General features: G+C 70.8%; 105 protein-coding genes (2 of these 105 only partly in view). 57 read left to right on the top strand and 48 right to left on the bottom strand.

The genetic code is table 11. From position 1 onward, the window contains the following. Together BC793_RS27605 and BC793_RS27600 are read left to right on the top strand one after the other, a co-directional pair. Positions 1-124, top strand: partial view of a hypothetical protein gene (locus BC793_RS27605; protein ID WP_239170365.1) — the end only. 173 nt of this gene lie to the left of the window's left edge; only the last 124 of its 297 coding nucleotides appear in the window; its start codon lies beyond the left edge, outside the window; the stop codon is at positions 122-124. After that, a complete protein-coding gene (locus BC793_RS27600; protein ID WP_109597235.1) occupies positions 121-639 on the top strand; it encodes a GAF domain-containing protein in 519 nt (172 codons plus the stop codon). Before BC793_RS27605 ends, BC793_RS27600 begins: the two co-directional genes overlap by 4 nt. Positions 640-663: 24 nt before the next feature. On the opposite strand, the gene BC793_RS27595 is transcribed toward BC793_RS27600, so the two are convergent. Next, entirely contained in the window at positions 664-1917 is a 1254-nt protein-coding gene (locus BC793_RS27595; protein WP_109597234.1) for an ROK family transcriptional regulator, read from the bottom strand. 145 nt (positions 1918-2062) lie between these two features. Between BC793_RS27595 and BC793_RS27590 the strand changes: the two genes are divergently transcribed. Beyond that, positions 2063-3559, top strand: coding sequence for a cellulase family glycosylhydrolase (locus BC793_RS27590; RefSeq protein WP_109597233.1), 1497 nt, complete (start codon positions 2063-2065; stop codon positions 3557-3559). A gap of 117 nt (positions 3560-3676) precedes the next feature. Here BC793_RS27590 and BC793_RS27585 read toward each other — a convergent pair whose 3' ends face one another. Together BC793_RS27585 and BC793_RS27580 are read right to left on the bottom strand one after the other, a co-directional pair. Then, positions 3677-4447 carry a class I SAM-dependent methyltransferase gene (locus tag BC793_RS27585; RefSeq protein WP_109597232.1) on the bottom strand — a complete coding sequence of 257 codons (771 nt, stop codon included), beginning with the start codon at positions 4445-4447 and terminating at the stop codon, positions 3677-3679. A 65-nt stretch (positions 4448-4512) separates the two neighbouring features. Continuing rightward, positions 4513-5754 carry an MFS transporter gene (locus tag BC793_RS27580; RefSeq protein ID WP_109597231.1) on the bottom strand — a complete coding sequence of 414 codons (1242 nt, stop codon included), beginning with the start codon at positions 5752-5754 and terminating at the stop codon, positions 4513-4515. A gap of 116 nt (positions 5755-5870) precedes the next feature. Here BC793_RS27580 and BC793_RS27575 point away from each other — a divergent pair, with 116 nt between their 5' ends. Continuing rightward, the gene (locus tag BC793_RS27575; RefSeq protein WP_109597230.1) at positions 5871-7073 is read left to right on the top strand and encodes an ROK family protein; all 1203 of its coding nucleotides are present in this window, start codon (positions 5871-5873) and stop codon (positions 7071-7073) included. Positions 7074-7181: 108 nt separating this feature from the next. On the opposite strand, the gene BC793_RS27570 is transcribed toward BC793_RS27575, so the two are convergent. Next, a complete protein-coding gene (locus tag BC793_RS27570) occupies positions 7182-7886 on the bottom strand; it encodes a helix-turn-helix domain-containing protein (RefSeq protein ID WP_109597229.1) in 705 nt (234 codons plus the stop codon). A 214-nt stretch (positions 7887-8100) separates the two neighbouring features. On the opposite strand from BC793_RS27570, the gene BC793_RS27565 reads away from it, so the two are divergent. The 3 genes from BC793_RS27565 (at position 8101) to BC793_RS27555 (ending at position 10723) form a co-directional block, all read left to right on the top strand. Continuing rightward, positions 8101-9072: a glycoside hydrolase family 113 protein gene (locus BC793_RS27565; protein ID WP_109597228.1), complete on the top strand. Its 972-nt coding sequence runs from the start codon at positions 8101-8103 to the stop codon at positions 9070-9072. A 137-nt stretch (positions 9073-9209) separates the two neighbouring features. After that, positions 9210-9566 carry a VOC family protein gene (locus tag BC793_RS27560; RefSeq protein WP_109597227.1) on the top strand — a complete coding sequence of 119 codons (357 nt, stop codon included), beginning with the start codon at positions 9210-9212 and terminating at the stop codon, positions 9564-9566. Positions 9567-9673: 107 nt separating this feature from the next. After that, complete coding sequence (locus BC793_RS27555; protein ID WP_146246476.1) at positions 9674-10723, top strand: hypothetical protein; 1050 nt, start codon at positions 9674-9676, stop codon at positions 10721-10723. On the opposite strand, the gene BC793_RS50320 is transcribed toward BC793_RS27555, so the two are convergent. From BC793_RS50320 to xynC, 3 genes are all read right to left on the bottom strand, one after another. Continuing rightward, complete coding sequence (locus tag BC793_RS50320; protein ID WP_170167276.1) at positions 10698-10856, bottom strand: hypothetical protein; 159 nt, start codon at positions 10854-10856, stop codon at positions 10698-10700. The genes BC793_RS27555 and BC793_RS50320 overlap by 26 nt on opposite strands. Before the next feature lie 69 nt (positions 10857-10925). Further along, positions 10926-11369: an SRPBCC family protein gene (locus BC793_RS27550; protein ID WP_146246475.1), complete on the bottom strand. Its 444-nt coding sequence runs from the start codon at positions 11367-11369 to the stop codon at positions 10926-10928. 91 nt (positions 11370-11460) lie between these two features. Then, the gene (xynC, locus tag BC793_RS27545; protein ID WP_275416264.1) at positions 11461-13182 is read right to left on the bottom strand and encodes a glucuronoarabinoxylan endo-1,4-beta-xylanase XynC; all 1722 of its coding nucleotides are present in this window, start codon (positions 13180-13182) and stop codon (positions 11461-11463) included. Positions 13183-13918: 736 nt separating this feature from the next. On the opposite strand from xynC, the gene BC793_RS27540 reads away from it, so the two are divergent. Then, on the top strand, positions 13919-15538 hold the full coding sequence (locus BC793_RS27540; protein ID WP_109597223.1) for a glycoside hydrolase family 27 protein: 1620 nt from the start codon (positions 13919-13921) through the stop codon (positions 15536-15538). Between the two features lie 31 nt (positions 15539-15569). On the opposite strand, the gene BC793_RS27535 is transcribed toward BC793_RS27540, so the two are convergent. Then, the gene (locus tag BC793_RS27535) at positions 15570-19253 is read right to left on the bottom strand and encodes a SpoIIE family protein phosphatase (protein WP_239170364.1); all 3684 of its coding nucleotides are present in this window, start codon (positions 19251-19253) and stop codon (positions 15570-15572) included. A gap of 299 nt (positions 19254-19552) precedes the next feature. Here BC793_RS27535 and BC793_RS27530 point away from each other — a divergent pair, with 299 nt between their 5' ends. The 4 genes from BC793_RS27530 to BC793_RS27515 all read left to right on the top strand — a co-directional run bounded on the left by BC793_RS27530 (position 19553) and on the right by BC793_RS27515 (position 23735). Further along, positions 19553-19867, top strand: coding sequence for a type VII secretion target (locus tag BC793_RS27530; protein WP_239170363.1), 315 nt, complete (start codon positions 19553-19555; stop codon positions 19865-19867). 20 nt (positions 19868-19887) lie between these two features. Further along, positions 19888-22305: a hypothetical protein gene (locus BC793_RS27525; protein WP_239170362.1), complete on the top strand. Its 2418-nt coding sequence runs from the start codon at positions 19888-19890 to the stop codon at positions 22303-22305. After that, positions 22302-22961: a hypothetical protein gene (locus BC793_RS27520; RefSeq protein WP_239170361.1), complete on the top strand. Its 660-nt coding sequence runs from the start codon at positions 22302-22304 to the stop codon at positions 22959-22961. The genes BC793_RS27525 and BC793_RS27520 overlap by 4 nt, the downstream gene beginning before the upstream one ends. A gap of 417 nt (positions 22962-23378) precedes the next feature. Then, positions 23379-23735, top strand: a complete 357-nt coding sequence (locus BC793_RS27515) for a PepSY domain-containing protein (RefSeq protein ID WP_109597220.1) — start codon at positions 23379-23381, stop codon at positions 23733-23735. A 28-nt stretch (positions 23736-23763) separates the two neighbouring features. Here BC793_RS27515 and BC793_RS27510 read toward each other — a convergent pair whose 3' ends face one another. Beyond that, positions 23764-25101 (bottom strand): sensor histidine kinase, encoded by a 1338-nt coding sequence (locus tag BC793_RS27510; RefSeq protein WP_109597219.1) that lies wholly within the window; start codon positions 25099-25101, stop codon positions 23764-23766. A gap of 92 nt (positions 25102-25193) precedes the next feature. On the opposite strand from BC793_RS27510, the gene BC793_RS27505 reads away from it, so the two are divergent. Further along, positions 25194-25874: a response regulator transcription factor gene (locus tag BC793_RS27505; protein WP_109597218.1), complete on the top strand. Its 681-nt coding sequence runs from the start codon at positions 25194-25196 to the stop codon at positions 25872-25874. Between the two features lie 49 nt (positions 25875-25923). Here BC793_RS27505 and BC793_RS27500 read toward each other — a convergent pair whose 3' ends face one another. The 4 genes from BC793_RS27500 to BC793_RS27485 form a co-directional block, all read right to left on the bottom strand. Further along, positions 25924-26280 carry a transcriptional regulator gene (locus BC793_RS27500; protein WP_109597667.1) on the bottom strand — a complete coding sequence of 119 codons (357 nt, stop codon included), beginning with the start codon at positions 26278-26280 and terminating at the stop codon, positions 25924-25926. Between the two features lies 1 nt (position 26281). Then, entirely contained in the window at positions 26282-26890 is a 609-nt protein-coding gene (locus tag BC793_RS27495) for a hypothetical protein (protein WP_109597217.1), read from the bottom strand. Positions 26891-26978: 88 nt separating this feature from the next. After that, positions 26979-27515, bottom strand: coding sequence for a GNAT family N-acetyltransferase (locus tag BC793_RS27490; protein WP_109597216.1), 537 nt, complete (start codon positions 27513-27515; stop codon positions 26979-26981). 32 nt (positions 27516-27547) lie between these two features. Beyond that, positions 27548-28339, bottom strand: coding sequence for a helix-turn-helix transcriptional regulator (locus BC793_RS27485; protein WP_158319389.1), 792 nt, complete (start codon positions 28337-28339; stop codon positions 27548-27550). 128 nt (positions 28340-28467) lie between these two features. On the opposite strand from BC793_RS27485, the gene BC793_RS27480 reads away from it, so the two are divergent. The 7 genes from BC793_RS27480 (at position 28468) to BC793_RS27450 (ending at position 34918) form a co-directional block, all read left to right on the top strand. Then, positions 28468-29751, top strand: coding sequence for a serine hydrolase domain-containing protein (locus BC793_RS27480; RefSeq protein ID WP_109597214.1), 1284 nt, complete (start codon positions 28468-28470; stop codon positions 29749-29751). A 33-nt stretch (positions 29752-29784) separates the two neighbouring features. Continuing rightward, entirely contained in the window at positions 29785-30603 is an 819-nt protein-coding gene (locus tag BC793_RS27475; RefSeq protein WP_109597213.1) for a MerR family transcriptional regulator, read from the top strand. A gap of 3 nt (positions 30604-30606) precedes the next feature. Next, complete coding sequence (locus BC793_RS27470) at positions 30607-31869, top strand: helix-turn-helix domain-containing protein (RefSeq protein ID WP_109597212.1); 1263 nt, start codon at positions 30607-30609, stop codon at positions 31867-31869. Between the two features lie 110 nt (positions 31870-31979). Further along, positions 31980-32447, top strand: a complete 468-nt coding sequence (locus tag BC793_RS27465; protein ID WP_109597211.1) for a RidA family protein — start codon at positions 31980-31982, stop codon at positions 32445-32447. A 65-nt stretch (positions 32448-32512) separates the two neighbouring features. Continuing rightward, positions 32513-33217: an alpha/beta fold hydrolase gene (locus BC793_RS27460; protein ID WP_109597210.1), complete on the top strand. Its 705-nt coding sequence runs from the start codon at positions 32513-32515 to the stop codon at positions 33215-33217. A gap of 66 nt (positions 33218-33283) precedes the next feature. Beyond that, the gene (locus tag BC793_RS27455; RefSeq protein ID WP_109597209.1) at positions 33284-34084 is read left to right on the top strand and encodes an alpha/beta fold hydrolase; all 801 of its coding nucleotides are present in this window, start codon (positions 33284-33286) and stop codon (positions 34082-34084) included. Positions 34085-34123: 39 nt separating this feature from the next. Further along, positions 34124-34918: an SGNH/GDSL hydrolase family protein gene (locus BC793_RS27450; RefSeq protein WP_373871258.1), complete on the top strand. Its 795-nt coding sequence runs from the start codon at positions 34124-34126 to the stop codon at positions 34916-34918. Between the two features lie 84 nt (positions 34919-35002). Here the strand turns inward: BC793_RS27450 and BC793_RS27445 are convergent, their stop codons facing one another. Then, a complete protein-coding gene (locus BC793_RS27445; RefSeq protein ID WP_109597208.1) occupies positions 35003-35425 on the bottom strand; it encodes a response regulator in 423 nt (140 codons plus the stop codon). A gap of 187 nt (positions 35426-35612) precedes the next feature. Here BC793_RS27445 and BC793_RS27440 point away from each other — a divergent pair, with 187 nt between their 5' ends. The 3 genes from BC793_RS27440 to BC793_RS27430 are packed head-to-tail and all read left to right on the top strand — an operon-like array spanning position 35613 to position 37260. Next, complete coding sequence (locus BC793_RS27440) at positions 35613-36272, top strand: type 1 glutamine amidotransferase domain-containing protein (protein ID WP_109597655.1); 660 nt, start codon at positions 35613-35615, stop codon at positions 36270-36272. Then, complete coding sequence (locus BC793_RS27435; RefSeq protein WP_109597207.1) at positions 36269-36898, top strand: TetR/AcrR family transcriptional regulator; 630 nt, start codon at positions 36269-36271, stop codon at positions 36896-36898. The genes BC793_RS27440 and BC793_RS27435 overlap by 4 nt, the downstream gene beginning before the upstream one ends. Further along, positions 36895-37260 (top strand): TfoX/Sxy family protein, encoded by a 366-nt coding sequence (locus BC793_RS27430; protein ID WP_109597206.1) that lies wholly within the window; start codon positions 36895-36897, stop codon positions 37258-37260. Before BC793_RS27435 ends, BC793_RS27430 begins: the two co-directional genes overlap by 4 nt. On the opposite strand, the gene BC793_RS27425 is transcribed toward BC793_RS27430, so the two are convergent. The 3 genes from BC793_RS27425 to BC793_RS27415 all read right to left on the bottom strand — a co-directional run bounded on the left by BC793_RS27425 (position 37238) and on the right by BC793_RS27415 (position 40203). Next, positions 37238-38242, bottom strand: coding sequence for an ATP-binding protein (locus BC793_RS27425; protein WP_158319388.1), 1005 nt, complete (start codon positions 38240-38242; stop codon positions 37238-37240). The two genes, BC793_RS27430 and BC793_RS27425, sit on opposite strands and share 23 nt — an antisense overlap. A 223-nt stretch (positions 38243-38465) precedes the next feature. Next, positions 38466-39713: a PP2C family protein-serine/threonine phosphatase gene (locus tag BC793_RS27420; protein ID WP_109597204.1), complete on the bottom strand. Its 1248-nt coding sequence runs from the start codon at positions 39711-39713 to the stop codon at positions 38466-38468. Between the two features lie 85 nt (positions 39714-39798). After that, positions 39799-40203, bottom strand: a complete 405-nt coding sequence (locus BC793_RS27415; protein WP_158319387.1) for an ATP-binding protein — start codon at positions 40201-40203, stop codon at positions 39799-39801. Between the two features lie 300 nt (positions 40204-40503). Between BC793_RS27415 and BC793_RS27410 the strand changes: the two genes are divergently transcribed. The 8 genes from BC793_RS27410 to BC793_RS49770 all read left to right on the top strand — a co-directional run bounded on the left by BC793_RS27410 (position 40504) and on the right by BC793_RS49770 (position 51231). Then, positions 40504-44997: a HAMP domain-containing protein gene (locus tag BC793_RS27410; RefSeq protein ID WP_109597648.1), complete on the top strand. Its 4494-nt coding sequence runs from the start codon at positions 40504-40506 to the stop codon at positions 44995-44997. A gap of 24 nt (positions 44998-45021) precedes the next feature. Further along, positions 45022-47235 (top strand): SpoIIE family protein phosphatase, encoded by a 2214-nt coding sequence (locus tag BC793_RS27405; RefSeq protein ID WP_109597202.1) that lies wholly within the window; start codon positions 45022-45024, stop codon positions 47233-47235. Positions 47236-47317: 82 nt separating this feature from the next. Next, on the top strand, positions 47318-47671 hold the full coding sequence (locus tag BC793_RS27400) for an STAS domain-containing protein (RefSeq protein WP_109597201.1): 354 nt from the start codon (positions 47318-47320) through the stop codon (positions 47669-47671). After that, a complete protein-coding gene (locus tag BC793_RS27395) occupies positions 47668-48072 on the top strand; it encodes an ATP-binding protein (RefSeq protein WP_109597200.1) in 405 nt (134 codons plus the stop codon). Before BC793_RS27400 ends, BC793_RS27395 begins: the two co-directional genes overlap by 4 nt. A 50-nt stretch (positions 48073-48122) precedes the next feature. After that, positions 48123-49121, top strand: a complete 999-nt coding sequence (locus BC793_RS27390; protein WP_239170359.1) for a PaaX family transcriptional regulator — start codon at positions 48123-48125, stop codon at positions 49119-49121. 284 nt (positions 49122-49405) lie between these two features. Beyond that, the gene (locus tag BC793_RS27385) at positions 49406-50686 is read left to right on the top strand and encodes an extracellular catalytic domain type 1 short-chain-length polyhydroxyalkanoate depolymerase (RefSeq protein WP_109597198.1); all 1281 of its coding nucleotides are present in this window, start codon (positions 49406-49408) and stop codon (positions 50684-50686) included. Positions 50687-50774: 88 nt separating this feature from the next. Beyond that, a complete protein-coding gene (locus BC793_RS27380) occupies positions 50775-50990 on the top strand; it encodes a DUF2795 domain-containing protein (RefSeq protein ID WP_109597197.1) in 216 nt (71 codons plus the stop codon). A 70-nt stretch (positions 50991-51060) separates the two neighbouring features. Continuing rightward, on the top strand, positions 51061-51231 hold the full coding sequence (locus BC793_RS49770; protein WP_158319386.1) for a hypothetical protein: 171 nt from the start codon (positions 51061-51063) through the stop codon (positions 51229-51231). A 188-nt stretch (positions 51232-51419) separates the two neighbouring features. On the opposite strand, the gene BC793_RS27375 is transcribed toward BC793_RS49770, so the two are convergent. Continuing rightward, positions 51420-53096, bottom strand: a complete 1677-nt coding sequence (locus BC793_RS27375) for a phosphodiester glycosidase family protein (protein WP_109597196.1) — start codon at positions 53094-53096, stop codon at positions 51420-51422. Between the two features lie 170 nt (positions 53097-53266). On the opposite strand from BC793_RS27375, the gene BC793_RS27370 reads away from it, so the two are divergent. After that, positions 53267-53818, top strand: coding sequence for a hypothetical protein (locus tag BC793_RS27370; protein WP_109597195.1), 552 nt, complete (start codon positions 53267-53269; stop codon positions 53816-53818). 17 nt (positions 53819-53835) lie between these two features. On the opposite strand, the gene BC793_RS27365 is transcribed toward BC793_RS27370, so the two are convergent. After that, complete coding sequence (locus tag BC793_RS27365; protein WP_239170358.1) at positions 53836-55089, bottom strand: PP2C family protein-serine/threonine phosphatase; 1254 nt, start codon at positions 55087-55089, stop codon at positions 53836-53838. Positions 55090-55251: 162 nt separating this feature from the next. Between BC793_RS27365 and BC793_RS27360 the strand changes: the two genes are divergently transcribed. Continuing rightward, on the top strand, positions 55252-55773 hold the full coding sequence (locus BC793_RS27360) for a 2'-5' RNA ligase family protein (protein WP_109597193.1): 522 nt from the start codon (positions 55252-55254) through the stop codon (positions 55771-55773). 37 nt (positions 55774-55810) lie between these two features. Here the strand turns inward: BC793_RS27360 and BC793_RS27355 are convergent, their stop codons facing one another. Further along, complete coding sequence (locus BC793_RS27355) at positions 55811-56344, bottom strand: GNAT family N-acetyltransferase (protein ID WP_109597192.1); 534 nt, start codon at positions 56342-56344, stop codon at positions 55811-55813. Between the two features lie 200 nt (positions 56345-56544). Here BC793_RS27355 and BC793_RS27350 point away from each other — a divergent pair, with 200 nt between their 5' ends. From BC793_RS27350 to BC793_RS27340, 3 genes are read left to right on the top strand one after another with little or no spacing between them, the layout of a single operon-like run. Continuing rightward, entirely contained in the window at positions 56545-57375 is an 831-nt protein-coding gene (locus BC793_RS27350) for a CPBP family intramembrane glutamic endopeptidase (protein ID WP_109597191.1), read from the top strand. Next, on the top strand, positions 57372-58529 hold the full coding sequence (locus tag BC793_RS27345; RefSeq protein WP_109597190.1) for a sensor histidine kinase: 1158 nt from the start codon (positions 57372-57374) through the stop codon (positions 58527-58529). Before BC793_RS27350 ends, BC793_RS27345 begins: the two co-directional genes overlap by 4 nt. Next, positions 58526-59185 carry a response regulator gene (locus BC793_RS27340; RefSeq protein ID WP_109597189.1) on the top strand — a complete coding sequence of 220 codons (660 nt, stop codon included), beginning with the start codon at positions 58526-58528 and terminating at the stop codon, positions 59183-59185. The genes BC793_RS27345 and BC793_RS27340 overlap by 4 nt, the downstream gene beginning before the upstream one ends. Positions 59186-59242: 57 nt before the next feature. Here BC793_RS27340 and BC793_RS27335 read toward each other — a convergent pair whose 3' ends face one another. From BC793_RS27335 to BC793_RS27315, 5 genes are all read right to left on the bottom strand, one after another. After that, positions 59243-62887 carry a DUF4132 domain-containing protein gene (locus BC793_RS27335; RefSeq protein ID WP_158319385.1) on the bottom strand — a complete coding sequence of 1215 codons (3645 nt, stop codon included), beginning with the start codon at positions 62885-62887 and terminating at the stop codon, positions 59243-59245. 598 nt (positions 62888-63485) lie between these two features. After that, positions 63486-63857, bottom strand: a complete 372-nt coding sequence (locus BC793_RS27330; protein WP_109597187.1) for a GntR family transcriptional regulator — start codon at positions 63855-63857, stop codon at positions 63486-63488. Positions 63858-63862: 5 nt separating this feature from the next. Beyond that, the gene (locus tag BC793_RS27325; protein ID WP_146246474.1) at positions 63863-64672 is read right to left on the bottom strand and encodes a hypothetical protein; all 810 of its coding nucleotides are present in this window, start codon (positions 64670-64672) and stop codon (positions 63863-63865) included. Positions 64673-64751: 79 nt separating this feature from the next. Continuing rightward, on the bottom strand, positions 64752-66290 hold the full coding sequence (locus BC793_RS27320; RefSeq protein WP_109597185.1) for an FAD-dependent oxidoreductase: 1539 nt from the start codon (positions 66288-66290) through the stop codon (positions 64752-64754). A gap of 97 nt (positions 66291-66387) precedes the next feature. After that, the gene (locus tag BC793_RS27315; protein ID WP_109597184.1) at positions 66388-67353 is read right to left on the bottom strand and encodes a helix-turn-helix transcriptional regulator; all 966 of its coding nucleotides are present in this window, start codon (positions 67351-67353) and stop codon (positions 66388-66390) included. A gap of 64 nt (positions 67354-67417) precedes the next feature. Between BC793_RS27315 and BC793_RS27310 the strand changes: the two genes are divergently transcribed. Then, positions 67418-67804, top strand: a complete 387-nt coding sequence (locus tag BC793_RS27310) for a VOC family protein (protein ID WP_109597183.1) — start codon at positions 67418-67420, stop codon at positions 67802-67804. A 52-nt stretch (positions 67805-67856) separates the two neighbouring features. On the opposite strand, the gene BC793_RS27305 is transcribed toward BC793_RS27310, so the two are convergent. From BC793_RS27305 to BC793_RS27290, 4 genes are all read right to left on the bottom strand, one after another. Continuing rightward, the gene (locus BC793_RS27305) at positions 67857-68570 is read right to left on the bottom strand and encodes a GAF and ANTAR domain-containing protein (protein WP_109597182.1); all 714 of its coding nucleotides are present in this window, start codon (positions 68568-68570) and stop codon (positions 67857-67859) included. A gap of 200 nt (positions 68571-68770) precedes the next feature. Then, positions 68771-70072, bottom strand: a complete 1302-nt coding sequence (locus BC793_RS27300; protein ID WP_109597641.1) for a neutral zinc metallopeptidase — start codon at positions 70070-70072, stop codon at positions 68771-68773. A 103-nt stretch (positions 70073-70175) separates the two neighbouring features. After that, the gene (locus BC793_RS27295) at positions 70176-71555 is read right to left on the bottom strand and encodes a M20/M25/M40 family metallo-hydrolase (RefSeq protein WP_239170357.1); all 1380 of its coding nucleotides are present in this window, start codon (positions 71553-71555) and stop codon (positions 70176-70178) included. Positions 71556-71654: 99 nt separating this feature from the next. Then, positions 71655-72371 carry a GAF and ANTAR domain-containing protein gene (locus BC793_RS27290; RefSeq protein ID WP_109597629.1) on the bottom strand — a complete coding sequence of 239 codons (717 nt, stop codon included), beginning with the start codon at positions 72369-72371 and terminating at the stop codon, positions 71655-71657. Positions 72372-72785: 414 nt separating this feature from the next. Between BC793_RS27290 and BC793_RS27285 the strand changes: the two genes are divergently transcribed. Continuing rightward, positions 72786-73502, top strand: coding sequence for a GAF and ANTAR domain-containing protein (locus BC793_RS27285; protein ID WP_109597181.1), 717 nt, complete (start codon positions 72786-72788; stop codon positions 73500-73502). Between the two features lie 21 nt (positions 73503-73523). Here BC793_RS27285 and BC793_RS27280 read toward each other — a convergent pair whose 3' ends face one another. The 5 genes from BC793_RS27280 to BC793_RS27260 form a co-directional block, all read right to left on the bottom strand. Then, positions 73524-74663: an acyltransferase family protein gene (locus BC793_RS27280; RefSeq protein WP_109597180.1), complete on the bottom strand. Its 1140-nt coding sequence runs from the start codon at positions 74661-74663 to the stop codon at positions 73524-73526. A 195-nt stretch (positions 74664-74858) separates the two neighbouring features. Beyond that, the gene (locus BC793_RS27275) at positions 74859-75509 is read right to left on the bottom strand and encodes a response regulator (protein ID WP_109597179.1); all 651 of its coding nucleotides are present in this window, start codon (positions 75507-75509) and stop codon (positions 74859-74861) included. Further along, positions 75506-76669: a sensor histidine kinase gene (locus tag BC793_RS27270; RefSeq protein WP_109597178.1), complete on the bottom strand. Its 1164-nt coding sequence runs from the start codon at positions 76667-76669 to the stop codon at positions 75506-75508. The genes BC793_RS27275 and BC793_RS27270 overlap by 4 nt, the downstream gene beginning before the upstream one ends. 90 nt (positions 76670-76759) lie before the next feature. Beyond that, positions 76760-79807 carry a glycoside hydrolase family 9 protein gene (locus BC793_RS27265; protein WP_109597177.1) on the bottom strand — a complete coding sequence of 1016 codons (3048 nt, stop codon included), beginning with the start codon at positions 79805-79807 and terminating at the stop codon, positions 76760-76762. 156 nt (positions 79808-79963) lie between these two features. Continuing rightward, complete coding sequence (locus BC793_RS27260) at positions 79964-80359, bottom strand: DUF3224 domain-containing protein (RefSeq protein ID WP_203896393.1); 396 nt, start codon at positions 80357-80359, stop codon at positions 79964-79966. Positions 80360-80851: 492 nt separating this feature from the next. Between BC793_RS27260 and BC793_RS27255 the strand changes: the two genes are divergently transcribed. The 4 genes from BC793_RS27255 to BC793_RS27240 all read left to right on the top strand — a co-directional run bounded on the left by BC793_RS27255 (position 80852) and on the right by BC793_RS27240 (position 83404). Then, positions 80852-81664: a hypothetical protein gene (locus BC793_RS27255; protein WP_146246473.1), complete on the top strand. Its 813-nt coding sequence runs from the start codon at positions 80852-80854 to the stop codon at positions 81662-81664. A gap of 914 nt (positions 81665-82578) precedes the next feature. Continuing rightward, positions 82579-82749, top strand: coding sequence for a hypothetical protein (locus BC793_RS49765; RefSeq protein ID WP_158319384.1), 171 nt, complete (start codon positions 82579-82581; stop codon positions 82747-82749). Between the two features lie 13 nt (positions 82750-82762). Beyond that, positions 82763-83068, top strand: a complete 306-nt coding sequence (locus tag BC793_RS27245) for a DUF6069 family protein (RefSeq protein WP_109597175.1) — start codon at positions 82763-82765, stop codon at positions 83066-83068. Positions 83069-83215: 147 nt separating this feature from the next. Continuing rightward, a complete protein-coding gene (locus BC793_RS27240) occupies positions 83216-83404 on the top strand; it encodes a hypothetical protein (protein ID WP_109597174.1) in 189 nt (62 codons plus the stop codon). Between the two features lie 91 nt (positions 83405-83495). Here BC793_RS27240 and BC793_RS27235 read toward each other — a convergent pair whose 3' ends face one another. Beyond that, positions 83496-84323, bottom strand: a complete 828-nt coding sequence (locus tag BC793_RS27235; protein WP_109597173.1) for a DUF6209 family protein — start codon at positions 84321-84323, stop codon at positions 83496-83498. Between the two features lie 580 nt (positions 84324-84903). Here BC793_RS27235 and BC793_RS27230 point away from each other — a divergent pair. From BC793_RS27230 to BC793_RS27220, 3 genes are all read left to right on the top strand, one after another. Then, positions 84904-85932 carry a DUF6209 family protein gene (locus BC793_RS27230; protein WP_146246472.1) on the top strand — a complete coding sequence of 343 codons (1029 nt, stop codon included), beginning with the start codon at positions 84904-84906 and terminating at the stop codon, positions 85930-85932. Positions 85933-86424: 492 nt separating this feature from the next. Then, the gene (locus tag BC793_RS27225; RefSeq protein ID WP_109597171.1) at positions 86425-86730 is read left to right on the top strand and encodes a hypothetical protein; all 306 of its coding nucleotides are present in this window, start codon (positions 86425-86427) and stop codon (positions 86728-86730) included. Between the two features lie 690 nt (positions 86731-87420). Next, entirely contained in the window at positions 87421-87939 is a 519-nt protein-coding gene (locus BC793_RS27220; protein ID WP_109597170.1) for a VOC family protein, read from the top strand. Positions 87940-88261: 322 nt separating this feature from the next. Here the strand turns inward: BC793_RS27220 and BC793_RS27215 are convergent, their stop codons facing one another. Further along, entirely contained in the window at positions 88262-89137 is an 876-nt protein-coding gene (locus BC793_RS27215) for a helix-turn-helix transcriptional regulator (RefSeq protein ID WP_109597168.1), read from the bottom strand. Between the two features lie 101 nt (positions 89138-89238). On the opposite strand from BC793_RS27215, the gene BC793_RS27210 reads away from it, so the two are divergent. Then, on the top strand, positions 89239-90483 hold the full coding sequence (locus BC793_RS27210) for a multidrug effflux MFS transporter (protein ID WP_109597166.1): 1245 nt from the start codon (positions 89239-89241) through the stop codon (positions 90481-90483). Positions 90484-90678: 195 nt separating this feature from the next. On the opposite strand, the gene BC793_RS27205 is transcribed toward BC793_RS27210, so the two are convergent. Then, entirely contained in the window at positions 90679-92286 is a 1608-nt protein-coding gene (locus BC793_RS27205; RefSeq protein ID WP_109597164.1) for a carboxylesterase/lipase family protein, read from the bottom strand. 354 nt (positions 92287-92640) lie between these two features. On the opposite strand from BC793_RS27205, the gene BC793_RS27200 reads away from it, so the two are divergent. After that, entirely contained in the window at positions 92641-93576 is a 936-nt protein-coding gene (locus BC793_RS27200) for a dienelactone hydrolase family protein (protein ID WP_239170355.1), read from the top strand. 29 nt (positions 93577-93605) lie between these two features. Here the strand turns inward: BC793_RS27200 and BC793_RS27195 are convergent, their stop codons facing one another. From BC793_RS27195 to BC793_RS27170, 6 genes are all read right to left on the bottom strand, one after another. Continuing rightward, positions 93606-94820 (bottom strand): glycoside hydrolase family 1 protein, encoded by a 1215-nt coding sequence (locus BC793_RS27195; protein WP_239170354.1) that lies wholly within the window; start codon positions 94818-94820, stop codon positions 93606-93608. Positions 94821-94882: 62 nt separating this feature from the next. Next, positions 94883-97987, bottom strand: a complete 3105-nt coding sequence (locus BC793_RS27190) for an alpha-L-rhamnosidase (protein WP_109597158.1) — start codon at positions 97985-97987, stop codon at positions 94883-94885. Next, on the bottom strand, positions 97984-99249 hold the full coding sequence (locus tag BC793_RS27185; protein WP_109597156.1) for an ABC transporter substrate-binding protein: 1266 nt from the start codon (positions 99247-99249) through the stop codon (positions 97984-97986). The genes BC793_RS27190 and BC793_RS27185 overlap by 4 nt, the downstream gene beginning before the upstream one ends. Beyond that, complete coding sequence (locus BC793_RS27180; RefSeq protein ID WP_109597154.1) at positions 99236-101917, bottom strand: alpha-L-rhamnosidase; 2682 nt, start codon at positions 101915-101917, stop codon at positions 99236-99238. The genes BC793_RS27185 and BC793_RS27180 overlap by 14 nt, the downstream gene beginning before the upstream one ends. Next, a complete protein-coding gene (locus BC793_RS27175) occupies positions 101914-102735 on the bottom strand; it encodes a carbohydrate ABC transporter permease (protein WP_109597152.1) in 822 nt (273 codons plus the stop codon). The genes BC793_RS27180 and BC793_RS27175 overlap by 4 nt, the downstream gene beginning before the upstream one ends. Next, positions 102732-103667: a carbohydrate ABC transporter permease gene (locus tag BC793_RS27170; protein WP_109597150.1), complete on the bottom strand. Its 936-nt coding sequence runs from the start codon at positions 103665-103667 to the stop codon at positions 102732-102734. The genes BC793_RS27175 and BC793_RS27170 overlap by 4 nt, the downstream gene beginning before the upstream one ends. 269 nt (positions 103668-103936) lie before the next feature. Here BC793_RS27170 and BC793_RS27165 point away from each other — a divergent pair, with 269 nt between their 5' ends. The 3 genes from BC793_RS27165 to BC793_RS27155 all read left to right on the top strand — a co-directional run bounded on the left by BC793_RS27165 (position 103937) and on the right by BC793_RS27155 (position 107964). Next, positions 103937-104974, top strand: a complete 1038-nt coding sequence (locus BC793_RS27165) for a LacI family DNA-binding transcriptional regulator (protein ID WP_109597148.1) — start codon at positions 103937-103939, stop codon at positions 104972-104974. 43 nt (positions 104975-105017) lie between these two features. Beyond that, positions 105018-106046: a LacI family DNA-binding transcriptional regulator gene (locus BC793_RS27160; protein ID WP_109597146.1), complete on the top strand. Its 1029-nt coding sequence runs from the start codon at positions 105018-105020 to the stop codon at positions 106044-106046. A gap of 283 nt (positions 106047-106329) precedes the next feature. After that, positions 106330-107964 (top strand): methyl-accepting chemotaxis protein, encoded by a 1635-nt coding sequence (locus tag BC793_RS27155; protein ID WP_109597144.1) that lies wholly within the window; start codon positions 106330-106332, stop codon positions 107962-107964. 167 nt (positions 107965-108131) lie between these two features. On the opposite strand, the gene BC793_RS27150 is transcribed toward BC793_RS27155, so the two are convergent. Next, positions 108132-109088, bottom strand: coding sequence for a zinc-binding dehydrogenase (locus BC793_RS27150; protein WP_109597142.1), 957 nt, complete (start codon positions 109086-109088; stop codon positions 108132-108134). Positions 109089-109164: 76 nt separating this feature from the next. On the opposite strand from BC793_RS27150, the gene BC793_RS27145 reads away from it, so the two are divergent. From BC793_RS27145 to BC793_RS27130, 4 genes are all read left to right on the top strand, one after another. Continuing rightward, positions 109165-109830, top strand: a complete 666-nt coding sequence (locus tag BC793_RS27145) for a TetR/AcrR family transcriptional regulator (protein WP_239170353.1) — start codon at positions 109165-109167, stop codon at positions 109828-109830. Next, entirely contained in the window at positions 109827-110078 is a 252-nt protein-coding gene (locus tag BC793_RS27140) for a hypothetical protein (RefSeq protein ID WP_109597138.1), read from the top strand. The genes BC793_RS27145 and BC793_RS27140 overlap by 4 nt, the downstream gene beginning before the upstream one ends. Before the next feature lie 311 nt (positions 110079-110389). Continuing rightward, positions 110390-110779, top strand: a complete 390-nt coding sequence (locus BC793_RS27135) for an STAS domain-containing protein (protein ID WP_158319383.1) — start codon at positions 110390-110392, stop codon at positions 110777-110779. Between the two features lie 454 nt (positions 110780-111233). Next, on the top strand, positions 111234-112376 hold the full coding sequence (locus BC793_RS27130) for a carboxylate-amine ligase (RefSeq protein ID WP_239170352.1): 1143 nt from the start codon (positions 111234-111236) through the stop codon (positions 112374-112376). 55 nt (positions 112377-112431) lie between these two features. On the opposite strand, the gene BC793_RS49760 is transcribed toward BC793_RS27130, so the two are convergent. Both BC793_RS49760 and BC793_RS27125 read right to left on the bottom strand, forming a co-directional pair. After that, complete coding sequence (locus tag BC793_RS49760) at positions 112432-112590, bottom strand: hypothetical protein (RefSeq protein ID WP_158319382.1); 159 nt, start codon at positions 112588-112590, stop codon at positions 112432-112434. A gap of 14 nt (positions 112591-112604) precedes the next feature. After that, positions 112605-112829 (bottom strand): hypothetical protein, encoded by a 225-nt coding sequence (locus tag BC793_RS27125; protein ID WP_239170351.1) that lies wholly within the window; start codon positions 112827-112829, stop codon positions 112605-112607. A gap of 263 nt (positions 112830-113092) precedes the next feature. Between BC793_RS27125 and BC793_RS49755 the strand changes: the two genes are divergently transcribed. The 3 genes from BC793_RS49755 to BC793_RS27110 all read left to right on the top strand — a co-directional run bounded on the left by BC793_RS49755 (position 113093) and on the right by BC793_RS27110 (position 114563). Continuing rightward, a complete protein-coding gene (locus BC793_RS49755; RefSeq protein WP_158319381.1) occupies positions 113093-113239 on the top strand; it encodes a hypothetical protein in 147 nt (48 codons plus the stop codon). 69 nt (positions 113240-113308) lie between these two features. Then, positions 113309-113767, top strand: a complete 459-nt coding sequence (locus tag BC793_RS27115; protein ID WP_109597128.1) for a DUF4383 domain-containing protein — start codon at positions 113309-113311, stop codon at positions 113765-113767. A gap of 196 nt (positions 113768-113963) precedes the next feature. Next, a complete protein-coding gene (locus BC793_RS27110; RefSeq protein ID WP_109597124.1) occupies positions 113964-114563 on the top strand; it encodes a dihydrofolate reductase family protein in 600 nt (199 codons plus the stop codon). A 51-nt stretch (positions 114564-114614) separates the two neighbouring features. Here the strand turns inward: BC793_RS27110 and BC793_RS27105 are convergent, their stop codons facing one another. Continuing rightward, complete coding sequence (locus BC793_RS27105) at positions 114615-115079, bottom strand: DUF6098 family protein (RefSeq protein WP_109597607.1); 465 nt, start codon at positions 115077-115079, stop codon at positions 114615-114617. Between the two features lie 90 nt (positions 115080-115169). Further along, positions 115170-115343: the end of a DUF2795 domain-containing protein gene (locus BC793_RS27100; protein WP_109597121.1), read on the bottom strand. It continues 204 nt past the right edge of the window; only the last 174 of its 378 coding nucleotides appear in the window; the start codon falls outside the window, past its right edge; the stop codon is at positions 115170-115172.

The raw sequence follows: 115343 nt of genomic DNA, 5'->3' as shown, positions 1-115343 counted from the left end.
CCTGCTCGAAGCGATGACGACCCTCGACCCGGTCAGCAGGCTGTGCGCCCAGGCCCTACGGATCCGGATGACCTCGTACACCGAACTCGCCGCCGCTCACGCCATCACCGGGAGCACCGCATGACCGCCATGACGAACACCGAACTCTTCGACCGGCTGGGCGAACCGGGTCGGATGCAACGTCTCGCCGGGTACGACCTGTTCCACCCCGGTCTGCGTACCGACCTGGACCGCATCGCCGCCCACAGCGCCGGCCGGCTGCACGCACCCGTGTCGATGGTGTCGATCCTGCTCGACAGCGCACAGCTCGTCATCGGCCGGCACGGCCTCCCGGACACCGGCACCGAGATCGACGGGACCCCGGCGGAATGGTCGCTGTGCACCCGGACCGTTCTCGCCGGCAGGTCGTACCGCGTCACCGACAACACCACCGATCCGCTGCACGCGGACAATCCCATCCTCGCCATGGCGGGCCTGCGCAGTTACGCCGGAGTGCCATTGATCGACGACAGCGGCCATGTCCTCGGGGCGCACTGCGTCGTCGACGTCACCCCACGGCACTTCAGCGAAGCGGAGATCGCCGTTCTCGACGAGGGCGCCGCCGACGTCATGCGGGCCCTGCGGCAGCACCTCGTGTAGGAAACCTTGGCGACCGCCGCCGCCTCACCGGGAGATCGTCGCCCGGCTCGCGACGGTGCCGCGCGGTTCGGTGGGCCGGTTGCCGGCAAGTTCGCTCTGCAGCACGAGCACGGCTCCACCGATCGCCGCCGCGTCCGAGCCGCTGACCGACAGCACGACCCGCACCGGATGTGCCCGGCGGGCGAAACTGCGCCGGTTCACCTCCTGCTGGAGCCGGGTCCGGTAGATCGGGCCCGCCACGGCGAAGCTGGGCCCGGCGAGAACGATGGTGTCCAGGTCGAACAGGGCGGTGATGGTCACCGCGGCGTGACCCAGATACCGCGCCGACTGGTCGATGAGGTGCCGCGCCTGCGTGTCGCCGCCGTTCGCGGCGGCCGCGATGCGGGTGAAGCCGGTGAGGAAGTCCGTGCCGTCCGGGTCGAGCGCCAACCGGCCGGCGAGCGCGGGGATCGCCAGCGCCTGCCGGACCACGACCGCCGGCCCCGCGTAGTTCTCCAGGCAGCCGCGGTTGCCGCAGGGGCACTCGTCCCCGTGGACGTCGACGGAGATGTGGCCGATCTCCACGCTGTTGGAGGAACTGCCGCGGTACACCTCGCCGGCCACGACGACGCCGCCACCGATCCCGGTGGACATGTAGAGACAGCCGTAGGTGCTTCGTGGGTCGACCGCGCCCAGCCAGTACTCGCCGATCGCGGCGGCGGCGGCGTCGTTGTCGAGCAGGACGGGCACGCCGAGGATCTCGGCGAGCCGGGGGCCGACCGGGTAGCCGTACCACGTGCCGGTGGGTTGCGGGGTCAGCAGCCGGCCGGCGGGCCGGTCCTGCGGGCCGTGGCTGACCAAACCGATGCCGAGCACCCGGTCACGCGCGACGCCCGCCGTGTCCAGGAGGGCGGTCACCCGGTCGGCCAGGAACGGCAGTGCCTGTTCCGGCGGCATCTGCGCGGTGCCGTGGAACGAGGTCCGGCCGACCTGGCGCCCCGTCAGGTCGATCACCACGATGACGCAGGCGTTGCGTTCGAGCAGCACCCCGACGCTGTACCGGGCGGCCGGGTTCAGCCGCAGCAGCGTCGGTGGCTTGCCGCCGGTCGACGCGCCCCGCCCCGCCTCGACGACCAGCCCTTCGAGGATCAGGTCGCGGACCACGTCGGAGATCGTCGGCGGGGTCAGGCCGGAGGAGGTGGCGAGTTCGACGCGGCTGATCGTGCCGGCGGCCCTGATCAGGTCGAGCACCATCCGGCGTGTCTTCGACCTGCTGCCCCAGACCGGGCTGGTCGGCATGCACCCTCCCCGTCCGGAACCTCTGCCTCCCGGTCACCCTACGGGGCTCCCCCGCGGACTGGTCCATTGACTTTGGTAGATAGCTTACCTAAGTTGGCGGGAGCGCTCCCATATCGACATCCTTCAACGTGCCGGAGGTCGGCCGATGAGACTTCGACGCATACTGCCCGCCGCCGGCGCCGCCGCGGCCCTCGTGGCGGGCACCGTGGCCACGGCCACCCTCCCCGCGGCGGCCGACACCACCGGATGCTCGGTCACCTACACGGTGCAGAGCCAGTGGACCGGCGGATTCACCGCGAACGTCGGCATCACGAATCTCGGATCGGCCATCACCGGCTGGACGCTGGCCTTCGACTTCCCGGACACCGGGCAGAAGGTCACGCAGGGCTGGAGCGCCTCCTGGGAGCAGTCCGGCACCCGCGTCACGGCGGCCGGTGCGAGCTGGAACGGATCGCTCGGCACGGGTGCGTCCACCTCGATCGGCTTCCTCGGCGCGTGGAGCGGGACGAACCCGCAACCGGCCTCCTTCACCCTCAACGGCGCCCCGTGTACGGGCTCGGTGAACCCGTCACCGTCGCAGTCACCGTCCGTCCCGCCGAGCACGCCGCCGGCCGAGGGACCCGCCCCGGAGCTCAAGGTTTCGGGCAACCGGATCGTCACCACGGACGGCCGGGCCTACCGGCTGCTCGGCGTGAGCCGCTCCAGCGGCGAGTTCGCCTGCGTGCAGGGCAAGGGACTCTGGGACTCCGGTCCGGTCGATCAGGCGTCGGTCGACGCGATGAAGACCTGGAACATCCGCACCGTACGCCTCCCGCTGAACGAGGAGTGCTGGCTGGGCGTCAACGGCTCCCCCAGCGGCGCCGAATACCAGCGCGGCGTCAAGGACTACGTGGACCTGCTGGTCGCCAACGGCATCAACGTCATCCTCGACCTGCACTGGACGTGGGGCGCCTACGCCACGGGCCCGGACTGGCACTGCACCGACGAGCACGCGACCTGCCAGAAGCCGGTACCCGACGCCCGATACGCCCCGCAGTTCTGGACCGGTGTGGCGAGCACGTTCAAGGGCAACGACGCGGTCGTCTTCGACCTGTTCAACGAGCCGTATCCGGAGATCGCCGACAACTGGAACAAGACGTCCGGCTGGCAGTGCCTGCGCGACGGCGGCACCTGCCCCGGCCTCGACTACGAGGTGGCCGGCATGCAGGATCTGGTCGACGCGGTCCGCGCCACCGGCGCCACCAACATGCTGATGGTCGGCGGCCTCGAATGGACCAACGACATGCGGGAATGGCTGACCCACAAGCCGGTCGACCCGCTCGGCAACATCGTCGCCTCGTGGCACGCGTACAGCTTCAACGCCTGCGCGAACGAATCGTGCTGGGACACCCAGATCGCTCCGCTGGCGCAACAGGTACCGGTGGTCGTCGGTGAGTTCGGCCAGGACGACTGCGCCTTCGACTACATGCAGCGGCTGGTGAACTGGGCCGACGCCCACGACATGGGGTATCTCGCCTGGACCTGGAACCCGTGGGGCTGCACCGGCGGCGCCGTACTCATCAAGGACTGGTCCGGCACACCCGAACCCGGCGTCGGTGAGGGCTACAAGGCCCACCTGCTGACCCAGAGCCCGTACCTCTGACCGGCGGGACCGTCTGTCTCAGGTCGGCGGCGGTGCGGTCGATGACCGCACCGCCGCCGCATCCTGCCGGCGTGGAGAACGCCGGGATCCCGGCCGGCCGGAAGCCTGCTGTGATGGTCAAAGCGGTCCCTGACCCGGCGGAGGCCGCGGCGGCGCACGGAAGACGACGAGATCCAGCCGATCGACGATCGGTGCGGCGATGCGCCCACGATCAGCGTCTCTCCGCAGAGCCGAGAGCCCTTCCTCGAACGCCTGGTCCGGCAGTTCGGCGAGAGGACTCAGTGACCGGGTCTGCACCTTCTCCACCAATTCGCCGGCGTTCTCAGCGAAGATCTGCTCGACCTGGACGTGGTCGACCATCGCGAAATCCGCGTCGTTCAGCACGCCGGTCACCCGCTCCAACGTGAGACGCGCCGCGCTGCCCTCCGCCCACGCGAGCGGGAAGTATCCGTACAGCACAAGGTCCTGCACCGGCCCGAAGGCTCCACGGATCAACAGGTGACCCGATGGCCGCACGACATGACGCAGACCGGCAGCGAACGCCGGCAGGTCTCTCACATGATGGAGGACCTGGGAAGCCCACACCGCGTCGAAGGCGCCGGCGACGAAAGGCATCGCCTCAGCGGCACCGCCGACCACCACGGCGCGCGGGAAGGTCGAGCGGAAGGTCGCTCGCATGGCTGCCGACGGCTCACAGGCGACGACGCCTGCACCGCGGAACCGGGCGAGGGCGTCGCTGAACCTCCCCGTACCGGCACCGAGGTCGAGGATCCGACCGCCGGCCCGGGGCAGGTACGGGCCGGCGGCGGCCATCCACTTCTCGACGTCCTGGGGACGAAGACTTCGGCCGCGATCGTAGTCGGCCGCCATCCGTGGTCCGTACGTCATCGGCTCGTCCCCGCTCCCCGGCCCGATCCAGGCCCCTCACCCGAACCGACAGAGCGTACCGACGGTCATCGATTTCCGGCGGTCATCTCGTCAGACTGAGCGCCGGGCCGGGGACCGTCGGTTTCCGGCACCCGGGTCGTGAGCAGCCGTCGCATGGTGAGCGGCCCGGCCAGGGCGATGAAGACCGCCAGTGTGGCCGGGATCAGAAGACCGGCGGTCAGGTTCGTCGCCTCGGCGAGGTAGCCGATCGCGGCAGGGCCGGCCAGCAGGCCGGCGGAGCCGGAGATCGAGATCAGTGCGACGTTCGAGGGCGGGCCGCCCGCTTGGCCGACGGCGCTGAACAGCACGGGCACGATCACCGCGATGCCGGAGCCGGCGAGAATCCAGCCGGCCCAGGCGAGGGGCAGTCCACCGGCTGCCGCCGAGGACAGGACGAGGGCGTAGCCGGCGGTGGCGAGGGTGCCCGCGGCCAGCAGGGTGCGGGCGGGGCCGAGCCTGGCCCGGATCGGGTCGCCCAGCAGGCGGAAGATCGTCATGGCGACGGCGAAGACGGTGTACGACAGTGGCGCGAGCGCGTCGTCGGCGTCCAGCACCCGGGCGGCGTGCAGGTTGGCCCAGTCGACCGCGCCGGATTCGACGAGGTGCCCGCCGAGCCCCAGGACGAACATCGCACCGAGGACGAGCCCGCCGATCCGGACCGGGCCGCCCGGCGTACCGGTGCTGTCGGCGGTCGCCTGCCCGGGCGGCGGCAGCAGTGGACGGGTGAAGGCCGCGAAGACCGCGGCACTGGCCAGGGCGGCGATGACCAGCATGGCCTGGTTGCCCAGCCCGAGGGTGAGGCCGACCGAGGTGAGCGCTCCCGCCGCGGCGCCGCCCAGGCTCCAGAAACCGTGGAACGACGAGATGATCGGCCGCCGGTAGTACCGCTCGAGCTCGACGGAGTGTGCGTTGAGGCCGACCTCGACGAAGCCGACGCCGATCCCGTAGATCGCGCCGCAGACCAGCAGGGTCTCGTAGCTCGGGGCGAGGGCGGGGGCGACGAGGACCAGCTGGGTGGCCGGCCCGGTCCAGCGCAGCAGGCTCCGGCTGGTGATCCGGTCGGCGATCTTCCCGGCGGCCAGCATGGTCACCAGTCCGACGACCTGGATGAGCAGCAGAACGGTGCCCAGGCGTGCCTCACCGAGGTCGAGGCGGCGGTCGACGGACGGCAGCGCGGCCGCCCACGCGCCCATCACGAAGCCCGAGGTGGCGAAGGTGCCGAAGACGCCGGTACGGGCACGGCGCAGGACGGCGGTGTCAGGAGGCATGTCTTTCCTTGGCTCAGGATTATGTTCTCGTCTCGAACATAAGACGGGCGTACGTGCCGGTCAAGCTTTTGTTTTCGGCGAGGACAAAATCTGCCATAATCGTCGCCGTGGTACCGATGACGACCAGTGCCGATCTGCGCATCCACAACCTGGTGAGGTTGCTGCGCGCCGTGCACGACGCTGACGAGCCGCTCACCCGCGCCGGGGTGGCCCGGCTGCTGGGCATCGGCCGCAACACCGCCGCCGCGCTCGTCGGAGAGCTCGAGGCGGCCGCGCTGCTGCACGAGGTCCCGGCCGGAGCCACCGGACGCGGGCGGCCGACGACCTCGTTACTGCCGCACCCCGACGGCCCGGTCGCCATCGCCGCCGACCTCCGCGAGGACACCTGGACCCTGGCCCGCATCGAGGTGGGCGGGCGGCTCACCGAGCTGGCGTCCGGTGAGCACGACCGCACCCCGGCGGTGTTCGCCGAGATCCGTGCGGCCACCCGGCGCCACGCCGGTGACCGGCTCGCCGCGCTCGGTGTCGCCGTGGCCGGGCCGGTCCGCCACGGCCGCCGCCTGCACATCTCCCACCTGGACTGGGACGACGTCGACCTGGCCGAGCACGTCGGCGACGAGTGGCCCACCACGGTGGACAACGACGCCAGGCTCGCCGGGCTCGCCGAGGCCCGGCGCGGCGCCCTGCGCGGGGCCGGGACCGCGCTGCACTTCCACATCGACTTCGACATCGGCGGGACCCTGCTGCTGGGCGGGGACGCGCAGCGCGGTGCCGGCAACATCGCCGGCGAGTTCGGGCACATGCCGCTGACCGGTTCCCCGCTGTGGTGCAGGTGCGGCGTTCAAGGGTGCTGGAGCCTGCAGGTCGGCACCAACGCGTTGCTGCGTCACGTGGGGCAGGAAGCCGGTCACGGTCGCGGCCGGGAGGCGGGACGCGAGATCCTGGCCCGCGCCGAGGCCGGCGACGCCCGGGCCGGACGGGCTGTCGACGACAACGCGGCAGCACTGGGGCACGGACTCGGCGCGCTGGCCAACGCCCTGGACCCCGAGGTGATCACGCTTTCCGGGCTCGGCGTGGAGCTGCTCCGGCTGCGCCGTGACCTGATCGAACGGTCCTGCGCGGAGAAGCTGATGCGGTTCCGCCGTGCCGAACCACCGAGCATCCTGGCGGGCACCGTCGGGGAGGCGAGCCCGCTGCGCGGGGCGGCCGAACTCGCCTTCGACACCATCCTGACCCCTGCCTGGCTACAGGCCCGGTTACCAGCCCGGCCGCCCGCGGGGGCATCGGCACGGGCGTCGATGACCGCGCGCCGACCGTAACCGCGGGCCCGCCCATCGCGGCTCGTCGACCTCTTCGATCGGCGGGACCGCCTATCCGACCGTCGCGGGTATTCGCCCCCTGAGCTTTCGTCGCCACGATGCGCGGCCTCAATCGCCGCCCGCGGGCACCCGGTGCTGTTCCGCGAACCGGATGATGGTGTCACCCAGCTGTTCGAGGAACCGGCCCGCCGAGGCCAGCCGGGCCCCGGCGGCGGTGCCCTCCCCCAGGATGCCGGCGCCGCGCAGCACGGTCGCGGCCAGTCGCTGGTTGGCGCGGACGCTGACGACAGCGGACCGGACACCCGCGTCCTCGTCGAGAAAGTACCGATGACGCCGGCTCCTGCCGTCGCGGCTGCGGCGGATCAGCCCGTGCTGTTCCAGCAGTCCGACCGCGAGCGAGACCGTCGCCGGGCTGACCCGCAGCTGCCCGGTCAGCTCGGCGGTGGTGGCGCTGCCGGTCTCCGCGGTGAACAGGCAGGCCAGCACTCTGGCCGCGGTGCGCGGCATGCCGGTGTCGACCAGTACCGCGGTGAGATCGGTGACCAGGGCGATCCGCGCGTCCGGATCGGGGCCGGCGGCGGCATCGGGTGCGTCCCGGGCGGGGGCGGGCGGCCGGCGCCGGGCGCGACGGACGGTGGCCAACTGCGCCAACTCCGCGCTGTAGCGGCCCGGCCCGCCGTTGCGGGCCACCTCACGGCTGACCGTCGAGGTCGGGCGGCCGAGCTCGCCGGCGATCTCCGCGAAGTCGCGTCCCCGCGCCAGACCGGCGGCGATCCGCTGCCGGTCGGTGCCGGTCAGCCTGCGTCCGGGCATGCCGTGCGTCCTTCCCTACGGTCCGCCGGCCGCCAGTATGGGCGCCGGTCGCTACCCGTTGCAACGCGCGTGCTTTCACCCGGATCGTCATTGCAATCACGAGTGCGCCGGTGAACTGCGGAGACATCGATTTCCCCCGTCCGCCGGGGTGGACCGGGTTTCGCCTTCTTCCTAATGTTCCGTCTGCGGTTCGACAACCCGAGAAGGAGCATTCGTGCGCGCCAAGGGCATCACCTACGACACCGGATTCACGCCCGGCGGACGGAACACCCGGCCCGGCCTCCACCCGGGCGCAGTCAGGCGGGAGATGCGGATCATCGCCGACGACCTGCACTGCGACGCCGTCCGGATCACCGGCGGCGATCCCGAACGACTGTCGGTCGCGGCCGGGTACGCCGCCGACGCCGGGCTGGAGGTCTGGTTCTCCCCGTTCCCCTGCGAGCAGACCGCCGAGGAGCTGCTGCCGTACTTCGCCGACTGCGCCGACCGGGCCGAGGCCGCCGGCGCCGCGGTCTTCGTCGCCGGATGCGAAATCAGCCTCTTCAACGCGGGCTTCCTCCCCGGAGCCGACACCTTCGCCCGGATCAGGTCCCTGGCCGGTGGCGAACCCGAGGCGGTGGGCCGGCTCGCGGACGCCTCAGCCGCCCTGAACGTGCTGCTCGCCGACACTGCGGCGACCGTACGCCGACGGTTCCGGGGCAGGATCACCTATGCCTCCGGAACCTGGGAGGAGCTCGACTGGGCGCCCTTCGACATCGTGGGCGTCGACGCCTACGTCGATCCCGACGACCCCGGTTTCCGGCCGGCCGTGCAGCAGTTCCTTCGGCACGGCAAACCGCTCGCGGTGACCGAGTTCGGCTGCTGCACGTACCGGGGCGCGGCGGCCCGGGGCGGCATGGGCTGGGACATCGTCGATCACGACGCCGACCCGCCCCGGATTCCCGGCGACCACGTCCGCGACGAGGAGGAGCCGGCCCGCTACCTCCGCCGCCTGATCGGCGCCTTCGACCGGGAGGGCGTGGACACCGCGTTCTGGTTCACGTTCGCGAGCTACCTCAGCCCGCACCACCCGGATCCGCATCTGGACCTCGACATGGCCGGATTCGGAGTCTGCAAGGTGACGGCCGACGGTCGCCTCGAACCGAAGCGGGCCTTCCACACCATGGCAGAGCTGTACGCCAAGTAGCGGTCCCCTGCCCGGCTGCCGATCAACCCATCGTTCGTTCCGGGGGTGGCGTCACCGTCATGAGAACTTCTGCGTAGCGTGCTGTCATGAGTGGCGGACCGGCTCGCTTCGGTGGGTGAGCAGATGTCGAGTTGGCGATGGTTCTGGACTGTTCCGACCTGGAGCGGTCGGCGACCTTCTGGTGCGGTGTGCTCGGATATCACGCGGAGCCTGCTTCGCCGGGGCGCTATCAGAGCTTGATACCGGCCGACGGCAACGGCGTCGAGCTGCTGCTGCAACAGGTGGCGGAGCCGAAGGTGACGAAGAACCGGATGCATCTCGATCTGCGCGTCCCGGACCTGGAGAGCGAGACGGCCAGGGTGGTCGCGCTCGGCGCCCGGCGCGAGACCGACGAGCCGATCGAGGAGTTCGGGTGGAGCTGGCATGTGTTCGCCGACCCGGACGGCAATGAGTTCTGCGTGCTTCAGCCACCGAAGGACCACGGCACCGATTGAGTTCCGAAGGTCGCCCGTCTTCGCCGCGGTACTGACCCGCGTCGGCGCTGGGAAGCGGCTGAGAGCGGCTCAGTCAGTTCACAGTGGGCTTCTCACAGGATCGACGCATGTCGCTACGTCGTGTTTTTACGGCAGCCTGTGTGGTCTTCGTCGCCGGTGAGATGGCGCTCCGGCTCTTCTGGATCGCCGGCGGCCGGTGGGGGTACACCGTCTGTGACCGGACCGACCTGGGAGATCATCCGGCCCGCGGGTGTGGCGCCGACCAGGTTGCCACGGTGCCGTTCGTGGCCGGGTGGGGCGCGCTCGGCCTCTGCGTCGCCCTCGCGGTGGTCATCGCGTACACGGATCGATGGAAAGCCGCCGTGACCTGGATCGCGGCCGTGATTCTGCTGATCCTGGCCTTTCCGCTGCATCTGCTCTTCGAGATTCCGGCGGGCATCGCGGGGCAGCCCACCGACTGGCGGGACCTCGGTGGCCGGGTCGCGTTGCTGGCCGGTGGCATCGCCTTCGCCGGGCTGGCGCACGCGGTGGGGTCGCCCCGCGGATCGGCGCCGACCGAATACCAGCCGGCGCCGGAATGGGCGCGACGCTGGGCGTACGTGGCGGTGGCGCTGCCGATCGTGGGCTGGGCCGTACCGCACGGGCTGTGGGTTCTCGGCGTACCGTTCGGGATCTCCGAACAGCAGCTGCACAGCGCCGACGGGGACCTGTCGACGGCGACCGGGGTGGCGCTCACCGTGGTGCCGCCGCTGGCCGCGCTGCTCGTGCTCGGGCTGGTGCAACGGTGGGGACAGCAGTACCCGCCATGGCTGCCGGGGTTGGGCGGCCGGCGGGTTCCGCGGCTGCTGGCGGTGCTACCCGCCGGGACCGTGGCGATCACGCTGGTGGCCTACGGCGTGCTGAGCTTCGGGGCGTTCGCCGGTCAGGTGCTGGACGGGGAGCAGAGCTGGGCGCAGATCCGTGAGGGCTGGGCGACGGTCGCCACGCTGCTGGTCTTCCTCAGCTGGGGCGTGGCCGTGGGGGTGACCACCGCCGGATACATCGTGGCGACCCAGCCGGGTCGGCGAGCAGCGGAATGCCGCCGATCCGGCGTGTCTGCGACCGGGCCGCGAGCCGGACGTGGTCGTCGGGTTATCGCAAAGCCCGGCGGCCCTTGATGACGCCCAGGGCGATCGAGGCGACCAGGGCGATCAGCCCGAGGATGATGAGCCACTTGACGGCCTTGACGACCAGACCGAGGACGATGAGTACGACAGCGACGATGCCGAGTGTCACCAGGAGTGCACGCACGGGGATCTCCTAACCTTGAAGTCTCTACAGTGCCCCGGCCAGGCCCGGATGAACCGTTCGGTGGGGTCGTCACCCGGCGTTGAAGTTGTCGCTGACATCGCGCTGGAGATTGCGCATGGCCTCGTCGAGCAGCTGCTGGACGGTCTGTTCGTCGGCGCCCGGCGCGGTGACCTCGGCATGCAGCACGCTGCCACCGGACGGGCCGTCCTCGACCCGGGCGCCGCCCCGTGGACCGGTTCCGTCCAGCGGGTGCCAGCTGACCCGCAGGTCGTCCGGGAGGATCTCCACCCCGTACCGCTGCCGCTGTGTCCCCTCGCGGACCGTGACCTGCTGGACCGTCACCGACTCGGGGTGCACGTCCGGCGGTAGCCACCGTGCGGCCCGGTCCGGGTCGGTCAGCACGTCGAAGACCACCTCGGCCGGCCCGGTGAAGGTGTAGGCGCCGCTGACCCGGGTGTCGTTCACCGTGTTCTCCCGTCCCGTTGCCGTCTCCCGCCGGACAGGGAATGCCACCGATCGCCGCTTCTAAACCGATTCCCCGGTTCGGCGAAGATCCGATGGCGGGCATGCCGAGCTCCGGCCCCGGTATGCCCGCCATCGAGGGTCAGCCGACCTGGATCAGGCGCCAGTTGTTGCCGGCGCTGCCGTTGTCGGCGTACTGGACGACCTGGGTGCCCCAGGTGCTGGAGCCGTTGAGCAGGGTGAGGACCTTGCCGCTGTGTGCGTTGCGGATCCGGTGGGAACCGTCGCTGTTGGCCACCAGGGTCCACCGGTGGTCGGCGGTGCCGGTGTCGCCCCATTGCAGGACCCTGGCGTTGTCGGCGGTCGACATGCCGTCGACGCCGAGGACCCGGCCGCTGTTGACGTTGCGGAACCGGAACGCGTCGCCGTCGGCGATCCTCGCCCAGTGGTGGTCGGCGGTGCCGGTGTCGCCCCAGCCCACCGCCAGGCCCCCGTCGGCGGTGGACATGTCCCGCACGCCGACGACCAGGCCGGTGCTGACGTTGACCAGCTTGAAGATGCTGCCGCCGGTGCTGGTGCCGCTCACCGGTGCCACGAAGGTCGTCACGCTGCGGGCCGGAAGGGTGGCGGTGAGCGAGCCGTTCGACATGGTGAGCGCGTTCTGGGCCGCGACGTTGCGGCCGCCGTCGGTCACCCAGTTCGCCACGCTGCCGGACGCGGTGGTGTTGGCCAGGGTGAACTGCTGGCTCACCGCCGAGGTGTTCTTGTTGACCGCGACGATGACGACGGTGTTGCCGCCGCGGTACGCCGAGACGTAGACGTTCGACGCCGGGTTCGCCGTCGCGTCGATGCGCACATATCCGGGGCGCACGAATCTGGCGAACTGCGCCATCACGGCACCGCGCTTGCTGATCTGGCCGTCCTCGCGCATCGGTCCGTAACTGCGCCGCAGGTACCACCAGACGTACGCCTGGAACTCGGCGTCGACCATGGCGCGGTGGAGGTGTTCGCCGATGTCGAGCGCCTCGGGCCAGGCGTCGCCGGAGTTGGTGTTGCTGTTGGGGTAGTAGACCTCGGTCATCCAGAGTTCTTTGCTGGCACCCTTCTGCTTGAACAGAGGGTACGCGAAGTTGGCGTACGGCGTGCCGTAGAGGTGGGCTCCGATGATGTCGACGTTGGCCAGCGCCGCCGGGTCGTTGAGGATCGGGTCCGACACGGACTTCACGTACTGGAAGGACTCGGGTGCGATGACCCTGGTGCTGATCGAGCCGGCGTTCTCCCGGAGGAACCTGGTCATCTCGCTGGGAGTCCACCATGTCCACTCCGACGCGTAGTCGGGTTCGTTCTGCACCGAGATGCCGTACAGGTTCACCCCGTTGTTGCGCATGTGGACGGTGAAGTCGTTGAGGTGCGCGGCGTAGGCGCCGTACGAACCGGCCTTGAGACGCCTCTGATTGGGCTGGCCGTTGCGGGTGAAGGTCTCGATCATGCCGGCCGGCGGGTTCCACGGTGAGGCGAAGACGGTCGCGCCGAGTTCGACGGCGCGTTTGGCCGTCGCCAGGTCACGGCTCCAGTCCGCCTGGTTCTCGCCGACCGGGATCCGCAGGAGGGAGAACCCGAGCTGGCCGTTGCCGGAGCCGAACGCCGTGGTCCGTTGAGCGGCGGTCAGGTCGCCGATCCAGGCCGCGTGCGCCATCGCACCGAAGCCCTTGATCGTCTGCCGCGACACCGACGGGTTGATGTTCGCCGCCGCGGCCGAGGCGTCCGTGGCCCCGATGACCGAGGCCGCGACCGTGGCGACCGGCACGGCCCCCATGGCTGCCAGGACGACTCTGCGGCGCAGCACCTTCGGGTCACCGCTCACGGGTTCATGCTGATCTCGCGTCATGGTTCGTCCTCCTGGCTGGGGATGTCTGTCCGCGCCTCTTCGGATCTCATCGAGCCGGGCCGGCACCGTCTACCGCGTCGCCATGGGGGTTGGCTTCGCCTTCGGTACGACATCGGTCAATGCTCGAGGCGCATTCTTAGAATGCACACCTTGGCAGAATCATCCCATTGATGCAATGGTCGGCTCCATCGAATACCAGGAAGAACAACCGCAGCTCAGGGGCATGATGGAAAGCCCACTGCTCGAATCCTTAAATGCAGACCATGAAAGGCCGACCCGGATAACAGTTTTTTCCGGGCCTCTTTTTCCGGGCTTCTGCGGGCTATCGGCACCGACATATATCAGGCGCCCCTGCCTGCCATGGCGCCTGGACCGCCGACCGGCTGCCGGGCCTGGAACGCGTCCTGTTCCTCAGCGCCGTCCCGGTGAACGCCGAGGGCTCCCGTGGCGGTGATCGGGTGACCGGGCGACGGGCGATGAAGGCCATGGGACCGGTACAAGACCTTGACGACAGTCCATGTTAGCGATAACAATTTCACCGCAACCGTAAACGGATCGTAGCTCGACCGTAACGTTCCCCTCCCCCCGCGGGACACCCCCGGTTCCTCCGTCCGATCACCCCGGCCGCGCAGTGACGTGGCGCCCCGGTGCGGCCGCGGCGGACCCCGCCACCCCTGGAAGCTGGTCCTTGGTGAAACTCTCCGTGCGGCCCATGACGGCCGTTCTGGCCGCTGCGGCCACCGCCCTGGCATGCCTCGTCCCTGCCGCCGCCTCCCCCGCCGCGGCGGCGCCCGGCAGTCCCGCGGTCCGGCCCCCGCTGGGCTGGAACAGCTGGAACACGTTCGGCTGCGACATCAACGAGGCCAAGATCCGTGGCGCCGCCGATGCCATGGTCGACTCCGGGATGAGAGCGGCCGGCTACCAGTACGTCGTGGTCGACGACTGCTGGCAGGCCACCACCCGCGACAGTGCGGGCAACCTGCGCTCCGACCCGGGACGCTTCCCGTCCGGGATGAAGGCGCTCGGGGACTACATCCACGCCCGGGGGCTCAAGTTCGGCATCTACCAGGCGCCTCGCGAGGAGACCTGCGCCCAGTACTTCAACGCCATCGGTGGTGCCACCGGCGCGTTGAATCATGAGCAGCAGGACGCGAACACGTTCGCCTCCTGGGGTGTCGATTTTCTCAAGTACGACTGGTGCTCGCCCTGGGGCACGCTCAACGATCAGATCGCCGGATTCACGAAGATGCGCGACGCGCTGCGCGCCACCGGGCGGCCGATCGTCTACTCGATCAACTCCAACAGTGCCCATTCCAACACCGGGCCGTCGTACGACTGGAGCCAGGTCGCCGACATGTGGCGTACCACCGAGGACATCACCGACAAGTGGACCAGCGGCTGTCGCGCAGACTGCTTCATGGGGGTCACCGAGATCCTCGACGTGCAGGCACCGCTGGCCTCGTGGGCCGGGCCGCAACATTGGAACGACCCGGACATGCTCGAAGTCGGCGTACGCGGCACGTTCACCCCGACCGAGAACCGGGCGCACTTCAGCATGTGGGCGATCATGGCGGCGCCGCTGATCGCGGGCAACGACATCACCACCATGCCCGCGGACGTACGGACGGTGCTCACCAACACCGACGTGCTGGCCGTCAACCAGGACACCCTCGGCCGTCAGGCGCAGCGGGTCCACGACTTCGGCGAGACCGAGGTGTGGGCCAAGCCCCTCGCTGACGGCTCGGCCGCGGTCGCCCTGCTCAACCGGTCGGGCACCACCGCCACCGTGTCCACCACCGCCACCGGGATCGGCATGCCCGCCGCGAACGGCTACCAGCTCTTCGACGTCTGGACCAAGGCCACCCGCAACACCGCCGGCACGATCAGCGCCACCGTCGCGCCGCACGGCGTGGTCATGTACCGGGTGCGGACCGGCTCCACCACCCCCACCGACACGTTCAGCCTGCGTGGCGCCGGGTCCGGACGCTGCCTGGACCTGCTCGGCGGCGCGCCCGTCGACGGGACCCAGGCGGTCATCTGGGACTGCAACGGCGGCATCACGCAGGTCGTCACGGCCACCGGAGGCCAGCTGCGCATCGGCGGCAAATGCCTCGACGCCGAGAGCAACGGCACCACCGACGGCACCCGGGTGATCCTCTGGACCTGCGGCACCGGCACCAATCAGCAGTGGACGCTCCAGGCCGACGGCACCGTACGCGGAACGCAGTCCGGCAAATGCATCGACGTCAACCAGGCCGCCACCGCCAACAACAGCACGCTCCTGCTGTGGACCTGCTCGGCCGCGGCCAACCAGCGGTGGACCCGCATCTGACAGCGCCGGCGTGGTGGCGGCGTGGACGAGGTCACTGGCTGGGGGCGCGCCAGCGGCGTTCGATCGTGACGGTGGTCCCGGTGGCTGTCGGGACCACCCGCACGTCGCCGTAGGCGCTCATCAGCAGGGCGCCCCGTCCGCGGTCGCGGACCGGTGGCCGGGCCCGCCACCCTCCGAAGTCCCGCACCACGATCAGGACCACACCGTCGATGACCCGCAGCTCCACCTCCACGTCGGGCCGGCTGGGCCGCTGGGCGTGCTCCACCGCGTTGTTGACCGCCTCGGTCGCGGCCACCTGCAGGTCGTACAGCAGGTCGGGGTCGATGGCGTGATGGCCCAGGGCGGCGCGCAGGTCCCGGCGCAGCATGCCGGACGCCGACGGGTCCAGCGGGTACGACCACGTGACGTGCAGGTCCGGCACGTCGGCGACGACGTGCGCGTCCGGAGTCCGGTGCCGGCGCACGACGAGCGCCGCGATGTCGTCGCGCTGCGGGTCGGGGACACCGGCGAGCACGGCGTCGAGCAGAGCGGCGGGTGACGCGCCGGCGGCGTACGACTGCCGGCTCTGCCGCCGCAACCGGTCGAGTCCGACGTCGATGGGAGACGGGAAGCTCTCGACCAGGCCGTCGGTGTAGAGCAGCAGCTGGGCGCCGGGCGGGAGGTCACCGTCGTTCTGCCGGTACGACGCCCGGCGCAGGCCGAGCGGTGGACCGACGACACCGTGCAGCAGCTGGGTGTCCCGCTCCGGGCCGGAGAACACCGGAGTGGGATGCCCGGCGCTGCACCAGGCGAGCTCCCCGGTGTCCGGACGGAGATGGAGCACCAACAGCGTGGCCGTCCTCGGCGTACCGAGGCGGTCGATCAGTTCCGCCACCCGGGTGACGATGCTCGCGGGCCCCGGGTCCCGCACCGCGTACGCCCGGACCGCGGCGCGCACCTGACCGGTCGTCACCGCCGCGCCCAGCCCGTGGCCGGCCACGTCACCGATGCTGAGCAGGACGCCACCATCCGCCAGCACCATGGCGTCGTACCAGTCGCCGCCGACCCGCCCGCCGGCCGGCCGGTGGGTCCCGTGGAGTTCCCAGCCGTCCAGGGCGGGCAGATCCTCCGGCAGGATGCTCCGCCGCAGAGTCGGCACCAGCTGGTGGTCGTGGTCAGGCCGCCAGCCGGTCTGCGCGAGCCAGGCGAGCATGTCCGCCATCGGCTCGAGCAGGTCCCGGTCCTGATCGGCGGACCGGCGCGCCGGGTCGATCAGCACGGTGAGGGTGCCGATCTGCTCGCCGTCGCCACCCCGGATCGCGGTACGCACGGTGCCGGGCCCCTCGGCGGGTACGCCGTCCGCGCCCGAGGTGAACCGCAGCGCGGGGCGCTCGTCGGCCCCGTTGACCACGACCTCGGCCGCGGTGCCCTCCACCAGGGCACGTGCCTGCTCGGTGACGGCCTGGAACGCCTCCTCCAGGGCGCGACCGGACGCCATCACCGCGGTGGTGCCGGCCGGCACGGACAGCTGCCGGGTGTGCCCGGCGCGGACCCGGGCCAGCCGCAGGGTGTTGCGGACCCGCACCACCAGTTCCGCCGCCGTGAACGGCTTGACCACGTAGTCGTCGGCGCCGGCCTCCAGGCCCTCGACGCCGGACTCGTCGCCGGCCCGGGCGGACAGCATGACCACCGGGAGCGCCCGGGTGGCTTCGTCGGCGCGTACCGCTCGCACGAGGGCGAAGCCGTCCATGCGGGGCATCATCACGTCGGTGAGCAGCAGGTCCGGCGGGAACCGGTGGATCGCCTCCAGCGCCGCGCGCCCGTCCGGGACGAGCTCCACCTGCCAGCCCTGGTCGCTGAGCAGCCGCCTCAGGTAGGAGCGCATGTCGCTGTTGTCATCCGCGACGAGGATCCGGGCCGCATCCGCCTCCGGCCGGGACGACGCGGTCGCGGCCGGCGGGGCGGCGTGCGGGACGTCGAGCCAGCCGGCCGCCTCCCGGGCCGCGGCCTGCGCCGCCGACATGTCCGGCAGCGGTTCGGCGGCTGTGGCTTCGACCAGTGGCGCGGTCACGGTGAACGTGGTGCCGGCACCGGGGGTGCTGTCGACGGTCACGTCACCGCCGTGCAGCCGGGCCAGCTCGCGGACCAGCGCCAGGCCGATCCCGCTGCCCTCGTGGCTGCGCGACCGCACTCCCCGGACGCGGTGGAAGCGGTCGAACAGCCGGGGCAGATCGTTGGCGGCGATGCCGATGCCGGTGTCCGCGACGGTCAGCCGTACCGTGGTGGCGTCGGCCTCGAGCCGCACCCGGATCTCGCCGACGAAGGTGAACTTCAGCGCGTTCGACAGCAGGTTGCTGACGATCTTCTCCCAGTTCAGCGGGTCGACGGCCACCGTGTGCGGCAGCGGCGGGCAGTCCACGACCAGGCGCAGGTCGGCGCGTTCGGCCGCCGCCCGGAAGACCCCGGCGAGGTCGGCGGTGTAGCGGGCGAGGTCGATCGGTCGCGGCTGGTGCTGGGCCCGGCCGGCCTCCACGCTGGAGAACGTCAGCAGATTGTTCACCAGGGAGAGCAGCCGGTCGGCGCTGCGCAGAGCGATCTCCATCCGGTCCCGCTGGGCCGGGCCGAGCGGTTCGCCGTCATCGGCGAGGGCGTCGGTCAGAGGGCCCATCATCAAGGTCAGCGGGGTACGGAACTCGTGGCTCACGTTGGTGAAGAAGTCGGTCTTCACCCGGTCCAGCTCGGCCAGCGCGGCGGCACGGTCCCGCTCCTGCTGATACGTCTGGGCGTTCCGCACCGCGACCGCGACCTGCTGCGCGAGCAGCTCGAAGAACGAGCGGTACGTCTCGTCCAGCCCCCGGCTCGGGCTGACACCGGCCAGCAGCACACCCAGCGGCTGCGACCGCTCGGCGGACGGCAACGGAACAGCCACCGCGGTGCGTACCGGGTCGTCCCAGGCGCCACCGGTCACGGCGAGCCGCTCGGCGACGTCCCCGATGTCGACGCTCTCGCCGCCGGCCGCGACGAGCAGACGCCACCCGTCCCCGGCCGGCCCGGCGACGGTCGGCGGCAAGGCGTCGGCATCGTCCACTCCGACGGCCGCGGCCCGGCGGAGCAGGGCGCCGTCGCGCAGGTAGATGGCGGCGAACGGGACGTCGATCCCGTGCTCGCCCATCACCGCGCAGAGCCGTGTGCAGACCTGGTGAACGTCGGCGGTCCGGCCGCCGGCCGGCACCGCGAGGTCGCGCAGCAGGCGCAGCCGACGCTCGCCGACCACCTGCTCGGTGACCTCGCTGCACACGGTGAGGATGCCCGCGGTGGCGCCGTCGTCGTCGCGGGCGGGCGCGTGGGAGACGCTGAAGTACGCCTCCTCCCGATAGCCGGACCGGTCCAGTGCCAGCTGCAACGCCGGCACCCAGCTGGCCACGCCGGTCGCCTTGGCGTCGACGATCAACGGCTCCAGAACGTCCCAGCCCTCGGCCAGCGTCACCCGGACATCGCCGCCCAGCGCGTCGGGATGTTTGTCGCCGATCAACGCGGAGTAGGCGTCGTTGTAGAGCTGGGTGTAATTCGGTCCCCACAGCAGGAGCATCGGATAGCGGGAGGACAGCACGATCCGGACGGCCGCGCGCAGACTCTGCGACCAGGTGCCCACCGGGCCGACGTCGGTGGCCGACCAGTCGAGCCGGCTCATCAGGTGCCCCGTGGTACCGCCACCGGCGAAGAGGTCGTCCGTCACGTGATCACGCTACCCACGCGGGGCACCGTCATCCCGTACCGGGCTTCCGCCTTTCCGGCTGCTGAACCTGCGGGCCGTCGTCGGCGTGTACCCCGTCGAGGGTTCGCGGCGGCCCCGCGCGAGGATCTATCCTCCGCCATCGGGCCTGCCCTGTCCTTCGAGGCCGGACACCCTGGCCTCGTCGCGTGCCGGGGGTGGTCGGGTGACAAGAGGACCGTGCGGGACGCGGCGCGATGGAAGACTGTGCCTTTGCTTGTACACGGTGCCGACCGTGATGTTCCCTGGGGGAGGGATTACCGGTGCAGCCTGGTGGTCTAGAGGTTGATGTCGAGGTGCTGCGCGGTGTCGGGCGCAACGTGGCGGACGTCGCGGCGACATTGCGCGAGACGGTGAAGGGTGCCGGTACCGGCCTGACGCCGGCGGCGGGGGCGGCTTCCGCGGCCGACATCGCCGCGCGGGAGGCCGAGAAGGTGTGGCTGGCCGCTCTGCAGGGGCTCGCCGGCCGGGTGGAGGAGTACGGCAGGAGCCTGACCACCGCGGCGCAGGACTATCTGGCCACCGATCAGGCGAGTGCCGACGGGTTGCGGCGTAGTGGGGCGGGGGCGGGCCGGTGAGTGGCCTGACGTTGCAGGATGTGCTGGATTTCGATTCCGGTCCGTGGCATGCCGCGTCCGGTGTCTGGTCGCGGTTGGCGCTGGGTATCGACGACGCGTCGGAGGACCTGATCCGTTGCACCCGCGATCTGGACGCGGCGTGGCCGCAGGGCACCGGGTCGGCTGCGGCGGTGGAGCAGGGGTCGAAGCTGCGTACCGAGGCGGACAACACCTATCTGCCGGCCAAGCGGCTGGCTGACGCGTTCGATCAGCATGCGTACGCGATGCGGGGCTATCGCACGCAGGCGGAGCAGATCGTCGCGTCGGCGCGGCAGGCCGGCTACACGGTGGACACGGCGACGATGTCGATCACCGCGCCCGCGTCGGCGTACACCGGCGGCAATCTGGATCGCACGGGGCGGGAGACCGGCGCGCTGCTCAACGATCTGCGGCTGGTCGTGGATTACGCGCGGGCGCAGGACGACACGACGGCGGCCACCATCAAGGGCAACGTGCCGTCGGGGCAGAACGGTTTCGCGACCACCCCGCCCGCCAAGATCACCCGGGCCCAGGAGCTGGCGAACAAGATAAAGAATCCGGCGTACGAGCCGACCCCCGCCGAACTCGACGAGTTGCGGGCCCTGGTCGAGGTGTACGGCAAGGATCCGGCGTTCGCCCACGACGTGTTGACCAGCCTGGGGCCGAAGGGTCTGCTGGAGCTGTCCGGCACGCTGGCGACCTACCAGTTGGATCATCCGGGCAAGGACGCCGACGATCTGCTGTTCAACCGCGGCACCGCCGACATGGTGGGCGATCTGCAGAACGGTCTCGGGGTGATGCTGAGTACCGCGACCACGGAAACCGGCACCACGACGGGCCCGCGCGGTGAGACCTACGTCCCCGGCCGGTACGAGTTGTCCAGCCAGTGGGTCGGTGACCTGATGGCCGCCGGGCGCAGCAAGATCGACATCGGTGACCCGTCCAGCCCCGCACGGTATGTCGAGGACGTCTACGGCTACCAGCTGCTCGGCCCGATGTTGCATAACAACAGCTTCGACTCCGGGTTCCTGACCACGGTCGGCGGGGACATCGTCGACTTCGAGATGGAGCAGGGCAAGGACGGCGCCCTGTGGACCGAGGCCCGCGGGGAGAACATCCGCCTGGACTGGACGGTGGACCACGACGACAACAAGGCGCCGGCCGGCTACGACCCGGTGAACTCGCTGATGAGTGCCCTGTCGAGAAACGGTGAGGCCACCCGGGACATGCTCACCGGTGTCACCCACTTCACCGCCGACGGCCCGGAGGGCGGCCGGTTGCCGCGGTTGGACTATCTGCTGACCGACCGGGACTGGAACGCGACCCCGGACGTGCCCGGTGGTCCCGGTTGGACGGCCGAGATGATGGCCAACGGCAAGGACTACAAGAACGGCTCGCTGAATGAGTTCGGCGTCGCTCTGGAACGCGCCACGACCGACCAGCCGGGGCCGGAGGCGCGGCGTCTGGTCGAGGCGATCATCTACGAGACCAGCATCGACGAGCAGGCCAAGGGTTACGCCGACGGTACGGATCCGGCCAAGGGCGGTAAGACCGAGGACTTCGCGAAGACCGATCTGATCCACCCGGAGCTGCGCGACTCGATGGGCAACATCGTGTCGGCGTACATCGTCGACGTGAACCACAACATCGCCGACGGCCGCTCGGTGACCGACGAGATGATCGACGTCAACCGCACCGATCTGACCCGGTTCCTGGCCGACATCGGCAAGGACGAGGGCGCGCACCAGACGGTCGCCAACGCCGAGGCGGTGTACACCGCGGCCCAGTACGACCAGATCCTGTCCGGCCGGCAGAACCCGAACGACGACATCAACGGCAACCTGCGCGCGATGGAGGTCGTCTCGCACAACTACGGCAGTGTGCTCGGCGCCCTCGACTTCGGAGCCGGCGAGGCGCAGCACGCCACCAGCGCCGAACTCGACGAGAAACACAACAAGAACATCGAGGACCGGTACAAGGTCGTCGGCCCCCTGGTCGAAGGCACGGTCGGCGCGGCGACCTCCAGGGTCCCCGGCCTCAGCGACCTGGCCAACGGGTTCGTCGGCAACGTGCTGGAGGACCTCGAAGAAGGCGCGAAGGTCGACAACAGCGGCCGGACCACCTACGACGTCGGCAGCATGCTCGGCGCCGGCCGGACCACCGCGGTCGACCTCACCGAGGTCGGCCTCTACAACAGCGGCAGACTCGAGGGCCTGCCGGCCGGCCTGATCCAGGACGGCCAACCCAAACCGGTGAGCCAGTGGACCGACGAGGACCACCGGGACTGGCAGGCCTACAAGGGCGGGCTCGGCCAGAGCACGGTGGGTAACGCCGCCGCCCAGGCCGGAGACTCGTACCAGAACGGCTACGAATGGACCAAGGGCGTCCTGACCGACTGGAAGAACGGGGAGACCAAGTGAGGATGCGCGCTGCGGCGGTGGTCGCCGTGACGGTGGCCCTGGCCACGGCGGGTTGCACCGGTCCCGACGAGCCCCCGAAGGTGGATACGACGCCGTCCGGCGCGGCGAGCGGTGCGGCCCCGTCGTCGATGACGTTCGAGGAGGCGTACCGGCGACTGCCGATCGACGGGCCCCCGAACGCGCCGATCACCTGGGAGAAGTCTTCGACACCGGACTCCGGCGAGGTTCTCGCCGCCCGGCGGAGCCTGGCGTTCTGGTACTGGCAGGGCAGTGCGACCGACTGGACCGCGATCGTCCCGGTCGGCCGGTTCCTGTTCACCGACCGGTTCTACCAGCAGTCCCTGGCCCCGTTCGCCGACGTCACCGACAACGAGGAGCCGTCGAGCGGCCCGCTCTGGGTGAAGACCATGGGCGTCGAGAAGACCGGCCCGGACCAGGCACGGGTGACCTTCTGCACCGACCGGGGCCACTGGCGTGACGCCGGCGTGTCCGCCGTCCCCCAGGACCGGGCGAACCTCGAGTCGTACCTGCTCAAGTATGAGCAGACCGGCGACGGCGAACGCCACTGGCTCACCGACAGCCTGATCGACAACGCCGTCGACCGCGAGGCGCAGTACGGCGCGGAGTGCACGAAGTGGGCTCAGCACCGGCCCTGACACGCCCGGCGCAGGTCGGCCTCCTGTGACGGGCATCGCATCGACCACGGGCGACGGCGGATGCGGCTCAGCCGCCGGACGGCGGTGCCGAACAGAATCGACAAAAGCAGCATCCCGGCTGGCTCAGCCGGGATGCTGACCGGTCCTGTTTGAAACGATTCGAGGACCATAGTCGCGACTGCCACCTCAGCCGTCACCGCCGACCTCACCCGCCTGGCTGCCGACCTGACCACCCTGGTCGGCAACTTCCGGCACTGAGCCGGCCGGCGTCACCGGGACGCCGGCCGCTTGTGCCAGGAATGAGACAGGTCCCGGACAGGATCCGGCCCGGTACCGAGCGTCACAGCGCCACCCGCCGTACTGCCCGATGTCAGGGCCCGCACAGGCGGGCAGCACTCTCGTCGGTCGGAGGTTCGCATGCGCAGGATCCTGCTCGTGGCAGTCGGTGTCGCCGGGGTCGGACTGCCCCTGGTGGCGGGTACCGCCCTGGCCACGGCGAAGGACTCCCGGGACGACGCCCGCGCCTCGGCCGGTTTCGAGATCGAGATCGATCCGGAACTGGACGCGAGGTTCGGGCCACGCCCGGTCAACGCCGTCCGGGCCGGCACGATCGTCGTCCAACGGTTCCCCGGCGCCCGTGTCCTGGAGGCGGAACTCGACGAACGCGACGGCGGCCCGATCTGGGAGATGAAGTTCTCCCTCGACGGCGACGAACGTGAAGTCGACGTGGACGCCGTCGACGGGTCGATCCGGCAGGGCGGAGACGACGACTGACCGCCCGGCACCGCGGACCACCTCACCGTCAGACCGGCAGAACGACGACCGCGTCGATGCCGGCGGGGGCGGCCGCGTCCAGCCGGACGCGGCCACCACTGGCCACCGCCAGCTGCTCGACCAGAGCCAGGCCCAGCCCGGTGCCGCCCTTACGGGCACCGGGCGCACGCCAGAACGGCTGGAGCGCCCGCACCCGGTCCCCGTCGGCCAGACCCGGCCCGTTGTCGGCGACGTGCAGCTCAGCCGTCGTGCCATCGGCCTGCCAGGTGACCGCGACCGTGCTGCCGGCCGGTGCCACGTCCAGGGCGTTCGCGATCAGGTTGTCGAGAATCTGTTCCAGAGCCCCGGGCACCACCTGAGCCGACACCTGTTGCGGCCCGCGGAGGGACAGGGTGACACCACGGTCGGCGGCCACCGGCTCCCAGACCGCCGCGCGGGCCGCGACGGCGCCGCTGAGCACGACCGGTTCCGGTGGCACGCCGCCATGTTCGTTACGGGTCATCGCCAGCAACGTGTCGACCAGGGTCGCGAGCCGGTCGGTCTCCAGGACGGCGGCCCGCAGATTCGCCTCACCACCGGCGGCGACGTCGAACTCCAGGTTCTCCAGGCGCAGCCGCAACGCCGTCAGCGGTGTCTTGAGCTGGTGCGAGGCATGCCCCACGAAGGAACGCTGCGCGGCGATCAGATTCTGCAGGCGTACCGCCGTGGTGTTGAAGGTCGCCGCCAGGCGGCGCAGCTCCGGCGGCCCCGTCGTGGTCGACGCGGGAGAGGCGGCGCCGTCGGCGAGATGGCGGGTCGCACGTTCCAGTTCCCGCACCGGCCGGCCGATCCACCGGGCCAGTGCCAGCGCGATCAGCGTGCCGCAGATCAGCACCGCGACCCCGACTCCGGCCAGCACGAGCCGGAACTGGTGGATCCGGTCGGTCAGCGGCCCGTTCGGCACGCTCACCTGCATGGCACCCTGCGACGGCCGGCCCGGATGGATCGGTACGGCCACCGACATCGTCCGCTCGCCGAACTCACCGAACACCGGGGTGTCAGCGGTCAGCACCCGGTGCAGTCGCGGTGCGGTGGCGCCGTCGGGGCGGGTACTGACCACCGTGCGGCCGGCCCCGTCGACCAGGTCGATCTGCGCGTCCCACCGGCCGGCGGCATCGCGGACCAGCGACTCGATCCGGTTGTCGTGGTTCACCGGCAGAGCGGTGTCGATGAACGCGGCGAGCGTCTCCGCGTCGTGTTCCAGCTGGGCGAGCGCATGCTGCTGTTCCCCACGCTGGTAGACGTAACCGAACGGCAGCGCCAGCCCGACCAGGACGACCAGGGTCAGCGACAGATAGGTCAACAGCAGACGGCGGATCACAGGCATCGGTACGGTCGGCGCCGCCGGCCGGGTTCAACCATCCGACGGCCGGGCGCGTATCCCCTCCCGACGGGGATCGCGCTGCTCAGGGAGGTTTCATGCGGGTGCTGCTGGTCGAGGACGACGAGTCGATCGCCGAGCCGCTCGCCGAGGGCCTGGCCCGCTACGGCATCAGCACCCACCGGGTGGTCACCGGCAGGGCCGCCCTCGACGCGCCGCCCGGCGACTTCGTGCTGCTGGACCTGGGCCTGCCCGACATCGACGGCATCGACGTGTGCCGCCGGATCCGGCAGACCAGCGACGTCCCGATCATCATGCTGACCGCCCGCGGCGACGAGACCGACCGTGTCCTCGGCCTCGAGATCGGCGCCGACGACTACATGCCCAAGCCGTTCAGCACCCGGGAACTGGTGGCCCGGATGCGCGCCATCGGCCGGCGCACCCGCCCCGCCGAGCCCACAACCGACACCTCGGCAGCGCATCGGCTCGGCCCGCTGACCATCGACGACCGCACCCGGCAGGCGCACCTGCACGGCGAACCCCTCGCCCTGACCCCGAAGGAATACCACCTGCTCGCCCTGCTCGCGGCCGATCCCGGCGCGGTCGTGGACCGGCGCCGGATCCTGGAGACGGTCTGGGAGCCGAACTTCTTCGGCCGCGGCAAGACCCTCGACTTCCACGTGGCCACGCTGCGCCGCAAACTCGGCGACCCGCACTGGATCGAGAACCGGCGCGGCATCGGATTCCGGCTGGTCGTCCCGGACAGCCGGGGCGCATGACCACCCCGCCGCGACCGGATGGTGCGGGCGTCCGGCACGGCGGTGCCGATCAGGACCCGTCGCGTGTGGTCGTACCGTTCGTCCGGAAGCGGTTCACCAGGGCCGCCAGCACGTCCATCTCGGCGGCCAGCGCCTGTTCGCCGAGCCGGGTGATGGTGACCCAGGTTCGCGGGCGGCGGCCGATGAACTCCTTCGCCGTCTCGACGAGCCCCTGCGTGGTGAGAACGTCGATGTGGCGGCCGAGGTTGCCGTCGGTGAGGTCGAGCGTGCGCTTGAGGTAGGCGAAGTCGGCCCGGCCGGCTTCGTCGAGCAGCGTCAGCAAGGCCAGCCGGGTCTTCTGGTGCACGGCCTCGTTGAGGCCCAGCGCCGGATGCGGCGCCCGGGCATCGGGGTCCCCGCCGGGCACGTCACACGGCCCGGGCGCGACGGTCGGCCATCCGGCCACCGAGGATCAACGCGACACCGGCCGCGACCTGCAGACCGATCGCGGTCCAGCTCTCGGCCGATCCGCGCGGTGTGGCGGCCAGCAGACCCTGCACCAGTCCGGCCAGGGCCAGGGCGACGGCGACGCCGTACACGACGTTGCCGCGCTGGCGCAGAGCGATCGCGGTCAGGATCGCGGCCGGCCAGGCCAGCGTGGCCCAATAGCCGCCGACGAAGAACACCGGGACGAACAACAGTGCCAGGACGGGAAGGCTGACCACAAAACCGACGGTGACCACTTCGTACGATCGGGGGCCGCCGCCCACGCCGGCTCGTGCGGCCAGTCGCCGGGCGTGGTCACGCAGCACGATCAGCCCGGCCGCCCCGGCGACCGGCCAGTACAGCAGCAGGGTGAGCTTGGCGCCGCCCGACTCCGGCATCGTGGCGATGACCGCCAGCAGCGCGCTGTCGACAAGCGTCAGGATGCCGAACACCAGCAGCGGCAGGCTGACCGTCCGGCGGTCGGCGCGCACCCGGGCACGCAGGGCCCGCACTTCGGCGTGGATGTCGGTGATGCCGGTGGCACCGTTCATGGCTGCTGCCTCCTCATTGTCGCTGCAATGGAGAGTACTCTGCGGTAGAGAGTGAGTCGGCGGGTGGGGGCCGTCGATCTCCGGCGGCTCACCGGGACGGCGTGACCGGCGAGCGCATGCCGAGCCACTGCTCGGCGTCCCAGGCATGGAACCGTTCCACCTCGGTGAACCCCAGTTTCGCGGCGAGGCGCATCGAGCCGGCGTTGGCGGTCTGGGTGGCGAGCACCACCGGCTCGCCGGGAAGGACCCGGTCGAGCCAACCGAGTGCCGCCGTACACGCCTCGGCGGCGTACCCGAGTCCCCACACCTCCGGCAGGAACAGGTAACCGAGATCGACCTTTCCCACCGCGGCCAGCCGGTCCCCGGCCGGTCTCCTGAGCAGGACCTGGCCGATCATCGTCCCGTCGAGGTCGACGACGAAGCTCCCCGGCCACCGCCCGGGCACCTCGGGCAGTTCGCGCTCGAGGACGTCGCGCGGGCGCGGACCGCCGAGGTGGGCATGCACCTCGGGCGAGGCGAGCAGCTCGATGAACGCCGGCCGGTCCCGGGCCCTGGCCGCACGAAGCACCAGCCTCTCGGTCCTGATCGGTTCAGGCGGCCAGCTCACCGATCCGAGATCCGGCATCCCCGCACGCTAGCAGAACCACGGGCCGGTGATCATGCCGTGAGCAGGGGCCGCAGATCCGTGCCGCCGCGTGGGGTGAAGACGAGCATCCGCTGCCGGCGGTCATGGCTGAAGACGACCTCGCAGTCGAAGTCCACCCGGCCCACGGCCGGGTGGACCAGCGAGGTGGTCTCCTGGCGGCAGAGCCGGACCTCATGGTTCTCCCACAGCTCCCGGAACTCGGGACTGCGCGCACGCAGCGTCGCGATCATGTGTTCGGCCTCGGCGGGGTCGAGTTCGAGGTCCGCCGCCGCCCGGACGCTGGCGGCGAAGGTCGCGCTCTGGGCGGCGTGAACGTCAGCGGGATAGATGCCGCGCTCCTCCGGCATCATGAACCACCGGTAGTACCCGCTCCGGGCCAGTCCCGTGTACCGCGTCAGATCGCCGAACAGTGCCAGGCACATCCGGTTCTGCAGCAGGGTGTGGGCCAGATTCGAGATGATCATCGCCGGGTTTCCGTCGAGCGCGTTCAGCACCCGGCGCAGCCCGGGATCGACGTCGTCGAATTCCAGCGCCTGCTGGGGCGGGTGATGACCGATCAGGTGGTACAGGTGGTCACGTTCGTCGGTGGTCAGTTCCAGCGCCTGGGAGAGCGCCGACACCACCTCGGGTGACGGCCGCGGCCCGCGCCGCTGTTCCAGCCGGGTGTAGTAGTCGATGGAGATGTAGGCGCGCTCGGCGACATCCTCCCGGCGCAGTCCCCGGGTCCGGCGGCTCGTGCGGCCGACGGGGGCGAGCGCGGCCCGGCGGTTCCGTAGGAAGTCGGCCAGCTCCTCGCGTTTCACCAGGTGATCTTAAAACACGCCGGGGGCCGCACCGGGCCGGCACCTCGCTACCAGGGACTGTCGATCCCTGGTCCGGCCGCGTCGCCCATGTCACCGTTCGACGTCTCGCAGAAATGGGGAGAAGCCGAGTGGTTCTGAAAGTGCATGTGCCGTCCGCCATGGTCCACGGGGAGGTGGCGGAGGGCTACGGGCCGGTGGCCGACGCGTTCCGGCGCAACTTCGCGCGGGGACGGGAGATCGGGGCCGCCTGCGCGGTCTATCGCGACGGCCGGAAGGTGGTCGACCTGTGGGGCGGCTATCGCGACGGTCTGACACGGGAGCCGTGGGAACGCGACACGATGGTGCCGGTCTTCTCGACGACCAAAGGCGTGTCGTCGACGGCGGTCGCGCTGCTGCACTCGCGGGGACTACTGGACTACGACCAGCGGGTGGCGGCCTACTGGCCCGAGTTCGCCGCCGCGGGCAAAGCCGACGTCACCGTACGCCAGCTGTTGTCGCACCAGGCGGGCCTGGCGGCGATCGACCGCCCGCTGGAGTTGCGTGACCTGACCGGCTCGCCGGCTCTGGCCGCGGCGCTGGCGCAGCAGCGCCCGGCATGGACGCCCGGGGAACGCCACGGCTATCACGGCACGAGCCTCGGCTGGTACGAGAGCGAACTCGTCAGCCGGATCGATCCGCACGGTCGCCACCTCGGGCGGTTCTTCGCCGAGGAGGTGGCGGCACCGCTCGGTCTGGACTTCCACATCGGACTGCCGGAGGGCACCGATCGTCGCCGTATCGCCCGGATGCACGGCTTCCGGACCTGGGAGATGATGCTGCACATCACGGCGATGCCGCCGGCCTTCGCGGTGGCGTTCGCCAACCCACGGAGCCTGAGCGCCCGCGCCTTCCAGAATCCGCGGATGCTCGGCGTCCCGGACAACATCAACCGGCCCGACGTGCAGGCCGCCGAGATCCCCGCCGTCAACGGCATCGGGCAGGTGCGCTCGATCGCCCGGCTCTACGGCGAAGCCGCGACCGGTGGCACCGGACTGGGGCTGCGCCCCTGGACGCTCGCCGAACTGAAGAGCCCGGCGCAGACACCGTCGCGCGGTCTGCTCGACCAGGTCCTGCGGCTGCCGACCCAGTACTCACTGGGGTATGTGAAGCCGTTTCCGGCGTTCCGGTTCGGCTCCGCCTCGGGTACGGCGTTCGGCACGATGGGGCTGGGCGGCTCGTTCGCCTTCGCCGACCCGGACACCGGTGTCGGATTCGCCTACGCGATGAACCGGACCGGCTTCCACCTGTGGGACGACCCGCGCGAGGTGGCACTGCGCGACGCACTGTTCGCCGAGGTCCTCGGTGAGATGCCGCAACGGCCCGACACCGCGCGTGCCCGGACACGCCGCGGTGCCGGTCACCGCCGGGCTTGACCTTGTGGCCGCTGTAAGGGGCACGCTGGAACCATGTTGTCGATCAAGGACTTCAGTGCGATGGCTCATCTCTCCGCGCAGACGCTGCGGTACTACCACGCCGAGGGGCTGCTCGTACCGGCCCGGGTCGACGAGCAGACCGGCTACCGCTCGTACACCTTCGACCAGGTGCAGGACGCCATGCTGATCGCCGTCCTCCGGCAGGCCGGTCTGGGTGTCCGGCAGGTCAGGCAGGCGCTCGACGAACCCGACACCGCGGACGCGCTGTTGCGCGAGCACACCGCTCAGGTCCAGCGGCGCCGGGAGGAACAGGACGAGGCGCTCCGGACCGCCCGGGACCTGCTGGGGGCACGACCGGAGCCGTGCGTGCGCCGGACTCCGGCGATGACCGTGGTGTCGAAGCCGGCCCCGGTCACCCCGCCGGGCCACGACCAGCAGGAGTGGGATCTGACCGAGACGGTCCTGAAGGCCGCGACCGACGATCTCGTCGCAACGGTGCGGCAGTGCGGCGCGACACCGACGGGTACGCCGTGGCGGGTCATCGCCCCGGGTGCCGCGTCCGCCGCGGGCAGACCCCTCTGGCTGGTACGGGTCGCGGTCCTCGGCGACCCGGCGACGTGGGCCACCGGCCTGCCACCGCTCGCCGAGGTGCGGGAGTACGGCGCCGGCGAGGAGCTGTCGATCACCATGCCCGGCCGCCACTCGATGGCGAAGTACTGCACGGCGATCGGCCGACTGCTCGCCCACCCGATCGAGGGCGGGTTCCTGGACATCGGGCGGATGCGTCATCTGGTCCACGAGGACGGCGTCGAGTTCCGTGCGCCGATCCGCCGCCTCGAAGGGCCCACCTGATCGATGAGTGACACCTTCGGTCGCCGGCTGCGAGAACAGCGGCACACGGCCGGGTTGACGATGGAGCAGCTGGCGGAACGGTCCGGCGTCAGCGCCCGCGCGATCAGCGACATGGAACGCGAGCGCAGCGTCGCGCCGCAGCGGCGGACCGTCCAGGCACTCGCCGAGGCACTGGCACTACCCGCGGCCGAGCAGCCCGCCTTCCTGGCCGCGGCCCGGGCCGGCCGGGCGAGGACCACGGCCACCGTGCCGGCCGGCTGCTGTGCGCTGCCGCGCCCGATACCCGACTTCACCGGCCGCGGCCGGGAACTGGCTCAGCTGACCCGGGTGGCGAACGCGGCCCAGCCGGCACCGGCGGTCGCGCCGGTGGTGACGGTGTCCGGAACAGCCGGGACCGGCAAGACGACGCTGGCGGTACAGGCGGCGCACCTGCTCGGTGCGGCATTCACCGGCGGATCCCTCTTCGTCGACCTGCGAGGGATGGATGCCCGCCCGCCCGGCGCCGACGAGACCCTCGCCCGGCTGCTCAGCGCGCTGGGCGTCCGGGACGACGAGATCCCCGAGGACGGCACCGACCGGGCCGGCATGTTCCGCGAACTGCTGCATCACCGGCGGGTACTGGCGGTGTTCGACAACGTCGCGGACGAGTCACAGGTGCGGCCGCTGCTACCCGGTCCCGGACCGTCTCTGACCGTCATCACCAGTCGCCGGCTGCTCGCCGGGCTCGAGGGCGTCCACCGGCTCCACCTGACGCAGCTGCCGTCCGAGGACGCGGCGACACTGCTGCGGCGCATCATCGGCGACCGGGAACCCGGCGCGACCGGTGAGGTGGCCGAACTGTGCGGACGGCTGCCGCTCGCCCTGCGGATCGCCGGGAACCGGTTGATGAGCCGGCCGCAGTGGACAGTGCGGCATCTGGCCGACCGGCTGTCCGACGAACGCCGGCGGCTCGACCAGCTCATCGCCGGGGACCTGCGGATCGCGGCCGCGTTCAGCCTCTCGTACACCCAGCTGTCCCCGCAGGCGCGCCGGCTGTTCCGTCGCCTGTCGCTCGCGCCCGTGGCGGACTTCGACGCGGGACTCGCCGGTGCCCTCGATCCGGTGGACCCCGACGGCATCGAGGACGCCCTCGACGAACTCGTCGAGTCGAGCCTGCTGCAGGCGCATGTCGACGGCCGGTACCGCTTCCACAACCTGATCCGGCTGTTCGCCCGGGAGCGGCTCGCCGAGGAGGAACCGGCGGCCGGACACGGCCGATCCGCATAGGCAGAAGCACTTCTGCATGCGGTCTCGCGTGTTCCGTGCCGCCCCGGCCGGGTGAGATCGACTACGGGCGCGGCAGGAGCCGCCCGGCCGTGACACGAAGGGCGCACACCATGGGGATCTGGACCGACCGGCTCGTCGAGCTGGGCATCACGCTGCCGCATGTCGCCACGCCGGTCGGCGGCTACGCCCCGGCGGTCCGATCCGGCCGGTACGTCTACACCTCCGGCCAGCTGCCGTTCGTCGGCGGGACACTGCCGGTCACCGGCAAGGTCGGCGACGGTGTCGACGTGGACCAGGCAGCCGACCTGGCACGTACCGCCGCCTTGAACGCCCTCGCGGCGGTGGACGCCGTGGTCGGCATCGACGCGGTGGTCCGGGTCGTCAGGGTGACCGGCTTCGTCGCCTCGCTGCCGTCCTTCACCGGTCAGGCCCGGGTCCTCGACGGCGCCTCCACCTTCCTGCACGACGTCTTCGGCCCGGCCGGGATCCATGCCCGTTCCGCCGTCGGCCTCGCGGTGCTGCCCCTGGACAGCCCGGTCGAGGTCGAACTCCAGGTAGAGATCACACCCGGCCGGTGACCGGCCGGCGCCGATCGTGTCCCCTTCCTGTCCACCGTTCTGTCGACCCGTTGAAGGGCCCTGTCATGAAACCCACCATCGTCCTCGTCCACGGCGCGTTCGCCGAGTCCGCCAGCTGGAACGAGGTGACCCGGCGGCTGCTCACCGACGGCTACCCGGTGATCGCCGCACCCAACCCGCTGCGCAGCCTGTCCGGTGACGCCGCCGTCGTCTCCGGCGTCCTGGCCACCGTCGACGGGCCGGTCGTGCTCGTCGGCCACTCCTACGGCGGGGCGGTCATGTCCAACGCCGCCGTCGGCCACGACCACGTCAGGGCACTCGTGTTCGTCGCCGCCTTCGCCCCGGAGGCCGGCGAGAGCATCGGCGAACTGTCCGGCAGGTTCCCCGGCGGCACCCTCGGCGAGACCCTCACCGAGGTGCCGCTCCCGGACGGCACCGTCGACCTGTACATCCGGCAGGACAGGTACCACCGGCAGTTCACCGCCGACGTCCCGGCCGAGCGTGCCGCCCTCGACGCCGTCGCCCAGCGCCCGCTGAACACCACGGCACTCCACGAGGGATCCGGCGAGCCTGCCTGGAAGAGCGTGCCGTCCTGGTTCGTGTATCCGGAGCTGGACCACAACATCCCGCTCGCGGCGCACCGTTTCATGGCCGAGCGTGCCGGCGCCCGCGAACGTGTGGAACTGCCCGGTGCGTCGCACGCCATCCCCGCCTCCGAGCCCGCCGCCGTGGCCGCGCTCATCGGCCGGGCCGCCGCCGCGGTCCTCTGACGTCCCGGTGCGGTACCGCCCGGTGCCGCACCAAGCCCACCGTCGAACCTGATCGGAATCAGTCCCATGCGCATCCGCCTGTCCACAGTGGTGGCCGCCGCCGCCGCACTCGTTCTCACCGGCACCGCCTCGGCCTCGGGTGCCGCCGCCGGCCCGCACACCGCGACCAGACCGACCATCGTGCTGGTGCACGGCGCCTTCGCCGACTCCGCGAGCTGGTCCGGCGTCATCGAGCGGCTCCGGCACCGCGGGTATCCGGTCGTCGCCGCCGCCAACCCGCTGCGGGGACTCGGCTCCGACGCCGCCTATGTGCGCACCGTCATCAACTCCGTGCAGGGCCCGATCGTGCTCGCCGGCCATTCCTACGGGGGCGCGGTGATGACCAACGCCGCCGCCGGCGACCCGGACGTCACCGCGCTCGTCTACATCGCGGCCTTCGCCCCCGACAAGGGTGAGAGCGCACTCGAGCTGTCCGGCCGGTTCCCCGGCAGCACCCTCGGCGACACTCTCGCCGCGGTGCCGCTCGGTGACGGCACCAGCGACCTCTCCATCCGGCAGGACCTGTTCCGGCAGCAGTTCGCCGCCGACGTACCCCGGCAGCAGGCGTCGTTGATGGCCGTCACGCAACGGCCGATCCGCGACGCGGCGCTCAGTGAGGGGTCCGGGGAGCCGGCATGGAAGCGGATCCCCTCCTGGTTCCTCGTCGCCGGTGCCGACCGCAACATCCCGGTCGCGGCTCAGCGCTGGATGGCCGATCGCGCCGGCTCCCGGGCGACGATCGAGATCAGCCGGGCATCGCACGCCGTCGGTGTGTCGAACCCGCGCCCCGTCGCCGACCTGATCGTCCGCGCCGCGACGGCACGGTGAGGTGAGACCTCGAACCGACAGCGGTCCAGGCCACCGCCGGTGACCGGGCTCCTCGGTGCGGTGCTCGGCACGGTGGTGGCCGTGGCGGCCGGCACGGTCGCGGTCATCGTCGGGCAGGCGCGTCGCGTACAGCGCATCGTCCCCGTCGCGATGCAACCGCCGCCGCGGGCCGAGGGCCTGATCGGCCCGCGGCTTCCCGGCCCGCCGCTGACCATGACGATTCTCGGCGACTCCTTCGCCGCCGGTTATGGAGCCACCAGACCGCGGGAGACGGTGGGCGTCCTGCTGGCCACCGCCCTCTCCCGCGGTGCCGGCCGGCCGGTCCGGCTGCACCGGCCGGCCTTCGTCGGCGCGATGTCATCGGATCTGCCACACCAGGTGCACACCGCGCTGCGGCAGGGGCCGGATGTCGCCGTCATCTTCGTCGGCGGCAACGACGTCACCCGGTTCGCGCCGCTCAGTGCGGCGGCACGGCATCTCGGCGACGCGGTCGGGCAGCTGCGGGCCGGTGGGTGCCACGTCGTCGTCGGTACCTGCCCCGACCTCAAGGTCCTGCCACCGTTGCGGCCACCGCTGCGCTGGCTGGCCGCTCTGCGCAGCCGGCGGCTGGCAGCCGCGCAGACGGTCGCGGTCGAGGCCGCCGGCGGCCATCCGGTCCCCCTGGCCGAACTGCTCAACCCCTTCTTCGAGGCCGATCCGGTACGCATGTTCGGTGCCGACCGCTTCCACCCCTCCCCCGAGGGGTACGCCCGAGCGGCCGCCGTCAGCCTGCCACCGCTACTGGCCGTACTGCGTGCCGAAGGTGTCATCCCACGACCCGGCAGGCGGCGGTAACCGCGTGACCCTGTCGGCGGGAGACCGGCGATCGCCGAACGGCGGCCCACCGCACCAGCCGGGCCGCCGTTCGCGGCATCGGGATCACGGGCCGGTGCCGGCGTTCCCGCCGCAGACGCACGGTTGCTGCCCCGGCGCATGACCGGAGGCCAGGGCTTCGCGGAGGCATCCCAGCAGCTCGGCCGGCCGGAACGGCTTCGGCAGCAGGGCGGTGGCCTCCACCTGCCGCGGCCGTTGATCGCCCGGCATGAGACTGCCGCTCACCAGGATGACCGGAAGGCACGCGCGTTTCTCGTTCGCCCGGATGCGCTGACACAACTCCAGCCCCGACATCTGCGGCATGTCGATGTCGGTCACGACGGCTTCGACACCGGGCCGCGTCAGAACCTCCTGCAACGCCGTCTCACCGTTGTCGGCGGCGATCACGGTATGGCCGTCGCGCGACAGCAGGCGCAACAGAACATCACGGATGTCACCGTCGTCCTCAGCCACCACCAGCAGCGCCACGAAGATCTCCTCGCCGACAGGCCCTCGCCGAGCCGATGGCCAGGGCGTCACCTGCTGTTCGACAACCCCGCCGAACCACTTAGCAACCGGAGCCCGACAGCCGCACACGTCACACCTGCCCGCCGGGGCCAGAGGCTAGTCAACAACAGAATTTGTGCCCACTAAAGTTTTTGTGCATACTGTGGCCATGACACGATCGGTTCTCATGGTCCTCACTTCGCACGACACTTTCGGTACGACCGGCCGGCCCACCGGTTTCTGGCTGGAGGAACTGGTGGTCCCGCTGGAGGCCTTCCGGGATGCCGGGCTGGCCGTCGACCTCGCCTCGGTGCGCGGCGGGCGGCCGCCGGTCGACCCGGCCAGCACGGGCGACGCCGCCCTCGACCCCGCTCTCGACGCCGACCTCACCCGCACCGTGCCGCTGGCATCCGTCGATCCGGCCGGCTACGACGCGGTGTTCCTGGTCGGCGGACACGGAACCATGTGGGACTTCCCCGACGACGGGTCCCTTTCCGGGATCGTCGGCACGATCGGCCGTACCGGTGTCGTGGCGGCCGTCTGCCACGGCGTGGCCGGGCTGCTCGGTGCGACCACCCCGACCGGGGACCCGCTCGTGGCGGGACGGACCGTGACCGGGTTCAGCGACGCCGAGGAGCTGCTGGCCGGCGCGACCGCCGCGCTGCCCTTCTCGCTGGAACGGCGGCTCAAGGATCTCGGCGCCGTGGTGGAGATCGGCGCGCCGTTCACCTCGACGGTGCGCCGCGACGGCCTCCTGATCACCGGCCAGAACCCGGCCTCGTCAGCCGGCGTCGCCGCCGCAGTCGTCGACGCTCTGGCGCTGCCGTGACCACCCCCGCCGACCGGTTCGCGGCGCTGCCGCTGCGGGAGCGCAAACGGGCCCGCCTGCGGGTGGCGCTGTGGCAGGCCCTGCGCGAACGTGTCGAACACACGGCGTTCGCCGACATCCCGGTGCGGGAACTCGCGGCGGCAGCCGAGGTGTCCGAGCCGACGTTCTTCGCGCATTTCGGTTCCAAGACCGACCTGCTCGCCTACCACATCTGCATGTGGCGCATCGGCACCGTCCTCGCCGCCGACGGGGCGCCGGACGGTGTCGACTTCATCCGGCGGTTCTTCGACGAGACGGCCCGGTCCATCATCGCCGGGCCCCGCATGTGGTTCGAGATCACCGCAGAGGTGGCTCGTGGTGGCGGCGTCTGCGCGGTGCTGGACATCAGCGCCGCCGAGCGGCTGCTCGTCTTCGACGACCCGCGTGCCCTCGACGTCACTCTGACCCCGCAGGCCGAGCTGTTCCGCCGCCATCTGGCACCGTCTCCCGAGCCCGGGGCGGCGGTGACCGGTCTGCTCGCCGGCTTCTACGGCGTACCGCTCGCCCTGGGCGCCGACCGGCTCGACGATCTGCGCGACGCGTACCGCACACTCGTCGACCGGTACACCACGGCAGCCGTCACATGACCGGCTCCCGCGCCCTGGCCGACCACGTCCTCGACCTCCTCGGGCCCCGCTCGGACGTCGGGCTCGCCCCCTTCTTCGGCGGCTGGTCGCTACGGCACCGGGGCAGACAGGTCGGCATCGTCATGGACACCGTCTACGCCAGGGTCGACCTCGCGCACCGCGACACCTGGTACGACAACGGGTCGGTCCCGTTCCGGTACACCACCCGTGGCCGCACGGTCACCGTCGAGGCCTACTGGAGCGTCCCGGCCGGCGCACTCGACGACCCGGACCGGCTCCGTGACCTGTTCTGCGGAACAGATCACGACTCCCCGACGGTGCCGGACCGCCCGCCCGGAGTCACGACAGCTCGGCCATCATGATCTGGCGGGGAAAGTGCAACCGGACCGACGTCCGCCCCGGTTGCGACGACACCGTGACCACGTCGGCCAACTGCCGGGCCAGCCACAGGCCCCGGCCGCCCGCCGCCGGCGCCACCGGATCAGGCCGGCGGTAACCCGCATCAGCGGGAATGAGGCACGCACCGCCGTCGTCGCACTGCACGACGAGGGTGCCGCCCTGGCGCCAGGCCCGGACCCGGACCGGTGGGCCGCCGTGACGCAATCCGTTGGTGGCCACCTCGATCACCGCCAGCACGAGGTCCGCCAGCGCCTCCCCGCTGAAGCGATGAGCGGCCGCCCACTCCCCCACCGTCGACCGCAGCCCGCTGAGCCCGCCACTGCCGTCGAAGGTGATGTCGTGATCGACGTGTGCCGGAGGCGGCCGCATCGGCACGTCATGCCGTTCGGCGAGGTAATGCTCCGGCGCGCGGTAATGGGGGGACGGGACACGGCCGGTCGGGGTGACCAGGTGGGAGTGCGTGGCGCGGACGCCGTCGATGACGGGGCCCGGGTGCTCCCGGCCGTCCCAGATGCAGGTGACCGCCGAGGCGCCCGGCGCATACGTCTGATTGCACATCGCCTCGAACGCCAGGTAGGCCGCGGCCCGCTCAGCCCGGAGACCGGAGTCCACGCCGCTGACCAGATCGGGTTCGGCGATCACGTGTACCCGGCGGCCGGCTCGATGCTCGTCGGCCAGATAGCGGCGGAACCCCTCGTAGGCGAAGCCGAGCCGCTGGTAGAAAGCGTTCGGTGCGCGCCAGCGGACCCGGGCGGGAAGATCCTCGAGCCGGCCGGTCAGCACGTCCCGGGTGTGTTCCCCGACGACCACCAGAACCTCGTCGTAGAGCTTCGCCGACCGGACCAGCTCGGTCGCCAGGACGTCCAGGTCACGATCGGCCTCGAGGACCAGCGCGGCGTGCACGAACGGCGTCGCCGGACGCCCGGTCGCCTGGGCGGTGGTCATCGCCGGACCGTGGCCACTGCTAGCGGGACGCGAATGGTCATGGTCAGCTCCTTTCCGAACGCTTCCGGACGAGGTGATCAAGTGTGCCCCGCCGCCGCCGTCGTCGCACCTCGGCAGCATGCGGGCACCGGGCGGTTACAGCAGTACCGATACCCCGGGGTCCGGCGAATACACCGATCCCGCGGCCGGGCCCGCCCCGGCTGCACCCGTGGAACGCCACTGCTCAGCCGAGCGGCTCGAAGGGCGCCCGGTTGGCGGACTCCGGCAGTTCGGTGTCGGAGTGGTCCGGCGCCGGGCTGATCCACCGGGCGAGCAGCACGGTGGCGTCGTCCTGCAGGCAGTCGTCCTGATGGTCCAGGATCGCGTGGACCAGCCGGCGGCTGGTCTCCGGCAACGGCAGCTGGTCGGCGATGGCCTTGACCGTGAAGTCGACGAGCCGGTCGATACCGAACGGCTCGCCGTCGGTGGAACGGGCTTCGGTGATGCCGTCGGTGTAGAGCAGGACGTGGTCGCCGGGCTCCAGCGCCTCCTCGATGACGACCGGCGGCCGGTGGTGTCCGAGGGTGACCGGCAGGGCGGTCGGCGTGGGCAGGATCTTGACCGCTTTGCCGCGGCGGATGACCACACCACCGGGGTGCCCGGCGGAGATGACACGCAGGACTCCGGTGCGCTGGTCCAGTTCGGCGAGCACCGCGGTGATCAGGCCACGCCGATCATGGTCCTGGACGGCCCGGTCGATGTGGTGGTAGGTACCGATCAGGTCGAGGGCGGCACGGCGGGCGTTGCGGTAGGCCGCCAGTGCCAGCGAGGCCAGCACGACCGCCCGCATGCCGCCCGCGGAGCCGTGACCGACGGCGTCGAACAGCGCCAGGTGGGCGATGTCGCCGTTGATGGCGTAGTCGAACGCGTCACCGCCGACGTCGTAACACGGCTCCAGCACCCCGCTGATCATCAGATGGCCGGTGGAGAACGTCAACGGCGGCAACTGGGCGCGCAGCATCTCGGCGGCCAGCCGCATCGGCTCCCGGCGGCGCAGCCGCTCGATGGTGTCGCTGTAGAGGTCACGGGTCACCACCAACTCGGCCAGCAGGGCCGCCACCGTCGCGCAGTCCTCCACGACCGGCTCGTCGGCCGGGCCGGCCAGGACGACCTCGAGGATGCCGAGGCGTTCGGCGCCGTTGATCAGAGGAACCCACAGCCGGACAGCACCGGTCCCGGAGTCACTGACGCACGCGGCGACCGTGCTGAAGGCCCTGCCCGCCAGGGTCCCGTCGATCATGAACGGCTCGCGGGGCGGGGCGTCGCCGGCCAGGAGCGGCAGGAGCTCACGTTGCCGGTGATCCACCAGGTAGATGATCATGGCGGTCGCGCCGACGAGCGGGGCGGCCCGCATCGCCATCTGCGGAAGGTCGTCCGGCCGTGCATGGTGCGACTGCCGCAGCAGCCGGCCCAGTGCCTCGATCCCACTCACTGACGTCCTCCTCGACACGGTTCCGGAGGCAGTGTGGCAGACAGTGACCGGGACCGCCGCCGCGGCCGAGCAGGCGACGGGCGGCCTACGCCGACGAGGCTCCCGCCAGTGCCGACGTGGGCATCACGGCCCACACCGTCTTGCCGTCGTCACGGTGGCGGGTACCCCACCGCAGCGCCATGGCGTCGATCAGCAGGAGCCCGCGGCCACCGGCGTGACGCGGATCCGGGTGACGGAGCCGCGGCGGCGTCACCGCCGTGTCGGCGACCTCGATCAGGAGACCGTCAGCGGTGGCGGACAGCGTCATCGTCCCGTCGCCGCCGGTGTGTTGAACGACGTTCTGCACCAGCTCGCTCACCGCGATCAACACGTCGTCGGCCCACACGTCGTCAGCGGCGGCCCCGAATCGTTCACCGAGCACCGCATGCACGGTGCGGCGTAACGGCGATGCCGGATCGTCACGCCCGAAGATCACCTGCAAAAGGATCACCGCCGTTTCCCCCCGCCGAATGTCAGCCGTCTGTATAGACGGTAACGAGCGGCCGCACCATCGGTGAGCGCTGATCAGGTGCGGGAGGGTTGCGCGTCACCTCCCCCACCCGGTAGAGCGACAAGGCACTCGCCGGTAGGGCCGCCCGCGCCGTCGCGGTCACCCACACGCGAAGGTGGCCGTACGTATGTGCGATTCGGGAACGGTGCGTGCATAATGACCGCCGGTCACCGCCGCCCTGCTGGGGGCGGACGTGGTGGAGGCGCGACGACTGGTGGAGAGACTGTGGGCGACGATCTGATGGTGCAGTCACACCCGGGCGGGCCCGCGGTGGCCGACCGTGACCTGCGGCAGTTGCTGGCCGGGTTGACCGCCGTACGGGACGGCGATTTCGGCACCCGGCTTCCCGACGACGGCGAGGGCCTGCTGGGCGAGATCGCGACCGTCTTCAACGGCATGGTCGATCAGTTGTCGCTGTTCACCTCCGAGGTGACCCGAGTGGCCCGCGAGGTCGGCACCGAGGGCCAGCTCGGCGGTCAGGCGGAGGTCCCCGGCGTCTCCGGCACGTGGAAGGACCTCACCGATTCGGTGAACGCGATGGCCGGCAACCTGACCGACCAGGTCCGCGACATCGCCCAGGTGGCCACGGCGGTGGCCCGCGGCGACCTGTCCCAGAAGATCACCGTCGACGTACGCGGGGAGATCCTGGAGCTCAAGAACACCATCAACACGATGGTCGACGAGCTCTCGTCGTTCGCCGACGAGGTGACCCGGGTGGCCCGCGAGGTCGGCAGCGAAGGCCGCCTCGGTGGGCAGGCCGAGGTGCCCGGTGTCGCCGGCACCTGGCGGGACCTGACCGACTCGGTGAACTTCATGGCCGGCAACCTGACCAACCAGGTCCGCAACATCGCCCAGGTCACCACGGCGGTGGCCCGCGGCGACCTGTCCCAGAAGATCACCGTCGACGCCCGCGGCGAGATCCTCGAGCTGAAATCGACGATCAACACGATGGTGGACCAGCTGTCGTCGTTCGCCGACGAGGTGACCCGGGTGGCCCGCGAGGTGGGCACCGACGGCCGCCTCGGCGGGCAGGCGCAGGTCAGCGGGGTCGCCGGCACCTGGCGGGACCTGACCGACTCGGTGAACTCGATGGCCGGCAACCTGACCGACCAGGTCCGCAGCATCGCGCAGGTGGCCACCGCGGTGGCCCGCGGCGACCTGTCCCAGAAGATCACCGTCACCGCGCGCGGGGAGATCCTGGAGCTCAAGAACACCATCAACACGATGGTGGACCAGCTGTCCAGCTTCGCCGACGAGGTGACCCGGGTGGCCCGCGAGGTCGGCACCGAGGGACGGCTCGGCGGCCAGGCGGACGTCAAGGGCGTCTCGGGTACGTGGAAGGACCTCACCGAGTCGGTGAACGTGATGGGCGACAACCTCACCGCCCAGGTGCGCAGCATCGCCGAGGTGACCACCGCGGTGGCCCGCGGCGACCTGACGCAGAAGATCCGGGTCGACGCCCGCGGCGAGATCCTCGAGCTGAAGGAGACCATCAACACGATGGTCGACCAGCTGTCCGCGTTCGCCGACGAGGTGACCCGGGTGGCCCGCGAAGTGGGCACCGAGGGACGGCTCGGCGGCCAGGCCCGGGTGCTCAACGTGGGCGGCACCTGGAAGGACCTGACCGACAACGTCAACGTGATGGCCTCCAACCTGACCAACCAGGTGCGTTCCATCGCCTCGGTGGCCACCGGCGTGGCGCAGGGTGACCTGAGCAAGAAGATCACCGTCGAGACCAAGGGCGAGGTCGCCGTCCTGGCCCAGACCATCAACACCATGGTGGACACGCTGAGCGCGTTCGCCGACGAGGTCACCCGGGTGGCCCGCGAGGTCGGCACCGAGGGACGGCTCGGCGGCCAGGCCCGGGTGCCCAACGTCGCCGGAACGTGGAAGGACCTCACCGACAACGTCAACTCGATGGCGAACAACCTGACCGGTCAGGTCCGCAACATCGCCCAGGTCACCACCGCGGTGGCGCAGGGCGACCTGACCAAGAAGATCGACGTCGACGCGCGCGGCGAGATCCTGGAACTCAAGACCACCATCAACACCATGGTCGACCAGCTCTCCAGCTTCGCCGCCGAGGTCACCCGGGTCGCCCGGGAGGTCGGCAGCGAGGGCCGCCTGGGCGGCCAGGCCGAGGTCGAGGGCGTCTCCGGTACGTGGAAGCGGCTCACCGAGAACGTCAACGAACTCGCCGGCAACCTCACCCGGCAGGTACGGGCGATCGCCGAGGTGACCAGCGCGGTCGCCACCGGTGACCTGACCCGGTCGATCACCGTGGACGCGTCCGGTGAGGTCGCCGAGCTCAAGGACAACATCAACTTCATGGTGGAGTCGCTGCGCGAGACCACCCGGGCCAACCAGGAACAGGACTGGCTCAAGACCAATCTGGCCCGGATCTCCTCCCTGATGCAGGGCCACCGCGACCTCGAGGTGGTCGCCTCCCTGGTGATGAACGAGCTGGTTCCGCTAGTCGATGCGCAGCTGGGTACCTTCCTGCTGGTCGACGACACCGGTGCGGGCGCGGACCTGCGGGTCGTCGGCAGTTACGGGCACACCGGTGCCGGCCGGCGCTACGCCCTCGGTGAGTCGCTCGTCGGCCAGGCCGCGGTGGCGAAGCGGCGCATCGTCGTCAACGAGGTGCCGGCGGAGTTCTTCACCGTCTCCTCCAGCCTCGGCTCGGCCAGTGCCATGCAGGTCGTGGTGCTGCCCATCCTGGTCGAGGACCAGGCGCTCGGCGTCATCGAACTGGCCGGGATGTCCCCGTTCACCCAGGTGCACCACGACTTCCTGGACCAGTTGATGGAGACCATCGGTGTCAACGTGAACACGATGGTCGCCAACGCGCGTACCGATGTGCTGCTCACCGAGTCGCAGCGGCTCGCCGCCGAACTGCAGGCGCGGTCCGAGGAGTTGCAGGCCCGTTCGGAGGAGCTGCAGCGCTCGAACGCCGAACTGGAGGACAAGGCGTCCCTGCTGGCCCGGCAGAACCGTGACATCGAGACGAAGAACTCCGAGATCGAGCAGGCCCGTCAGGAGCTGGAGGCACGCGCCCAGCAGTTGGCACTGGCGTCGAAGTACAAGTCCGAGTTCCTCGCCAACATGAGCCACGAGCTGCGTACGCCGCTGAACTCCCTGCTCATCCTGGCGCAGCTGCTCGCGCAGAACCCGAACCGGAACCTGACCGCCAAGCAGGTCGAGTACGCCACGGTCATCCACTCGGCGGGCACCGACCTGCTCCAGCTGATCAACGACATCCTGGACCTGTCGAAGGTCGAGGCCGGCAAGATGGACATCGCCCCGGAGGCGTTCGAGCTGCGTAACCTGCTCGACTACGTCGAGGCGACGTTCCGGCCGCTGACGACCTCCCGTGGCCTGGACTTCCAGGTGACCACTGCCGCCGACGTGCCGGCCGGGTTGTTCACCGACGAGCAGCGACTGCGGCAGGTTCTGCGCAACCTGCTCTCCAACGCGGTCAAGTTCACCGAACACGGCGGGGTCCGGCTGCGTATCGATCGCGCCCGTCCCGAGGAGCTGTCCCCGGTGCTGGCCGAGTACGACACGGTCATCGCGTTCCGGGTGACCGACACCGGCATTGGCATCGCCGAGCAGCAGCTCACCGCGATCTTCGACGCCTTCCAGCAGGCCGACGGCACCACCAGCCGCCGCTACGGCGGTACCGGTCTCGGGCTGTCCATCAGCCGCGAGATCGCCTGGCTGCTCGGCGGCGAGATCAGCGCCCGCAGCACGCTCGGACAGGGCAGCACCTTCACCCTGTTCATGCCGGTGCAACGAGCCACCGTGCCGGTCGGCGTAGAGGTACCGACGGCGCTCGTGTCGCCACCGCCGATGCCGTCGCCCTCGGACGGGCCGGCCGCGCCGCGCCGCCTGCTGGTCGTGGAGAACCAGGCCGAGGGCCTGCTGACGTTGATCTCGCGGGGCGCCGCAGCGGCGGTGTCCGAAACGCACGGACTGATCGACGTGGTGACCGCTGTCGACCCGGACGTGGCCATCGACGAGCTGCGCACCCAGCCGTTCCACGCCGTGGTGCTGGACCTGGCCATGCCCGCCGACAACGGCTCGGCCTTCCTCAAGGCGCTGCACGACGAGGCCGACCTGCGGGAACTGCCGGTGCTGGTGTTCCGCGGCCAGAACGCGCCGCTGGTCAACGACACCCTGTTGCAGGTGCTGGCCCAGACCCGGCCGCTGGAGTCGCTGGCGAGCCTGGACGAGCTGCGCGAGCGCATCACCCTGCACCTGTCGACCGATGCCGGCCGCCCGGTCCTGCCGCCGCCGATGCACGTCGACACGATCGCCGGCGTCTCCGGCATCGCGCAGAACCTGGCCGGGCGCAAGGTTCTGGTGGTCGACGACGACGCCCGTAACGTCTTCGCCCTGACCAACATCCTCGAACTGCACGGCATGGAGGTCGTCTACGCCGAGAACGGCCGCAAGGGCATCGACGTCCTCGCCCGGCATGACGACATCGACCTGATCCTGATGGACGTCATGATGCCGGAGATGGACGGCTACGCCGCCACCGCCGCCATCCGCGCGATGCCCAAGTACGCCGACCTGCCGATCATCGCCGTCACCGCCAAAGCCATGCACGGCGACCGGGAGAAGAGCATCTCGTCGGGTGCCAGTGACTACGTCACCAAGCCCGTCGACGCCGAGGATCTGCTCACCTGCATCGAGCGCTGGTTGACGACAGGCGGTAACGCCCGATGACGACGCGTTGGTAGCGTCCGCCTGGTGACCCGGTCAGCCGATACGACAGGCACGTCCGAGCCCGCCCCGCCCCCGGCGGTGGCGGGCCGTGCCTCGTTGTGGCACGTGCTGACCGTGGTGGTGGTCGCCTACAGCGCCGGCGCCTCCCTCGCGTTCGTGGGATTCGGAGCACCGGCGATCGTGGTGCTGTTCCTCCCGGCCGGTGTCACCCTGTCGGCCCTGGTCCTGAACCCGCGCCGGCGGTGGCCCTGGATCCTGGCTGCGATAGCCGTCACCGAGATCGTCGTGGACGTGTCACAGGGCATGTCCGTCCGGTCGGCGTCGGGCTTCGCACTCGCCAACACGGCAGAACCGCTGGTGGGAGCACTGCTGCTGCGGAGGAACGTGCCCGGCCCGGTGGACCTGCGGCGCCGCCGTGACCTGTTGGCGTTCCTCGGCTGTTGTGTCGTCGCCGCGCCGATCGTCGGTGGTGCCATCGGTGCCACGACCCTCGTCGCGAGTGTCCCCGTGCCGTGGCCGCAGGCGTTCGTCTCGTTCTGGGCCGGCGACGCGACAGGCGTACTCACCGTCGCCGGTTGTGTGTTGGCCTGGCGGTACAGCCCCGGCCGGTCAGGCCCGCTCGGGTGGGTCCTGAGTGTCGGGTCGGCGGTCGCGGCGACGGTGATCGGCTTCTGGCCGCAGGGCATGCCGCTGTTCTATCTGCCCATCCCGGTGCTGTTCGCGCTGGCGTTCAGCCGGCCTCTCGTCGCGACGCTCACCGCCGGCCTGGCGACCACGGTGACGGCCAACCTGATGACCAGCACCGGGCACGGCCCGTGGGCGGCTCTGGACACCTCGGAACAGCTGATCACCATGACGCTCCAGCTGTTTCTGGCCACCACCATCCTCGGCGCCTGGGCTCTCGCCGTCGGGGTGGCCGAACGTGATCGCGCCCGCTCGGACACCTCGGTGGAACGGGCCGCACGGTTGCGCCTGCACGCCCTGCAGGTCCTCACCACGGATCTGGCGAAGGCCGCGACCTCGGAGGAGATCGCCCAGGCCATCGTGCGCGAGGGTATCGGGCTGATCGCCGACCACGGCAGTGTCGCGCTCGCCGCAGCCGGCAGCACCGAGCTCGTCCTGTGGACCACCGACGGCCGCCCCGCGGACATGACGGACCGGTATCGGGGGATTCCGGCCGGTGCCGCGACACCGCACAGCGACGTCATGCGTACCGGACGACCGGTGATCCATCAGACGCGTACCGAGGCGGTGGCCGCCTATCCGCATCTGGAGGACGTCTATCGCACGCTCGGCGTCAACAGCGGCATGTGCGTACCGATCGACGGTGATGCCGGTGCTCTGGGTTCGCTGGCTTTCAGCTTCCACCGTGAGCACGGCGCCGATGCCGGCGTCATCGCCTTCGCCGTGGCTCTGGCGACTCTCAGCGGGCAGGCGCTGCGCCGCGCGCAGATGTACGAGCGGGAGCGGGACGCCACGCGGGAACTGCAGCAGGCGTTGTTGCCGACACTCGCCAGCGGCCTGCCCGGCATCCAGGTCTGTGCCGACTATCGGCCGGCCGACGTGGCGCATCAGGTGGGTGGTGACTGGTACGACGTGTTCGCCGTCCCGGCCGGGCGGGTCGGTTTCGCCGTCGGTGACGTCGTCGGGCATCAACTCGCGGCGGCGGCGGCGATGGCGCGCCTGCAGTCGGCGTTGCGGATCCTGGCCCAGACGGCGCCCGGGCCGGCCGGAGCCCTTGATGCTCTCGACCGGGCGAGCACCCTCATTCCCGACGCGGGCACGGCCACCGTCGGATACGCCGACTACGATCCGGCCACCCGGCTGCTGCGGTACGCCTGCGCCGGGCACCTGCCGCCCCTGCTGGTCACCGGAACCGGCGCCGAGTACCTGTGGGGCGGCCGATCGCTGCCGCTCGGAGTCGGCAGGGCGGCGCGCGGTCAGGGCGAGCTGGTCATGCCGCACGACGCCATCCTGGTCTGGTACACCGACGGTCTCGTCGAACGGGCTGACGAGCACATCGCGGAGAACATGCAGCGGCTCGCCGATGCCGCCGGCCACCTCACCGCGCCGGACGCGGCGACGCTGTGCCGTCATCTCCTCGACCGGATGGCCGGCGCCGAAGCACGCGCCGACGACACCGCCATCCTGTGCATCCAGTTCGCCGGCCCGGCCGACGCACAGCCGTACTCCTGGCGTGGAGATGCCCCGGCGGTCGACAGGCCGGCGGCCCGCTGAGGAAGTTGACACCTGTAGCGGGCAACGATCATGCTGGTGGAGCTTTTCCGCTGTCCACTCCGAGAAGGCGCCGCAGACGGTCATGTCCCACTTCGAGGCGCGCAAGATCCACGGCGCCGACAGAGTCCGCGTGGCCCTGACCGGCGAGTGCGACCTCCGCAGCCGCGACGAGATGACGGCGACCCTGCTGGAGGCGGTCCGGGCCAGCGAGATGGTCATCGTCGATCTGGCGGGGGTCCGGTTCCTCGACTCCAGCGGCCTGCATGCGCTCGTCACCGCGCACCACGCCGCCCTGGAGCGGGCAGGCAGCCTCTACGTCGTCAACACCACCGGAACCGTGGCGACCGTCCTGGAGATCACCGGCGTGCTGGAGCTGCTGCGGGACCCCACGCAAGCGGTGGACGGCGCAGCGGCTGGGCCGGACCAGCCGGCATGACCGAGCCCGATACGGATGCCCCCGTGGCGGCGGTGATGGCCTACAGCACAGCCGATCACCTACCGGCCGTCCGTGCCTTCGCGCAACGGCAGGCCGAACAGCTCGGACTGACCCCGGAACGCACCATGTCGCTGGTCATCGCCGTCAGTGAGCTGGTGACCAATACCTTGCAGCACACCAGCGGCGGCGGCCTGGTCCGGATCTGGGCCGAGAACGATCAGTTCGCCTGCGATGTCGTCGACGGCGGGCCCCTGCGGTCCTTCGGCGGCCCGATGCCCGCCGCCGACGCCGACCGCGGCCGTGGCCTGGCGATCGTCGAGCGCCTTTGTGACCAGGTCAGCACCGTCGCGGGCGCTGAGGGCACCGTCGTCAGACTGCGCTTCGCACTCGCGGCGGGATGACCTCGGCGCCTCCCCCGACGGCGCCCACCCATCGACTACAGTGCGTATCCGTGGCCGTGCCCCTGCCCGCCGGGAGCGTTCCGGCTGTCGATCCCTTCGACATCGAGGAGATCTTCCCCGACGTCGAGACCGGATCGGTGCTGCCCCGCAGGCAGTCCGGCAGTTCTCCGCAGGGCCTGGCGGTCACCCTGGTGGCCGACTACACGCTGAGCACCCGGGCCTGGTTGCCGTCGGCGGCGATCGTGGCGTTGCTCGGGGAGTCCGGTGTGAGCAGCGCCGGCGCCCGCACGGCGGTGAGCCGGCTGGCCCGGCGCGGGGTCCTGGAAGGCTGTCGGCACGGGCGGCACAGCTCCTACCGGCTGACCCCGGCCGCCGCGACCACGCTGTCGGTCGGCGGGGCCCGCATCGCGGCGTTCGCGGCGCCGGCCGACTCGTGGGACGGCGCCTGGACGCTGGTGGCCTTCTCACTGCCCAAGGATCAGGGCACACGCCGGCGGGCGTTGCGGGGGCAGCTGCGCTGGCTGGGATATGCGCCGTTGTACGACGGGCTGTGGGTGTCCCCGCACGCGCCGGGACCGAGGGTGGAAGCCGAGCTGGCAGCCGTCAGCCTCGGCGCGATGACCGTGTTCCGGGCACACCATGTCGACGTGCGGGCGGCTGCCGGCCGCGATCCCATCGCCGCCTGGGACGTCGCCGCCGTCGCCCGGCAGTACGGGGCCTTCGTGCGCAACTGGGAGCCGTTGCTGCCCCGGATCCGGTCCGGGAAGGTGACCGGTGCCGAGGCGGTCCGGGCCCGTACCGAGGTGATGGACACCTACCGGCGCTTCCCCGTGCTCGATCCGCTGCTGCCCATCCGGCTGTTACCTCCGGGATGGCCGCGGGAACGCGGCCGCGAGGTGTTCGTCGCCGTGTACGACGGGTTGGCCGAGCCGGCTCAGGAACACGTCCGGGCGGTCGTCGCCCGGTGTGCCGGTGACTCACCGCCGGGGATCCGGGCCCACACCGTCACGGAGCTGAGTGCCTGCTCCGACACGGCCGCACGATCCTGACAGACCGCTCCCGGGGCCGGCATCCACACGTCCTCGCCACGTTGCGCGTCTTGTCCGAAACAGCACCGCAGCCACCGGCGAACCCGCCTGGTGGCATCCAGGTCTGTCGATTGACACTTACCTGCCCCAGCGGGAAACTACGTGGCATGCGAGGGTCTCGCCGGTCCCGTTCTCGCACGACCGACCCCCCGGGCCGACATCCCCCAGTCCCCAGGGCGCGGCACGTTCGCACGAGGACATCGGCGCGAATCGGCTGTCGCCCAGCACCCAAGGGAGTTCGACAGATGAGATTCCGACGTCTGTTACTGCTCGCGGCGGCCGCCTCGTTGGCCACGGCCGGTCTTGTCGTCCCGTCGTTGCGGCCCGCATATGCCGCCACCCTCGTCGAGGTCACCGGTTTCGGCGCCAACCCCGGCGGTATGCGCATGCACGTCTACGTCCCGGACAACCGCCCGGCCGCCCCGGCCGTCGTCGTGGCCATGCACGGCTGCGGCGGCTCCGGGCCGGGCTTCTACCAGCAGAGCGAGTTCGCCCGCCTCGCCGATCAGTACGGGTTCCTCGTGATCTACCCGAGCGCACAGCAGGACGCCGGGTTCGGTAAGTGCTTCGACACCTGGTCGGACGCCGCCAAGCGGCACGGCGGCGGCAGCGACCCCGTCTCCATCGTCTCGATGGTGACCTACGCCCAGCGGCAGTACGGCGGCGACCCGAACCGGGTCTACGCCACCGGCAGCTCCTCCGGCGGCATGATGACCCAGCACATGCTCGCCGTCTACCCCGACGTCTTCAAGGCGGGCGCCTCCTTCATGGGAGTGCCCTTCGACTGCTTCGCCAACGCCGCCGACTATCCGCCCGGCAGCAGCCGGTGCACCGGCGGCACCATGAACCGGACACCGCAGCAGTGGGGCGACGCCGTCCGCCGGGCGTACCCCGGACACACCGGCCCCCGCCCGCGCGTCCAACTGTGGCACGGCACGAACGACACCCTCGTGCCGTACTCGTTGCTGCAGGAATCCATCGAGCAGTGGACCGACGTCTTCGGGCTCGGCCAGACCCCGACGAGCACCGACACCCCACAGCCGGGCTGGAACCGCCGCCGCTACGCCGACACCTCCGGCACCGTCCAGGTCGAGGCGTACAGCGTCCAGGGCGCCGGGCACAGCCTGCCGTCCAGCGGCATGGCCGCGTACGCCGTCGCCTTCTTCGGCCTGACCACCGGCGGCCCGAGCACCAGCCCTTCGTCCGCCGCTACCTGCCGGGTCACCAGCACCGTCAGCGCCTGGAACACCGGCCTCACCACGAGCGTCACCATCACCAACACCGGCACCACCACCCTCAACGGCTGGACCCTGGCCTTCACCCTGCCCGGCGGGCAGGCCATCACCTCCGGATGGAACGCCACCTACTCCCCCACCTCCGGACGGGTGACGGCGAGGAACGTCGCCCACAACGCCACCATCGCCGCCGGCGCCGCGGTCGGCATCGGCTTCCAGGCCGCCCATACCGGCGACACCGCCCGGCCCACGTCCGTCACCCTCAACGGGATGCCCTGCTCGACCGCCTGATCACCACCCCGCGCCGGACCGGGGAGCGGTACGCGACCACAGCCGCCGAGGCCGGAATGGTTCCCCGGTCCAGGGGTATGCGGCCGGCATGAGAACAGACACCTTCGCCGAAGTGCAGGAACTGCTGGAGGATCTCGACTTCCCGGCGGACAAGGACGACATCGTGCGGCATGCCACCGGCCGGGGTGCCCCGGCGGATTCGCCAGCGGTCCGGGCTCTGCGCGGCATGCCGCTGGCGACCTACCGGAACATCTCGGAGATCCGTAGTTCGGTGGACCTCAGGCCGGACGAGACGCCGGACTAGGGCACAGCGGCACCACCCGGCCGGTACCGGCCGCAACGACGAACGTCATCCGCAGCGAATCGGAGGAACCATGTCCAAGAGTGTCGATCAGGAACAGCAGCAGGCGGCGATCCGGGAGGCGAAGCGCCACGGCATGAGCGCCAGCGAGGCGGGCGTCAGCCAGGGCGCCTCCAAGCAGCGCGAACACCACACCAAGCAGGAGCGGCAGCACGAGGAGACGCCCCGCGGCGGCAAGTCCTGAGCGCGGCGGCATTCCACGGTCGTTCCCGCCGGCGGCCCGGCTCGACCGGCGCTCCAGGTCGTTCCCGCCGTCGGCCCGGTTCGACCGGCGCTCCAGGTCGTTCCCGCCACCGGCCTGGTTCGGCCGGCATTCCGGAGAAGGGCCCGGCCGCCTGAGCGCGCCGGGCCCTCTTCACCTCGCCGGTCGCGTCACTTCCGGGTCAGCACGATCGCGTTGCCGACCCGGCGTTCGATGGCCGCCTCGTCACCCCAGTCGTCGGTGGGCCGGTTGTAGAGGGTGTCGTTGATGGTCAGCGTGCTGTCCCCGCCGACGCCCAGCATCATCGCGTCGACCGCGCCCAGCCACCGCATCACCGCGGCGGACTCGGGAATGGTCGCACCGATGCTCACTCCCGGCCGTCGCCCGTCGACCACCACCAGCAGGATCTGGCCGGCGGCCGTGAGCCCGACCAGCGTTCGCGGGTGCCGGTCGGTGAAGTAGACCGGGCTCTGGTAACCCTCGCTGGTCCGCCAGCCGTTCGCGCCCCCGTTGATCCACACCTCGCCGTTGCGGACCAGTGCCGGCCCGCCGGTGATCGCGGTGAAGTTCGGGCCGCTGACCCGCTGCCCCTGCGGGTCGAGAATCTGGGTGCCGGGCTGGAACCGCCCGCCGATGACGGTGTGGGCCCGCAGCCAGTCCGCGCCGGCGCCGATGCCCTGCAGCACCCGCGTGCCGGCCGGGATGGGACCGCCGGCCGGGCTGCGCAGCTGCCTGGCCACCCAGTTGCCGTCGACGACCACGTCGACGCTGCCGGCCGGGCCGGCGGGCGTCGTCGACCCCCATTCGGGACGGAACACCACGACCTCGTCCGGGTCGGTGCACGCCTCGAACCGCCATGCCCCGTCGCCGGGCGTGCCGTCCGGCCGTAGGTCCCCGCCGACCCCGCCGCAGTTGAGGATCTTCCCCGGCTTACGGTGGATGCCGTCGATCTGCCACTGCGCGCCGTCGGCGGCCGTGACCGTGGTGGTCGTGGTCAGCTCGGTGATCCGCGGTGCGCCGGCCGCCCCGTCGAGCAACAGGGCGGTGCGCCCGTTCACCGCCTCACTGAGCAGGTTGTTGTTCTGCACATAGACGCCGAGCGGGTCCCCGTCGAAGCCGTTGAAATCCTTGTTGTGCACACTCTTGATGTCGAATTCGCTGCCGTTAATCGCGGCGAAGGCACCGGCGTGGCGGGCGATGGCCCGTACCGTGTCCGCGTTGCTCAGGTCGGGTCCGTGCGCGCCGCCGACGGTCACCGCCGCATCCGGCTCCACGACGATGACGCGTACCTCCCACGGTCCGGTGCTCTCCTCCTGCCGGAACGCCTGGTGCTGGACGGCGCCGCTGATGAACTCGCCGTTCACCGCGATCCGGGTGAGCGCCGCCAGTTCGGCCTCCGCCGACGCCCGGTCGGGGAACGTCTCCGCGAGATGCAGACCGTGGAAGGTGGTGACGTCGGCCGGCGCCCGGTAGCCGAGGTCCGCCGGCAGGGGCGGGTCATAGGTGGCCACGGTGGTCTCGATGCCGAGCGATCGCAGCGCCGCCTGGTGGTTCGACGCCACCTGGGAATTGCGGGTCAGCATTCCGAGGTTCTGCGGCAGGTTGAGGGCGACGCTCCACCGCGACGAGGCGTTCCCCTGGGTGTACTTGCGGTAGGTCACTCCGGGAACAGGCGTCTGCACCGCCCCGATTCTGGTGACCAGGCCGCCCGAACCCAGCGGCATGCTGCCGGCCGGATCCTGGAACGGCACGGAGACGGCGGCGGCCGCCGGGCGCGGCGCGACCAGAGTAGGGCCGGCGACCGCGACGGTCACCGCGAAGATCGAGCTGAGATGGCGAAAGCCCACAATGCTCCCCCGTAGACAAAGGTGGACGGAAACAGCCGCCGGCGGGCCCGCGCCGCGCCGGCGAAGTCATCGCAACCTACACAGATGCCGGTCCATGCGATGACCGAGGGCGTGTGGCCAGTCCTCACGGTCCGGGCCGTTCCCGGGCGTGGCCACCGTATGGTCCTCGGGTGGCGTACGACATTCTGGGCGAGAGTCTGCGGTTGATCCTCGACGGGCCTCCGGACGGTCCGGTGCGGCTGAGCCGGCGCCGGCGCTTCGCCGCGGTGGCGGTCGATGTCAGCGAGGACGTCGCGTGCACCCGGTTCGTCCGCCGGGGGGTCGGCTGTTTCTGGGACGACACCCACCATCTGGCTCGTGACGGTGACGGCTGGAAGCTCCTGGGTGGCGGCAGCGGCAGTACCGGCGGACCGTGGTCGACAGACGAATTCGAACAGGCCAGATACCGGCTGCCGGCCGGATGTGTCACGGCGCCGGGCCACGGCGCGACCACGCGCGACAGCGACCGGCTGCTGCCCTGGGGCGCCCGCTGGGTCAGCTCCGCGAGCCTACTGGCCGGCCCTGAGGTGGCCACGATCGTGGTCGACGGTCGTCGCGAACTGACCGTGCCCGAACATGGTCATCTCGTCGTCGTGTGGGGCTCGCGCAAGCCTCCACGAGTCGTCGCCCGCGACATCGGCGGACGCGAACTCACCGACGTCGTCCTGCCGAAGGGCCGCTGACCACGGCACCGACGTACTCAGGTCGCGGTGGCCCGGTGGGGGTCGGCGCCCGCGGTGGTGGAACGGGTGTCGCCGTGGCCGCCGTGCCAGTCGAGGACCAGCAGACAGGCGTCATCGGGCAGGGTGGGACCGGCGACGTCCAGGACGAGGTCCCCGAGCACCCGGACGACCTCGCGCGGATGCAGCCGGACCAGATCCGGTAGTCGCGCGGGCAGGTCGAGGGCGGCGGCACCCCGTTCCAGCATGCCGTCGGTGAGCAGCACCAGGCGGTCGCCGGGCTCCAGCGCCAGCCGGGCCAGCCGGAAGGGCCTGTGGGGCAGCACCCCGAAGGGCCGGTTGGCCGGCAATGCCACGGGCTGTACGACCCCGGCGCGCACCAGTAGTGGGGCGGGGTGCCCGGCGTTCAGGATGTCGAGGATTCCGGTCGTCAGGTCGAGGCGGCCGAGCAGTCCGGTGGCGAACAGCGAATCGGACTGGGGGTTGTCCAGGATCGCCTGGTTCGCGGCCAGCGCCTGCTCCAGCAGGTCGGCACCACGACGGCGGGCGTTGCGCAGCCCGCTGACGCACAGAGTCGCGGTGAGCGCGCTGTCGACGCCGTGGCCCACCGCGTCGGTGATACTCAGGTGCAACAGGTCACGGGCCACGCTGTAGTCGAACGTGTCGCCACCGATGCTGGCCGCCGGCTCCAGCCATGCCGACAGGGTGAACGAGTCGGCCTCACAGGTGAACGAACTCGGCAACAGCCGCCGCTGGATCTCCGCCGCGAGGTTGAACGGCGTCGTCCGCTGGCCCCATTCGAACAGGTCGGTGTGCCGGCGATTGGCGATCACCACGAAGGCCAGGGTGTGTGCGGCCCGCGACACCCGTTGTACGGCGGCGTCGTTCGGCAGGGCCGGCAGCGCCATCTCCAGCAGCCCGATGGCCTCCCCTCGCTGGGTGACCGGAGCCCGCACCACGAACCGGTCACCGATCTGCTCGACCAGCACCCGCTGCGCGCGCAGCGCCTGCTCCTGCGGGCCGCCGTCGAACGGCATCACCAGAGCGACGTCCTGATCCTGCCGTCGGCCGGCGGGCACCTCACCGATCGTGTTGTGGACCAGCCGGACCAGGGCGCGACCGCTCATGTCCGCCACCAGAAACGACACCCAGAGGGCGCCCAGGTGCACGCCGATGGTGCGGGTCACCGCCCGGACCGCGTCGACCGGCGCCGCCTTCTCGACAGCGAGCAGCACATCATCAAGATCCATACCGCTCATCGCGCTCTCGGTCACGCGACGCAGCATAGGCGTGGCAGGGCACCGGCACCGACGGCACGGCATCCGCCGGGCCCGGCGCGGCCCCCTGTCCGGTAGGTTCGGCCGTCTCGGCATCATCCCCGCGGGGCCGCTGGCACAATGGGCGCCTCGACACCGACGCCGGAAAGGACCCGATCCATGGCGTACGGCGTGGTGCTACGACCGGACGCGGCGACGTCACGGTCGCTGGTCGAGCTGTCCCATGCCGTCGGCGACGGCCACGATCCGCTCATGCTCCTCGGCGAGGACGCGCCACCGCATGTGTCCGTCCTGCACGTCGAATGCTCCGAGGACCAGGCGGCGGCCATCGTCGCGGCGACGGCAGCCCACCGGGGACGAACCTTCCCCGCGAAGATCATCGGCCTGCTGTACTCGGTCGTCCCGCCCGGCGACTACTACGTCCCGACGGGCGGCTACTACTTCGGCCTGGAGGTGATCCGCAGTCCCGTGCTGGACGCCCTCCATCAGCAGTTCCTGAGCCTCGGACACCAGCCGTTGGGATTGGTGGGCGAGGACTACCGCCCCCACATCACCTTGGGCATGACCGCCGCTCCACCCTCGCGGCCGCCGCTGACGAAGGTCCCCACCGGAGTCGTCCACCTGACGATGACCAGCGGGCCGGTCGGCCCCTTCGGGACCTTCCCCCACCTCCTGGACTAGCGCCGCCCTCACCGCACTTGGCCGTGAGGTCGTCGGTTCAGAGCCGGTCGAACGGTGCGGCGTACTGAAAACGGCCGGTCAGGCCGTCGTACCGGCTGAGGGTTCGGACCTGGAAGTTGTCACCCCAGGCGGGGTCCGGCGCGGTTATCCCGGCCGGCTGCGCGGGAACGAAGCCGAACCGGCGGTAGTAGGAGGGGTCACCGAGCAGTCCGACCAGGGGCTCTCCGAGCGCGTCGGCCGCGCCGAGGACAGCGTGCATCAGGGCGGTACCCACCCCGGATCCCTGGCGGCGCGGGAGAACACTCAGCGGCCCCAGACCCAGGACCGGCCGGGCCGCCACATGAGCCCGCGTCGCGAGAACGTGGCCGACGACCTGATCATCCTCGATCGCGACCAGCGAAAATTCCGGAATCCACCCGGCATCGTCGCGCAGCCAGGAGACGAGCGTCGCCTCGCCGGGATCACCCCCCGGCTCCACCGGCGGTGCGCTGTGCGCGACGCCACGGAACGCGGCCGCCGTGACCGCGTGGATCGCGTCGACATCGTCGGAGCCTTCGCGTCGAATCATCATCACCGAACGATCGGGCCTGCTCTCCTCGCCGTCAACGGATTTGCCGGGCCGGCGTGACCCGTCCCGACTCCGGGCGAGGGTCCTGTCCCCCGTGCGAGCTACCTGCAAGTGTCCACCGCACGGTGACGATTGCGGCGGCGGAAATCCATAGGTTTCTTCATGTCCGCGGCGCTCCGGTCGCGGTCTGCGAAGGAGTCATCATGCGATTCGTCAAACAGCTTCTCGCTGTCGTCGCCGTCACCGTCGTCGGCGGGCTGAGTGCCGCCGCCGTCGAGGGCAATTTCTTCCTCACCCTGGTGATCGGCGCCGTGACGGCGGTGCTGGGCGTGATCGTCTACCGGTGGGTCGTACGGCGCACCGAGCATCGTGAGCCGGCCGAGCTGGGCCTGGACGGCTGGGGCGGGAGGCTGGGCCGCGGGACGCTGATCGGCTTGGCGATGTTCGCGGCCGTCATCGCCAACATCGCGTTCCTCGGCGGTTACGACGTCACGGGCTGGGGTTCACCGACGGGAGCGCTGGGCCTGCTCGGGTTCATGGCGGCCGCCGCGGTCACCGAGGAGCTGCTGTTCCGGGGGGTGCTGTTCCGGATCATCGAGGAGCGTGCGGGCACCTGGATCGCTCTGGCCCTGACCGGCGTGGTGTTCGGCGCGATGCACCTGGCGAACCCGGACGCCACCGTGTGGGGGGCCACCGCCATCGCCATCGAGGCCGGGTTCATGCTGGCCGCCTGCTACGCCGCCACCCGGAACCTGTGGGTCCCGATCGGTCTGCACTTCGGCTGGAACTTCGCCGCCGGCGGCATCTTCAGCGTCGCGGTCTCGGGCAACGGCGAGTCGAAGGGGATCCTCGAGGCCTCGACGTCGGGACCGGTCGCGCTGAGCGGTGGCGCCTTCGGGCCGGAGGGCAGCCTCTACGCGGTGCTGGGCGGCGTGGTGCTGACCGTGGTGTTCCTGTGGCTGGCCAAGCGCCGTGGGCACATCGTCCCGCGCCGCACGGCGCAGGCCGAGGCAACCGCTACAGTCACCCCGTGATCAAGCTCCGGAGGCTCCCGGATCTGTGGCGGCAGTGGCCGGTCACGGTCCGGGATCTCCCGCTCGCCCTGGCCCTCGCCCTCACGGCGGTGGTGCCGGCCCTGGAACGGCAGGGTACGCAGGTCGGCAACCTCCCGGACCGCCCGTACGACGCGCTGACCGTCGGTGTCGTCGCCCTGGAGTGCCTGCCGCTGGCCGTCCGCCGTCGGTGGCCGGCCGTCTGCCTGGCGCTGGTGTCGCTCGGCTTCGTGGTCGACCAGTTCCGCGGCTACCACACCGTCGCCGGTACGGGACTGGCCTTCGCGCTCATCAGCGCCGGCGCCTACCTGGAACGGCGCCGCTGGACGGCCGTGGGTCTGGCCTCGGCGGCGTACGTGGCCCTGGTGATCTCCCTCGATCGGCTCGGCTCGGACGAGGGCGTCGCCGGGTTCACCACCTTCTACCTGCTGCTGGCGCTCGCGTGGGGCACCGGGGCGTGGCTGCGCCAGAACCGGGCCGCCGAGGCGGAACGCCGCCGCCATGTCGAGCGGGCCACCCGGACGGCGGAGCGCGAGCGCATCGCCCGGGAGCTGCACGACGTCGTCACCCACCACGTGACGGCGATGGTCGTGCAGGCCGAGGCGGCACGCTACCTGACGGGCGCCCCGGACAGGCTGGACCAGACCTTGACCGCGATCACCGGCACCGGCCGCCGGGCCGTCGGCGACCTGCGGCAGCTGCTCGACCTGCTCAACCCGGATCACAGCACCGACGAACCGCCTACGCCCGCCGTCGGTGACCTGGACGCCCTCGTCGACCATTCCCGGCAGGCCGGGCAGCCGGTCGAGTTCGTCCGGGAGGGCAGGCCGGCGGCGACCACCGACAGCGCAGAGGTGGCGGCGTACCGGGTGGTCCAGGAGGCGCTGACTAACGCACTGAAGTACTCGCACGGCAGCCGGACCAGAGTCCACGTCCACCACGGGGAAGGGGAGACGACCGTGGAGGTCAGCACCGACGGCTCCGGGTCCGCCGGCGCATCCCCCGGCGGCAGCGGGCGTGGCCTCGCCGGGCTCCGCGAGCGGGTCACCGTCCTCGGTGGCGAATTCACCGCGGGCGTGCAGACCGGCGGTGGCTTTCTCGTACGGGCCCGGATCCCGGCGGGGAACCCGTCGTGACCACACCGATCCGGGTGCTGGTCTGCGACGACCAGGAGCTGATCCGCGCCGGCTTCGCGACGATCATCGACGCCCAGCCCGACATGGCGATCGTCGGCGAGTGCGGCGACGGGCGCGCGGCGGTCGACCTGGCCGCCCGGCTCCGGCCGGACGTGGTGGTGATGGACGTGCGGATGCCGGTGCTCGACGGCATCGGGGCGACCCGCCTGCTCGCCGGTGCCGGGGTTCCCGAGCCGGTGAAGGTCCTCGTGGTGACGACGTTCAACCTCGACGAGTACGTCTACGAGGCGCTGCGCGCCGGCGCCAGCGGTTTCCTGCTCAAGGACGCCCCACCGGCGCAGCTGCTGGGCGGCATCCGAACCGTGGCGACGGGTGCCGCGCTTCTGGCCCCGGAAGTGACCCGGCAGCTGGTGGGCAGATACGCGGCCCGCATCCGCCCGGCCGAAGACGCCCCGGACCGCGGCGCGCTGACCCCGCGGGAGCTGGAGGTGCTCCGGCTCATCGCGGAGGGCCTTTCCAACAGCGAGATCGCCGCGGCCCTGGTGATCAGCCACGAGACGGTCAAGACGTACGTGTCCCGCATCCTCACCAAGCTCGACCTGCGCGACCGGGTGCAGGCCGTGGTGTACGCGTACCGCCGCGGTCTGGTGACCTGAGCGGCCCGCCACCGATGTGACCGGCCGGCGCGCCGAGGCGGCCGGCCGGCCGTTCGGTCATCGCAGGGATCCGCCGTCGACCAGGTAGTGCAGGTCGCACAGCAGCTCCGAGACGATCACCGGATCGAGGGCGGCGAAGTTCTCCACCCCGGTGAGCCGCGCGTCACGGAAGATCTGCCCGGACTGGTCGTAGACGTCGTTGACCGAGATGCCCGGGTCGAGCGGGAAGTCCAGCCCACCGGGCCCCGGCAGGTCGCACTCCATCGTGGTCTGGATGCCGGCGTCCATCGGCACGCTGCGCCCCCACCATCCGCGACGCTCCAGTTTCATCAGCCGGTCGACCGGGACGGCGACGCCGACGAACTCGGGCAGCGTCCGCTGTGCGGCCTGTTCCGCGGTCAGCCGCCACACCGGCCGGTGGAGCTGCGGGAACGGCTGAAGGATCTCGTAGTCGAGGAACAACGCCGTCCACCCGGACAGGTCTGCTTCCAGGTCCACGGGATGGGCGACACCGGCCACGTCGTCGTCGGCCAGGGTGAACGCCTTGTCGTCGACGTCGGCCAGGCTGCCGTCCTCGGCCACCCGGAACGCCGTGCCCACCGCCCCGTCCGCGCGGTAGGTCACCCACACCAGACGCCGTGCCAGATGCACCATCAACGGATGGCCGACCAGCAGCCGCCGGAACTCCGCACCGGTCCACCGCCGCCGGGTCACCATCGCCTCCTCCAACCGGCGAACCTGATCGGCCGCCACGGAACGCAGGTCCTTCTTCAATGCGGAGAACCTCCGGTACGCCGCCGTCGCGAGCGCCTCGTCGTCGTTGGCACCCGGTCGGGGCAGCTCCTTGCGCCTCCTGCCGTCCTCGTCCATCACCAACGGTTTGAGCTGCTCGTCGAAGGTCACCACGAAACGCCGCGGACCGTAGTCCAGGGTGAGAGTGTTCCGATCGTTCAGCCCGAAGTCGGGGACCAGCCGATCGGCCAATTGGTCGGAGGTCAGCCCCAGCTCCGCGGCGACCGCCCGGACCCGGCTGTCCGCGCCGTACTTCAGCGCCTCGAACCTGACCTTCCGCGAGATGGCGTGGAGGTGGATGAGGGCGAGTTCGGAGCCGATCGCGTAGAGCACGTCGAGCCCGATCGTGGCACGCGCGTGGCCGCCCACGCCCGGCCAGGCACGGACGACCGGGCTGAGCCGGCGCACGGTGTCGTCGTCGCCGATCAACGCCAGCGCCTCCAGCACCCAGCTCTGCTTCGGCGGGAACCCCGCCGACTCCCAGGCCGTGAACAACGACCAGCCGAACTCCGCCAGCGCCACCGGATCCAGCGTCTCGCGGACCGCGGCCAGACCCGGGTACGGCAGGCCCAGGCGGGACATCGCCAGCATCGTGCACAGATGCCGTACCGCCTCGGGCGGCAGCGCATGACGGCGATCGCGCGACAGCACCGGCGTCAGGGCACCGGCGTCGTCGATCCACGGAGGAAGGTCCGGCAGCCGAGCCGGGACGGCCTCCGCCGCATCGGCCGACAGCAACGGCTCCACCGCGGACGCCGCGGCCGTGCCGTGATCAGCGGCGGCCGCCCGCACCACGTCGGCGTGACCGGCCGCCACCAGCACCCGAAGCGCCTGCTCCGCCGCACGGCGTTCCGCGCCGACCGGACCGACCGCCGCCGGGACGAGATCACGTGCCGCCGCCTGCGGGTGCCGCCGGAGCCAGCTCACCGCGATCCAGCGCACCGCCTTCAGCCGGTCCAGCCAGTCGGCCATCAGCGCGGCGACCTCGGCTCCCTCGGCGGGCAGCAGCAGGGGGCCGTAGACGTCCAGCGATCCCCGTTGACGGTTACGCCGCACCACGACCGGTATCGCGTCCGCACCGAACCGGAGAAGCAGACGGGGCAGGGTCCAACCCGGCGACCAGAAGCTCGTCGGACGCCACCCGGGCAGCAGCTCCAGCGCCAGCGACCGTGGTGCGTCGACGAAGAACTTCTCCTCGTCGGCGGCGTGGCTCATGCGGCCCTCGCGCAGCTTCGCCGCCTCCTGCTCCCAGCGTTCGAGGCCGGCGGCGTCCTCCGGTCCGGGCTCCACGAACTGCGGCACCAGCGCCTCGCGTTCCCCGGGAGCCCAGCACAACCGCGGCACGTCCGGTGCGGTCAGCCCCGTCACCACCACCGGCGCGGCGACCGCCCGCGCACGCGTCCACGGCGGCGTCACCAGCAACGGGTGCAACGACCCCGCCGGCGTCTGCGGCACCGTCGACAGCGACGCCAGAATCGGCTCCACCTGCCACCGGACCACCTCCGGCAACGACGGCAGGGCCGCACCCGCCACCTCCGGGTTCGCCGTCACATGCCGGCGCAGCAACTCGGCCGCCGGCCCACGGTTCCCGGCCGGGTCGGCGGCTGCCGTCCCCAGCAGGCGCAGCGCCCGTACCGGGAATCGCTGCATGGCCTCGCTGAGCCCGGCCGCGGCCGGCTTGTCGTCCGCCTGCAGCAACAACGCGCCGAACGCCTCGTCGGTCGGAATCAGCGCCAGAGCACCGATCACCGTCCGCCGCTGATCGGTGTACGCGTTCCGGTTGTTCAGAATCCCGATCAGGTGTGGTGTCACCGCCGGCCCGACCGCGTCGAGGAGCGTGGCCAGCAATCCGCCCCGCAGACTCAGATCGGCCGCATCGATCTTCCCGGCCAACCGATCCCACTGTTCAGGCGTCGAGACCGCGAACCCGACCAGCTCGATGCGATACAGATCAGCACCACAGTCCTCGTCGGCCCACGGCGACTCGGTCGGCATCAGATAGGTGGTGATCGTGCGCTGCACCGTCGAGCGATACCCGGCCAGCGCCTGCCGGGCCTGCTCATACCCGTCGTCGTCGGCCACGGCGAGCCGGGCCCGCACCCGCTCCGCCAGCGGCAGCCACGGGTCGAAACTCCACCGGCCACCCCTGTCCGCCGGCGTCACCCGGCGCAGGTTCTCCTGCTTGTCGGGGGACGAGTAGCCCCGTCGTCTGACGTCGAGACCGGCGGCCTCCGCGACGGCCCGGGTCGCGAACGTCAGCCCGTGGGCCGCGATCCACCCGTCGGCGAGAACCGCCAACTGCCCGAACTCCCGGTGCTCACACGCGTGCGTCGACGCCACCACGGCCGCCGCCGCGCCGAGCGGCGTGACCCGGCTGCCGTCCAGGAACCCCTCGGCCGCGGCCACCAGTTCGCCGTCACTCCTCGGTGCCGCCAGCACCTCCGCCCGCTCCGGGCGCTTGGCCTCCATGAGCGCCTCGGCCTTCGCCACCGCACCCGCGAGCCGCGGTAACGAACCACCCACGCGACCACCACGCCGTGGCTGAACCTTGCGCGTCCACTGGGCCGGCAGCACCAGCACATCCTCGTCCCGCGGCACGACCGGCTCATCCGTCGCGCCGCCGGCAGGCACGTCCGGCCCGGAGACAACCGGGCCGGGAACAGGCGCGGCGGCGCCGGCCGCCACCTCCACATACCCCTTCGCCACCTTCTCGGAGGCCAGCCCCTCCACATGTGCGATCGCTGCCGCCTCGTCGGCCAGCTCCTTCACCCGGGTCTGCCCCGCGGTGCCGGCGCGTCCGAATCGGACGGTCACCACGGCACCGTCCCGCGACACCCACCAGAACTTCGCCGAACCCGTACCCCGGTGCTCGAAACAGCGCATCGTGACCAACTCCTCGATCTCGATCAATTGGTGGCGGGCGACACGGTAGCCACGGGGTACGACAAAGAACAGGGCGGCCGGCGCGGGTCTCCTCGCGGCGAGCATCGCGCTGCGGCCCGTGCGGCCCTTGCGGCCGGTGCGGCCCCTGCGGCCCGACGGGCCGGGACCCCTGGCGCCCGGTCCGTTCCCCTGACATGGCGATCATCGACTGGGGTGTCTCCCCATGATCTTGTGGTGGGAGTTGAGGGTCGCCTTCGGACGCGGTGATCGCCGCGGCCCCCGGGACGGGCCGGCGGAGCAGCGATGGGAGCACACGCAACGCTTGTGCGGGCTTCCGTCATCGTTATGACCTGGCTGAGCGCACACGATCGGCCTATCGTGTGCGCCTATCCGTGCCAGGACGAAGCGGAAGCACACGTTGAGCGATCGTGTGCGCGGCTCGACGTCCCCCGGCGCTGACCGGCGGCGTGCCCGGCGCTGACCGGCGGCGTGCCCGGCACTGACCGGCGGCGGGCCCGGCGATCATGCGAACACCGGCCGGCGGGGATACCGGCTCGAAAGCCGTCCTGAGCGCCGCAAAGACCTACGACGACAGCTCCGGCAGGTCCGTAGGTCTTTCCGGCGCTCAGCCGGCTTCGGGAACGCGCTGGGTCAGCGCCGCCTGGACGATGTGGATGGCCTCGGTGGTGTCGATGCCGAGGCCGGCGATGACGTCGGCGTACTCGGCGGCGGCGCGGCGGGCCCGTTCGCGGCCCTGCTCGCCGGCTGCGGACACGAACGAGCCGGCCGGGCCGCGGGTCTCGATCAGCCCGGCCTCCTCCAGTCCCCGGTAGGCCCGGCCGACCGTGTTGACCGCCAGGCCGAGGTCCGCGGCCAGGCGGCGGATGGTCGGCAGCCGGGTGCCCACGGCCAGTGTGCGGTCCTGGATCTGGCCGGCGAGCTGGGCGCGGAGCTGCTCGAACGGCGGGACGGGCGAGGCCGAGTCGATGACGATCATGCGGTTCACCGGGCGGTGGGCCCATGCTGGGCCGCCAGGGCGCTCCGCGCGTCCCCGGCCGTGATCAGGGCGAGCGCGATGACGCTGAGGATCATGAAGATGAGCCAGCCCGTGTTCCACGGATCGAGCCCGGTGTCGAATACCGACACGACCGGCAGAGACCACACCACCGTCGGTACGGCCACCTCGCGGGCGTCCTCGACACGCATGAGGAGGTCGGCCTTCAGTGAGCCCTCGCCGTCGGCCACCACCGGGTGGGTGAGCACATGACGCAGTTGGACGGCCGTACCGACGGCGACCCCGCACAGCCCGATGAGCAGGATGACCGCGGCATACCTCGCGGCGCCGTCCCGGATGGTCAGGGCCGCGATCGCCAGCACGGCCGCACCCGCGTACGTGACCGCCAGCAAGGCGACCCGCGGCACACCGAGCACGGTCCGCCAGCCGGGCCGGACGGAGTGGGTCGCCCGTCGCTGCAACTCCGCGCCGGCCTGCTGATCGACCCGCCGCACCCACCGGTCCAGCAGCGACAGGCCGGCCACCAGCCCGGCCACCAGCACCGCCAGCACCACCAGCGCCCAGCGCCGCTGCGTGCCGAATCCGTCATCCGCGGGACGGATCGGCAGGGCGGAGACGTAGACGAGGGCGGCAGCGATGAGGAACGCGGCCGGCAGGATGGCGGCGACCACCCGCGCCCGTCGCCGGACCGCCAGGCGCGCCGCCAGCATCGGTGTCGGCGCGACGTCGGCCAGGCCGCGCCCGGCCAACCACAGGCGGGCCATCTCCAGCTCTGCCGGACGTACCTTCCTCGACATGGCGGCCTCCCCAGCTTGTCGCAAGTCTTGTCTCACTATGCTGAGACAAGACTTGCGACAAGTCAATCGGATGCCCGGTTCATCCGCCCGCGACGTCCTCCATTTCCAGGGGCCGGTTGGCCGGACCCTGGACGACGGAGCCGTCGATCCCGAAACGGGAGCCGTGGCACGGGCACTCCCAGGCGGTTTCGGCGTCGTTGAACTGCACGATGCAACCGAGGTGGGTGCATCGCGCCGACACGGCGTGGATCTGGCCGGTGTCGTCGCGGTAGGCCGCACACTGCCGGCCGCGTACACGCACGACGGCGCCGGTGCCCGGTTCGATGTCGTCGATCGAGTCGACATGCGACGGTCGTACCCGGTCACCGACGAAGTGAGCGGCGACCTTGGCGCCCAGCTTCAGCATCGTGCCGGCCTCCCGCACCGGGTTGAGCCGGAGCGGGTCGTAGAGGCCGGACCAGGGCGGTTCGGTTCCGGTGATCCGGGCGGCGAGCAGCCGGCCCGCGAGCACACCGGTGCTCATCCCCCAGCCACCGAACCCGGTGGCGACGTAGACGTTCTCGGTGCCGGGATGGAAACGGCCGATGAACGGGACCTGGTCGGTGCTGGTGTTGTCCTGGGTCGCCCAGCGGTAGGCGATCTGCGTACCGGGGAACCTCTCCCGGGTCCAGTCGATCAGCTTCTGCCACTGCTCGGTGGCCTCGCCCGCACCCGGGGTGAAGTGCTCGCCGGTGACGATGAGCAGACGCTGCCCGTCGCGGTACGGCGCGGTGCGTACCGATCGGGTGTTCTGCTCGGGGGTCAGATACACGCCGCCGGGGTCGCGGTCGGCGGCGATCGCGGCGGCGACCACCAGTTCCCGGCGGGGTTCCAGGCGGGCGAACATCAGCGCCCGGTCGAAGACCGGATAGTGGGTGGCGACCACGACCTGCCGGGCGGTGACCGTGTGCCCGCCCTCGGTGGTCACGGTGCAGGGATGCCCTTCGTCCAGTCCGGTGGCACGGGTCCGTTCGAAGATCCGCCCACCGCGCCGGGTGAGGTCGTCGGCCAGGGCGAGCAGGTACCTACGGGGGTGGAACTGCGCCTGGTTCTCGACCCGGACGGCGCCGGCGACCGGGAACGGCAGGCCCGTCTCGGTGACGAAGGAGGCGGGCAGCCCGGCTGCGGCCGCGGCGTCGGCCTCGGCGCGGATCCGGTCCAGACCGTCCGGGGATTCGACGTACGTGAAGGCCGGCACCCGTTCCAGTTCGCAGTCGATGTTCAGCCGGGACGCGATCTCGGCCACCCGCTCCACCGCCGCCTGCTGGGACTCGGCGTAGAGCCGTGCCGACTCGGCGCCGAACGAGGTGCGCACCTTGTCGTAGATCAGCGTGTGCAGCACCGACAGTTTCGCCGTGGTGTATCCGGTGACACCGGCCACGATCCGGTCGGCCTCCAGCAGTGCCACGCTGCGGCCGGCCTCGGTCAGTTCCCACGCCGTGCACAGCCCGGCGATGCCACCACCGATCACCACCACGTCGACCTCGACGTCCGCGGTCAACGACGGATAGGTGGTCACCGGGGTGGTGTCCATCCAGTAGGACTCGTCGGTGCCGGGCAGCGTACGGTGGTCGGCCACGAGGCACTCCTAGGGTGGGGCTTGGGGACGCAGAACGCGTACCCGGGCGCCGGGGTGGCAAACGCGACGGCCGGCCTCGTACCCGGCCGCGACACCTCTACCGGGACCCGGCGTGCTCGTTGTCCTCGACCAGGTTCCGGGCACGGCGCAGTACCGCATCCCGGACCCCATCCGGCGACAGGACCCGCAGCGTGGTGCCCAGGCCGAGGAGGTATGTCGCGAGCTGATCCTCGTCGTTGCCTCCGATCTCGACGATGGTGGCATCGGGACCGTCCGGGTGGTGGGTGCCGATCGTGGGCGGGATCAGCCGCAGCGCCCGGTCCATGGGGTGCGGCAACCGGATCGTCACGTAGAGCGGGTACACGACGGCCGCGATGCCACGGGAGACGAGCAGCGCCGGATCGGGCGGGTCGCCCAGTTCGACCGGATGCCCGGTCGACTGTATTCGTGCCACCCGGTCGGCCCGGAACGTCCGCCACTGGTCCCGGGCCACGTCCCGGGCGACGAAGTACCAGCGGAGACCGGTATGCACCAGGCGGTAGGGGTCGACGTCGCGGACCGTGGTGTTCCCCGCATGATCGCGGTACGACAGCCGGGTGCGTTCACCCCGGCGGCAGGCGGTGGCCAGGTCCAGCAGCATGCCGGGCGGGATCTGACGGCCCTGGCTCCGGGGAGTGTGGACGACGGTGGCGTTCATGTCCTCCAGCCGGTCCGCGACCCGGGGCGGCAGGACCTGGCGCAGCTTCAACAGCGCCGACAGCGCGGCCTGGTCGCCACCCAGGACACCGCTGAGTGCGACCTCGCGCAGTGCGACGGCCACGGCGAGCGCCTCCTCGTCGTCGAGGACCAGTGGCGGCATCCGGGTGCCGCCGCCGAGGCGGTAGCCGCCCCACGGCCCGGGATCGGACTCGATGCCGTAGCCGAGCTCGCGCAGCCGGGCGATGTCACGTCGGACCGTGCGGTCGGTGACCGCCAGCCGCTCCCCCAGCTCGCGGCAGGTCCATGCCGGCCGGGTGGACAGCAACGAGACCAGTCGCAGCAGGCGGGCGGAGGCGCTGATCACATCCGCCAAGTGTTCCCTACGACCAGGACAGGAACTGTCCTGGTCCCGTCATAGCGTCCCGCCCATGAGTAGCGAGACCACATCCGCATCCACGATCCGCCTGGTGTCCGTCGACTTCGACTGTTCGGACCCCGCCGAGATGGCCCGCTTCTACGGCACAGCCCTCGACCTGCCCGTCGTCTACTCCAGCGACGACTTCATCCTGCTCGGCAGGGACGGTGCACCCGGACTGGGTTTCATCCGGGTCGCCGACTACCGGCCTCCGACCTGGCCGGACCCCGCCCAGGGCAAGCAGATCCACCTGGAGCTGGGGGTCGAGGACCTGGACGCCGGCCAGGCACGGTTGCTGGCACTGGGCGCCGTGGAACCCTCGGTGCAGCCACAGCCCGACGAGCGGAGGGTTCTGCTGGACCCCGCCGGCCATCCGTTCTGCATCGCCCCGCTGAGCTGAACTTCGGGCCGACCGGGTTCCACGGACGCTTCCGCGCCGGAGCGGACGTCGCTCACCGGGCCCGGGTATGCACGACCTCGGCGGTCAGCCCGGCGGCCACGTCACGGAGTTCACGGTGGGAGCCCTCGGCGAGGCTCGTCAGGGCGGCGAACGCCTCGTCGGCGGTGCAGCGACGGTCGGCCATGATGATGCCCTTGGCCTGCTCGATCACGGCGCGGCGGTCCATCGCGGCCCGCGTGTAGCCGGTCAGGCTGGCGGACCCGTCGTACCGGTGCGCATTGGCCAGGGCGACCGCGGCGAACCCGGCGAACGTCTCGGCGAGGATGACCGCGTCCTCGTCGAAGGCGTGCGGGCCACGGGCGTACACGTTGAGCGCGCCGCCGACCGATTCGCGCAGCGGCAGTCCGACGGACACCGAGCTGTGCATCCCGGCGTCGATGGCCCGGTCCGCCCAGTCCGGCCACCGGCTCTCCCCGGCCATGTCCGGCACGGTGACGGTGAGGTAGGCGGCGGCCGCCGCCAGGCACGGGCCGTGGCCAAGCTGGTACTGCCACTCGTCGACGATCATGGCCGGCCGGCCGGTGCAGGCGGCGGTGTGCGCACCCTCGGGGCCGACGAGGACGATCGACACGTCGTCGGCTCCCGGGATGCTGCGCCGGGTCACGTCCGCCACCCTGGCCAGGGCCGTCGCGACGTCCGTCCGGCTGAAATCCATGCGCCCGAGTTCGGCGTACGCGTCGGTGTGCTTGATCTGCGGGTCTGTCATGGAAGGAGTCCCTCCTTCATGCCTCCGCACCGGACCAGGGATGCGGGGCGAAGCGTGCGGGCCGCTGCAGGACCGTGATGGTTCCGGTCCGGGACCGCGCCGCTTCTTGACGCCGCCTCGCCGGCGCTGCGCGCCGGCCGCAGAGGGCACGGATGCCCGGCTCGCCGCCTCCGAAACCCTCCGGACGTCTCGGCATGCGCTCAGGTGCAGGCGCCCAGACCCTGGAGAACCCCGCTGCGGTACGAGGCGATGCGGTCGAAGGCACTGATGCCGGTCACCTCACCCGCGCGCCCGAACGCCAGTAGCGCCGCCACGGCCTCGTCCAGGTCTCCCGGGGAGAGGGTCAGTCCCTGGCCCGGCCGGCGTTTCAGCTGATCGTTGGTCCACGCCCCGGCCAGGCAGTCCACCGCGAGTTGTCCCGCCCGGTCGGACGTGCTCTCGCCGCGGCGATTCTGCGCGGCCCGGGCGAACAGGTCACCGAGCAGCATGCCGACGGCGTTGTCGCCGATGTTCTGGTGGAGCCGGGGGCCGAGCCGGCCGTTGTCGAAGGTCACGAAGTCGCCCGCCTTGCAGTAGAACGCGGAACCGCCGGCGGCCGGGTCCGGGGCGGTGCACGACGGCGGCGTGCCGGTGAACGGCTGGACCGGCAGGGCCTGCCACGGCTCGCCGGCAAGATCCGGATAGGCACGCGACCAGTATCCCTGCGCGTCTTCGGCCAGGGAGGTCACCGCCTCCGCGTACGGCAGGTCACCGCCCGTGGCGGCATCCAGCGGGCTGGTGAACGGCACCTCGGTGACCGGGAGGTTGTCCGCACGGTACGCGGCACAGACCGCGGCGCCCTTCTCCACACCGTCCTGCAGGGCCCGGATGCGATCGAAGGCGTTGCCGTGCGCCTCCGCGGCCTGTGCCGGTGTCCCCGGCTGATCGCGCAGCAGCAGCAACCCGGCAACCGTGTTGTCGAGCTGGGCCGGCGTGACACCGGTGAACGCCTCGGACCGTCCGGCCAGCGCGTCGGCCATCCAGGCCCCGGCATAGCAGTCGGCCTGCTGCTCGAGCACGACGGTCGGCTGGTCGACGGCGCCGAGCCTGGCCTGCACGGCGTGTCCGTACTCGTGGGCGAACACCACGCCGACCAGCAGCGGACCGAACTGCTCCTGCAACTGCGGGATCAGCGTCTGGGCGTCCCAGCCGATGAAGTCACCGGCGGGGCAGTAGAACGCGTTCGGCTGGTACGCGCTCTGCTGGTCGCCACACGCGGGCGGCGGTGTCGTCTCGGTGTAGGGATGAAGGCCACCCTGGATGGGCTCGAAGGCGGCGCCGCCGCTCAGCTCCGGATACCGGTCCGCCCAGAAGCGTTCGACGTCCTTCACCGATCGGGTCACCACGTCGTCCGCCGGGACACCGGCATCCGGTTCGGCCGATTCGCGTACCGACACGCACCCCGCCACCGCGGTGAGCAGCACGGCCAGGACAGCGGCTGACAACCTGCGGTCCGCGATCATCGCCTTCTCCACTCATGTCGTCGCGTCGATGCGGCGGCGTCTACCCCGACCCCGGACATCTATGCGCCGACTTGCGACGCCCGCCCGCAGACGGCCGAAGAGTTCAGACCGACGGCAGTCGGTCCCAGAAGGCGGCAAGGGTGGCCGCACCGGCGAGCAGCACGTCGATCGAGACCCGTTCGTTGCTGTCATGCCAGTGGTCCTCGGGCAGGCCGGTGCCGAAATACACCACCGGCGCACCGACGCTCTCCGTCAGCCACACCGCGGGGCCGCCGCCGGCGTTGCCCATCCGCCCGGCGGGACGCCCGAAGCCCTCCCCCATGGCCTCGGCCAGGGCCGCGACCGCGGGAAGGTCCTCCGGCGTCCGGTACGGGTCCTGCGCGCTCTCCGGCGACACGGTGAGCCGGTGGCCGAACCGGTCGCCGACGGTGTCGGCGACCCACCGCCGCAACTGCTCGGCGATCTCGGTGCCGGTCTGGTCGCAGACGTAGCGGATGCTCAGGTCGGCGGTGACGACCGACGGCACAGCCGCCCGGGACGGCCCGATCGGATCACCGGCGATCATGCTGGTCACCTCGATCGCCGGCCGGGTCCACAGACGTTCCAGCACGCTGTATCCGGCCTCACCACCCACGCTGCGGGTCAGCGACCGCTCCAGCCAGTCGGCGTCGCTGTACGGCAGCGCGGCCAGCTCCTCGCGGAACCGCTGCGACGGCTCCACCACACTGTCGTAGAAACCGGGCACGGTGATCCGCCCCTTGTCGTCGTGCAGCTGGGCGAGCAGCCGGCTCATCTCCAGGACCGGATTCGGGGCGGGCCCGGACACCGCTCCGCTGTGCACGTCCTGCAACGGCCCCATGATCTCCAGCTGGGCGAGCATGGTGCCGCGCATGCTGACGCACACCGCCGGATGGTCGGCACGCCACATCAGCGTGTCGGAGAAGACGATCAGATCGGCACCGACCCGGTCGCGGTTGTCCTGCAGCAGCTGCCGCAGGTGCGCCGACCCGGTCTCCTCCTCCCCCTCCACCAGCACCTTGAGGTTCACCGCGGGCTTCTCGCGGCCGGTGGCGGCCAGATGGGCCCGGACCGCCCACACGTGTGCGAGAGCCTGCCCCTTGGCGTCCGACGCGCCCCGCCCGTAGAGGTACCCGTCACGGACCTTCGGCTCGAACGGCGCGGTCTCGTCCCACTCCTCGTCCTTCGCGGCGCGGACGTCGTGGTGGCTGTAGATCAGAACCGTGGGGGCGCCCGGCTCGGCACACCATGCGGCGTACACCGCCGGCCCGTCCTCGGTGTCCCACACCTCCACCGACGGGAAGCCGGTCTCGCGCAGGGCCGCGGCCAGCCAGTTCGCCGATCGCCGCAGATCGACCAGGTGCTCGGGAACGCCGGCGATCGACGGTATCCGAACCCACTCGGCCAGCTCGGCGACCATGGCATCGCGATGCCCGGCCAGGAAGTCCCGCACCTTCGTGGTCACTGCTGATCCCCCATCCGCCCCACCCGGGCCACTGCGCCTGCCGTCCGGGCCTGGCTACCCCCGAACAGGTGCGGTATGCGTCGCCGGGTGCGACCATCGCTACCCCGGTGGACCTTCGGCGGTGCGGTTCACCATTTCCTGGGCGACGGCACGGACGGTGCGGTCGGTGTCCTGCGCCATCGTCGTCAGGACGGTGAAGGCCTGCGCCGGGGTGCAGCGCCGGTCGTTGATGAGGATCCCCTTGGCCTGCTCGATGACGGCGCCCCTGTCCATGGCGGCCTCCACGCGACGCAACAGGGCCGCCTGGGCTTCGTTGAGGAACTCGTTGGCCATGGCGACGCCGGCGAAACCGGCGAAGGCCTGCGCCACGATGATCGCGTCGTCGTCGAAGACGTGGGGCTCGGTGGCGTAGAGGTTGAGTGCCCCGCCGACCGTGGCATGGCCCGGCAGCCCGATGGACAGCGAACTCCGGGCTCCCGCCCGCAGCGCGCCGGTGGTCCAGTCCGGCCATCGGGTCTCGGCCGCCATGTCGACGACGGACTCGACGGTGGTGGAGTTCGCGGCCTGTAGGCAGGGGCCGTAGCCCAGTTCGTACTGCAACTCGTCCAGGGTCGAGGCGAGGCCACCGGTGGAGGCGGGCGTGTGGGCGCCTCGGTCCCGCACCATGGTGAGGGATACCTCGGTCACCCCGTGGATGCTGAGTCCGGCGAGGTCGACGACGCGCTGAAACACGTCGTGAAGGCTGGTCTCCCGGGGTCTGATCCGGCCGAGCTGCGCGAAAGCGTCACCGGGGTCCATGAACGGGCTGTACGTCATCGGCATGTCCTGAGAAAGGGCACATCAGCTGACACCTCGACGGGTGCGCTGTGCATAGGCCACTGCAGGCCCCCGCTCGGGGGGGGGTCCTAGACCCACGCCGCTTCTTGACGCTGGCTCGGTCGACGGTTGAAGGCGTCGACTACAGGGCTCCACCTTACCCGGACCTCGACGTATCGCCACCTCAACGGCTTCGCGGGACCACGCGGCCGGCGCGCGGAACGTAAGCGACAGTCGATGTCCGCGCACCGATATGCTGGAGACCTGCGGCATGTCGCCCCCGATGGGCGTCTGCGAGACCGGCGTCAAGAAGCGGCGCGGATCCCGGCCCCCGGATCAGGAGGCCTGCAGCGATCCGCGCACCCCACTCCAGACCCCTGGTGGTGGTACGCGCCCTCGTCAAGGACGCTTCTCATGACGCACCTCGAAACGATGGACCCGCACCAGGCGTTCGCCGAACTCGGCCGCATCCGGCTCGCCGACATCGACATCGACGCCCTGCTGAACAAGATCGCGCAGTTGGCCAAGAGCACCATCCCCGGCGCCGATGAGGTCAGCGTCACCCTGCTGCACGGCGACAGTCCTCAGACCGCCGCGTTCACCGGTGAACTCGCCCGTGCTCTCGACGAGAAGCAGTACCAACGTGGCTACGGCCCGTGCCTGGATGCCGCCGACACCACCACCACTCAGCTGGTGCCCGACACCACCAGCGAGCAGCGGTGGCCCGACTGGGCCGCCGACGCGGAGAAGGCCGACGCGTACAGCTCCCTCTCGATCGGCCTGCCCGTGCACGAGCACGTCACCGGTGCGCTGAACATCTACGCCACCGTCCCGGACGCCTTCGACGACGACGCGGTGGCGATCGCTCAGACCTTCGCCGGGTTCGCCGCCGTCGGCCTGGCCAACGCCCACCTGTACGAGACCCAGGCCACGCTGGCCGGGCACATGCAGAAGGCGATGGACAACCGGGCAGTCATCGAACAGGCCAAAGGCATCATCATGGGCGACCGCCGGTGCACCGCCGAGCAGGCCTTCGCCATCCTCGCCAAACTGTCCCAGGACTCCAACCGCAAACTTCGCGACGTCGCCTCGGCGCTGGTGGAGAACGCACACCGCCCCCGGCAGCCGTGATCCGGGGAGGCGGACGCCCGTTCAGGGATGCCGCGGTGTGCCGGGTGCCCGCCCGCGGCCGAGGAGCCGGCGCCTCATCCGTGGCGACAGCGGGCGTTCGACCAGCCGGTACACCAGCCAGGAAGCTGCCAGCAGGACGATCACGGTTCCGGTGAGCAGCAGCCAGGCCGGCCATCCGGTGTGGTCGTGGACGGTACGCATCAGGCTGTAACCGATGCGCTGGTGCAGGAGATAGAACGGGTAGGTCAGAGCGCCCGCGGCACCGAGCCGGCGCCACGCCAGCCGGTCGGTCACGCCCAGGGCGACGGCCAGCAGCACGGCGTACGCGAGCGTGATCAGCACCGTGGCCGGCCAGACCGGCACGGCGAAGCCGGGTCGCAGATCGAGGACCCGAAGCTCGACGTGGTGCAGGCTGACCAGCCAGCAGCCGGCCAGCAGCACCCACGACCAGCGGTCCCGGCGATCCCGGCGCAGCAGGAACATCGTCATCCCGGCGATGAAGTACGGCGCGAAGCCGGGCATGACGACGGTCTCCATCAGTGTGGACGGCAGCGCGGGCGCGAGCACCACCGTGATCAGCCATCCCGTGCCCAGCACCCGCATCCCGCGGCCGGTCATCAGCCCGACCGCGATCAGGCAGGCGATGATCAGGTAGAACCGCAGCTCCACCCACAGCGTCCAGTACACCGTGTCGACCAGCGGCACGCGGAACGGCTCGGCCAGCATGGTCAGGTTGATCGCGACGTCGCCCAGGCTCGGCACGCCGCTGACCGGCACCCCGTCGGTCACCGGCAGCACGGTGACCACGACGGCCGTGATCAGCACCCCGGCCCAGAAGGCGGGGTACAGCCGGGCCGCCCGGGAGGCGGCGAATTCGCGGACGGTCCGGCCCCATCCGCTCATGCTGATCACGAACCCGCTGATCAGGAAGAAGACCTCGACGCCGAGGAAGCCGTAGATCAGCACCGGCGCGGCACCGGGCAGGAAATACCCGGGCGGATGTACGCCGTCCAACCGCCACGACGTGCCGAGGTGGTATCCCACCACCGCCAGTGCGCAGGCCAGCCGCAGAGCGTCGAGCGCATACAGCCGCACGGAACGGGACGGCACCGGCCGTGCCGTGTTCGTGATCGCCACCTGGTCGTCGACGGCTGCCGTCATCAGCGAGACTCCTGTCCACAGGTGAGCCGCCGTCCGGACCGACCCACCGGGCCCGGGGGTGCGCGGCAGCCGATCCGCCGCCGTACCGGGGTCACCCGACAGGCCCGGGAAGAAAGATCACCCAGATGGGCCGCTGCTTTCATCGCTCTCAGGTACCGCGGCGATGGCCTCAGGTACCGACGAGCGCGGAGCCGTTCAGGACAGCAGGCCGTGCTCGTGGGCGAACACCGCGATCTGCACCCGATCGCGCAGCGACAACTTGCGCAGGATCGCTCCGACGTGCGTCTTCACCGTCGACTCCCCCGCGAAGATCTCGGCGGCGATCTCCGCGTTGGACAGGCCGCGGGCCACGGCCCGAAAGACGGCCCGCTCCTTGTCGGTCAGGGTGAGATAGGCGTCCGGCACCGGTTTCGGCGCGGGGAACTGGCTGGTCAGCAGGGCCGAGAGGTCGGCGGGGGCGAGCACCGCGTTGCCCGCGTGGACGCTGCGGACCGCATCGGTCAACTGGGCGGGCGTGGTGTCCTTCAGCAGGAAGCCGCTCGCGCCGTGCCGGATCGCGGTGGCCGCCCGGTCGTCGAGGTTGAAGGTGGTGAGCACCAGGACACGCACCGGCGGGGAGGCCGCGGCGGCATAGATCTGCCGGGTCGCTTCGACACCGTCCATCACCGGCATCCGCAGATCCATGAGTACGACGTCCGGCCGCAACTCCTTCACCAGGCGCACCGCGTCGGCACCGTTGCCCGCCTCGCCGACCACGGTGATCCCCGGCTGCGCGTCGAGGATGACCGCCACCCCGGCCCGGAACAGCTCCTGGTCGTCGACGACCAGCACGGTGATGTCGTTCATGGCAGCGGGATCCGCGCCGTCGCGACGAACACCTCGGCGCGCACCCCGGCCGACAGGGTGCCGCCGACCGTGGCCAGCCGCTCACGCATACCGTCCAGCCCCGACCCCGGTGCCGCCGGCCGGTCGCCGGGAGCCGGTTCGATCCCGTTGCGGACCTCGATCCCGAGGGCGTCGGGGGACCACGTCCGGCGTACCGTCAAAGCCCCTCCCCGCAGGCCGTGCCGGATCGCGTTGGTCAGCATCTCCTGGAGCACCCGGTAGGCGACGGCCCGCTGCGCCTCCGGCAGTGGCCGTGGTCTGCCGTCATGGCCGGTCACCACCTCGTGACCGCCGGCACGCAGGTTGTCGATCAGTTTATCGAGATCGTCGGTGGTGTCCCCGGTCGCGCTGAGAACCTCCCGCACGTCGCCCAGCGATGCCCGGGCCGACGTCGCGATCGTCGCGAGCGCCGACTTGAGGGCGCTGGGATCGTCGTCGGGCAGATACCTCCCGGATTCGGCCTGCGCCAGGATCACGGCCAGGGAATGCCCGACCACGTCGTGCACGTCGCGGGCCAGCCGGGTCTGGGCTTCCCGCGCGCGGGCGATCTCCTCGGCCCGTGCACGTTCCCGGGAAGCGAGGTCCAGGTCGATCCGGGCCCGGCTGAGGATCCGCAGGGTCAGCCCGCCCAGCCACGGCATGCCGAGCAGCACCGCGACCAGCACTCCGGCGCCGATCTGCCGGCCGAGACCGAGCTCGTAGACGGTGACGTGGAACAGATTCCGCGAGGCGTACGGAAGGTCCATCCACACCAGGTCCCTGCCGATCAGCCCGACCGCGATCACCGGTCCGACCGCGATCGACGTGACGCTCGCCCAGAGGACCGCCCGGGCACCCCAGCGTGCCAGCCCGAACGCGATGAACGCCCAGGCCGCCTGGGTGAGCACGAACGGGGTCGCGGTCGCCGCCTGGCTGATCGCGATCAGCCACACCAGCACCAGCGAGGCCGAGGGGACCCGGCGCACCAGGGCCACGGCCAGTGCGGTGCCCAGGACGACCAGCGCGATGAGCGGCCCGCGATCGGACTCGCGCAGCCCGTCCTGCATCGCGTACTCGAGGCCGCCGGAGACCAGCACGCCGACCGCCACCGCCGCGCAGAACAGCGTTCCCCGATCTTTCACGCGCCTACCTTAGGCCGGGGTCCGCTGGCCGACCGAACAGCGACGACATCGGCCGGGCCGGCTCATGCCGGCCCGGCCGATGTCACCTTTTCAGCGGCAGGCGGATCCGTTCACGGTGATCAGCTCCGGCGCCGGGTTCGGGCCGCCGGGCGTCGTGGCGTTGAACCCGAAATACACGGTCTGCCCCGGCTGGATCCGCCGGTTGGTGCTGTTGTTCGTGGCCGACACCGTCGCGCCCTCCTGCGTCGCCACCACCGACCACGCCTCCCGCACCCGCTGGCCGCCGAGGAACGCGAACCGCGCGGTCCACCCGTCGATCACCGTGGTACCGGTGTTGGTCAGGGTGACCTGGGCGGTGAAGCCGCCGTTGCCCTGCCAGGAGCCGTAGTCGGTGTAGGTCGCGTCGCAGGACACCCCGGCGGCCTGCTGGCCGGTGCCCTGATCGGCGAGGAACGACGACACCCAGGTGAGCGCCGAGTTCCAGTTGATCGCCACCTCGTTCGTCGCGTACGACTCGATGTGGTCGACGTAGCAGAACATCGGCTTGCAGCCTTCCAACAGATCCTTGGCGTACGGATCGTCGAGGCCCGCGTTGGCACCACCGGCGAGCGAGCCGGCCGGCGGATGCGGCGTACCGGCGTCCGCCTGGTGGGCGAAGATCCGGCTGTGCTGGTTCTGCGAGGACTTCTCGCCCCAACCGGTCACGTACGACTGGTTCAGCGCATTGCGCCCGAAGATGTAGTCGACGCCCTGCAGCGCCCCGTCCCGGTACTTCACGTCACCGGTCAGGTCGTACGCGGTGGCCAGCACCTGGACGTTGTTGAGGATGTTGCTGTTCGCGCCCCAGAAGTAGCTGCCCGCGTTGCCCGGCATGGGCAGCCCGTACGCCTGGGCCTTCAGGGTGGCCAGGTAGCGGTCGGCGGCGTCGGCGACCGACTGCCGCACGCGCTGCCGGTCGGCCTGCGGAAGCAGGTTGGGCACCGTGGCCAGGTCGAGCCGGCCCAGAGCCGCGGTGCTGCCCCAGCCGAAGCCGGTGGCGGCGAAGACGTCGCCGGTGTGGTGCGGGCTGGCCGTGAGATCGTTCAGGAACGCCTGCTCGGCGGTGCTCAGGTACAGCTCGGCGGCGGCCCAGTAGAACTCGTCACTGACGTCGTTGTCGCCGTACCCGCCGCCACCGCCGCCGAGGTCCTGCGCGATCCTGGCGGGGTTCGCCTTCGCCGCGGTGTATGCCGTGCGCGCCACACTCAGGCACCGGCCGGCGAACGCCGCGTCGTAGGGAGCGAACAGCCGGGCGCACTGTGCCGTGGTGGCCGCCAGGTTGAGCGTGGCCGCCGTCGACACCGGGTGGAGTTCGCGCTGCTCGGGGTCGTCCTCGGGCTGCATCGGGATGCCGGTCCAGTTGGCGTCGTGCATCTTGTGGTGCGCCATCCCGGCGAACTGCCGGCCGGCCGGCACCTGCATCCGCATCAGGAACTCGATCTCCCAGCGGGCCTCGTCGAGGATGTCCGGCACCTTGTTGCCGCGCTCGGGCACCCGCAGCGTGCTGTCCGCCAGCGCGGCGCCGTGCCCGGCCGTGGCCGCCGTCTTGGTGCGCTCGAAGGTGCTCATCAGCTGCTGCACGGCGATGCCACCGTTGACCACGTATTTGCCGTGGTCACCCGCGTCGTACCAGCCTCCGCGGACGTCCAGCCGGTAGTCGCAGCTGGCGGCACGGCAGGGCACGTCGGTGTCGCCGCGGTTCGGCGCGACGCCGACATGCCCGGCGGGGCGGGCGTACTCCTCACCGACCAGGTCACCGTCGATCTCGATGCCACTGCGCTGGATGTAGAAGAACTGGAGGGCATCGGAACGCAGCTGCTGGTAGACGGTGCCGGAGATCTCGAACGGGTGGCTGGTCTGCCCGTCGGCCACCAGCGTGTACCCGGTGCCGGCGGTACGGAAGGAACCGAAGTCGATGCTGTGCACGTTCTGCCCCGACGCCGCGTCCACACCGCGGGGTGTGCTGTTCCCGTCGGCGACCACGTCGCCGGCGGCGTTCTTCAGCTGCCAGCCGAGGGCCGCGGTGGCCTCGGTGACGACTGTCGCGTTCTTCGGCCCGGCGGGCAGGTAACCGACCTGGTTCACCCGCACACGCGGCCCGGTGTCCGGCACATAGGGCGGATCCTCCGCGCCGCCGACCAGGGAGACGTTGTCCAGGCAGATCGTGTACGCCGCCGCGCTGCCGCCCAGCTGGAAGGCGACCTGGCCCGCGGTGGTGTCCGCCGAGGCGGTGAAGGTGTACTCGAAACGCTGCGAGCTCGCGGTCAGCACGACGTCACGGGACAGGAACGAGGTGTACGGCTCGGCGCCGAGCTGCACATTCGCCCGGATGGTGGCTCCCGGCGTGGCGGAGGCGTCGAACGCGAACGTGTACGACGAACCCGCCACCAGTGGGACCCCGTTCTGCCCGATCCCGGCGTCCCACGGGTTGCTCAGCCCGGCCGGCACCGCCGAGCACAGCCGCCCGTCGTCCACCCCGGCGGACGTGGTGCCGTACGAGTACCAGTCCGTCATGCCGTCGGCGAAGTCCCCGTTCTGGATCTGCTCCGGCCCGTCCGGCGGCGACACGGCGTCGTCGCTGGTCAGGCTGACGTCGTCCAGGCAGAAGGTGAAGGGGTCGGCGCTGCCGCCGAGCTGGAAGGTCAGCGTGCCGTTGGGCGAGTCCATGCCGGCGGTGAACTCGTACTCGAAGGTCTGCGCCTCGGTGGTGAGGGCGACGGCACGCGACAGCGCCGTGGTGTACGGCTCCTCGTTGAGCTGGACGTTGGCCCGGATGCTGACCTCCGCACTGGCCGACGCGCGGAAGCTGAGGGCGTAGGCGGCCCCGTCGATCAGCGGGACGCCGTTGTGGCCGAGGCTGACGTCCCAGGCGTTCGCGGTCCCGCCGGGGACCTGCGCGCAGAGCCGGCCGTCGACCACCGATATGGGCGCGTTCTCGGTGGACCACCAGCCGGTGGTGCCGGAGGTGAAGGTGCCGTTGGGGATGTGCTGGACCGGCTCGGCGGAGGCGGCCGCAGCGGTCAGAAGAGTCAGCGCGAGGGTGGCCGCGGTACCTGCCGCGAGCGAGGTGGTGACCCGGCGCCGTCGATGTGGATTCACAGAGATCCTTCCGGTGACATCACCGACCAGGCCTGGGAGCGCTCCCAGACGAGTCCGATTGTTACCAGCAAATTAACCTCTGTCAATCGGTCCGGCCCGGCAGCGCCGGACCGGCGACTCCGCGTCACACCTGGAGGAGACAGGTCGGTGCAGCGATCAGCCGTTCTCCAGGGAGTACTGAAGGGTGTACGTGTGTTCGGTGGCATGGTTGACCACCGTGAGCACGCCACTCAGACCTATCAACTCTTCGGTGCCCGAGTCCGGCACCACGGTGATGACGCGTTCTTCGAATCCGCGGCGCATCGAACCGGCATATTGGAGCGTGAAGGTGCCGGCACGACTCCCCAAGGTGCCCGTGAACACCTCCAAGGCCACGAAGGCGGACGACCCTTCGATGCTCGTCCCGACGGAGAGAAGCTGACCGGCGCTTTTCCCCGTCAGACCCCCCGTGAAAGTCCTCTCCACAGCCATCCGGCTGATCGCGTCATCATGAGCCGGGAGCGGATCGAAATCGACAACGATGCGCCCTTCGGCAAGCAACCTGGCATCCACCACACCACCCAAGCAGATTTTTCCGCGGCCCGACTGCCGTTCTGTGCGCTATCGCGCCTCGAAGTCGTATGACACCCCGACCACATGCATCGTCGAGTCGTCCGGGCGTGAGCCATGACGTCGGTGCCGGCCGGCGCAGTGCGAATCCGTACATACCCGCGTCACGTTTCCCCGGTCGCACGAGCCGGATCGGTCCAAGACCTGCCGATGAAATGATCTAGCCGAGCATTCCCTGCACCGATCGGCGGCCATGGAAATGCGCGTAGCCGGCGCGACACAATGCGTGACCCACCTGCCGCACACGGCGCCCGGTCCAGCGCGTATACCAACATCGCCGCCGGATAAACCTGCTCGTCACATCGTTCTTCCACGCCCTTTGCCCCAGAGGGCCGAATCTTGGCCGGCTGCGCCTGTTTCGCTGATTAGGAAGACCGATCATCCGGCCCCATGCTCAGCTATTCGAGTCATCGGAAGCGTCGAGAAAGGTATGACATGAGCAAGGCAACACGGAGGCTGACCACTGCCGGAATCGGAATGCTGGCCGGGGCAGCATTCGGAATGGGACCCGCCAATGCGGCCCTCCACAATCCGCCTCCCGACAACCCGACGGATATGATCGGACAATTGGGTGGCGGTGGTGCCTGTGAGGCGATGAACGACCTCGGCTCACAGCTCGGCCTCTGGACGTCTCACAACTGCGCAGCCACCACCGGCGCGACGCGGAGTATCTCCATCCTCATGGTGGAATACCGCGAGCACGGACCGTTCCCGCAACCATCGCAGGGCGGTTCTCCGGGCGCGGGGAGCACACCTGATACCGGCGGTACGCCCAGCACCGGAACTGCGCCCGGCAACACCGGCGACACCACCACCGGCGGGACTGCGCCAGGTACCGGGACCGGCGGGACTGCGCCCGGCAACACCGGCGGCGGCACAGACAACACGGGTGGCACGGACACCGGCACCGGCGGAACCACGCCCGGGAACACCGGCGGCGGCACTGACACGACCGGCGGCACAGACGCCGGCACCGGCGGAACCACACCCGGCACCGGCACCGACACGACCGGCGGCACGGACACCGGCACCGGCGGAACCACACCCGGCACCGGCACCGACACGACCGGCGGCACGGACACCGGCACCGGCGACACCGCCGCGGGCGGCACCGGCACCGCCGGTGGCACGGACGCGGGCACTGGCGGCGGGGCGGCTTCGGGCGGCGTAACAGGTCCCGGGGGTGGCGCCAGCACCGCGCTCACCGTGACGGGCATCAGCGGCAGCAACCCGACGATCGGGAGTTGAACTCTATGATCAACGGCGGCCGGGCTGATCCGGCCGCCGTTGATCGTCGCTTGCCGCCAACGCCCGATCCCGCGTCCTCGGCACCAACCCCCGTGCCGCTGTCATGAGCGCCACGGCACGCCTGCCGTCCCGGTGGATCCCCGATCCGAAGTTCCGTGTACCCACTGACGGGCATGGCGCCAATTCAGAACCGCCTTGTCGATTAGCTCGGCGATGTCGCCCGACAAGGACAATCCGGGACTCACCGAGGTGACGCCCCGTATTGACGGCCACCAAAGACCGGATACGCCCGACAAATACCTGGACACCTGTTGAGGACATGACAACGCCCGCCCGGAGAAGTCTTCTCACGGCGATTTCCGGCCCGCTGAGAGCCGCGCTTCGACGCAAGGTTTTCTGTGAGCAGTTCGAATCCGTATTCGTTGCCGCGGCGGCACCGCTCTGGATGTGGAGGCCGAACGCACCGTCATCGGTGGCCAGCACGGCCCGGCCAGAATACGTTTCTTGATCATCGCGACGCCGACGATCACCACCGGGGTCCATACTCGCGGTCTCGGCTATTCCGCTCATACGATTTCCGTACCCCGGATTCGCCTCCGGGTGTCGGAGGAGTGGCGGTCCGTCCGTACCCGCGGGCATGAGTCGGTCTCGGACGGGTATGCGCGCCGAATGACTCACACTGACCGACCCCGCACCGGCGAACTGCCTATCGACCCGGCCTCCAAGGGCGAGGAGGGCGCCCCTGTCGATCAGACGGAGCCCGGACGGCCGGTCGACGGCCTTCCGGAGGCGGACAGCGTCACCGAGCCCGATGGCTCCGGTGCTTCAGGCGGCTCCTCGGGCGGCAGTGGCGGCGGATCCGGCATGCCGGGCCACCCCGACGCCGTCCGGTAGACGACCGAAAGGACACGCAGATGAGCGTGAACCCCGAAGCCCTCGGTGACCCGCCCGAGGAGGCTGACGAGTACCTCCGGGACGCCAACGCCGACGACCCACGCTCCGATGCGCGGGCGCCGGCACGGGAACCGGCCGGGCCGGAGAGTCCCGACGAGGCGCATCGGCCCCGCGGCCAGGACCCGCTGTAGGCGGCGTGCCGCGGTGGCGACGGTGCTGGCCGCAGGTCTGCTGCACCTGCTCACGCTGACGGTGGCCGAACCACGTCGCTTCTTCCGATGGATCATGGCGCTGGTGACGCTCATCGCGGTCATCACGCCGTTGACGCTCGCTGATCAGGCGGGCGCGAAGATCGCCACCGCTCTGATCACTCTCGCGATCGGCGCCACCATTGTGGCGACCCTCGACAGGGTTGCCGGCGCGACCAGCCTGCCTCGCCTGCCCGAACGTCACGACACGACGGTGCCGACCCGGCAGTGGAGTCAGCCGCCGACGTATCCGCGTACCTGACGAGAAGCATCTCGCCGCGGTTGCGGCGCCGGCGCGCAGCGGGTTCTGGCCCCTCCGACCCGCATCGAACCCGAGTATGCCGCCACACCCTGGGGTATGCGCGTCGGCGGCCGGAACAGGGCCGGACACCGACGAAACGGAGGGACCATGACCAGCGAACCGATGGACATCGAAGTACCGCCCCAGCCTCGGGACCGGAGCGCCCACGGCGGCGCCGCGCGTCCAAGCGACGACGGGCTGGCGGTACGCGTGGAGCGCGAACGTGTCGCGGCGGGCCTGAAGCCGTACGCGTCGCAGGACGTCCCGCCCGCTACTGACGACGACCCCGAGGGGTGAGGGCTGCCCTCCCGGCATGTCGGCAGCGCCGAGCCAGCGCCCACGAGCGGCACCCGGGCCAGGCGGCTGAGCTGCCTGGCCCGTACTCGTGTCAGTTGATGGAGAAGGTGTAGTTCCTGCCGTAGTCCGAGTCGTACGCCGAGCATTGAGCGTGGTAATTGGAGATCGCGAACCACGTTTCGATCTTCTGGGCGTTCGCCGGGATGTCGATGCGGACCGGGATGACCTCGGCTCCCTGGTTCACCGTCGTGGACTGCACCGGGCCGCCGTCGAAGCGGTAGAAGGCGGCGATTGCCCAGGCGGGGTAGCCGCGGTAGGTGGTGCGGCACTGCGGGAGCCGGGCCGGATCGTAGTTGATCACCAGGGCGCCGCCCTTGCGCAGCGTCCCGGTCAGGGTCTCGGACCAGTCGGCGTGGTAGGTGGCGCGGGCCAGCACGGGCGGCTGAGCGATGTCGAAGCGGTAGGTCGCGCCGTGGTCGGTGTCCTCCTCGTGGCAGCCGGCGCGGTCCTCGGCGACGAACCACATCTGCAGGTGCCGGGTGTCCGGGCGCAACTGCACGGTGGCGAGGCCCCTGATCGTGCTGTCCTTGCCCCCGGCTGTCACTCTTTCGGTCACCGGGTACGCCCGCACCTCGCCACCGTCGATGCGGTAGTGGACGGAGATGCCCCAGGAGTCTCCGTACTCGTCCGTGCCGCGGCAGTCGGGTAGGCGAGCCGGATCGAAGTCGATGTGGACCGGATGACCGGACTCGATGGTTCCCTCGATCGACGTGCTTCCGTCGGCGTTGAAGTGCAGCACCGGCGTACCCGTGCCGGCCGGAGGCGGGGCGGCGGCGGCCGGGGCGGCGGCGATTCCTAGAGCGGCGATGAGCGCGGGAGCCATCATCAGCACACTACGCAGCATGCGGGACACGGTCATGGACTGTCCTTCCTGGCGGCGAGCACCTCCGGAATCTGGCGGTACTGCCGCGGCGTCACGGGTGGACGGCGATGTCCGGTACGGCGGTTGACCATAGTGGAGTTACCGTCACCCGACGCAAGTTCTTTCATTTCTTGCTAGTTAACGTCATGTGGCTGTATTCAAGATCAGCGATCCATGGACCGGGCCGGGGCGCCATGGCCAGCGATTCCCGCGTCGACTTCGCCTTGATGAGACGGTGGACACTCCGTCATCACTACGCTGGCTCAACCAGGGCGGACCAGGCGCCACCGGCCGCACACCCGGGAGCTGCCCATACTTCAGCGGCAGGGTGACCGGCGACACAAGAGGCAACCTGACAGCGGCATGAGCAGGGGGCACGCCTAGGTCGAGAATCGCAGCGAGGGGTCGTACCGTAGCTTTGGTAATTGATTTCTTGACTGTCGCTGTAAGAACTTGCAGGATTCGAGATGCCTTGCATCCGTCCTGTCACGACGGACGAAAGCGTGCCTCCTCCATCTCCGTAAGGGAAACGATGCAGCACAATTCGACCCCCACCACGGCGTCCGTCATCCGGCGAGTGAGTGTTCTCCTGCTCGCCGCGTCGGCCGCTCTGTTCGGCGCCGCGGCGCCCGTCTCCGCGGCTGACACCACGGCACCCACCGCCCCGGACGCGTCCGCGGAAGGGGCCGGCCCGCTCAGCGTCTACTGGGCCACCGCTGTGGACGACGATGACGTCACCGCCTACCGGGTGTTTCGTAACGGCCGTCAGATCGCTACCGTGCCCGCCGACGCCAACAGCTACCACGACCACGCACTGACCGGGAACACCTGGTACACCTACGGCGTGCAGGCGGTCGACGCGGCGGGCAACACCTCGCCGACCACCACTCTCCAGCCGCTCAAGTCCGCGCCACTGCTGCGATTCCCCGCCGATCGCGATGACAGGGTCGAAGGCGTCCTGGAGGCGAGCAGGCCGGTGCTCGTCGACTTCGCCACCGACCGGCTGCCGAAGTGCCGGAGCCGGTACGCCGGCGGCGACGCCTGGAGCATCAACGTCGAATACCGTGTCGACGGTGGGCCGGTGCAGAGCCAACCGGCCACGCGGCTGAACGACGACCGCAGGCAGGTCACGGCGCTGGCCCCGCTGAGCCTGCCGCTCGGCGCCCGCAACCTGGAGCTGTGGTTCGTCTCCGGTGACATCACCGGCTGCACCGAGTACGACTCGCGGTTCGGCGCGAACTACCGCTACACCATCGAACAGCCCACGGTCGTCTCGTTCAACGCCGACTGGTCCGAGTCCCTGACCGGCCAGGTCCGCAAGGACCAGACCCTCACCGTGCGGTACGACGTCGCCCGGCTCCCCCAGTGCCGGGAGACACTCAGAGGCATGCCGGGCTGGCACATCGACGTCTTCTACCGCCTCGACGACGGTCCCACGCTCGCCAAGCGGCTGACCGACCACGACGGCGAGGCACTGCCGGCGACCATCGACCTGCAGCCCAGCACCAGCCGGGTGGAGATCTGGTTCCGCGTCTACGGTCAGGTCAGCCGTTGCACCGCGTACGACTCCGACCACGGCCGCAACTACATCTACCAGACGGTGTGACCAGTACACCGGCGGCTCATCGCCTGCGATGAGCACCAACGGCCCGTCACCGTCGACCGATGACGGGCCGTTGTCGTCCGCTGCAGACGTACGGGGACCGCTGGTCCCGTTCATCCGCAGTCGAATCGGTAGTCGAATGGTCGGGCCGGGCACTCGGTGCAGACGAACAGGTAGATCCCGCCCGCATCTCCGAGCATCAACCCTGTCGGGCTCTGCAGGTCGCGCCACGGATGATCGTCAGGAGCATCCCAGCCCCAGCCGACCATCGCCGGACGGTCCTCGACCGGAATCCAGCGCCGTGCGTCACATACGGTACGACGGCGGGAAACTCCCGCGGCACGTCGATCGGCCCGGGCGGTGTGGTGTGCACGCCCGCAATCCTAAAGATCGGTGCCGGGGCAGGGCCGTTCAAGACATCCGCGACGAACGGCTGAGGCCCTTCCCCTGGATACCCGGTCCCCGTCGACCACGACCACGGATAGGTTGCCTGGCGTGATCATGAATGTCCTGGCACTGGCGGCGGCCGCGTTCCTCATCGGTGGCGGCGTATGGGCACTGGTGACCGAAACCCCGATCGTGATGAAAGGCTCCCGGGCGGATTGGCGCACCCAGCAGGAGGCGATCTCATTCTGCTTCACGTTCGGCGGCGCCATATTGACCGGAGCGCTGGTGGACATCGCCCGCACGGCAGGATGGATCGACCGCGGCCTCGCCCTGTGGCTCCTCGGCCTGCCGGTGACGCTGCTCCTGGTCGCGTTCATCGCGTTCCGCCCACGCCGGCGCCTCCCGACGCAGTAACCGCAGCCACTGGGGGAACGCGGCAGGTGAGCGCCTTGGTCCAGCTCGCCGGTCAGGGCTCGAGAAGCGATTCGTCCTGCCACACGTCCTCGTACCCTGGCGCCAGGATCACTCCGAAGTTCCGCACGCCGCCTCCTCGCATGCCATGGTTCGCCCGCTGAGGCGCAGGAAAGCAGCTGAGCTGCCGGATGAGAATGGCGAGAACTTGTATGGATCGTCATCGACGCTGGGGAACAGCGCCGTCCTTGATCTGGTCCAGGCCGCATTCGGACTGATCTCTCGCGAGATCCGAGTCGTCTCACTGCACACGGAACAGGTTGCCGATGCACGCGGACAGCGGCCAGTTGAGGCAGTCCGCCTTCTTCGCGTGAAGGCGAAGCCGGCGGGTTGAAGCAGTTTCGCATAGGCGGACGATCATCTTCGGCCGATCTGAGAGGCCACCTGTGGGTTACGGCTGCTTCCTGGGCCGGGAAGCAGCCGTAACCCACAGCCGATCGATCAAGTGACCGTTCGAACGCCGCACTCCGAACGGCCCGGCTCTGTTCGGGCGGGGATTCAGCCGGCGCGTCGGCAGCCGACGGCGTTCGGATGGACGATCTCGGGCGCCACGGCCTCGACTCATCAGGACAGTTGTTGACCTGTATGGGCTCTACGGTGAGCCGCATCAGCGTCGTCCCGAGGAGAGTTGCCATGTCAAGCACCCAGCCGGCCGGGTACACGACCGTCGCGCCGTGGATCGTCACCCCCGACACCGGGCGATTGCTGGACTTCATCGCCGCCGTCTTCGATGGAGTCGAGTCGGGCCGCGTGCGGCTGGAGGACGGGACCATCGGCCACGCCGAGATTCGTGTCGGGGACACCGTTCTGCTCGCGTTCGATCAGAGACCGGGCTGGCCCGCGATGCCTTCGCTGTTGCGCGTCTTCGTTGCCGATGCGGACGCGACGATCGAGCGGGCCGCCACCGCCGGGGCCCGTGTGATCACCGCACCGGCGACCCACGCGTTCGGTCAGCGAGGTGGCCGGGTGCGTGACCCGTTCGGCAACATCTGGTGGATCAGCACGGTGGTCGAGGCGGTCGCGCCCGAGGTCGGCATGCGCCGGCTCGCCGAACCCGAGTATGCCGAGGCGATGCGTGACGCGCAGGAGACCCTCGACAGGGAGTTGAGCGGCAGGACCGACAGCACCGTCAGCCGCCCGCTGACCGGCTGAAAGCTCCTGCTGAAGCAGACGAGAGGTGGCCGTGCCACGGACGGCTTCGGCGAGCGGGCCGTCCTCGAGCCGGGAGAGGAGGCCGCAGCGCTCTCACGTCCGCCGCGAGCGTGCCCACAGGTAGAGCGCCCCGCCGGTCCTGCTGCGATCAGAAGCGCCGGTAGGTGACGCGCCGGCCTTCTGCCGGGTCCGTCGGCGTCAGGACCAGCCGGGTAGCCCGTGATACTGAAGACGCGCGTCAGGCGCTGGCCGATGAGGTTGCGCCCGCGTCGGGAGTCATGGCCTGCAACCGTTGCTGCGGGCGCAGGGCGGCCGGAACGGGCTAACGCTGCGACGCGGCAGGGCTGTTCTCGCTGGTGGCGGCCCAGGAGGCGAGCAGGGTAAGTGCCTGTGCGGTCGGTGAACCCGGCTGCGCGGCGTAGAGGGTCATGGCGGCACCGTCGTCGGCGCGCAGGTCCATGGTCTCGTAGGCCAGTTCGAGGGAGCCGACGACCTGGTGGTGGAAGGTCTTGCGGCCGGTGCCGTGGATACGGACGTTGTGGGCGCTCCACCGGCGACGGAAGTCCTCGCTGCGGGTGGACAGTTCACCGACCAGGTCGTGCAGTCCCTTGTCGTGCGGGTCCTTGCCGGCGGCGGTGCGCAGGTTCGCCACGGTCATGTCCGCGGCGAGGTCCCAGTCGGGATAGAAGCGGTGGGCGGTGCTGTCCAGGAAGGTGTACCGCCCGAAGTTGGGCACACCGTCGGCGCCCGCGTAGACGTCGCTGTACATGGCGCGGCCGAGCAGGTTGGCGGCGAGCAGGTCCTGCCGGTTGTTCACCACGATGGCCGGTGCGGTGATCGTGTCCAGCGTCCATTGCAGGCTGGGCCGTACGGTCCACTGCCTGGGGCGGCGGCTGGGCCGTACCAGAGCGCTGGTGCCGCTGGCCTCCTGCGCCAGGCGCATGAGATGGGCGCGTTCGGCGTCGTCGAGTTGCAGGGCGCGGGCGATCGCCTCGAGCACCCCGGCGGAGACGCCGGCCAGCGCACCGCGTTCCAGCTTGGCGTAGTACTCCACACTCATGCCGGCCAGGGCGGCGACCTCACTGCGGCGCAGTCCGGGCACACGGCGCTGTCCGGCGACGGGCAGGCCCGCCTGTTCGGGGGTGATCTTCGCGCGGCGCGTGGTGAGGAAGTCGTGGACCTCGGCTCGGTTGCTCATGTCCTCGACGGTACGGCGCGGACCGCTGACCTGGGATGTACTGCTGGTACACCCCTCGGCGATGACTTCCTCCCCGCGCCCGCCGCGGGTGTGCTGGAGGCATGACTGCGACTCTCGCCGAACAGCGGAAACCGGATCGGGTACGGCGGCAGGCCCGGCTCACCACCGCCCTGATCGCCACGGTGATCCTGCTGACCGGGATCGCGCCACTGGCCACCGACATGTACGTTCCGGCGTTCCCGGGTGTCGCCGGTGACCTGTCGGCGACGGCCACGCAGGTGCAGCTCACCCTGACCACGTTCTTCGTCGGCATGGCGCTGGGCCAGCTGATCGGCGGGCCGGTCTCGGACCGGTACGGCCGGCGCCGGCTGCTGCTGGCCGCGGTGGTCGTGATGACCATCGCCTCGGTGGTGTGCGCCCTGACCCCGTCGATCGGCGTCATGATGGCCGCCCGGTTCGCCCAGGGCTTCGCCGGCGGCTGGGCGATGGTGATCGGCCGGGCGGTGATCGTCGACCTCGCCCAGGGCGCCCGGCTGGTCCGGGTGCTCAACGTGATCGCCGGTGTGGGCGGGATCGCGCCGATCGCCGGGCCGCTGCTCGGCGCGGTCATCCTGCAGGTCTCCGGCTGGCGGATGTCGTTCTGGGCGGTGGCGGCCCTCGGCGTGGCGATGGTGGTGGCGGTGCTGGTCGCGGTGCCCGAGTCGCTGCCGCCGCGGCGCCGGCACGGCGGTGGCCTGCGCACGTTCGCGATCGCCGGCCGTCAGGTCCTCACCCGGCGACGATACGTCGGATACGTGCTGGTCAGCGGTTCGGGAATGGGTGCGATCTTCGCGTACGTGGCGACGTCGGCGTTCGTGTTGCAGTCGATGAACGGTCTGTCACCGGTGGCGTACTCGATGGACTTCGCCGCCAACGCCGCCGGCATGACGGTCGCGTCGCTGGTCGCTGCCCGGCTCGCGGGCCGGGTCGCCACCCGCACGGTCATCGCGGCCGGGCAGATCGCCGCGCTGGGCGCCGGGGTGACGATGCTGGTGGGTGCGCTGTGGTTCGGCACGCCGCTGCCACTGGTGATCGTCTGTTTCTTCGTGCTGATGAGCGCGCAGGGACTGATCGGCCCCAACGGGGGCGCGCTGGCCTCGGCTGAGGTGCCCGAACATCCGGGCACCGGCTCGGCGATGCTCGGATTCGTCACGTGGGTGGCCGCCGGTGTGATCGCGCCGATCGCGGGTCTCGGTGGGCAGGACACCGCCGTACCCATGGCGCTGCTCATGATCGGCTGCACGGTGCTGTCCGTGGCCGGCCTGGTGCTGGCCCGGCCGGCCGCAGCTCCCACCGCACCGAACTGACGGATCGCCGGCGCCGACGACTACCTGGTCAAGCCGTTCCACCTGCCCGACAAGCCTGTGACCGAGAAAGGTGAATATGCGCGGTGCGGCCGGGTACTCCGCGGCGGCGTCCACGGGGAACGCTGCCGCTCCACGATCTCGCGGGTACCCGGGGGCCTCCGGGTACCCGCGTTCATCAGGGACCGGCGGCGGACGTCAGGCGCGGTCCTCCCAGAACAGCCGTTCGCTGCGGTCCAGGTCGTTGACGATCCTGCAGGTGGCGTCGATCCACATGGTGGCCCGGTCCCGGCGGGTGTAGGCGGGCCACCGCGGCAGGCCTGGCGCGTTCGGGTGACCGTCATGGGCGAAGCCGGCCCATAGCGCGCTCATGTTCCGCGCTGTCGCCCGCTCCCCCGCCGGCCGGTCGCCGGGCGTGTTGGCGAACTTGAGCGGGATGTCGGCGGCGTGCGGCGCACCGATCGGGAAATCGGTGCCGGGTACGGGCGTCGGGTCCCGGTAGGCGAGGTGGTACATGTACACCGGCGCCCGGTGTTGTGCCGCCTTGGCCTCGGCGATCTTGATGGCGTCACGCCAGATCGGTGACGTGGTGATGGCGAAGTAGAGCTGGGCCGGGGTGGCGTGCGGCCGGGACCGGCGGAAGGTGGCGATGATCCGGTCCAGTTCGGCGCCCTGGTAGGTGCCGCCCAGTCGGCTGCGCAGGCCGGCCTCGTCGATGCGGAAGATGTCGGGCGGTCCGAACAGGCTGAAGAACACGGTCTCGTCGCGGGTGGTGCCGACCATCAGCGGCTTCCCGGCCGACCACGGGGCGGCGCCGTCGGCGAACGGGTGCCGGGGGATGACGTGGCCGTCGACGAAGGCACCGAAGCCGGGCAGTGGGTCCGGGTCGCCCCACGGGGCGACCCCGTTGGCGGCCTCGGACTGCTGGATCTCCAGCAGCCGGGCGGCCGGGATGTCGTGCAGCGCGGTGACGTCGGCGCGGGTCAGGCCCAGCAGATGCAGGGTACGGTCGGCGCGCGCGGTGGCACCGTCACGCGTCGGAAACCGGAGCGGCGCGGCGCTCTCGATCGACGCCTTGTGGAACAACCGTGTGGCGGACGGCATGGTGTAGACGGCGGCGGTCTTGGCGCCGCCGCCGCTCTCACCCCAGACCATGATGTCGTCCGGGTCGCCGCCGAATTCGTCGATGTTCTCGGCCGTCCAGCGCAGCGCGGCGAGGATGTCGAGCATGCCCTGGTTGGCGGCGTAGTCGGCGTGGGTGAGGTCGTCGAGGAACAGGTAGCCGAGCAGGCCGAGCCGGTGGTTGGACTCGACGACCACCACGTCGTAAAGCTTGGCCAGGCGGCTGCCGTCCTGCCCGGTGGCGGAGCCGGAGCCGATCATGTAGCCGCCGCCGTGGTGGTAGAACATCACCGGCCGGCGCCGGCGGTCGGCGGCCGGGGTCCAGATGTTGAGGTAGAGGCAGTCCTCGGACGGTGCGGGCATCCGGCCGTTGCCGTTCGGGCCCATCTCGCCGCCCGGGGCCTGGAAGGCGGGGCTGGGGAAGTCCACCGTGTCACGCACGCCGGACCACGGCCGGGGCGGTTTCGGAGCCCGGAAGCGCAGTTCGCCGAGTGGCGGGGTCGCGTAGGGAACGCCGAGGAACTTGACGATGCCGTCCTCGCGCCGCCCGCGGACGTGGCCGTACCGGGTGGCCGCCACGTCCCGTGGTGCACGGTGGGCGTGTGCCGCCGCCGGCATGCCCACCGTGGCGGCCACGGACAGCGATCCGCCGATCAGGGCTCTACGGGTCAGAGACGCATCCATGATCAGACCTCTTTCCTTCCGGGATCGAGCCGGCCATCGGGCCGACTTGCAACGTTTCACTGCATGCAGCGCGGCGAGGCACCACTGAAAGCCGAGCTGACAGGATCAGTTAGATCGTGCCTATTTGAAAAACGTTACTCACGAGTTGCGCCGAACATAGACACCGATGACCTGGTGGTCAATCAGGTCTTACCTGCCAGCGTTCCGCTGAACTTCTGCCGACCTCTGCACGGAGCCGGTTACTGCATACGTTCGTACCGCTTGACTTGGATAACGTTTTTCATTCAGCATCTTCGATGAAACGTCGTTGAGTCGTGGCTGGCCAGTTGATGCAGCCGCCTGAGGAGGAGCCCGATGTCAGATCCGGACCGCATGACGCCCGCCGGCCGCCGTTCATCGATCAAGGTCGTCCGACGGGCGCTGGCCGCGATCGCCCTCGCCGCCGGGATGGTGGCCACGGCGGCGCCACCCGCCTCCGCCGCTGCGAACCCGTACCAGCGAGGCCCTGCCCCGACCGCATCGAGCGTGGCAGCGGTGACCGGTCCGTTCGCCACCGCGTCGGTCAGCGTGCCGCGCGGCAACGGCTTCGGCGGCGGTGTCATCTATTACCCGACCGACACCAGCCAGGGAACCTTCGGCGGCGTCGCGATCTCGCCCGGCCTCAACGGCACCTGGCCCGGCATCGCCTGGCTGGGCCCGAGACTGGCCAGTCAGGGCTTCATCGTGTTCGGGATCGAGACCAACAGCATCAACGACAGCCCCACCAGCCGTGGTACGCAGTTGCTCGCCGCGCTGGACTACCTGACGCAGCGCAGCTCGGTGCGCAGCCGGTTGGACCCCGGCAGACTCGCCGTCGCGGGACATTCCATGGGTGGCGGCGGCGCACTCGACGCGGCCCTGCGGCGTCCCGCCCTCAAGGCGGCCATCGGCAACGCGCCCCATCTGCCCTCGAACACTCTGGCCGGAGACCGGGTGCCGACCCTGATCTACGCGATGCAGAACGACACCCTCGTGCCGCCGTCCCGGCTCACCAGCCTGTACAACACGATCCCGGCCACGACGGAGCGCGCCTATTTCGAGATCACCGGTGCCGGTCACAACTACATCGGCCAGCCGAGCACCATCCTCGCCCGGACGATGATCCCCTGGCTGAAGATCTTCGTTGACGACGACACCCGGTTCAGCCAGTTCCTCTGCCCGCTGGCCGACCAGTCCGGCATCCGGCAGTACCAGAGCAGTTGCCCCCTGGTGCCGGCCACGGCCCGCGCCCTGGCGGCCGCGGCGGGGTGACTGCTCCAGTCCGCCCGGCGATCGGAGCGTCACGGTGATGGCGTCCGTTCGCCGGGCTCGTGCAGCGCGTCGAGACGTCCGGTGCGGGCGAGGCGGGCGAAGGCGTGGGCGCTGGGTCTGGGCGTACGGACGAAGTCGTCACCGACGGCGATGAGCCCGAATCGGGGCCGGTAGCCCTCGCTCCACTCGAAGTTGTCGAAGGCGGACCAGTGCAGGTATCCGCGCACGTCGACGCCCTCGGCACGGGCCCGGGCCAGAGCGGCCAGGTGGGTGGCGAGGTAGTCGAGGCGCTCGGTGTCGTCGCCGGTGGCGATGCCGTTCTCGGTGACGTAGAGCGGCAGTCCGGTCCGCGCGGCCCGGTGCAGCATCCGGCGCAGACCGTCGGGGTGTACGGCCCAGCCCATCTGGGTCAGCGGCGTGCCCGGCGGCGGTGGGACGAACAGGGCGGGCGACGCCGGATCGACCCACTGTTTGCGGTAGTACTGCACACCGAGCCAGTCGCCGGTGTCGGGTCCGGTCAGTTCGTCGAGGTGGCGGTCGACGATCTCGTACCGGACGGCCCGGAAGCCGGCCGACTCGGGTCCCGCGTCGGCGGGTACCAGCAGGGGTAGCTGGACGGCGAGCCCCACCCGCGCGTCGCTGGTGGCGCGGACCGCACGGACGGCCGCGAAGTGGGCGTCGACTAGCACCTCGCCGACACGTCGCCATTTCATCGGATTGGTGATGCCGGGTGGGTGACAGCCCTCCAGGTAGCCGTGCAGGGCGACCATCTGCGGTTCGTTGACGGTGCAGACGAACGGCATGAGCTCGCCCAGTTCGGCGGTCACGTGGCGGCAGTAGCGGGCGAAGACGGCGACCGCGTCCGGGGCGAGCCAGCCGCCACGGGAGGCGAACCAGCGCGGCAGCGTGAAGTGGTGCAGGGTGACGAACGCGGTCATGCCGGTGTCGCGCAACGCCGTCAGGACGCGCCGGTAGTGCAGAAGCGCGGCACGGCTGAACTCGCCGGGTGCGGGTTCGATACGCGACCATTCCATCGACAGCCGGTGGGTGTTGTGCCCCAGCGAGGCCAGCAGCGCGAAGTCGTCGGCGTACCGGTGGAAATGATCGATGCCGTCACCGGACGACTCCCGCGCCAGTGACGCGGGGTCGTGTTCGAAGTCCCACCAGTCGTTGTTGGTGTTGCCGCCCTCGACCTGGTGGGCCGAGGTGGCGCTGCCCCAGAGGAAGTCGTCGGGGAAGTCCACGTGGTGCCTCTCGCCGTGGTCGGCCCGGCCTCCGCCGTGAGGTGCGGAGGCCGGGCCGGGGCTCATCGGGTGGTGAAGGTGTAGGTGCCGGACGGCACCTGGTATTCGGCGTAGCCGCCGGCGGTGCGCAGGAATCTCGCACGGCGCGGGGTGCCGGTGACCCGGCCGCCCAACGTCGGCACCTGGACGAGAGCGGTGGTGTTCGGCGGGACGGTGACGGTCAGCCGGAGCCGGTTCCCCTCGCGCTTCCACTCGGAGCGGGCGGTGCCCTGCGGCGTCGTGTAGTGGCCCTTGACGAAGGTCAGGTCACCGACGATCTTGGGCTGGACGACGAGGTCGCGGTAGGCGGTGGTGCCCTCGGCGGCCCGGATCCCGGCGAGGCCGGCGTGGAACCACTCCTCGATCTGGGCGAGGATCATGTGGTTCTTGGAGTCGCCGCGGTTCCAGCGCTCCCCCATGGTCGTCATGCCGCCCGGGTTGGCGACGGTGGACTCCATGAAGTAGCCGTAGCTGGGCTGTTCGTCCTCGTGGATCAGATCCCAGAGCACGTCGTCGCGGCCGCCGGCGGACAGCGCCCGCACGATCGGGGCCATGCCGATGGTGCCGCCGCTGAAATGCGGGCCGTCGCCGTTCGGGTGGAACGCGTAGATCATTTCCACCAGAGCGTCGAGGACAGCCTTCCGCTCGGATTCGGGCACCAGACCGGCGTCGAGCGCAAGCGCCTGCGCCGACTGGGAGACGGCGCCGTTGTCCGCGTAGAGCCGGCGGGCCGGATCCCAGAAAGTGGTGTGGAACGCCGTCCTGATGTCCACGGCCAGGGCGGAGTATCGGGCGCTGTCCGCCTGATGTCCGGTCAGGCGGGCCAGTTCGGCCAGCTCCCTGACCATCAGGTAGTAGCCCCAGGTGCCGGTGATCCGGCCGGAGACCGGCTCGGCCGACACCCAGTCGGCCAGGGCGGCGTCGACGATGTTGCCGACGGCCTTCTGCCGGGCGATGTAGTCGGCGAAGCGCACCATCGGCTCGTAGTAGCGGGCCGCGGTCTCGGTGTCGCCGTAGAGCTGCCGCAGGAAGCCGGGCACCAGGATGATCGCGTCACCCCAGTTGATCTCGTCGCCGAAGCGGCCGGTGTAACCCCAGTCGTAGACCGGTGTCTTGAGGGCGACGTTGCCGGCCATCGGGGTGTCGGCCACCGACTGGCCCTCGACGAGGTGCCGCTGGTGCGTGCGAAGGTAGGCGGACAGGTCGAAGTCCCGGTGGATCGAGCCCATCGGCATCGTGTAATCCGCCGGATACGACAGCTTCTCCCGGCCCGGGCAGTCGGTGAAGACGCTCATGATGTTGCCGGCGAACGAGTACCAGGCCATCTTGTGGATCCGGTTGACCCGCGCGTCGGACGTGGTGACCGCGCCGGCGATCGGCGTCTCGGCCTGCACCCGCAGCCCGGTGACGGTCTCCCTGGTGGGCACGTAGTCCGCGGGCAGGCCGGTGACCTGCACCCACTGCATGCCGAAGTAGTTGAAGTCCGGCCGCCAGCTCTCCCCACCGCGCAGCCCGGCCGTGGTGTACGTGTTGAACAGGTCGACACCGCGGCTACCGCCACCGCCCTTGAGTGATGCCTGGTCGACGGTGCCGTCGGCGGCGAGGGACTCGGCCGGTGCGATGCGGATCGTGGTGCCGGCCGGCACGCCGGCCTTCAGCCTGAGCATGGGGAACCCGACGATGTTCTGGCCGAAGTCGAACACCCACGTGCCCGGTACCGGGTTGGTGATCTCCACCGGTTCGTACCGGTCGGCGATCGTCATCGGCGGTGCGGTGCGGCCGACCAGCCTGGTGGCGAGATTCGGCGGCGGGGCGATCCCTGCGGCGATCCACCCGGTGGGGGTGCCGTCACGCCGCTGCGCGGCTGCCGACAGGTCGGCACCGGGCTGATCCCACCCGGGCTGCTCACGGCGGGCGTCGAAGTCCGATCCCGAATACCACGCGTCGGTCTGCAGGGGGCCGAGCGCGGCGCGCCACTCCCGGTCCGAGACGATCACCGTCTCCTGGCCGTCGGCGTACGTGATCTCCAGGCGCGCGATGAACCGAGGCGTGACGGCCGCTCCGGCGCTGGCATCGCCGGCGGCGATGTTGTTGCCGGAGCCGGTCACCGTCGCTCCGGCCGGGTGCGGCTTCGACAGGCCCGGGGTGAAGGTGGTGCTGTCGGCGCCGATCGCGGCGATGACCCGGGATTCCAGGTTGTCGCCGCCGTCGCCGGTGTCGATGTTGATCGTGCCGCCGACGTGGTAGCCGGTGACGGCGCTCAGCGTGACAGTGGTGGCACCGGCCTCGACGTCGGCGGTCAGCGTGCCGCTGCCCTTGAGCTGGCTCTGCCACCAGGAGTACGGCGAGGTCCGCCCCACCGCCGGGTTGGTGACACTGCGCCGGACGTAGGCGGGACCGTTGCCCAGCCGTACCCCGACGGTGTTGGCGCCCCGGTGGATCCGGCCGGTGATGTCGTAGACGCGGTACTCGCTGGACAGCTGGTAGTTGGCGTAGCCGGGCGCCAGCACCTCGTCGGTCAGCCCGCGGCCGTTGACGGTGGCCAGGTGCATGCCGACGCCGGAGAGGTAGAGCCGCGCCCGGGTGACCTTGCGGCGCGGGTCGGCGGTGAACTGCCGGGCGAAGATCGGCATCGGCTGGGTCTCGGTGCGGCCGGGGTACTCGATCCACCGTGCCGCGCCCCAGTCGGTCTGGTGGAGCAGCCCCACCTCCCAGGTCGACGGGGTGCTCCAGCCGGTGGCGTGCCGGTCGGCGCCCCAGGCGCGGACCTGCCAGCTCAGTCGCTGCCGGGAGGTGAGCGGTTCGCCGCCGTAGCGGACTCCGGACTGGACCGGCGAGCCGACCTTGCCGGAGTCCCAGAGCAACCGGTCACGACCGGCGTCCCAGACCCGGATCTGGTACGCGGTCTGCCGGTCGGCGGCAGCGGATGAGGTCTCGGCGAACCGCCAGCTCAGCACCGGGCTGGGGCTGTCGAGTCCGAGGGGCCGATCGGGGCGGCCGTCGACGCGCAGGCCGACGACGCGCAGGTCAGGGCTATGGCTGGCGCCGGTCGCCTCGGCGGGGCCGCCGGTCAGCAAGGTCGCGGAGGGGACGGCGAGGGACAGTCCGAGTGCCGTACGTCGTTTCACGATCCCGCCTTGTAGTCGGTGTCCATGTCCTTCAGGACCTCGTCAGCGGTCGCCTGGTTGCTGAAGACCTCCTGCAGGCCGCTGAGCATGGTCTGCTGGACCTTCGCGTTCGGCCAGAGCTGGTCCATGAACGGCACGGTGCGGTTGTCCTTGACGAACGTGGTGAGGTCGGTCAGGCCGGGGTCGACGGTGGTGCCGGCGTCCGGCAGGGTCGGCAGGCTGCCCTGCGCCTCGTTGAAGACCTTCATGCCTGCTGGGGACATCACGAAGGTGACGAACTTCAGGGCGAGGTCCTTGTTCTTGGCCTTGGCGTTGATGCCGTACCCGGCGCCGACGGCCGCGGGCATGACGAACTCGGCCGGGTTGTCGGTGGCCGGCAGCGCCTTCATGGTGAACTTGCCGCCGGGGTTCTTCTGCTTGAGCAGTCCGATGATCCAGTTGCCCTGGATGATGCCGAGCGTCTTCCCGGTCGCGGCCAGGGTCTGGCTGGCCTCGTAGCTGGTTCCCAGGGGGTCCTTCTGGAAGCAGCCGGCGCTGTTCATCTCCTGGTACTTGGCCATCGCGGTGGTCCACGGTGAGCCGGCGAAGGTGGCCTGCCCGGCCGCCATCCTCGTGTCGAAGTCCTTGTCGGTGCCGTAGACGGTGGTGGCCGTCAGCGCGTACAGGGCGATCTGGGTGACCCAGTTGTCCTGGATGCCGAGGGCGAACGCCGGGGTGCCCTTACCGGCGGCGTCCTTGCAGAACTCGATCAGGCCGGTCCACGTGCCCGGCGCGGTGAGGCCGGCTTTCGTCATGGCTTCGTCGTTGTAGACGGCGCCGATGCCGTTGAGCCCGAACAGCGCGTTGTAGGTTCTGCCCTCGTACTGGGCGACCTTCTTGAACGCCTCCGGCAGTTGCCCGGCCCACGGCTGGTCGGACAGGTCGAGCAGGTAACCGGGCTTGGCGATCACAAAGGTGGCGCCGGGGTTGCCGTTGCCGGGCCACACGGTCATCACGTCGGGGGCGGTGCCGGACGACAGCTGGGTGCGGATCTGCTGCTGGTACTGGTCGGCGCCGCTGGTGGTGAGGTTGACGGTGACGCCGGGGTTGGCGGCCTTGAACGCGTCGACGACCTTCTCGATCGAGCCCTGGTCGACCGAGGCGATGGTCAGCGTCTGGTTGTCACCACCGCCGCCGGCGGAGTTGGTGCCGCTGGAGCAGGCGGCGAGCAAGGTGGCGGCGGTCATCGCGGCGGCGACGGCCGTCAGTCTACGAGTGCGCATGCGTTCTCCCACTGTGGAGATGAATCAGACGGGGGGTGGTGGAAGCGGTGAAGGTGTAGCGGCCGGACGTCAGCCACAGGGTGAGCCCGGCGGCGGACGGATCGACCCGGACGACCCCGGGTGTCTCGGCGGCGGGCACGTCGTTCTCGCGCACGCTGCCGGGGTCGGGCGTCGCCATCTGCAGTACGGCGGTGCTGCCCGGCGGCACCGTGGCGGTCACGGTGAGCCGGTCGTCTTCGCGGGACCAGCCGCAGGCCACCAGGCCACGGGCGGTCTCCTGTTCGGCGCGGGCCCAGGTGAGCCGGCCGGTGGGGTCGGGGGTGGGACGCAGCAGCAGCTCGGAGTAGGCGACCGAGTCCGGTGTCTGGTCGATGCCGGCGACCCGGCCGTAGAGCCAGTCGCCGACGCTGCCCAGGCTGTAGTGGTTGAACGAGTTCATCGCCGCGGACTGGAAGCCGCCGTGCTCGGTCCAGCCGTCCCAGCGCTCCCAGATCGTGGTCGCGCCGTGCCGGATCGAGTAGCCCCAGGACGGATATTCCTCCTGGTGCAGCAGCGCGTAGGCCAGATCGGCCCGGCCGTGCTCGGACAGCACCGGGCACAACAGCGACACCCCGACGAAGCCGGTGGTCAGCCGGTTGCCGCGCTTCTCGATGTCGGCGGCCAGGTGACCGGCGGCCGCATCGACCATGGTGTCCGGGAGCAGGCCGAAAGCGAGTGCCAGCAGGTACGCGGTCTGGGTGCCGCCCTTGACGCTGCCGTCGTCACCGACGAACGCGTCCTGGAACGCCGTGGTGATCGCGGCGTGCAGAGCCCGGTAGCCGGCGGCGGGGCGACCGAGCACGTCTGCCGCGTCCGCGACGAGCTGCGTGCTGCGCGCGAAGTACGCGGTAGCGAGGACGTCGCGTGGGGTGTCGGCGTCGACCTGCAGCCAGTCGCCGTAGGAGTTGCCGGTGCGGTTCTCCCAGAGCAGGCCGGGGTTGTGCCGGTGGATGTGCTCGACCCACCGGGCCATCGCGTCGAAGCTGTGCTCGAGCGCTCGCCGGTCGCCGTAGGTCCGCCAGAGCAGCCACGGGATGATGACGCCGCCGTCGCCCCAGGCCGGGGCGCCTTCGCGTTCGAAGGCGATGATCGGGGAGACGTCGCGGAACGCGCCCTCGTCGTTCTGGCCGTCGACGACGTCACGCATCCACCGCGCGAAGAACGCGGACACGTCGGCGTTGCGGGTCGCGGTCGGTGCGAACACCTGGGCGTCGGCGAGCCAGCCGAGCCGCTCGTCGCGCTGCGGGCAGTCGGTCGGTACCGCGACGAAGTTGCCGCGCTGGCCCCAGCCGATGTTGGCGTGCAGCTGGTTCACGATCGGGTCGGAGCACTCGAACCGGCCGGTCCACGGTGTGTCGCTGTGCAGGACCCGCGCGGTGACGTCGCCCGGGGCGAGCTCTCCCGAACAGCCGGTGATCTCGGCGTAGCGGAAGCCGTGGAAGGTGAACCGCGGTTCGAAGAGCTCGGTGTCGCCGCCGGCGCTGACGAAGGTGTCGGTGGCGGCGGCCCGGCGCAGGTTCTCGGTGTAGAGCTCGCCATCGGCCCGGACCTCGGCGTGCCGCACGACGATCCGCTGCCCGGTCGCAGCGCCACGGACCCGTAGCCGCAGCCGGCCGACCAGATTCTGCCCGAAGTCGACGACGTATCGGTCCGGGCCGCGGTGGTCCACCGCGACAGCCGGCAGCTCGGCCACCACCCGGATCGGCTCGTCGGGTTCGGCGACCAGCGGCCCGGTGCCGGTATCGAGCACGGCGACCGGCCGATTCCCCGACACGGCCCGGCGGGCGTCGACGTACTGGCCCATCATCAGATCGGCGGACCGGATCGGGCCGTCGCTCTCGGTCCAGTCACCGTCGGTGGCGACGACCTGCCGGGAGCCGTCCGGGAAGTCCACCACCAGCTGGGCGAGGAAGGCGGGCGCGTCGCCGTAGTGGCGGGCCGGGCGGCGCAGGTCGAAGCCGACGTAGCCGCTCCACCAGCCGTCGGCGACGACCGCCGCGAGAGTGTTGTCGCCGGCTCGCACGTGATCGGTGACGTCGTAGGTCTGATACTGGATCCGGTGGTGGTACTCGGTCCAGCCCGGCGCGAGTTCCCGGTCGCCGACGCGCTCACCGTTGAGCTCCGGCTCATAGACGCCGCGGGCGGTGGCGTACAGCCGGGCCCGAACCGGGCGCTGAGCCAGCCGGAACTCGCGCCGCAGGTACAGCGGCGCCTCCGCCGGGCCGGGTGCGAGCAGGTCGTCGTCGGTCGGCGGGTCGACCGGCGGCAGGGCCACCGGGTCGCGGCCGATCCACACCGCCGTCCAGTCCCCGGGGTGCAGCAGGCCGGTCTCGAACCAGGTCTCGGCGGCGCCGGTGGGCGTACCAGTCTCGTCCCAGATCTCGACGCGCCACCGGTAGCGGGTCGCCGATCGCAACGCGGCACCGTCCCAGGAGATCAGGATGGTGTCGGCGGACTCCCGGCGTCCGGTGTCCCAGACCGTCTCGCCGTCGGCGGTGGCGGTGATGCGGTAGGCACTCTGTGCCGCGCCACGCCGGTCGCCGCGGAGCTTCCACGACAACCGGGGCCGCGGTTCGCCGAGCCCGAGGGGTTGGGTGCGCTGTTCGGTCTGCAAGCCGTAGGGGGTCATCCCTTCAGCCCTCCCGCGAATCCGTTGATGATGCTGCGCTGCAGAGCCAGGTACACGGCGAGGACCGGGACGATGCTGATCAGCAGCGCGGCGAAGATGAGGTTCCAGTCGGAGACGAACTGGCCGACGAAGCCGGCGACCGCGACGGGCATGGTCTGCTGGTCGCTGCCGGACAGGTAGAGCAGTGGGGTGAAGAAGTCGTTCCAGACGCTGACGGTGTTGAGCACCAGTGCGGTGACGGTGATCGGTTTGAGCATCGGCAGGACGACGTAACGGAACGCGGTCAGCGGGCCGCAGCCGTCGATGGTGGCGGCCTCCTCGAAGTCGCGGGGCAGCGCGCGGAGGAACCCGACGTAGAGGAACGTGGTGAAGGGCACCTGCAGGCCGGCGTAGAACAGCACCAGTGACCAGACCGAGCCGAGCAGTCCGAGATCGCGGATGGTCTGGTAGAGCGGCAGGGCGGCCAGCTGGAACGGCAGGACCAGTCCGAGCAGGATCAGCAGGAAGGTGCCGCGGGACCAGTGTGCGGTGCTTCTCGCGAGGGGATAGGCCGCCAGCGACGACACGGCGAGCACGATCAGGACGCTGACGGCGGTGACGAGCACGCTGTTGATCAGGGCGCCGCCGAGTCCGCCCTCCTGCCAGGCCTGGGTGAAGTTGTCCAGGGTGGGCGAGAGGGTGGGGCTGATCGGTGACGAGGTGTCCGACGGTGCCCGGATCGCGAGGTTGACCAGCACGTAGACCGGGAAGGCGAAGACGATCGCCACCGCGATCATGAGCATTTCGAGCGCGAGGGTACGCCGGGTGTAGCGGTTCATGACGCCGCCTTCTCGTTGCGGGACAGCACGGCGTACTGGCCGGCGGAGGCGAGCGCGACGATGGCGGTCAGCACGACCGCGAGGGCGATGCTGTAGCCGAACTCGCCGAGGGTGAACGCGTCCTTGTAGATCAGCGTGGAGATGGTGTCGGTGGCGTGCCCGGGTCCGCCGCCGGTGAGGGCGTACACCTGGTCGAAGAGTTTGATCCCCCCGATGATCGACAGCATCAGGTTGATCGTGATGGCCGGCGCGAGCAGCGGCCGGACGATCGACCAGAAGCGGCGGACCGGCCCGCTGCCGTCGATGGCCGCGGCCTCGTAGATCTCCCTGGGCACCGATTGCAGGCCGGCCAGGAAGATCACCATGGAGTAGCCGGCGAACTGCCAGACCACGACCAGCACGATCATCCAGAGGGCCAGGTCGGGGTCGCCGAGCCAGTTCTGCCGCCACGAGTCCAGGCCGACCGCGCCGAGCAGGCTGTTGACCGCGCCGTCCGGGCCGAGCAGGTTACGCCAGAGGTAGGCGGTGACGATCGGGGTGACCACGGCGGGGGCGAACAGCAGGGCCCGCAGGAGGTTCCGGCTCTTGATCATGGTGTTGACGCCGAGCGCCAACAGCAGGCCGAGCCCGTTCTGGATGAGCGTGATGGCCACCGCGATCAGCAGGGTGTGCCCGATGGCCTGGAGCGCGTCGGGGTCGTCGGCCATGGCCCGAAAGTTGTCCAGGCCGATGAAGCTGAGGTTCGGGTCGAGGCCGTCCCAGTCGGTGAAGGCGTAGTAGACGCCGCGAGCGCTCGGGACGAGCACCACGAAGGCGAACAGCACCAGAGCCGGGGCGGTGAACCACCAGGGTGGCGCGACGCGCCCCCGCCGATGGGGACGGACCGTCGCCGGGGCCCGGTGCGGGATGCGTTCCTGCAGATTGGTCGTCACGGGGAAGCCACCTTGCTGAATCGTTTCATAGACAGGTGGACGGCCGCGGCGCCGACGCCGGGTCGAGGCGGCCACCACAGCGCCGGGAGTGATGTGGGTAACGTTTTCCAAATGTTTCGCCGACCTTACGAGCGCGTGCCGAACAGCGTCAAGGGGTTCCACGTCAACAATCTCGGTAACCGCTGGCGATGACCGCTCGACGATCCACGCTTCCGCACCCTCGGGATGATCTCTATGGTGGGTAACGTTTCACTAAACAGGGAGAGCGCATGCCCCAACCCCGGACAGCCGCCCGAAGGGTGACGATCGTGGAGGTGGCCCGGCACGCGGGGGTGTCGACCACCGCGGTGTCCAAGGTGCTGCGCAACGCCTACGGCACCAGCCCGCAGATGCGCAGCCGGGTCCGCGCCGCGGTGGACCGGCTCGGTTACCGGCCCTCGGCCACCGCCCGGGCACTGCGCGGGCGCACCTGGACCGTCGGCGTGATGCTGCCGGACGTACGCAATCCGTTCTTCGCCGACATCCTCGACGGCGTCGCCGAACACCTCGACGACACCGAATACCAGCTGCTGATGACCTGCGGCGGCAACGACGCCACGAGCGAGGCCCGGGTCACCGAGGCGATGATCGACCGCAGCATGGACGGCCTCATCCTCATCGCACCGGTCTCCTCCCCCGCGCACCTCGACGGCATCGCGCGAACCGTGCCGACCGTGGTCATCGGCCGGCACAGCCACTCGGCCCGGTACGACACCGTCAACGACGACGACTTCACCGGCGCCGGACTCGTCGTGGCGCACCTCGCCGGCCTCGGCCATCGCCGCATCGCGCACATCGAGCAGCACGAGACCGACCGGGTACGGCTCGCCGAGATGCCCAACGCGCTACGCGCCGACGGGTACCGCCACGCCATGCGCGCGCACGGCCTCGGCGAGCACATCGACATCGCCTCGACCACCTACACCCGCGACGGCGGCCACCTCGGCGCCCGGCTCCTGCTCGCCCGGCCCGACCCGCCCACCGCCATCTTCGCGGGCGCCGACGTCGTCGCCCTCGGCGTGCTCGACGCCCTCACCGAGGCCGGGCTGTCCGCACCCGGCGACATCTCCGTCGCCGGATACGACGACATCACCCTGGCCGCCTTCCGGACGATCTCCCTGACGACCGTGGACCAGGCCGGCCACCACATCGGCGTCACGGCGGCCGGCCTGCTGCTCGACCGCATCACCGAACCGGGGCGCCCCGCGGCGCACGTCAAGCTGACCCCCACCCCCGTCGTACGGGGCACGACCGGTCCACCACGCTGATCAGTACGCTTTCCTCAACCCCCGGCCACAGAGGAGAACCCAGGTGGACAAGCCCGCGCCCCGTCGCGTCACCATCGTCGACGTCGCGCGCCACGCCCAGGTGTCCACCACCGCCGTCTCCAAGGTGCTGCGCAACGCGTACGGCGCCAGCCCCGCCATGCGTACCAAGGTGCAGCAGGCGATCGCCGACCTCGGCTACCGGCCGTCCGCCGCGGCCCGGGGCCTGCGGGGACAGACGTACACCATCGGCGTGATGCTGCCGGAACTGCGCAACCTGTTCTTCGCCGACATCCTCGACGGCATCACCGCCCAACTCGGCGACAGCGACTACCAGGTGCTGCTCGCCCCCGGCTGCAACGGCGAGAAGGCCGAGGCCCGGGTCATCGACGCGATGATCGACCGCAGCATGGACGGGCTGGTCCTGATCGCCCCGGTGTCGGCCAAGAGCCGCCTCAACGAGGTCGCCCGCAGCGTACCCACCGTGGTCGTCGGCCGGCACGGCTCCTCGCCGGCCTACGACAGCGTCACCGACGACGACATCGCCGGCGCCGCCCTGGTCGTCGAGCATCTCGCCGGCCTCGGCCACCGCCGCATCGCCCACATCGAGCACCACGAGACCGACCGGGTACGGCTCGCCGAGATGCCCAACGCGCAACGCGCCCACGGCTACCGGGAAGCCATGATCGCCCACGGACTCGAGGACCAGATCGACATCGCGTCGACGAGCTACACCCAGGCCGGCGGCTACCTGGGTGCCCGGCAGCTGCTCGATCGCCCGGTGCGGCCCACCGCGATCTTCGCCGGCGCCGACGTCGTCGCGCTCGGCGCGCTCGAAGCGATCGCCGAGGCCGGCCTGTCGGTGCCCGGGGACATCTCGGTGGCCGGCTACGACAACAGCGCCCTCGCCGCGTTCGGGCCGATCTCGCTGACCAGCGTCGACCAGGACGGCCGGCAGATGGGCGTGAACGCCGCCCGCCTGCTGATCGACCGCATCGATCAGCGTGACCGCCGGACCGCTCAGATCAAGCTGTCACCGACGCTGGTCATCCGGCGCACCACCGCGGCCCGATGACCCGCACGCTCGAGGACCGGCGGATCGCCGGGCCGCACGGTGGGATCCCCCTCCGCATCGGCCTCCGCGACCGGTAGGCCGCCGCCGGCCTGGTCCGGGCCCACGGCGACTCGCCGAACGTGGGTACCGACCCATCGTCGTACGGCCGGTGTCCGCCCGAGGTTGCGACTCAGCGGGCCCGGACGGTTGCCGAACGGGAGTAGTGCGGCCGGCGAGTGCGTGACCGCAGGAGGTTCCCGGTCGCCCCTGGCCGGGCCTTTCTGGCAAGTGCCGAGGAGAGACCATGAACACCTATGCAGGTGCCGTTGCCCTGGAGCCGGTGACCCGGGGCCGGCGATCGTTCGCCGACCTGAGCGTCAACATCAAGATCCTGACCGCCGTGGCGCTCGCCGCGCTGGTCGCGCTGCTCGTCGGTGTCCTGGGGCTTTCCGCGCTCAGCGAGGCGAGCGGATCCGCGCAGCAGATCTACCGCAGCAACCTCGCCTCCGTCAAAGCCATCGGCGTCCTCGACAAGGCGCTGGTGCAGGCTCGGCTCGACACCGCCTTCCAGCTGATCTCGCAGAGGCCTGCCGACACCCGGAAGTACACCGACGCGTTCACCGCGGACCTCGACGCCTTCGACACGGCGCTCGCCGCCTACCGGGGCAGCAACCCCAGCGGCGACCCGGCTCTGATCGACGACCTGGAATCGCAACGGCAGGCGTACGAGCAGGTCGTGAAGACCCAACAGATACCCGCCGGGCAGCGTAAGGACATCGCCACCTGGGAGCAGACCCGCAACGCCGAGATCCTGCCGCTCGTGGCACAGATGAACAAGGACATCGCCGCCCTGACCGCGGCGGAGGACGCCGACGCCGCCGCCAGTGCCGCGAATGCGCAATCGGGCTACGAGTCCAGCCGCATCCAGTCGATCCTGCTGCTCGTCATCGGATTGCTGCTCGCGCTCGGCCTCGGCGTGTTCGTCGCCCGTGCCATCGTGCGGTCGCTGCACAAGGTGAAGGCCGTCTGCGACGCTCTGGCCGCCAACGACCTGACCCGTACCACCGGGCTGACCTCGCAGGACGAGCCCGGGCAGATGGGCCGCGCCCTGGACGCCGCCGTCACGTCACTGCGCCAGGCGGTCACCAGCATCGGCGGATCAGCCGTGACCCTGGCCGGCGCATCGGAAGAGCTGTCCGCGGTGAGCACCCAACTCCAGTCCGGCGCCGCGGACGCGGCACAGCGGGCCACCACCGCGACGGCCGCGAGTGAAGAGGTCAACGCCGGAGTGCAGTCGATCGCCGCCGGGGCGGAACAGATGAGCGCCTCCATCACCGAGATCGCATCGAACGCCGGCAAGGCGGCCGAGGTCGCGCAGTCCGGAATGACCGTCGCCGAGCGCACCACCGACCAGGTCGCCGCCCTCGGCGCGGCGAGCGCCGAGATCGGCGACGTCGTCCGCCTGATCACCAGCATCGCGGAGCAGACCAATCTGCTGGCCCTGAACGCCACCATCGAGGCCGCCCGCGCCGGTGAACTCGGCAAGGGCTTCGCGGTGGTCGCCGGCGAGGTGAAGGAGCTGGCCCAGCAGACCGCGAAGGCCACCGAGGAGATCACCGGCCGGATCGCCAACATCCAGGCCTCCAGCGGTACCGCGGCCACGGCCATCGAGGAGATCACCGACGTGATCCGCCAGATCGGGGACTACACCACCACCATCGCCTCGGCCGTCGAGGAGCAGACCGCGACCACCGGGGAGATGAGCCGGTCGGTGGCCGAAGCCGCGTCCAGCAGTGCCGACGTCGCCCGTACCGTCTCCGGCGTCGCGGAAGTCGCCAACGCCACCGCCGACGGCGCGAAAGCGACCCAGCAGGCGGCCGGCGACCTCACCCGGCTCGCCAACGACCTGACCACCCTGGTCGGCAGTTTCCGGCACTGAACGGCACCCTCGGGCCACCCACCGGGTGGCCGGCCCTACCGGCTGGTCAGCCCGGGAACGGTGCCGCACGCCGCCGGGCCGACCGCACCGGAACCGGTCACGGTGCCCTGGAACGGCTGGTGACTGCGATGGCCGGCCCGGACCGGTCAGCCGGCTCTGCGCCCCGGTCAGACGGCCAGAAGGGTTTTGCCGATCACCGCGCGGGTCTCCATCGCGGCGTGGGCGTCAGCGGCCCGCTCGAGCGGAAGTCGCTGACCGATGACCGGCCGCAGTCGTCCGGATGCGGCCAGGGCCAGGGCCTCGGTGGTACGGCGGGTCTGCTCGTCGGGCGCACCGAAGACGCCGCGCTGCACGCGGATCCCGCGTCGTGCGGCAGCCTCGTCGGAGACGTCCGGCCATCCGGCCGCCGCGCTGAACCCGAAGCTGATCATGCGGCCGCCGTCGGCGAGCAGCCCGAAGGCGGTGGTGGCGATGTCACCACCGACGCCGTCCAGGACGACGTCGACACCACCGGCGGCCCCGCGCACCGCCTCGGCCCAGGCGGGATCGCGGTAGTCGACGGTGGTGTGCGCGCCGAGGCCGCGGGCCACGGCGAGCTTGCGGGTCCCGCCGGCGGCGGCCACGACCCGGGCGCCGGCAGCGGCCGCCAGCTGCACCAGCAGCGACCCGACGCCTCCGGCGGCCGCCTCTACCAGGACCCGGTCACCGGGCCGGGCGCCCGCCGCCGCCATGATCATCAACGCGGTACGCCCGTCGGCCAGTAGAGCGACCGCGTCGTCGATCGCCACACCGGCGGGCACCCCGATCAGTGAGCCGGCGTCGACGGTCGCCTTCTCGGCATACCCACCGGATCCGCCGGTGCCGGTGACCACACGCCTGCCGACCCAGTGCCGGTCCGCGGGATCGGCGGCGGCCAGCACGGTCCCGCCGATCCCGTTGCCCGGAATCATCGGCGGCGCCGGGAACGGCCCGAACCCGGAGGCGCGGAACGACGTCTCGATCCACGTGATGCCGGCGAACTCCACACCGATGAGCACCTGCCCGGCCGCCACCACCGGATCGGGGGTGTCCTCCACCCGCAGAACCGTCGGCGACCCGAACTCCCTCAACCACACCGCTCGCACCAGACCACCCTTCGAAAGGAGGCACTCTGTTCAGTAGAGTGCACTCTACTGAAACGTAGCAGCTATGATCTGCGGCATGGCACCCGGACGGAACGGTTCCGCCGCAGGCGGCAGGCGCGCTGAGTACGCGCAGCTCACCCGCCAGGCGATCCTCGACAGCGCGCGTGACCTGTTCGTCCGCAACGGGTATTTCGACACGCGGGTCGAGGAGATCGCCGCGGCGGCACGGGTGGCACCAGCAACCGTCTACGCGGTCGGCGGCGGCAAGCACGGTCTGCTGCGCACCCTGATCACGGCCGGCACCACCGCCGACGACATCACCGACATCCTCGCCCGGAGCGAGGCGATCACCGACCCGCGCGAGCTGATCGGTTTCCTCGTCCACGCGACCCGGGTCACGTTCGAACAGTGGTCGGGGCTGATGCGGCAGGTCGTCGCGGCGGCCGCGAGCGAGCCGGGCGTGCGGGAGAGCCTCGCCATCGCCCACGACAGCATGCGCAGCGGTTTCCAGCTCGTGGCCGATCGACTCAGCACGATGGGCGCCCTCCGTCACGACGTGGACGCCGCCCGGGCCACCGACCTGCTGTGGCTGCACCTCTGCAACGCCGCCTATTTCATCCGCACCGACGACCTCGGTTGGCCTTTGGACGAGTCGGAGACGTGGCTGAACGAGACACTGACCCGGGCGCTTCTGGAATCCACGGATCCTCTCCCCGACCTTGAAAGGGCGCAGAAGAAATGACGACCGCCGCTCTCACCGTTCTCGCCGTCGGCCTCCTGCTGCTCATCGCCGCCGCGCAGGTGCGGCGCCGGGCCCGCGCCTCCGCCGGCAGCCATCCCACGACGCCCGAGGATCTGCACGCCGAGATCGCCGCTGAACTCGCCCGCAACGGCGACGTGGCCGCCATCAGGCTCTACCGGCAACGGACCGGCGCGAGCCTGGTCGACGCCAAGGCCGCCGTCGACCGGATCGGCCGGCAGCAGCCCTGACGACGTCCCTGCGGCGGCTGCGGAAAGGCCCGGGCGCCACGTTCGAGGAGCTCAGCGCCGGGGAGGCGACCGAGTTCGACACCCGCCTGCTTCATTGATCAGCCGGTCGAGTTCCTCAGCCTGTTCGGAGCCCATGGCGAACCTGTGCGGGTCCGCCACTGGAACGACTGACGGCTACCCGCCTCGGGCCGCGGCGCTGCCCGGCGCCGGCTGCGGGTCTTCACCATGTGACCGGTCGCTGGAGGTATGGTCAGAACGAAGGCCTCCAGCAGTGCGGGGCATGGGCGCACGCACCCCAACGGGAGCCTTCCGTGACCTTCCAGCACCCTTCGGCACCGCGTCTGCACATCGGTGACATCCGTTCTGCCGCGGACGGCTCGATAGAGGTCGAACTCGCCGGTGAACTCGACACCAGGGAGACCGAGCGCCTCCGGGCCGGTATCACCGGCGTGGTGCGGGAGCATGGACCCGCACCGATCAGGATCGATGCCAGCAGACTGACGTTTCTCGACTCCGCCGGCATCCGCGGGCTGCTGGCATGCCGCCGGATCATCGGGGAAGCCGGTTCACGATTGTCGATATCCGTGGCGCATCCGAACGTCTTCCAGGTCCTGCAGATCACCGGGTTGCTGAGCGTCTTCGACGTCGTCGAGCAGAGCGACGTGTCACGCGGGCAGACCGCCCGTCACATCGTTTCCTAACGCCCCCGATCCACCGGCGACATCCCGCCACGGCCTACGGCCGCGGCATCCGCCCGGCTGTTAACGAATGTCCGCCTCCAGAGCCTCGGCAGCACCGCCGATCACGCCCGGCTGGCCCTCACCGCTGTCTCACGCCCTCCGAAACAGCGGTGGGAACCAGCCAGGAACAACCAGCTGGCTGCCACCGTCGTCTCACGCGCCTTGAGACAGCGGTGGGAACCAGCCAAGAACAACCAGCTGGCCGCCACCGTCGTCTCACGCGCCTTGAGACAGCGGTGGGAACCAGCCGGGAGGAGCGGCTGGCTGGCGCCGCTGGCTCGTAGGGTTTGGGGCGGCGGGGGGCCGGGCGGCCTGGGAGTTCCTCGAGGTGGCCGGTGTGTTTGGTGTTGATCGACACGGGTAGCCAGGGCCCCTCGCGCCGGGTTCCCGGCGCCCGTCACGAGGGACATCGGCCATGACAACCACCATCACCACCGGCAGGGCGTTCGCCCGGCCAATGGCCGCACCGCTGCTCACGATCGGTGTCGAGGAGGAGTTCCTGCTGCTCGACCCGGCCACCGGCACCAATCTGCCGGTCGCCGAGCAGGTGAGGGCGGCGCTACCGGAATCGGTCCGCATGCGCAGCCGCCGCGAGATGCGACGCAGCATGATCGAGATGGTCACCGGCGTCTGCACCGACATGCGTGACGTCCGGGCGCAGTTGTCGGCGAACCGCCGGTTCGCGGCGGACGTCGCCGAGACCGCCGGGGCGCGGCTGGTGGCGCTGGGGGCCACCCCGATGGCCGAACCGGACGTGGGCGTGCCGTCCGGGCAGCGCTATCAGGATCTCGCCGAGCGGTACGGCCCGGTGGCCCACGATCCGGCGGCGTGCGGCCTGCACGTGCACGTCGGCGTCGCGGACCGCGAGATCGCCGTCCAGGTGTGCAACCACCTACAGGTGTGGCTGCCGGTGATCCGCGCCCTGACGGCGAACTCGCCCCTGTTCCTGGGCACCGACACCGGCCACGCCAGCTGGCGGTCGGTGCAGTTGCTGCGCTGGCCGAGCATGGGCCCGACACCGTACTTCGCGTCCGCGAGGGACTACGGGCGTACCGTCGCCGATCTGATCTCGTCGCAGATGGTCCTCGACGAGGCGTCGATCTACTGGTACGCCCGCCTCTCCCCCACCTATCCCACCGTCGAGATCCGGGTGGGTGACGTCTGCACCGACGTCGACGACACGGTGCTGGTGACCGCCCTGGTGCGAGCCGCCGTCGCGACCGCGATGAACGACATCCGGGCCGGCCTGCCGGCGCTGCGGCCGCGTGACTGTCTGCTGGCCGGCGCGCACTGGCGGGCGGCCCGCTACGGGCTCAGCGGGGACCTGATCGACCTGCGGCTGGGCCGCGCCCGCCCGGCGTGGGACATGGTCGACGAGTTCTTCGCCACGGTCAGTCCGGCACTGCTGGACAGCGGGGATCTCGAGTTGGTCCTGAACGGGCTGAACCGGCTGCGCGACGGCGGTGACGGTGCCGCCCGGCAGCGGGCGATCCTCCGCGAGACCGGTGACATCCGTGCGGTGCTCGCCGCCCTGGCCGCCTGGACCCGGACGGCGTGACGCGGAGACGGTGATGGGATGCCCGGCTCTCCGCCGGGCACCCGATCACGCTCGTTCAGCTCTCCTCGTCGCCGTCCCGGGGCCGTTCCCGGGGCTCGCTCGGCGGCTTACGGCTGGCTTCGACGTCCGTCGGCGTCACCGGCACACCGGAGGCGTCCTCGGCCGCGCCACGCTCGATCGGCCGGTCGCCGGTCCGGCCCGGTTGCTCGCTCATGGTGTCCTCCACTCTCAGTCGGGGCGGTACATGCCGGTGTCACCGGACACCGCGTCCGCGTCGTAGCCACTGCGGTCGGCCGAGCCGCGCTCCTCGGTGATCTCCGGTTCCACGTCACCGGTGGTCACTGATTCACCCGGCCGGCGCAGCGATGCCGCGTACGCCGGTGTGCCGTCCGGTTCGTCGCTCGGGTGCCGGTCGGCACGCCGTTGCTCATCGGTCATCTGCTGGTCGGTCATCGGTCCCGGCTTCCCCGGTACCACGCGGGTAAACAGGCGATCCGGTGCGCTGACGCCGATGGCGCCGGCTCGGGACACGGCCCGTTTGAGCCCGGCGGGCGCGGGTAGCCGCCGGTGAGGCCCTCAATGCGCCGCCGGTGACATCTCGTGGTGCGAAGTGCCGTGCAGACCGGCCGGGAGAGGCGCTCTGAGACGCCCGGAACGGTACGACCGCCACCGCACCGATGCAGACGACCTCACCCGGTCCTGACGAGGAGGAAATCATGGAACCCATCGGCGATCCTGACGACGACACCGGCGACTTCGCCGAGGAGCACGAGCTCACCGAGGTGACCGCCGCCGAGGCCGACGACGAGCCGGAGAGCCCCGACCGCTGGACGGGCGGCCTGGACCGCGAAGGACCGCCCTGACCGGAAATTCGCGGCGTTTATCGCCGGTCCGGACGGGAAGACGGCGGAACCCTCGTGAAAGGACGTCACATGAGCACATACGACAACGCCGGAAGCGCCGTCGAGACGACACGCAGCCCGGTCCGTACCGCCGCCCTGGTCGTCGCCGGCGTCTTCCTGCTCGTCGGGGTGGCCGGTTTCATCCCCGGGCTCACCACCGACTACGGCGACATGGCGTTCGCCGGCCACCACTCCGACGCGCACCTGCTCGGCATCTTCCAGGTGTCGATCCTGCACAACATCGTCCACCTGCTGTTCGGGGTGGCCGGCCTGGCCCTGGCCCGGACGGTGTCGGGCGCCCGCGCCTACCTGATCGGCGGCGGCGCGGTCTACCTGCTGCTCTGGGTGTACGGCCTGGTCATCGGCGAGGACTCGGCCGCCAACTTCGTGCCTGTCAACGACGCGGACGACTGGCTCCACCTCGGTCTCGGCCTCGGGATGCTCGCGCTCGGGCTGCTGCTCACGCGCCGGCCCGCCGCCCGGCGCTGAACGCGGATCCGGCCCGCGCACCGGACAGGTGATGTGGCCGGCGACCCGGTCACGCCCTGCCCGGTGCGCGGGGACTTTCGGAGAAGGTTTCCGGCACCGTGTCGGATCTCCCGCGGGTCATTCGTGGAACCGGTAAAGGTGTCGTGGGACGACCCGATACTTGACCTGGTTCGATCGACCATCGGAGGGTGCCGGCATGGCCGAGCTCATCTACGTGACGAACGTGTCGCTGGACGGCTACATCGAGGACGAACAGGGCGGGATCAGCTGGTTCCCCCTGGGCGACGAGGTGTTCGCGTTCCACACCGAGATGCTGCGGTCGGTGGGAACGCTCCTCTACGGGCGGCGCCTGTACGAGACGATGGCCGTCTGGGAGACCGACGCCACTCTGGCCGCCCGGTCCGACCTGACAGCCGACTTCGCGAGTGCCTGGCAGGCGGCGAGCAAAATCGTGTACTCCACGAGCCTCGCCGCGGTGTCGACTGCCGGCACCCGGCTCGAACGCCGTTTCGACCCCGCCGCCGTCCAGGAACTGAAGGCCACAGCCGGCCGCGATCTCACCGTAGGAGGTGCCGACCTCGCGGCGCAGGCCTTCAAGGCGGGGCTGGTCGACGAGTGCCGCCTGTTGATCCTGCCCGTTGTCGTCGGCGGCGGTAAGCCGGGACTGCCGACCGGCATGCGCGCGGACTTCGAGCTCCTCGATGAACGCCGGTTCCCCAACGGCGTCCTGTACCTCCGCTACCGCTTTCTCGGGCAGCGACCGGCAGCCCCGTCCGGTGAGCCGGCGTCTGCCTGACCCACCAGCGCCGGCGACTGATGCGGCCGGTCCCGGTGGGGACCGTGCCGCTCAGGCCCGGGTGCTCCGGTCCAGCGGTCCCCACTCGGGCGACCCCTGCGACTCCACGAGCTCCCGCGACTCCCGCAGGGCGGCATCAGAGATCCACGCCACCGGGCGCAGGCAGCGCACCAGGGGTTCGTTGTCCGGCCCGCGCCCGCAGGCCTCACCGACCAGGACCCACGGCCGCGTCCCGGACCCGCGCAGCTCCTGGAGGTGCTGGTAGTCGTAGAGCCGGCGGGCCACCCACAGGCGTACCGGGCGATCGTTCCACCAGGCCTCCACGGCAAGCGAGTTCGCGGACAGGCCCGGCAGCGGCACCCCGGTCAGCGAGTCACGGCTCGACGCCGCCGCGAGGTCCACGTCCGGACCCCGCGACCATCGCACGTACAGGGCTCGCCGGTCCGGATGGGTATCGGCCAGGGTGGCCAGTTCGTCCAGGGTCCGGATTGTCGGCAGATCTTCGTGACGTGACACGGTGATCGGGTTCCCATCGGCGAACGGTTCATGCGAGCGGTGTGCGGCACCGCACCGAGGGGCCACCCGCCGCATCCGTCGGCGTATCGATCAGTCCGGCCGCCGCTCGGCGGACCCGCGCCCGAGAGCCGCCCAGATCTCCGTGACGGTGTGGAACACCACGCCTTGGGGCAGCCGGTCGAGGTCGTCGAGCACGTCGTCCGGGGCCGCCAGCACCTCGGCGCCACGCCGAAGAGCCTCCCGGTCGCCGGGCATGCTGGACAG

The organism is Actinoplanes xinjiangensis, assembly GCF_003148685.1.
Lineage (GTDB): Bacteria > Actinomycetota > Actinomycetes > Mycobacteriales > Micromonosporaceae > Actinoplanes > Actinoplanes xinjiangensis.
Note: the sequence above shows the minus strand (reverse complement) of the source record. Positions and strands in the feature narration are given on the sequence as shown.

Excerpts from the sequence above, each read along its gene's own strand:
- BC793_RS27600 (WP_109597235.1), top strand. The coding sequence starts at position 121 with ATGACCGCCATGACGAACACCGAACTCTTCGACCGGCTGGGCGAACCG.
- BC793_RS27595 (WP_109597234.1), bottom strand. The coding sequence starts at position 1,917 with ATGCCGACCAGCCCGGTCTGGGGCAGCAGGTCGAAGACACGCCGGATG.
- BC793_RS27590 (WP_109597233.1), top strand. The coding sequence starts at position 2,063 with ATGAGACTTCGACGCATACTGCCCGCCGCCGGCGCCGCCGCGGCCCTC.
- BC793_RS27585 (WP_109597232.1), bottom strand. The coding sequence starts at position 4,447 with ATGACGTACGGACCACGGATGGCGGCCGACTACGATCGCGGCCGAAGT.
- BC793_RS27580 (WP_109597231.1), bottom strand. The coding sequence starts at position 5,754 with ATGCCTCCTGACACCGCCGTCCTGCGCCGTGCCCGTACCGGCGTCTTC.
- BC793_RS27575 (WP_109597230.1), top strand. The coding sequence starts at position 5,871 with ATGACGACCAGTGCCGATCTGCGCATCCACAACCTGGTGAGGTTGCTG.
- BC793_RS27570 (WP_109597229.1), bottom strand. The coding sequence starts at position 7,886 with ATGCCCGGACGCAGGCTGACCGGCACCGACCGGCAGCGGATCGCCGCC.
- BC793_RS27560 (WP_109597227.1), top strand. The coding sequence starts at position 9,210 with ATGGTTCTGGACTGTTCCGACCTGGAGCGGTCGGCGACCTTCTGGTGC.
- BC793_RS27555 (WP_146246476.1), top strand. The coding sequence starts at position 9,674 with ATGTCGCTACGTCGTGTTTTTACGGCAGCCTGTGTGGTCTTCGTCGCC.
- BC793_RS27540 (WP_109597223.1), top strand. The coding sequence starts at position 13,919 with ATGACGGCCGTTCTGGCCGCTGCGGCCACCGCCCTGGCATGCCTCGTC.
- BC793_RS27515 (WP_109597220.1), top strand. The coding sequence starts at position 23,379 with ATGCGCAGGATCCTGCTCGTGGCAGTCGGTGTCGCCGGGGTCGGACTG.
- BC793_RS27510 (WP_109597219.1), bottom strand. The coding sequence starts at position 25,101 with ATGCCTGTGATCCGCCGTCTGCTGTTGACCTATCTGTCGCTGACCCTG.
- BC793_RS27505 (WP_109597218.1), top strand. The coding sequence starts at position 25,194 with ATGCGGGTGCTGCTGGTCGAGGACGACGAGTCGATCGCCGAGCCGCTC.
- BC793_RS27495 (WP_109597217.1), bottom strand. The coding sequence starts at position 26,890 with ATGAACGGTGCCACCGGCATCACCGACATCCACGCCGAAGTGCGGGCC.
- BC793_RS27490 (WP_109597216.1), bottom strand. The coding sequence starts at position 27,515 with ATGCCGGATCTCGGATCGGTGAGCTGGCCGCCTGAACCGATCAGGACC.
- BC793_RS27475 (WP_109597213.1), top strand. The coding sequence starts at position 29,785 with ATGTTGTCGATCAAGGACTTCAGTGCGATGGCTCATCTCTCCGCGCAG.
- BC793_RS27470 (WP_109597212.1), top strand. The coding sequence starts at position 30,607 with ATGAGTGACACCTTCGGTCGCCGGCTGCGAGAACAGCGGCACACGGCC.
- BC793_RS27465 (WP_109597211.1), top strand. The coding sequence starts at position 31,980 with ATGGGGATCTGGACCGACCGGCTCGTCGAGCTGGGCATCACGCTGCCG.
- BC793_RS27460 (WP_109597210.1), top strand. The coding sequence starts at position 32,513 with ATGAAACCCACCATCGTCCTCGTCCACGGCGCGTTCGCCGAGTCCGCC.
- BC793_RS27455 (WP_109597209.1), top strand. The coding sequence starts at position 33,284 with ATGCGCATCCGCCTGTCCACAGTGGTGGCCGCCGCCGCCGCACTCGTT.
- BC793_RS27440 (WP_109597655.1), top strand. The coding sequence starts at position 35,613 with ATGACACGATCGGTTCTCATGGTCCTCACTTCGCACGACACTTTCGGT.
- BC793_RS27430 (WP_109597206.1), top strand. The coding sequence starts at position 36,895 with ATGACCGGCTCCCGCGCCCTGGCCGACCACGTCCTCGACCTCCTCGGG.
- BC793_RS27425 (WP_158319388.1), bottom strand. The coding sequence starts at position 38,242 with ATGACCACCGCCCAGGCGACCGGGCGTCCGGCGACGCCGTTCGTGCAC.
- BC793_RS27410 (WP_109597648.1), top strand. The coding sequence starts at position 40,504 with ATGGTGCAGTCACACCCGGGCGGGCCCGCGGTGGCCGACCGTGACCTG.
- BC793_RS27400 (WP_109597201.1), top strand. The coding sequence starts at position 47,318 with ATGTCCCACTTCGAGGCGCGCAAGATCCACGGCGCCGACAGAGTCCGC.
- BC793_RS27395 (WP_109597200.1), top strand. The coding sequence starts at position 47,668 with ATGACCGAGCCCGATACGGATGCCCCCGTGGCGGCGGTGATGGCCTAC.
- BC793_RS27385 (WP_109597198.1), top strand. The coding sequence starts at position 49,406 with ATGAGATTCCGACGTCTGTTACTGCTCGCGGCGGCCGCCTCGTTGGCC.
- BC793_RS27380 (WP_109597197.1), top strand. The coding sequence starts at position 50,775 with ATGAGAACAGACACCTTCGCCGAAGTGCAGGAACTGCTGGAGGATCTC.
- BC793_RS49770 (WP_158319386.1), top strand. The coding sequence starts at position 51,061 with ATGTCCAAGAGTGTCGATCAGGAACAGCAGCAGGCGGCGATCCGGGAG.
- BC793_RS27360 (WP_109597193.1), top strand. The coding sequence starts at position 55,252 with ATGGCGTACGGCGTGGTGCTACGACCGGACGCGGCGACGTCACGGTCG.
- BC793_RS27355 (WP_109597192.1), bottom strand. The coding sequence starts at position 56,344 with ATGATGATTCGACGCGAAGGCTCCGACGATGTCGACGCGATCCACGCG.
- BC793_RS27350 (WP_109597191.1), top strand. The coding sequence starts at position 56,545 with ATGCGATTCGTCAAACAGCTTCTCGCTGTCGTCGCCGTCACCGTCGTC.
- BC793_RS27330 (WP_109597187.1), bottom strand. The coding sequence starts at position 63,857 with ATGATCGTCATCGACTCGGCCTCGCCCGTCCCGCCGTTCGAGCAGCTC.
- BC793_RS27325 (WP_146246474.1), bottom strand. The coding sequence starts at position 64,672 with ATGTCGAGGAAGGTACGTCCGGCAGAGCTGGAGATGGCCCGCCTGTGG.
- BC793_RS27310 (WP_109597183.1), top strand. The coding sequence starts at position 67,418 with ATGAGTAGCGAGACCACATCCGCATCCACGATCCGCCTGGTGTCCGTC.
- BC793_RS27305 (WP_109597182.1), bottom strand. The coding sequence starts at position 68,570 with ATGACAGACCCGCAGATCAAGCACACCGACGCGTACGCCGAACTCGGG.
- BC793_RS27300 (WP_109597641.1), bottom strand. The coding sequence starts at position 70,072 with ATGATCGCGGACCGCAGGTTGTCAGCCGCTGTCCTGGCCGTGCTGCTC.
- BC793_RS27290 (WP_109597629.1), bottom strand. The coding sequence starts at position 72,371 with ATGACGTACAGCCCGTTCATGGACCCCGGTGACGCTTTCGCGCAGCTC.
- BC793_RS27285 (WP_109597181.1), top strand. The coding sequence starts at position 72,786 with ATGACGCACCTCGAAACGATGGACCCGCACCAGGCGTTCGCCGAACTC.
- BC793_RS27280 (WP_109597180.1), bottom strand. The coding sequence starts at position 74,663 with ATGACGGCAGCCGTCGACGACCAGGTGGCGATCACGAACACGGCACGG.
- BC793_RS27275 (WP_109597179.1), bottom strand. The coding sequence starts at position 75,509 with ATGAACGACATCACCGTGCTGGTCGTCGACGACCAGGAGCTGTTCCGG.
- BC793_RS27255 (WP_146246473.1), top strand. The coding sequence starts at position 80,852 with ATGAGCAAGGCAACACGGAGGCTGACCACTGCCGGAATCGGAATGCTG.
- BC793_RS49765 (WP_158319384.1), top strand. The coding sequence starts at position 82,579 with ATGAGCGTGAACCCCGAAGCCCTCGGTGACCCGCCCGAGGAGGCTGAC.
- BC793_RS27240 (WP_109597174.1), top strand. The coding sequence starts at position 83,216 with ATGACCAGCGAACCGATGGACATCGAAGTACCGCCCCAGCCTCGGGAC.
- BC793_RS27235 (WP_109597173.1), bottom strand. The coding sequence starts at position 84,323 with ATGACCGTGTCCCGCATGCTGCGTAGTGTGCTGATGATGGCTCCCGCG.
- BC793_RS27220 (WP_109597170.1), top strand. The coding sequence starts at position 87,421 with ATGTCAAGCACCCAGCCGGCCGGGTACACGACCGTCGCGCCGTGGATC.
- BC793_RS27215 (WP_109597168.1), bottom strand. The coding sequence starts at position 89,137 with ATGAGCAACCGAGCCGAGGTCCACGACTTCCTCACCACGCGCCGCGCG.
- BC793_RS27210 (WP_109597166.1), top strand. The coding sequence starts at position 89,239 with ATGACTGCGACTCTCGCCGAACAGCGGAAACCGGATCGGGTACGGCGG.
- BC793_RS27205 (WP_109597164.1), bottom strand. The coding sequence starts at position 92,286 with ATGGATGCGTCTCTGACCCGTAGAGCCCTGATCGGCGGATCGCTGTCC.
- BC793_RS27200 (WP_239170355.1), top strand. The coding sequence starts at position 92,641 with ATGTCAGATCCGGACCGCATGACGCCCGCCGGCCGCCGTTCATCGATC.
- BC793_RS27185 (WP_109597156.1), bottom strand. The coding sequence starts at position 99,249 with ATGCGCACTCGTAGACTGACGGCCGTCGCCGCCGCGATGACCGCCGCC.
- BC793_RS27180 (WP_109597154.1), bottom strand. The coding sequence starts at position 101,917 with ATGACCCCCTACGGCTTGCAGACCGAACAGCGCACCCAACCCCTCGGG.
- BC793_RS27175 (WP_109597152.1), bottom strand. The coding sequence starts at position 102,735 with ATGAACCGCTACACCCGGCGTACCCTCGCGCTCGAAATGCTCATGATC.
- BC793_RS27165 (WP_109597148.1), top strand. The coding sequence starts at position 103,937 with ATGCCCCAACCCCGGACAGCCGCCCGAAGGGTGACGATCGTGGAGGTG.
- BC793_RS27155 (WP_109597144.1), top strand. The coding sequence starts at position 106,330 with ATGAACACCTATGCAGGTGCCGTTGCCCTGGAGCCGGTGACCCGGGGC.
- BC793_RS27145 (WP_239170353.1), top strand. The coding sequence starts at position 109,165 with ATGGCACCCGGACGGAACGGTTCCGCCGCAGGCGGCAGGCGCGCTGAG.
- BC793_RS27140 (WP_109597138.1), top strand. The coding sequence starts at position 109,827 with ATGACGACCGCCGCTCTCACCGTTCTCGCCGTCGGCCTCCTGCTGCTC.
- BC793_RS27130 (WP_239170352.1), top strand. The coding sequence starts at position 111,234 with ATGACAACCACCATCACCACCGGCAGGGCGTTCGCCCGGCCAATGGCC.
- BC793_RS49760 (WP_158319382.1), bottom strand. The coding sequence starts at position 112,590 with ATGAGCGAGCAACCGGGCCGGACCGGCGACCGGCCGATCGAGCGTGGC.
- BC793_RS27125 (WP_239170351.1), bottom strand. The coding sequence starts at position 112,829 with ATGACCGACCAGCAGATGACCGATGAGCAACGGCGTGCCGACCGGCAC.
- BC793_RS49755 (WP_158319381.1), top strand. The coding sequence starts at position 113,093 with ATGGAACCCATCGGCGATCCTGACGACGACACCGGCGACTTCGCCGAG.
- BC793_RS27115 (WP_109597128.1), top strand. The coding sequence starts at position 113,309 with ATGAGCACATACGACAACGCCGGAAGCGCCGTCGAGACGACACGCAGC.
- BC793_RS27110 (WP_109597124.1), top strand. The coding sequence starts at position 113,964 with ATGGCCGAGCTCATCTACGTGACGAACGTGTCGCTGGACGGCTACATC.